Annotated in this window: 88 protein-coding genes and 5 pseudogenes (2 of these 93 cut by a window edge); 32 read left to right on the top strand and 61 right to left on the bottom strand. The window is 46.4% G+C overall.

What is annotated here, in order from left to right:
• The 3 genes in view from bsdD to KXZ66_RS02020 are tightly spaced (at most 16 nt apart) and all read right to left on the bottom strand, a layout consistent with a single transcriptional unit that may run on beyond the window.
• Positions 1-65, bottom strand: the start of a protein-coding gene (gene bsdD, locus KXZ66_RS02030; RefSeq protein WP_010886405.1) for a phenolic acid decarboxylase subunit BsdD. It extends 163 nt beyond the left edge of the window; only the first 65 of its 228 coding nucleotides appear in the window; the start codon lies at positions 63-65; its stop codon lies beyond the left edge, outside the window.
• 16 nt (positions 66-81) lie between these two features.
• A complete protein-coding gene (bsdC, locus tag KXZ66_RS02025) occupies positions 82-1,503 on the bottom strand; it encodes a phenolic acid decarboxylase BsdC (RefSeq protein WP_003240157.1) in 1,422 nt (473 codons plus the stop codon).
• A gap of 2 nt (positions 1,504-1,505) precedes the next feature.
• Positions 1,506-2,120 (bottom strand): non-oxidative hydroxyarylic acid decarboxylases subunit B, encoded by a 615-nt coding sequence (locus tag KXZ66_RS02020; protein ID WP_014478815.1) that lies wholly within the window; start codon positions 2,118-2,120, stop codon positions 1,506-1,508.
• An 89-nt stretch (positions 2,121-2,209) separates the two neighbouring features.
• Here KXZ66_RS02020 and bsdA point away from each other — a divergent pair, with 89 nt between their 5' ends.
• The 6 genes from bsdA to KXZ66_RS01990 all read left to right on the top strand — a co-directional run bounded on the left by bsdA (position 2,210) and on the right by KXZ66_RS01990 (position 7,198).
• Positions 2,210-3,082: a transcriptional regulator BsdA gene (gene bsdA / locus KXZ66_RS02015; RefSeq protein WP_003234533.1), complete on the top strand. Its 873-nt coding sequence runs from the start codon at positions 2,210-2,212 to the stop codon at positions 3,080-3,082.
• A 115-nt stretch (positions 3,083-3,197) separates the two neighbouring features.
• Positions 3,198-4,004 carry a cystine ABC transporter substrate-binding lipoprotein TcyA gene (tcyA, locus tag KXZ66_RS02010; protein ID WP_032726543.1) on the top strand — a complete coding sequence of 269 codons (807 nt, stop codon included), beginning with the start codon at positions 3,198-3,200 and terminating at the stop codon, positions 4,002-4,004.
• A complete protein-coding gene (gene tcyB, locus KXZ66_RS02005) occupies positions 3,991-4,695 on the top strand; it encodes a cystine ABC transporter permease TcyB (RefSeq protein WP_003234541.1) in 705 nt (234 codons plus the stop codon). Before tcyA ends, tcyB begins: the two co-directional genes overlap by 14 nt.
• A 13-nt stretch (positions 4,696-4,708) precedes the next feature.
• A complete protein-coding gene (tcyC, locus tag KXZ66_RS02000; RefSeq protein ID WP_003234543.1) occupies positions 4,709-5,452 on the top strand; it encodes a cystine ABC transporter ATP-binding protein TcyC in 744 nt (247 codons plus the stop codon).
• A 319-nt stretch (positions 5,453-5,771) separates the two neighbouring features.
• A complete protein-coding gene (locus KXZ66_RS01995; protein ID WP_014475783.1) occupies positions 5,772-6,419 on the top strand; it encodes a YczE/YyaS/YitT family protein in 648 nt (215 codons plus the stop codon).
• A 104-nt stretch (positions 6,420-6,523) separates the two neighbouring features.
• Positions 6,524-7,198: a 4'-phosphopantetheinyl transferase gene (locus KXZ66_RS01990; RefSeq protein WP_032726545.1), complete on the top strand. Its 675-nt coding sequence runs from the start codon at positions 6,524-6,526 to the stop codon at positions 7,196-7,198.
• On the opposite strand, the gene KXZ66_RS01985 is transcribed toward KXZ66_RS01990, so the two are convergent.
• Positions 7,193-8,527, bottom strand: a complete 1,335-nt coding sequence (locus KXZ66_RS01985; protein ID WP_125121459.1) for an aminotransferase-like domain-containing protein — start codon at positions 8,525-8,527, stop codon at positions 7,193-7,195. The two genes, KXZ66_RS01990 and KXZ66_RS01985, sit on opposite strands and share 6 nt — an antisense overlap.
• Positions 8,528-8,650: 123 nt before the next feature.
• On the opposite strand from KXZ66_RS01985, the gene KXZ66_RS01980 reads away from it, so the two are divergent.
• Together KXZ66_RS01980 and KXZ66_RS01975 are read left to right on the top strand one after the other, a co-directional pair.
• On the top strand, positions 8,651-9,589 hold the full coding sequence (locus KXZ66_RS01980; protein WP_041336873.1) for a DMT family transporter: 939 nt from the start codon (positions 8,651-8,653) through the stop codon (positions 9,587-9,589).
• 53 nt (positions 9,590-9,642) lie between these two features.
• Positions 9,643-10,200 carry a YcxB family protein gene (locus KXZ66_RS01975; RefSeq protein WP_165634613.1) on the top strand — a complete coding sequence of 186 codons (558 nt, stop codon included), beginning with the start codon at positions 9,643-9,645 and terminating at the stop codon, positions 10,198-10,200.
• A gap of 14 nt (positions 10,201-10,214) precedes the next feature.
• Here KXZ66_RS01975 and KXZ66_RS01970 read toward each other — a convergent pair.
• From KXZ66_RS01970 to hxlR, 8 genes and pseudogenes are all read right to left on the bottom strand, one after another.
• Positions 10,215-11,441, bottom strand: a pseudogene (locus KXZ66_RS01970) (MFS transporter).
• 100 nt (positions 11,442-11,541) lie between these two features.
• Entirely contained in the window at positions 11,542-12,270 is a 729-nt protein-coding gene (srfAD, locus tag KXZ66_RS01965; RefSeq protein ID WP_015252839.1) for a surfactin biosynthesis thioesterase SrfAD, read from the bottom strand.
• 28 nt (positions 12,271-12,298) lie between these two features.
• Positions 12,299-16,126 (bottom strand): surfactin non-ribosomal peptide synthetase SrfAC, encoded by a 3,828-nt coding sequence (gene srfAC, locus KXZ66_RS01960; protein ID WP_165634612.1) that lies wholly within the window; start codon positions 16,124-16,126, stop codon positions 12,299-12,301.
• A 36-nt stretch (positions 16,127-16,162) separates the two neighbouring features.
• Positions 16,163-23,692, bottom strand: a pseudogene (gene srfAB, locus KXZ66_RS22485) (surfactin non-ribosomal peptide synthetase SrfAB); the annotation flags it as partial.
• On the bottom strand, positions 23,638-23,778 hold the full coding sequence (gene comS / locus KXZ66_RS22480) for a competence protein ComS (protein WP_010886404.1): 141 nt from the start codon (positions 23,776-23,778) through the stop codon (positions 23,638-23,640). The gene comS and the pseudogene srfAB (KXZ66_RS22485), both read right to left, overlap by 55 nt.
• Positions 23,779-23,821: 43 nt before the next feature.
• Positions 23,822-26,914, bottom strand: a pseudogene (gene srfAB, locus KXZ66_RS22475) (surfactin non-ribosomal peptide synthetase SrfAB); the annotation flags it as partial.
• Between the two features lie 12 nt (positions 26,915-26,926).
• Positions 26,927-37,690 carry a surfactin non-ribosomal peptide synthetase SrfAA gene (srfAA, locus tag KXZ66_RS01950; RefSeq protein WP_154302942.1) on the bottom strand — a complete coding sequence of 3,588 codons (10,764 nt, stop codon included), beginning with the start codon at positions 37,688-37,690 and terminating at the stop codon, positions 26,927-26,929.
• Positions 37,691-38,265: 575 nt separating this feature from the next.
• On the bottom strand, positions 38,266-38,628 hold the full coding sequence (hxlR, locus tag KXZ66_RS01945) for a transcriptional activator HxlR (protein ID WP_003246265.1): 363 nt from the start codon (positions 38,626-38,628) through the stop codon (positions 38,266-38,268).
• Between the two features lie 231 nt (positions 38,629-38,859).
• Here hxlR and hxlA point away from each other — a divergent pair, with 231 nt between their 5' ends.
• From hxlA to nin, 5 genes are all read left to right on the top strand, one after another.
• Positions 38,860-39,492: a 3-hexulose-6-phosphate synthase gene (gene hxlA, locus KXZ66_RS01940; protein WP_041850680.1), complete on the top strand. Its 633-nt coding sequence runs from the start codon at positions 38,860-38,862 to the stop codon at positions 39,490-39,492.
• Positions 39,493-39,497: 5 nt separating this feature from the next.
• Positions 39,498-40,055: a 6-phospho-3-hexuloisomerase gene (gene hxlB, locus KXZ66_RS01935; RefSeq protein ID WP_041850679.1), complete on the top strand. Its 558-nt coding sequence runs from the start codon at positions 39,498-39,500 to the stop codon at positions 40,053-40,055.
• 109 nt (positions 40,056-40,164) lie between these two features.
• On the top strand, positions 40,165-41,886 hold the full coding sequence (gene tlpC / locus KXZ66_RS01930; protein WP_103803501.1) for a methyl-accepting chemotaxis protein TlpC: 1,722 nt from the start codon (positions 40,165-40,167) through the stop codon (positions 41,884-41,886).
• 167 nt (positions 41,887-42,053) lie between these two features.
• The gene (gene nucA / locus KXZ66_RS01925; protein ID WP_124073423.1) at positions 42,054-42,503 is read left to right on the top strand and encodes a DNA-entry nuclease; all 450 of its coding nucleotides are present in this window, start codon (positions 42,054-42,056) and stop codon (positions 42,501-42,503) included.
• A 26-nt stretch (positions 42,504-42,529) separates the two neighbouring features.
• Positions 42,530-42,928 (top strand): DNA-entry nuclease inhibitor, encoded by a 399-nt coding sequence (gene nin, locus KXZ66_RS01920; protein ID WP_015715226.1) that lies wholly within the window; start codon positions 42,530-42,532, stop codon positions 42,926-42,928.
• Between the two features lie 36 nt (positions 42,929-42,964).
• On the opposite strand, the gene bglC is transcribed toward nin, so the two are convergent.
• The 7 genes from bglC to KXZ66_RS01885 all read right to left on the bottom strand — a co-directional run bounded on the left by bglC (position 42,965) and on the right by KXZ66_RS01885 (position 47,182).
• Positions 42,965-44,398, bottom strand: coding sequence for a 6-phospho-beta-glucosidase (gene bglC / locus KXZ66_RS01915; protein ID WP_038828490.1), 1,434 nt, complete (start codon positions 44,396-44,398; stop codon positions 42,965-42,967).
• A gap of 72 nt (positions 44,399-44,470) precedes the next feature.
• Positions 44,471-45,199, bottom strand: coding sequence for an AAA family ATPase (locus tag KXZ66_RS01910; RefSeq protein ID WP_021481826.1), 729 nt, complete (start codon positions 45,197-45,199; stop codon positions 44,471-44,473).
• Positions 45,200-45,217: 18 nt separating this feature from the next.
• Positions 45,218-45,559: a DUF3147 family protein gene (locus KXZ66_RS01905; RefSeq protein ID WP_032724911.1), complete on the bottom strand. Its 342-nt coding sequence runs from the start codon at positions 45,557-45,559 to the stop codon at positions 45,218-45,220.
• Complete coding sequence (locus tag KXZ66_RS01900) at positions 45,547-45,969, bottom strand: MarR family winged helix-turn-helix transcriptional regulator (RefSeq protein WP_170939093.1); 423 nt, start codon at positions 45,967-45,969, stop codon at positions 45,547-45,549. The genes KXZ66_RS01905 and KXZ66_RS01900 overlap by 13 nt, the downstream gene beginning before the upstream one ends.
• A 127-nt stretch (positions 45,970-46,096) precedes the next feature.
• Positions 46,097-46,429: a YckD family protein gene (locus KXZ66_RS01895; protein WP_032724908.1), complete on the bottom strand. Its 333-nt coding sequence runs from the start codon at positions 46,427-46,429 to the stop codon at positions 46,097-46,099.
• A gap of 80 nt (positions 46,430-46,509) precedes the next feature.
• Entirely contained in the window at positions 46,510-46,965 is a 456-nt protein-coding gene (locus tag KXZ66_RS01890) for an RDD family protein (RefSeq protein WP_049140212.1), read from the bottom strand.
• Positions 46,966-46,984: 19 nt separating this feature from the next.
• On the bottom strand, positions 46,985-47,182 hold the full coding sequence (locus KXZ66_RS01885) for a hypothetical protein (RefSeq protein WP_122060560.1): 198 nt from the start codon (positions 47,180-47,182) through the stop codon (positions 46,985-46,987).
• A 161-nt stretch (positions 47,183-47,343) separates the two neighbouring features.
• Here KXZ66_RS01885 and KXZ66_RS01880 point away from each other — a divergent pair, with 161 nt between their 5' ends.
• Both KXZ66_RS01880 and KXZ66_RS01875 read left to right on the top strand, forming a co-directional pair.
• Positions 47,344-48,207, top strand: a complete 864-nt coding sequence (locus KXZ66_RS01880) for a transporter substrate-binding domain-containing protein (RefSeq protein WP_072173917.1) — start codon at positions 47,344-47,346, stop codon at positions 48,205-48,207.
• A 9-nt stretch (positions 48,208-48,216) separates the two neighbouring features.
• Positions 48,217-48,897, top strand: a complete 681-nt coding sequence (locus KXZ66_RS01875; protein WP_003234624.1) for an amino acid ABC transporter permease — start codon at positions 48,217-48,219, stop codon at positions 48,895-48,897.
• Between the two features lie 48 nt (positions 48,898-48,945).
• Here the strand turns inward: KXZ66_RS01875 and zinU are convergent, their stop codons facing one another.
• The 5 genes and pseudogenes from zinU to KXZ66_RS01850 form a co-directional block, all read right to left on the bottom strand.
• Positions 48,946-50,139, bottom strand: a complete 1,194-nt coding sequence (gene zinU, locus KXZ66_RS01870) for a zinc metallochaperone ZinU (protein ID WP_032724904.1) — start codon at positions 50,137-50,139, stop codon at positions 48,946-48,948.
• A 27-nt stretch (positions 50,140-50,166) separates the two neighbouring features.
• Complete coding sequence (locus tag KXZ66_RS01865; protein WP_250620097.1) at positions 50,167-50,382, bottom strand: hypothetical protein; 216 nt, start codon at positions 50,380-50,382, stop codon at positions 50,167-50,169.
• A 188-nt stretch (positions 50,383-50,570) separates the two neighbouring features.
• A pseudogene (locus KXZ66_RS01860) lies at positions 50,571-51,154 on the bottom strand (L,D-transpeptidase).
• Positions 51,151-52,065, bottom strand: a complete 915-nt coding sequence (gene folE2 / locus KXZ66_RS01855; protein WP_151870450.1) for a GTP cyclohydrolase FolE2 — start codon at positions 52,063-52,065, stop codon at positions 51,151-51,153. Before folE2 ends, KXZ66_RS01860 begins: the two are co-directional and overlap by 4 nt.
• A gap of 116 nt (positions 52,066-52,181) precedes the next feature.
• Positions 52,182-53,387, bottom strand: a complete 1,206-nt coding sequence (locus KXZ66_RS01850; RefSeq protein ID WP_151870451.1) for an MFS transporter — start codon at positions 53,385-53,387, stop codon at positions 52,182-52,184.
• Between the two features lie 179 nt (positions 53,388-53,566).
• Between KXZ66_RS01850 and nasB the strand changes: the two genes are divergently transcribed.
• The 5 genes from nasB to cobA all read left to right on the top strand — a co-directional run bounded on the left by nasB (position 53,567) and on the right by cobA (position 62,423).
• Entirely contained in the window at positions 53,567-55,882 is a 2,316-nt protein-coding gene (nasB, locus tag KXZ66_RS01845; RefSeq protein WP_151870452.1) for an assimilatory nitrate reductase electron transfer subunit NasB, read from the top strand.
• 6 nt (positions 55,883-55,888) lie between these two features.
• Complete coding sequence (gene nasC / locus KXZ66_RS01840) at positions 55,889-58,021, top strand: assimilatory nitrate reductase catalytic subunit NasC (protein ID WP_064672022.1); 2,133 nt, start codon at positions 55,889-55,891, stop codon at positions 58,019-58,021.
• A 120-nt stretch (positions 58,022-58,141) separates the two neighbouring features.
• Positions 58,142-60,559, top strand: a complete 2,418-nt coding sequence (gene nasD / locus KXZ66_RS01835; RefSeq protein WP_151870453.1) for an NADPH-nitrite reductase — start codon at positions 58,142-58,144, stop codon at positions 60,557-60,559.
• 31 nt (positions 60,560-60,590) lie between these two features.
• Complete coding sequence (nirD, locus tag KXZ66_RS01830) at positions 60,591-60,911, top strand: nitrite reductase small subunit NirD (protein WP_003246252.1); 321 nt, start codon at positions 60,591-60,593, stop codon at positions 60,909-60,911.
• A 60-nt stretch (positions 60,912-60,971) separates the two neighbouring features.
• On the top strand, positions 60,972-62,423 hold the full coding sequence (gene cobA / locus KXZ66_RS01825; RefSeq protein WP_151870454.1) for a uroporphyrinogen-III C-methyltransferase: 1,452 nt from the start codon (positions 60,972-60,974) through the stop codon (positions 62,421-62,423).
• A 31-nt stretch (positions 62,424-62,454) separates the two neighbouring features.
• Here the strand turns inward: cobA and ffoR are convergent, their stop codons facing one another.
• Complete coding sequence (gene ffoR, locus KXZ66_RS01820) at positions 62,455-63,465, bottom strand: ferredoxin--NADP(+) reductase (protein ID WP_049140231.1); 1,011 nt, start codon at positions 63,463-63,465, stop codon at positions 62,455-62,457.
• Positions 63,466-63,624: 159 nt separating this feature from the next.
• Between ffoR and KXZ66_RS01815 the strand changes: the two genes are divergently transcribed.
• From KXZ66_RS01815 to KXZ66_RS01805, 3 genes are all read left to right on the top strand, one after another.
• Positions 63,625-64,479, top strand: a complete 855-nt coding sequence (locus KXZ66_RS01815) for an alpha/beta fold hydrolase (RefSeq protein WP_049140233.1) — start codon at positions 63,625-63,627, stop codon at positions 64,477-64,479.
• Between the two features lie 99 nt (positions 64,480-64,578).
• A complete protein-coding gene (locus KXZ66_RS01810) occupies positions 64,579-65,463 on the top strand; it encodes a permease (RefSeq protein ID WP_010886400.1) in 885 nt (294 codons plus the stop codon).
• Positions 65,464-65,467: 4 nt separating this feature from the next.
• A complete protein-coding gene (locus KXZ66_RS01805) occupies positions 65,468-66,325 on the top strand; it encodes a TIGR03943 family putative permease subunit (RefSeq protein WP_163138452.1) in 858 nt (285 codons plus the stop codon).
• Positions 66,326-66,361: 36 nt separating this feature from the next.
• Here KXZ66_RS01805 and putR read toward each other — a convergent pair whose 3' ends face one another.
• From putR to KXZ66_RS01770, 7 genes are all read right to left on the bottom strand, one after another.
• Complete coding sequence (gene putR / locus KXZ66_RS01800) at positions 66,362-67,597, bottom strand: proline utilization transcriptional regulator PutR (RefSeq protein WP_003234651.1); 1,236 nt, start codon at positions 67,595-67,597, stop codon at positions 66,362-66,364.
• Positions 67,598-67,749: 152 nt separating this feature from the next.
• Positions 67,750-69,171 carry a sodium/proline symporter PutP gene (gene putP, locus KXZ66_RS01795; RefSeq protein WP_010886399.1) on the bottom strand — a complete coding sequence of 474 codons (1,422 nt, stop codon included), beginning with the start codon at positions 69,169-69,171 and terminating at the stop codon, positions 67,750-67,752.
• Between the two features lie 123 nt (positions 69,172-69,294).
• Positions 69,295-70,842 carry an L-glutamate gamma-semialdehyde dehydrogenase gene (pruA, locus tag KXZ66_RS01790; RefSeq protein ID WP_003234655.1) on the bottom strand — a complete coding sequence of 516 codons (1,548 nt, stop codon included), beginning with the start codon at positions 70,840-70,842 and terminating at the stop codon, positions 69,295-69,297.
• 16 nt (positions 70,843-70,858) lie between these two features.
• Positions 70,859-71,770 (bottom strand): proline dehydrogenase PutB, encoded by a 912-nt coding sequence (putB, locus tag KXZ66_RS01785; RefSeq protein WP_003246421.1) that lies wholly within the window; start codon positions 71,768-71,770, stop codon positions 70,859-70,861.
• A gap of 188 nt (positions 71,771-71,958) precedes the next feature.
• Complete coding sequence (locus KXZ66_RS01780; protein WP_003246492.1) at positions 71,959-72,741, bottom strand: nucleotidyltransferase domain-containing protein; 783 nt, start codon at positions 72,739-72,741, stop codon at positions 71,959-71,961.
• Between the two features lie 83 nt (positions 72,742-72,824).
• Positions 72,825-73,781, bottom strand: coding sequence for a cephalosporin C deacetylase (gene cah / locus KXZ66_RS01775; protein ID WP_015715213.1), 957 nt, complete (start codon positions 73,779-73,781; stop codon positions 72,825-72,827).
• A 71-nt stretch (positions 73,782-73,852) separates the two neighbouring features.
• Complete coding sequence (locus tag KXZ66_RS01770; RefSeq protein WP_163138468.1) at positions 73,853-74,827, bottom strand: LysR family transcriptional regulator; 975 nt, start codon at positions 74,825-74,827, stop codon at positions 73,853-73,855.
• Between the two features lie 117 nt (positions 74,828-74,944).
• On the opposite strand from KXZ66_RS01770, the gene KXZ66_RS01765 reads away from it, so the two are divergent.
• Complete coding sequence (locus tag KXZ66_RS01765) at positions 74,945-75,706, top strand: class I SAM-dependent methyltransferase (RefSeq protein WP_021481844.1); 762 nt, start codon at positions 74,945-74,947, stop codon at positions 75,704-75,706.
• Between the two features lie 27 nt (positions 75,707-75,733).
• On the opposite strand, the gene KXZ66_RS01760 is transcribed toward KXZ66_RS01765, so the two are convergent.
• Entirely contained in the window at positions 75,734-76,294 is a 561-nt protein-coding gene (locus KXZ66_RS01760; protein WP_003246473.1) for a shikimate kinase, read from the bottom strand.
• A gap of 277 nt (positions 76,295-76,571) precedes the next feature.
• Between KXZ66_RS01760 and tmrB the strand changes: the two genes are divergently transcribed.
• Positions 76,572-77,165 (top strand): tunicamycin resistance ATP-binding TmrB, encoded by a 594-nt coding sequence (tmrB, locus tag KXZ66_RS01755; RefSeq protein WP_041850762.1) that lies wholly within the window; start codon positions 76,572-76,574, stop codon positions 77,163-77,165.
• 49 nt (positions 77,166-77,214) lie between these two features.
• Here tmrB and nadE read toward each other — a convergent pair whose 3' ends face one another.
• Both nadE and KXZ66_RS01745 read right to left on the bottom strand, forming a co-directional pair.
• Entirely contained in the window at positions 77,215-78,033 is an 819-nt protein-coding gene (nadE, locus tag KXZ66_RS01750; RefSeq protein WP_003246440.1) for an NAD(+) synthase, read from the bottom strand.
• A 129-nt stretch (positions 78,034-78,162) separates the two neighbouring features.
• Positions 78,163-78,759: a DUF1989 domain-containing protein gene (locus tag KXZ66_RS01745; RefSeq protein ID WP_003246345.1), complete on the bottom strand. Its 597-nt coding sequence runs from the start codon at positions 78,757-78,759 to the stop codon at positions 78,163-78,165.
• Between the two features lie 129 nt (positions 78,760-78,888).
• Here KXZ66_RS01745 and KXZ66_RS01740 point away from each other — a divergent pair, with 129 nt between their 5' ends.
• A complete protein-coding gene (locus KXZ66_RS01740) occupies positions 78,889-80,229 on the top strand; it encodes an amino acid permease (protein ID WP_021481846.1) in 1,341 nt (446 codons plus the stop codon).
• Position 80,230: 1 nt separating this feature from the next.
• On the opposite strand, the gene KXZ66_RS01735 is transcribed toward KXZ66_RS01740, so the two are convergent.
• From KXZ66_RS01735 to KXZ66_RS01725, 3 genes are all read right to left on the bottom strand, one after another.
• Positions 80,231-80,992, bottom strand: coding sequence for a YqcI/YcgG family protein (locus tag KXZ66_RS01735; RefSeq protein WP_041850668.1), 762 nt, complete (start codon positions 80,990-80,992; stop codon positions 80,231-80,233).
• A 69-nt stretch (positions 80,993-81,061) separates the two neighbouring features.
• Positions 81,062-81,691, bottom strand: coding sequence for a LysE family translocator (locus KXZ66_RS01730; RefSeq protein ID WP_003246469.1), 630 nt, complete (start codon positions 81,689-81,691; stop codon positions 81,062-81,064).
• Between the two features lie 73 nt (positions 81,692-81,764).
• Positions 81,765-82,229 (bottom strand): MarR family transcriptional regulator, encoded by a 465-nt coding sequence (locus KXZ66_RS01725; protein WP_014475735.1) that lies wholly within the window; start codon positions 82,227-82,229, stop codon positions 81,765-81,767.
• 112 nt (positions 82,230-82,341) lie between these two features.
• Between KXZ66_RS01725 and bmr3 the strand changes: the two genes are divergently transcribed.
• The gene (gene bmr3 / locus KXZ66_RS01720) at positions 82,342-83,880 is read left to right on the top strand and encodes a multidrug efflux MFS transporter Bmr3 (protein WP_003234681.1); all 1,539 of its coding nucleotides are present in this window, start codon (positions 82,342-82,344) and stop codon (positions 83,878-83,880) included.
• Between the two features lie 43 nt (positions 83,881-83,923).
• On the opposite strand, the gene KXZ66_RS01715 is transcribed toward bmr3, so the two are convergent.
• The 5 genes and pseudogenes from KXZ66_RS01715 to KXZ66_RS01695 all read right to left on the bottom strand — a co-directional run bounded on the left by KXZ66_RS01715 (position 83,924) and on the right by KXZ66_RS01695 (position 91,001).
• Positions 83,924-85,549, bottom strand: coding sequence for an L-lactate permease (locus tag KXZ66_RS01715; RefSeq protein ID WP_041850667.1), 1,626 nt, complete (start codon positions 85,547-85,549; stop codon positions 83,924-83,926).
• A 31-nt stretch (positions 85,550-85,580) separates the two neighbouring features.
• Positions 85,581-86,546, bottom strand: coding sequence for an L-lactate dehydrogenase (locus KXZ66_RS01710; protein WP_219144768.1), 966 nt, complete (start codon positions 86,544-86,546; stop codon positions 85,581-85,583).
• Positions 86,547-86,722: 176 nt separating this feature from the next.
• The gene (gene amyE / locus KXZ66_RS01705; RefSeq protein ID WP_032730532.1) at positions 86,723-88,702 is read right to left on the bottom strand and encodes an alpha-amylase; all 1,980 of its coding nucleotides are present in this window, start codon (positions 88,700-88,702) and stop codon (positions 86,723-86,725) included.
• A 148-nt stretch (positions 88,703-88,850) separates the two neighbouring features.
• Positions 88,851-89,452 (bottom strand): annotated as a pseudogene (locus tag KXZ66_RS01700) (DUF6773 family protein).
• A gap of 115 nt (positions 89,453-89,567) precedes the next feature.
• A complete protein-coding gene (locus tag KXZ66_RS01695; protein ID WP_219144767.1) occupies positions 89,568-91,001 on the bottom strand; it encodes a YfcC family protein in 1,434 nt (477 codons plus the stop codon).
• 148 nt (positions 91,002-91,149) lie between these two features.
• Here KXZ66_RS01695 and KXZ66_RS01690 point away from each other — a divergent pair, with 148 nt between their 5' ends.
• Positions 91,150-92,301 carry a M20 peptidase aminoacylase family protein gene (locus KXZ66_RS01690; protein ID WP_219144766.1) on the top strand — a complete coding sequence of 384 codons (1,152 nt, stop codon included), beginning with the start codon at positions 91,150-91,152 and terminating at the stop codon, positions 92,299-92,301.
• Between the two features lie 37 nt (positions 92,302-92,338).
• Here the strand turns inward: KXZ66_RS01690 and opuAC are convergent, their stop codons facing one another.
• From opuAC to opuAA, 3 genes are read right to left on the bottom strand one after another with little or no spacing between them, the layout of a single operon-like run.
• A complete protein-coding gene (opuAC, locus tag KXZ66_RS01685) occupies positions 92,339-93,220 on the bottom strand; it encodes a glycine/proline betaine ABC transporter substrate-binding protein OpuAC (protein ID WP_003246462.1) in 882 nt (293 codons plus the stop codon).
• On the bottom strand, positions 93,220-94,068 hold the full coding sequence (gene opuAB / locus KXZ66_RS01680; protein WP_003234703.1) for a glycine/proline betaine ABC transporter permease subunit OpuAB: 849 nt from the start codon (positions 94,066-94,068) through the stop codon (positions 93,220-93,222). Before opuAB ends, opuAC begins: the two co-directional genes overlap by 1 nt.
• Position 94,069: 1 nt before the next feature.
• Positions 94,070-95,326, bottom strand: a complete 1,257-nt coding sequence (gene opuAA, locus KXZ66_RS01675; RefSeq protein ID WP_003246301.1) for a glycine/proline betaine ABC transporter ATP-binding protein OpuAA — start codon at positions 95,324-95,326, stop codon at positions 94,070-94,072.
• A gap of 289 nt (positions 95,327-95,615) precedes the next feature.
• Between opuAA and KXZ66_RS01670 the strand changes: the two genes are divergently transcribed.
• Positions 95,616-95,918 carry an ArsR/SmtB family transcription factor gene (locus KXZ66_RS01670; RefSeq protein WP_010886398.1) on the top strand — a complete coding sequence of 101 codons (303 nt, stop codon included), beginning with the start codon at positions 95,616-95,618 and terminating at the stop codon, positions 95,916-95,918.
• A gap of 68 nt (positions 95,919-95,986) precedes the next feature.
• A complete protein-coding gene (locus KXZ66_RS01665) occupies positions 95,987-97,159 on the top strand; it encodes an MFS transporter (RefSeq protein WP_141949523.1) in 1,173 nt (390 codons plus the stop codon).
• A 286-nt stretch (positions 97,160-97,445) separates the two neighbouring features.
• On the opposite strand, the gene niaP is transcribed toward KXZ66_RS01665, so the two are convergent.
• The 7 genes from niaP to KXZ66_RS01630 all read right to left on the bottom strand — a co-directional run bounded on the left by niaP (position 97,446) and on the right by KXZ66_RS01630 (position 104,213).
• Positions 97,446-98,648, bottom strand: coding sequence for a niacin permease NiaP (niaP, locus tag KXZ66_RS01660; RefSeq protein ID WP_219144765.1), 1,203 nt, complete (start codon positions 98,646-98,648; stop codon positions 97,446-97,448).
• 121 nt (positions 98,649-98,769) lie between these two features.
• Positions 98,770-99,861, bottom strand: coding sequence for a toxic anion resistance protein (locus KXZ66_RS01655; protein WP_003234715.1), 1,092 nt, complete (start codon positions 99,859-99,861; stop codon positions 98,770-98,772).
• 15 nt (positions 99,862-99,876) lie between these two features.
• Positions 99,877-101,490 carry a YceG family protein gene (locus KXZ66_RS01650; RefSeq protein WP_043858180.1) on the bottom strand — a complete coding sequence of 538 codons (1,614 nt, stop codon included), beginning with the start codon at positions 101,488-101,490 and terminating at the stop codon, positions 99,877-99,879.
• A gap of 83 nt (positions 101,491-101,573) precedes the next feature.
• Positions 101,574-102,347, bottom strand: coding sequence for a TerC family protein (locus KXZ66_RS01645; RefSeq protein ID WP_003246458.1), 774 nt, complete (start codon positions 102,345-102,347; stop codon positions 101,574-101,576).
• 50 nt (positions 102,348-102,397) lie between these two features.
• Entirely contained in the window at positions 102,398-102,976 is a 579-nt protein-coding gene (locus tag KXZ66_RS01640; protein ID WP_003241242.1) for a TerD family protein, read from the bottom strand.
• A gap of 34 nt (positions 102,977-103,010) precedes the next feature.
• The gene (locus KXZ66_RS01635) at positions 103,011-103,592 is read right to left on the bottom strand and encodes a TerD family protein (protein ID WP_003234723.1); all 582 of its coding nucleotides are present in this window, start codon (positions 103,590-103,592) and stop codon (positions 103,011-103,013) included.
• Positions 103,593-103,613: 21 nt separating this feature from the next.
• Positions 103,614-104,213, bottom strand: coding sequence for a TerD family protein (locus KXZ66_RS01630; RefSeq protein ID WP_042977278.1), 600 nt, complete (start codon positions 104,211-104,213; stop codon positions 103,614-103,616).
• A gap of 283 nt (positions 104,214-104,496) precedes the next feature.
• On the opposite strand from KXZ66_RS01630, the gene KXZ66_RS01625 reads away from it, so the two are divergent.
• On the top strand, positions 104,497-105,492 hold the full coding sequence (locus KXZ66_RS01625) for an LLM class flavin-dependent oxidoreductase (protein ID WP_151870464.1): 996 nt from the start codon (positions 104,497-104,499) through the stop codon (positions 105,490-105,492).
• A gap of 37 nt (positions 105,493-105,529) precedes the next feature.
• Here the strand turns inward: KXZ66_RS01625 and znuB are convergent, their stop codons facing one another.
• The 6 genes from znuB to rapJ form a co-directional block, all read right to left on the bottom strand.
• A complete protein-coding gene (znuB, locus tag KXZ66_RS01620; protein WP_003246340.1) occupies positions 105,530-106,372 on the bottom strand; it encodes a zinc ABC transporter permease ZnuB in 843 nt (280 codons plus the stop codon).
• Positions 106,330-107,025, bottom strand: coding sequence for a zinc ABC transporter ATP-binding protein ZnuC (gene znuC, locus KXZ66_RS01615; protein WP_014475714.1), 696 nt, complete (start codon positions 107,023-107,025; stop codon positions 106,330-106,332). The genes znuB and znuC overlap by 43 nt, the downstream gene beginning before the upstream one ends.
• Before the next feature lie 54 nt (positions 107,026-107,079).
• Positions 107,080-108,039: a metal ABC transporter substrate-binding protein gene (locus KXZ66_RS01610; protein WP_003234733.1), complete on the bottom strand. Its 960-nt coding sequence runs from the start codon at positions 108,037-108,039 to the stop codon at positions 107,080-107,082.
• A 186-nt stretch (positions 108,040-108,225) separates the two neighbouring features.
• Positions 108,226-109,911, bottom strand: coding sequence for a glycoside hydrolase family 13 protein (locus tag KXZ66_RS01605; RefSeq protein ID WP_151870465.1), 1,686 nt, complete (start codon positions 109,909-109,911; stop codon positions 108,226-108,228).
• A gap of 24 nt (positions 109,912-109,935) precedes the next feature.
• On the bottom strand, positions 109,936-110,712 hold the full coding sequence (locus KXZ66_RS01600; RefSeq protein ID WP_029726977.1) for an SDR family oxidoreductase: 777 nt from the start codon (positions 110,710-110,712) through the stop codon (positions 109,936-109,938).
• Positions 110,713-110,818: 106 nt separating this feature from the next.
• Entirely contained in the window at positions 110,819-111,940 is a 1,122-nt protein-coding gene (gene rapJ, locus KXZ66_RS01595; protein WP_015715201.1) for a response regulator aspartate phosphatase RapJ, read from the bottom strand.
• A gap of 122 nt (positions 111,941-112,062) precedes the next feature.
• Here rapJ and cwlK point away from each other — a divergent pair, with 122 nt between their 5' ends.
• Positions 112,063-112,566, top strand: a complete 504-nt coding sequence (cwlK, locus tag KXZ66_RS01590; RefSeq protein WP_116316151.1) for a peptidoglycan L-alanyl-D-glutamate endopeptidase CwlK — start codon at positions 112,063-112,065, stop codon at positions 112,564-112,566.
• A gap of 7 nt (positions 112,567-112,573) precedes the next feature.
• Here the strand turns inward: cwlK and KXZ66_RS01585 are convergent, their stop codons facing one another.
• Entirely contained in the window at positions 112,574-113,935 is a 1,362-nt protein-coding gene (locus tag KXZ66_RS01585; RefSeq protein ID WP_151870532.1) for a YcdB/YcdC domain-containing protein, read from the bottom strand.
• Positions 113,936-114,121: 186 nt separating this feature from the next.
• On the bottom strand, positions 114,122-115,343 hold the 3' portion of the coding sequence (locus KXZ66_RS01580) for a YcdB/YcdC domain-containing protein (protein WP_151870466.1). Its footprint extends 200 nt past the window's final position; the window shows 1,222 of its 1,422 coding nt (coding positions 201-1,422); the start codon falls outside the window, past its right edge; the stop codon is at positions 114,122-114,124.

Here is a 115,343-nt window from a genome sequence, read left to right as displayed (position 1 = left end):
CCTTCTACAGGCGATTTGCTCATGACTTCTCCCTTTTTTGAGTCGCATCGAGGACATGTATGCATTTCGAACATCCTTTCCTTATTTATTCATTAAGTCCATTAGTTTTTGTTCCCATTCTTTCGTTGTTAGCGGAGAATCAAGCGGCTGTGAATAATGGCCTCTTGTTTCCGGCGCAACCGGTGTAGTGGCGTCGAGAATCATTTTGTGAGTGATTCCTGATGGATTGGATCCCGGATCAAGCGGCAGGACAGATAAGTCCGGAATGATGACCGCATCGTGTTTCGGATGCATTTTGGTCGAAAGCGCCCACATGACCTGCGGAAGGTTGAATGGATCGACATCCTCATCAACGACAATGACCATTTTGCAGTAGCCGAGTCCGTGCGGCGTTGTGAGTGCGCGCATGCCGACCGCTTTCGCAAATCCGCCATAGCGGGTTTTTGTGGAAACAATCGCGATTAAACCGTGTGTGTACATGGCGTTCACTGCCACAATTTCGTTCGGATACGCTTCTTTTAACTGCTGATAAAGCGGCACGCATGTGTTAATGCCGATCATGTAATCGCATTCTGTCCAAGGCATGCCTAAGTATAAATGTTCAAAGATCGGATTGTTTCTGTGATAGACGCGTTTAATTTTGATAATCGGCATGCTGCGTCCGCCGGAATAATGGCCTGTGAATTCACCGAACGGCCCTTCATATTCGCGCTCTCCGGCAATAATCTCACCTTCAAGCACCACTTCAGCGCCCCACGGAACATCAAGATCAGACAGCTTTGATTTGACGATGCGATATGGTTCGCCTTGAATCGCACCTGCCATTTCGTATTCTGATTGATCATAGAGAAGCGGAGTCGATGCCGCCGTTGTAATGACCGGCTCACAGCCGAGCGCAATAGTGACCGGAAGATTGATGCCGCGTTCTTCAGCTTGGCGCAGATGGATTGCAATATCGTGCTGCGGGACAGGCTGAATGCCGAGGCGGTCTTTTCCTTTGACCTGCATTCTGTAAATGCCGACATTTTGTTTGCCGAAGTTGTCAGGGTCCTCAAGATCGCGGGAAATAACACACGCTTTGTCTAGATAGTAGCCTCCGTCTCCTTGGTTTATTCTAAAAAGAGGCAGTATATCGAACAAATTGATATCTTCTGTGATTTCATTTTCATGAAATGGCGCTGTTTCCTCACGTTTGACAGGCATCGGAAATTGGTCATAACGCTTTGCGAATTCAAAAAACTGTTCTTTTACCGGTGTGTCTTTCGGCATGCCCAGCATCATTGCATGGTTTGGCCAAGAGCCGATGACATTCATCGCAATTTGCGCGTTATGATAGCCGTAAATGTTGTTAAATAAGAGCGCGGGGCTTTTATCGCCAAGATTGCTGGCTGCCCGTGCGGCGGCCCCTAAATCCGGTTCCGGCTTTACCTCTTCGTTCACTGTAAGCAGCTGTCCTTCTTTTTCAAGGGCAGCGAGAAATTCTCTGAAATCTTGATAAGCCATGATCAAGCTCCTCCTTTTTGTTTTTCAATCCCATTCCAGCGCTTCGCTTCAGGAAGCCGAATGCCGAATTGGTCCAACGTTCTGAATACAATATGGTCAACCATTTCCTCTAAGCTGCTCGGCTGATTATAAAATGCCGGCATCGGAGGAAGAATGATGGTGCCCATTTTCGTAAGCGCTAGCATATTTTCGAGATGAATCTGGTTCAAAGGCGTCTCTCTCGTTAAGAGGACGAGTTTTTTTCTCTCCTTGAGCATGACATCCGCCGCACGTGTCAGGAGATTATCCGCCATGCCGGTGCGAATGCTTGCGAGAGATTTCATGCTGCACGGCGCAACAATCATTCCATCGGTATCAAACGACCCGCTTGAAATGGCTGCCGCCTGATCCTTATGTGAGTAAGTGTATGTGGCCAGTTGTTCTACTTCTTGTAAGGTATAGCCTGTTTCATGTTTGATCGTGACGTTTGCCCAAGGAGACACAACGAGATGGGTTTCCACTCCGGCGGCCTTCAGCCACTGCAGCAGCCTGACCCCGAAAATGGCCCCTGTTGCCCCTGTCATTCCGACAACGAGTTTCACTTTGCCCCCTCCTTTACGCTTGAATTCTGCTTTCATTTCAATCATACTCCTGATATATCCATATGAAAAATATCTATTAAATCTATATTTAATACCTAAAAGGTATGATAAGGAGGCGCTTTCTTTTGGACATTCGCCAGCTTCGATACTTCATTACCATTGCCCAAGAACAGAAAATCACGTCCGCAGCCAAAAAGCTTCACATGGCGCAGCCGCCTTTAAGCAGGCAGCTCAAACAGCTGGAGGACGAACTTGGTGTTGTTCTGTTTGACCGGAACAAGAAAAAACAAATGACTCTTACATATGAAGGAGCTGTTTTTCTAAAAAGAGCAAAAGAGATTCTGCATAGGTTTGAAGATGCAGTCATTGAGGTACAGGAGCTGAAGGAGGAAGTAGCCGGCACACTTGCCGTGGGATCAACGATTTATTGCGCGGCTTTGATGCTTGAAAAAGTAACACAGATCAAAGAGAGATACCCCCATCTCACCTTTAATATTTGGGAAAATGAACCCGCGACACTGTTGGAACTGCTGGAAAGCCGGCAAATCGATGCGGCGGTCACGACAACACTGATCAAAAGTGACACGGTACAATTCAAACAGCTTGATGACATTCCATGTGTGCTCGTGCTTTCAGATGAAGCCGGATATCCGTGCGGAGACACCATTAAGATGGAGGACATTCCTTCATTTCCGCTGATCCTGCTGCGGCCTGTCAACGGAAAAGGCGTCTATAATCAGGTCATGAATGAATTTCATCGTTTGAATCTGGAGCCGCGCATTGTTTGTGAATGCCACGACTCTGCAACTTTGCTCAGCCTCGTGTCATCCGGATTCGGTGCGTCTATTTTGCCCGTCACAATGATTCCCGTTCATATGAGAAATCACGTTCACACCGTCCATATCGAAAATAATCCCTTCATTATGACACCGGCTGTCATGTGGAGAACGGACAGTTATTTGCCTAAACCGGCACAGCAATTTTTGGATTTATTTTAAAAGAATTTGCCTTATGAAAACCAATTACTTGACTCATACTAAAAAAAAGTTATCCTTTAGATTTGTAAGCTATTTTTTTATTTCAATAAAATCAACCAGAAAAGTGGGGAATAAGATGAAAAAAGCATTATTGGCTTTATTCATGGTCGTAAGTATTGCAGCTCTTGCAGCTTGCGGAGCAGGAAATGACAATCAGTCAAAAGATAATGCCAAAGATGGTGATCTTTGGGCTTCAATTAAGAAAAAAGGTGTGCTCACAGTCGGAACGGAAGGAACATATGAGCCGTTCACTTACCACGACAAAGACACTGATAAACTGACTGGCTATGATGTCGAAGTTATCACAGAAGTCGCAAAACGCCTCGGGCTTAAAGTCGACTTTAAGGAAACACAGTGGGACAGTATGTTTGCCGGCCTGAATTCCAAACGGTTTGACGTTGTTGCCAACCAAGTCGGAAAAACAGATCGTGAAGACAAATATGATTTCTCAGATAAATACACAACATCAAGAGCTGTTGTCGTAACGAAAAAAGACAACAACGATATTAAGTCTGAAAAAGACGTAAAAGGAAAAACGTCAGCTCAATCACTGACAAGCAACTACAACAAATTAGCTACAAATGCCGGCGCTAAAGTAGAAGGCGTTGAAGGTATGGCGCAGGCCCTTCAAATGATCCAGCAAGGCCGCGTCGATATGACATACAACGATAAGCTTGCCGTATTGAACTACTTAAAAACATCTGGCAATAAAAACGTGAAAATCGCGTTTGAAACAGGTGATCCTCAGTCAACATATTTCACGTTCCGTAAAGGAAGCGGCGAGGTTGTTGATCAAGTCAACAAAGCATTAAAAGAAATGAAAGAGGACGGGACTCTTTCTAAAATTTCTAAAAAATGGTTCGGCGAAGATGTTTCTAAATAATCTGCCGGCATTGACGCTTGGCACGGCGATCCCGTGGGATCTGGTGCAGCAGTCATTCTGGCCGATACTTTCAGGGGGAATCTACTATACGATTCCCCTTACGATTCTTTCCTTTATATTCGGAATGATCCTGGCGCTGATTACGGCGCTTGCCAGAATGTCGAAAGTGAGACCTTTGAGATGGGTGTTCAGCGTATACGTATCCGCAATACGCGGCACTCCTCTTCTCGTTCAATTGTTCATCATTTTCTATCTGTTCCCGGCCTTTAACGTCACATTAGATCCATTTCCAAGCGCAGTTATCGCCTTTTCTTTAAACGTCGGCGCCTATGCATCTGAAATCATTCGGGCATCTATTTTATCCGTGCCGAAAGGGCAATGGGAAGCCGGCTACACAATTGGCATGACACATCAAAAAACGCTGTTCCGCGTCATTTTGCCGCAGGCGTTTCGTGTGTCGATCCCGCCATTATCCAATACCTTTATCAGCCTGATTAAAGATACATCCCTCGCCTCTCAAATTCTGGTCGCTGAGCTGTTCAGAAAAGCCCAGGAAATCGGCGCGCGGAATCTTGATCAAATTTTAGTGATCTATATTGAAGCAGCCTTTATTTATTGGATTATCTGCTTCCTGCTCTCACTCGTCCAGCATGTCATCGAACGGCGTCTTGACCGCTACGTGGCCAAATAAGGAGGTTCCGAGTATGCTTACCGTTAAAGGATTAAACAAATCATTCGGTGAAAATGAAATTTTAAAAAAGATAGATATGAAGATTGAAAAAGGAAAAGTCATCGCCATACTTGGGCCTTCAGGTTCAGGGAAAACGACGCTGCTCCGCTGCCTGAACGCTCTGGAGATCCCGAATCGCGGAGAGCTTGCATTTGATGATTTCTCCATCGATTTCTCTAAAAAGGTGAAACAGGCGGATATCCTAAAGCTTCGCCGAAAATCCGGAATGGTGTTTCAGGCGTATCACCTGTTCCCGCACCGCACAGCCCTCGAAAACGTGATGGAGGGCCCTATTCAGGTGCAAAAACGGAACAAAGAGGAAGTCAGAAAAGAAGCGATTCAGCTTCTTGATAAAGTCGGATTGAAGGACAAAATGGATTTATATCCGTTCCAGCTTTCCGGCGGCCAGCAGCAGCGCGTCGGCATCGCCCGCGCACTGGCGATTCAGCCTGAGCTCATGCTGTTTGACGAACCGACCTCAGCGCTTGATCCCGAGCTTGTCGGAGAGGTGCTGAAGGTTATCAAGGACTTGGCCAATGAAGGCTGGACCATGGTCGTCGTGACCCACGAAATCAAGTTCGCGCAGGAAGTTGCGGATGAAGTCATCTTCATCGACGGCGGCGTTATCGTGGAGCAAGGACCGCCGGAGCAAATTTTCTCTGCACCAAAAGAAGAACGGACACAGCGGTTCTTGAACCGGATTTTGAACCCGCTGTAATAAGAAAACAGGGCGCCAGCGCCCTGTTTCAGATTATTGACAAAATCCTAAAACGATTTTCGTTTTAGGATTTTGTGATTTTCAGCGTGATTGAAAACCTTTGAAGTCTAGGAAGGGCGAGCATTGGAGCACAGCGAATGTTAAATTCGTGAGCACCGAAGCACAGGCCTGACAACGAATGCAAGGGTTTGCCAACACGCTGAAACAGGGCGCCCGCGGCGGCCCTGTTTTTTTGTTGAGCCCCTTTCGCCTATTCCGCCCTTCTGTCAGATGTGCTACAATGACAATCGACTGATTTTTACGAAAGAAGGGACCTCACGTGAAGCAAGAACTTGTTCTGCGCTGGACATTTTATTTTGCCGGTTTGATCATTTTGGCTTTTGGTGTATCCCTGACGATAGAAGGAAAAGCACTCGGCATTAGTCCGTGGGATGCATTTCATTACAGCCTGTTTCAGCACTTCGGGCTTACCGTCGGCCAGTGGTCCATCATTATTGGAGCGCTCATCGTCGGATTCACGTCATTGTTTACGAGAGCTTGGCCGAAAATTGGTGCCCTCCTGAATATGGTGCTCATTGGTGTATTTATAGATTTTTTCAATTTCATTCTGCCTGCCCCCTCGACCTACACAGGCTCGATCATCGTCTTCTCTCTAGGCGTGGTGCTGATCGGTTACGGCGTCGGTGTTTATGTATCAGCAGGCCTTGGCGCGGGGCCGCGTGATTCACTGATGATGCTGATTACAGAAAAAACCGGCTGGAATGTGCAATGGGTGCGGAACGGCATGGAAATAACCATTTTGTTTGCGGCATGGGGCATGGGCGGGCCGATCGGTTTTGGCACCATTTTGACCGCCATCCTCACCGGACTTATTTTGCGCTTTTCATTGCCCCAGTCAATCCAGTTGCTGAATTATGCTGTGGCAAGGCGGACCGCCGCTGTGAAAGCATCTCCGCCTGTACACTAAAACAAAGCCGCCTTGGCTTTGTTTTTTTATTTTCTCCTCTATATGAGTCTTGTGGAAGTATGATAGGATGGTTTTGACAATCTTTTGCAGACGGAGGATCTAGAATGAAGATTTACGGAATTTATATGGACCGCCCGCTTTCACAGGAAGAAAATGAACGGTTCATGTCTTTCATATCACCTGAAAAACGGGAGAAATGCCGGAGATTTTATCATAAAGAAGATGCTCACCGCACCCTGCTGGGAGATGTGCTCGTTCGCTCAGTCATAAGCAGGCAGTATCAGTTGGACAAATCCGATATCCGCTTTAGCACACAGGAATACGGGAAGCCGTGCATCCCTGATCTTCCCGACGCTCATTTCAACATTTCTCACTCCGGCCGCTGGGTCATTGGTGCGTTTGATTCACAGCCGATCGGCATAGATATCGAAAAAACGAAACCGATCAGCCTTGAGATCGCCAAGCGCTTCTTTTCAAAAACAGAGTACAGCGACCTTTTAGCAAAAGACAAGGACGAGCAGACAGACTATTTTTATCATCTATGGTCAATGAAAGAAAGCTTTATCAAACAGGAAGGCAAAGGCTTATCGCTTCCGCTTGATTCCTTTTCAGTGCGCCTGCACCAGGACGGACAAGTATCCATTGAGCTTCCGGACAGCCATTCCCCATGCTATATCAAAACGTATGAGGTCGATCCCGGCTACAAAATGGCTGTATGCGCCGCACACCCTGATTTCCCTGAGGATATCACAATGGTCTCGTACGAAGAGCTTCTATAAATGGCTCATCAACAGCTTGACACCGCGCTCAATATCTTCCGTTTTCACATTGGAAATATTGATTTTTAATAGATTTTCTTTCGGATAATCTGATAAATAATGACGGTCTATCGCCTCAAGGAGAACCCCTTGTTTTTTCAGTCTATGAATCACTCTTGAGGCGGGCAGATCCTGAGGAAGCACCAGATGGGTGTGCATACAGGGTGCCTGCCCGCTGGAGAACGTAAAGCGTCCGCTTCCCAGCTGCCTGTGAGTTCGAATGGCTTGATGTAGCCTCAGCGACCGCTCTTTATAAGAATCTCTGATTTTCTCCTTATGCCTGCCATACATACCGCTTTTCAGGTAAATCTCCAATGCCGCTTGAGAAATCATCGAACAGTCGATGTCGTTCAGTTTTTTGTACGCATAGAACGTGTCAGTCAGCGCTTCGGGCAAAACAGCCGCCCCCACGCGGAGGCCGGGGAACATCATTTTCGAGAAGCTTTTCAAATAGATGACATGTGAGGACAGATCATATGCGTACAGCGGATCTGCCTTTTTATTTTCCTCCAGATCACCGAGGTAATCATCCTCAACGAGATAGACATCATACGCTTCTGCCAGTCTCACAAGCTCCTGTTTATCACGCTCTGACAATGAGCACCCAAGCGGGTTATGGAAGCGCGGCATCGTATAAAAAAATTTAATCGATTCTGTTTGAAATAACCGCTCAACCTTGGCTATATCAAGCCCTTCTTCTGTTCGTTTCACCCCGATGGCGGGAATCCCAAGTGTCTCAAGCTGTTCGACCATCAAATGGTAGCCCGGCTGTTCAATGGCGATCTTCTCTTTCCCATTTGGGAACGGCATGGCACAAAGCAAGGATAACGCCTGCTGGACACCTGATGTAATGAAAATATGCCGTTCATCCGCAAATACCTGTTGAGTGGCCAAGAGCTTTTGGAGTACGCGGATGAGTGATGGAAGCCCCTTTGGCGTCCCATAAATAAACAAATCGTTTTTGTATGTATCAATCGCTTTGTTGATGCAGTGCTGAAAATCAAGATACGGAAACACATCTGGGTCCGGCGCAGATGTGGCAAAGTCGATGGGGCCAGGCTGCCCGCTTCTTGATTTCCCTGTCTTTTTCACAATATAATAGCCGCTTTTCGGAACAGAATAGATAAGGTGGCGCTTTTCCAGCTCCTGCAGCGCGCGGATCACTGTGCTTTTGCTGACTTGGTAGCGGGCGGACAGCTGACGGATAGATGGAAGCCTGTCTCCTTCTTGATAGGCGGTGCTTTGCATCATCTCCTCTATCCTCGTTACTAGACTCATATATTTCTCCATGCCTTCTCCCCCTGTTTTGTACCGGTACAGTTCATTGTTTTTCTCATTGTACCGTTCTGACCGCGGCCATACAATAAAGGGAGCGACCGGCGCTGCAATTCAGGTAAAGGAGCCCTTCCCATTATGGTTAAACATCAGCAAGCCCCCGCTTATATAGCGGCTATTTTATATTCGTTCATTATCGGTTTATCCTTTCTATTCGTAAAAATCGCACTGCAAACAGCAGAGCCGTTTGATATTTTGGCGCATCGGTTCACCATTGCGTTTGCTGCGGCCACTGTACCGATCTTATTCGGCTGGGTAAAGCTATCAATCCGCGTAAAGGACGTCATTGCCATTTTGCCGCTCGCCCTGCTGTATCCCGCGTTATTTTTCAGCTTTCAGGCATTCGGCCTTGTGTACTCGTCCTCCTCTGAAGCGGGAATTATTCAAGCAGCCATTCCGATTTTCACGATGGTCTTTGCCGCTTATGTTTTAAAGGAACGCCCAACGTGGACGCAAAAGGGATTCACAGTTTTATCCGTTGCCGGCGTCATGTTTATTTTTGTGATGAAAGGCGTTGACGTGGAATCAGCCAGCTTAAAAGGGTCTTTGCTGATCCTTTTGTCCGCTTTGTCTTCAGCGATGTACAATACTGCTGCCAGAAAAATGACGCAGCGGTTCAAGCTGACCGAGCTCACCTACATCATGTCAGCCATCGGCTTTGTCGTCTTCAACGCCATCGCCCTTGTGCGTCACGGAGCGGCGGGAACAGTCGGCACTTATTTTCTGCCGTTCCGGGAGCCCGGCTTCGTTCTCGCCATTGTGTATTTGGGCGTGCTGTCTTCACTTGTCACTTCATTTCTGTCTAACTATACGCTGTCGCGAATTGAGGCGTTTAAAATGAGCGCTTTTAATCATGTATCTACCATTGTGACGATGATTGCAGGAGTTGTGATTCTCAACGAAAGCCTGGCCTGGTATCATCTTGCCGGGGCTGTTTGTATTATGATTGGCGTGGTGGGGAGCAATATCAATCTGGAGAAAAAAACAAAGCGCCCTGGTATGCCTGCGAAAAAATGAGAAATTATGCTAGACTGAAAGGAAAAACATGGTTAGAGGTGTAGGTTTACCGTATGATTCAATATGCTAGTGAAAGTATCAATCTTCCAGGAGAAATCGCTTTTAAGGATGTAAGAGAAATCTTTTTTTATCAAATCGCAAAAATATCATGCTTTTACTTTCTGTTGTTTTGCGCCATATTTGCTGCAGTTAACTTCATTAATGGATGGCCCCGTATCGTTTATGGCAGTGACGCGCTTAACTTGTTGATGAACAGTATGTTGATTATCGTGATGTCAGTTCTGTTTACACTGCTGCTCCTCCTTCTTCTATATGTGAAGTTTTCCAAAGCATACAAGAAGAACGAACGGATGAAATCTAAAAGAACATATACTCTGAACCAAGAAGGAATTCGTATATGTTCTAAAAAATATGACCTCATTTTCAATTGGGATGAAATCACAGCTGTTTTCGAATATAAAAATATCTTCAGGGTCAATACATCAAGTGGCCAATATATTGCGATCCCAAAACGTTTTTTTCATTCCAAAGAGGAAATGAACAGATTCAAGGAGATTATCCTTAAAAATACCGGAACAAAAAAACTCAAATTTAAAAAGGATCAGCATTGACAGTGCTGATCCTTTTATATTGAATGGTGAGTTTCTTTTGCCTTCTGTTTATCTAAAAACGGCACCAGCTCTATTACAGCCGATAAACCCACAAACACGATGCACACAGCGACAATCAGCAAATAATCATGAGTCATGTCAAAAAACAAACCGCCCGCATACACGCTGAGAGCTCCGGCAACCTGATGGATAAAGAAATTGATGCCTAACAGCGATCCGATCAATCCTGTTTGATAGCTTTCCGAAATTGACTCCGCGGTCAGCGGGATCACGCCTGTGTAACTGAGCCCGAATAACAGGATAAACCCGAAGTACCAAAGGTCGCTGTGATGAATTCCGAGAATGGGAATGAGCAGGCAAATCAGGCTGAGCAGCCGAATGAAAAATAAGATGGATAGCATGACGCTTCTGCTGCCGAGGAGATCTGACAGCCAGCCCGCCAATAATCCGCCAATGATGATAAATGCCCCGAACGCGGCCATCATTCCGTTGACATGAGAGACATGCGCATCCTTCAGTATCGGGACGAGGTGAGCATCAATAATTCCCATTGTAAATCCGCAAGTAAACACGCCGAAGTACAGGATATGAATGAGGCGGGATTGCTTCATCACGTTCCAAAACCCCCGCCAATCATAAGATTTTTTCACAGACTCCGCTTGCGCATGCGGCGGGTGCTTCATCCCAAAGACGAGGAGCGGCAGCAGAACAGCCGCCATGACGATTCCCAAAATCGTATAGGTGCTCTGCCAGCCGGCATGATACGGAGCCGCAGCCCAAATGGGCGAGAGAAGCAGCAGGCCCGCAGAGTTGGCATTGGTCAAAATAGCAAGCGCCAGTCCTTTATGTGTGTCAAACCAACGGCTGATGAAATACTGGGTCGTCACGCCGACCGCGCAGGAATAGCCGATTCCGCCAAGCACACCTTAAATGGCGGAAAACACATGAACATTCGGTGAATAAGGAAGCACCAAAAAGCTTGCGCTGATGCAGACAGCTCCAAGCGCCATAATTTTTCTGACACTGAAACGGTCAATAAAAAAACCGACAAAAAACTGGACGATGCCGGTTGTGATCATAAAAATGCTGACAGAAACCGAAATCAGCGACCTGTCGGCATGGAAGGCATCTGCCATTGGCAGCATAAAAAATTGAAAGGAATTTCTGAATGAGTTCATTCCGATGGCGAAAACAAACGTAAACAGCAATACAAACCATTTCATCCTGGGAGACGTGCGCATGTTTCGACCTGCCTTTATTTGAGTATTTCGACTATTGTACCATGCAAAAATTGGCATTCAACACAAAAAAAGCGGAACAGCCGAAGCTGTCCGCTTTTGATCACGGTTGAATGATCGGATGCTGATTCAAGATCGCAAAAATCCGTTCTGCGACTTCTTCCGTTTGTGACAGCAGGAACATGTGCCCGCCGTCAAATTGATGGAATGTGATGTCTTTTGCCCACTTCTTCCACCCTTCCGCATCTCGTATGCACTTTTTATCATCAAGCCCGTTAAAGACATGAACAGGCGACTGGATCTGGGCCAGATCGTAAAGCTCAAATTGTTCAAGAGCCCGGTAATCTGATCGGAAAGAAGGCAGGAAAAAGGACATGACCTCCTTATTTTCAACAAGCTCTGCGGGCATTCCGCCTAATTGGATAATATGATCGAGAAACTGATCATCAGGCAGTTGGGACACTTTCTTCCGCTGAATATGAGGCGGCTGGATTGCAGAAATGATAACCGCCTGCGGAAAGATGCCTTCACGCTCAAGCTTTTGCGCCAGCCTGAAGGTGATCATTCCGCCCATACTGTGTCCGAACAGCACAAACGGCCGATCAGGGCGAAGGTTCAGTTCTTGCTTGTACAAATCCGTCAGCTCTTCGAGATCCTCAATAGCTGACGTTTGATTCGTGCCGTGTCCCGGCGGCTCGGCAGCGAGCATCTCGCACTCCCCCTGCAAAAAAGCATGGAGAGGGCGAAACGACGCCGAGTAGCCGCCGGCAAACGGAAAACAGATGAGCTGCGTTTTTTCCGACGCATCAAATGATTTGAAGAGTTGGCTCATTGGCTGTCTCCTCCTTTCATCACTTCATTTATGAAACCGTTACGGTTTGTGTATTAAGAAATTCGAGCAAAATCCCGGCATTCCTATCTAGCGTTTCGCCCTGCAGCATTTCTGCGTGTGTTCCGAAGCCTCTTTTCACACGGTAAGCACCTGTTGTAGCTTCTTCCCATGATGCAAGCCATTCCGGCATGTCAAAATCAGCGCCGGAAGTCAACAGATCAATATCTGCTTTCACCTGGCCTGTGCTGATCAGGTTGACGTAGTATGAGTAAAAGGCATGTGTTTTTTGCTTGAGGCCTTGTTTGACGGCTTCGCTGTTGAGCGCTTCATTGTCCCGATTGACATTCATCAACGCTTCGACATCACTTTCAACCGTGCGTCCGTCCAGATCACTGACACCTTGTTTTTTATAGGAATCGACCATGATGATCCGCTGAACAATACGGCCTTGTTCCTCAAGCTTTTTCGCAGCTTCAAACGCCAGGCTGCATCCCGCTGAATATCCAAACAATGTTAAGGGCCCTTCCGGCTGCAGCTTCTGGATCAAATCCGCATAGCGGTCAAGCCGGTCTTCCTCCTCAATAAAATCAAAGGCGTACAGCTTGTATGACGGCAAGCGGCTGGACAGATTTTGGTACATAAGGCCATAGCCCAAGACCGGCGGGAATGCGAAAATGATCTGCTCCTGATCCTGATTCATTATCGTTACATCCTGCAAGCCATCAGGACCCCCGTTTTTCAAATACGCTGAAATGCCGGCGATCGTCGGCGCTTCAAACAAAAGCTTTACTGGAAGATCAATCCCGAGCTCTTTCTTGATGCGGGACGCGGCGGTCATGGCCTTCAAGGAATGCCCTCCGAGCGCAAAGAAATCGTCATGAATGCCAATTTGCTTTCTGCCGAGAACCTCAGACCATATTTGTGCGATTGTTTCTTCCATCTCGTTCCGCGGTCCAATCCATTCTTCCGCCAGCTGATCCTGATCAGGTTTTGGGAGCAGCCGTTTATTGACTTTCCCGTTCGTCGTTAAAGGAAGCTCATCCAAGAAGGTAAAGGTTTGCGGCACCATGTAAGCAGGAAGCTGTTTTTTCAGGTGCGCCTTCACGTCTTCAGCTGAAAGCTGCGTTCGGTTCACAAGGTAGGCATTGATTGATGCATCGCCAGACTCAGGGCGGTCCGCCACAACGACCGCATCTTTCACACCTGGGTATTCCTGCAGCTGCTTTTCGATTTCTTCAAGCTCAATCCGGTGTCCGCGTATTTTGACCTGGTCGTCAATACGGCCGGCGTATTCAATCGTTCCATCCGGCAGCCAGCGCGCTAAATCCCCTGTACGGTAAAGCGTTTCTCCCGGCTTGAACGGGTTCTCGATAAACTTTTCCTTCGTGAGGTCAGCACGATTTACATACCCTTTTGACACGCCCATTCCGCTGATGCACAGTTCACCGATCGCCCCGAATGGCTGGAGCTGGCTTTGCTCGTTCAGAATATAAACACTGGCATTGCTGATCGGCTTTCCAATCGGCAATGAGGAGATGGAATCCGGCAGATCATGCACGACGTGAGCTGTCGCAAACACTGTTCCCTCAGTCGGCCCGTAGCAGTTAATCAGCTTGCCCGGCCCCATGACCCGCAGCGCTTTTCTGACGTGAGGCACAGACGCGCGCTCTCCGCCGAATAACACGCAGCGAAGCCCCTTCATCCAATCCTCTCCCGCATCTGTGAGAAGATTAAATAGTGCGGTTGTCGCAAACATGACATTGACATTCTCTTGCAGGATCAGATCTGTGAGCCGTTCTGTATCAAGCAGCGTATGTTCATCTGCGATAATGAGCCGTGCCGCATTCAGCATAGAAGCATAGAAATCAAAAGTAAATGCGTCAAAGGCGTAATTCGAAACAGACAAGAATGTATCTTTCTCAGAGAATGCCATGTAGTCTACATGCTTGACCAATCCTTGAATATTGGCATGAGTGGTGATATTGCCCTTTGGCTTTCCGGTTGTGCCGGACGTGTACATGATATATGCCGGATCATTAGGATCAATCGCGGTTGCAGGATCGCTTGCCTGTTCTTCAAACCGTGTTTGATCATCAATGAAGAGCGTTGTGCCTGTATACGGCAGCTCAGCCGCTTGTTCTTTCATCTCCTGATGCGTCAGAAGACAGGCTGCCGCACTGTCAGCCAGCATATACGAGATTCGGTCCTCTGGCAGCTTCGGATCAACCGGCAGATAGGCTGCTCCCGCCTTTAATACACCGAGAATGCCGATCACCAGTTCAAGTGAGCGCTTCGTGTACAGCGCTACAACAGAGCCTTTGCCTGCACCGTGTTTTTGCAGCCGGCGTGCAAGGCGGTTCGCTTCCTCATCTAATTCGCGATAAGACAGGGTCTGGCCGAAATACGTAAGCGCCGGTGCATCCGGATTGACGTTCACTGCTTCCTTGAACCAATCCGTCAGAGGCTTTGTTTCATGAGCTTGAGCCGGCGGGTTTAAGCCGGTTAGCAAAAATTCTCTCTCCCTGTCGTCAACGATGTTGATCGTGCTGACAGGCTGATCCGGATTCTGGATGAGCTGCTGAATTGCTGTGAGAAGCTGAGATTTCAAGCGCAGGATAAACGCCTCATCAAACACATTCTCATTATAGGCAAGCTTAATCAGCATCTCATCTCCAGGGGAAGCCATCAGGTTGAGATCATAATTCGACTTCTCAAAAACATGAACATCCACCATATCAAAGCCGTTTTCACTGCTTTCTTCATTTTTCGCATCCTGAAGCGGATAGTTCTCAAAAACAATGATGTGGTCAATCAGTTTCGGCTGATCGGCCTGGCTTTGGATGTCATAAAGCGGCACATATTGGTGCGGCTCAGACTGCAGCGATTGCTCCTGCAGCTGCTTGAGCAAGTCGTTAAATGTGATACCCTCAGACAGCTTCACACGTCTCGGGACAACGTTGATAAACAGCCCGACCATATGTTCAACGCCTTTGATTTCCGCGGGACGCCCTGAAACAACTGTACCGAAGGCCAAATCGCCAGACTGCTGATAGCGGCTGATCAATACGCTCCAGACTGCCTGCAGCGCCGTACTTAAAGTGGTATGCTGCGATTTTGCAAGCTCGGTAAAGGCCTTTGTTTCCGCCTCCGGCAGTGAAAAGAGCAGCTCTTTCGGCTCATAGCCGTCCTTTTGTTTCTTTCTTTGCTCCGCAAACGTCGTTTGTCCTTCAAAGTCCTCCAAGTACTCGCGCCAGTAGCGGAGCGATGCTTGTTTATCCTGCTTTTCAAGCCACTTGATGTAGTCTTTATACGGTTTGACGGGCGGCAGGCTGTACGGCTTTTGTTCGCGCAGAGCATTGTATACCTTAAATAGATCCTGTACGACGATGCCGAAGCACCATCCGTCCAAAATAATGTGGTGGTAGCTCCACACCCATTCAAAGCTTTCTTCAGCTTTCTTGAAAATGGCTGCCCGCATCGGAATATCCCGCGTCAAATCAAAACCCCTGATCTTATCCTGTTCTTTGTACTCATTGATTTTGGCTGTTTGCTCGCTGCCCGTTAAGTGTGTCAGATCGATTTCTTCTATATGGAACTGCCGTTTTTTCAATACGACTTGGACAGGTCTTTTTACTTTTTCGTGAATGAACACGGTACGAAATACATCGTACCGGTCCATGATCACATTCATGCTTTCTTCAAGACATTTGATATTCAAGCTGCCTTTTACTTTCATCGTGATTTGTTCAAGGTAAAAGCTTTGGCCGGGATTCAGGATGGCATGAAAAAGCATCCCTTCCTGCATCGGCGATAGGTAATACATATCTTGAACCTGATCCTTGCTAAATTGACTCATATGTTTCGCTCCCGCCTTCTGTAATTCCCTTGCGTTTTATTTTAAATTCTCCTCAAGCATGTCAAAGATATCTCCCATCTCGTCCATTTCAAGGTCTTCAGCGCTAAAGTCGCTTGGTGTGAATTCCTTGTCTTCTTTTTCCGTGCAATGGCGGATTAACATCAGGAGGTTTTCTTTAAACCGTTCCATTCGCTCTTCAATCGTGGCTCTTTCAAACTCCTTTTCATTGTAGGAGCAGGAAAGCACAAACCGGCCATTTCTGATCATGCCGCTGAAGCTTAAAGCGTACAGCGCCTCTGATTCTCCGCTTACTTGGCGCCCCATATCGAAAGCGGACGGTTCAAAGAAATCGGTTTTGACTTCACTGTCGAATTGGCCCAAATAGTTGAAGCTGATCTCCGGTGTGAAGCCCTTTGTTTCCGCTGTTTCTGTGAAATAACGAAGAATGCCGTAGCCAACACCTTTGTCCGGAATGCGGCGCAGGTTTTCTTTGACTGTTTTGATCACAGCCGAGGCATCTGCGTCAGATATGTCGAGCACAACAGGGTATTGTGCCGTAAACCAGCCGACCGTTCTGGAGATATTCACATTCGGGATAATGTCCTCCCGGCCGTGTCCCTCAAGGTTAATGCCAATTTTGGCCCCCTTTGTCCATTCTTTCATTGTCAAACCGAGCGCGCTGAGAAGAATATCGTTGATTTCAGTTCCATATGGCTGATGAACATCTGTTAAAAGATGCTTCGTGTCTTCTTCCGTTAATTCACATAGGACGGATGATGTATCCTTGACGATCCGCTGCTCTGTTTTACAATCCTTCGGTAAAGGAGAAACCTGTTCAGCGGCAATTTGCGACCAGTATTCAGCCTGCTGTAAAAGATGCGCTGATTGGCTGAATGCCGCCAGTTCTTCCGCCCAGTCCTTGAAGGAGTTTGTTTTTTGCGGGAAGACAAGGCTCTCTTCATTCTCAGCCTGCATGTAGCCTGAAGCAAAATCTTCAAGCAAAATCCGCCATGACACACCGTCGACCACGAGATGGTGTACAGCAATGAGCAGGTGATCCCCAGCTTCTGTGCGATATTGCTCCGCCTTTAGAAGCGGCCCGTTTTGCAGATCGAGACTGCTCTGCAGCTTGTTCGCGAGAATTTTAATCTGGCTTCTCAGCATCTCTTCATCGGAGCCGTACAGATCCACGATTTCAAAGCTGACTTTGCTTTCGCTGATTGGTTTATATGCTTGCAGGATCTCTCCGTTCTCCTCACGGTAAACCATACGAAGCGCGTCATGATGCTCGATCAGCGCCTGCAATGTTTTCTCCACCCGTTCAGGATCAAAGCCCTTTTTGGCGTGAAGCATCACCGATTGGTTCCAGTGGTGCTTGTTCGTGAAGTTCTTTTCAAAGAACCAGCGCTGGATCGGCGTCAGGATGACTTCGCCCTCCACCGGGCCTTGGTCTGCCTGTTTGCCTTCGGCACGCTCTACGTACTGGGTGAGCTCTTCGATCGTCGGATGCTGGAAGAGATCTTTCATTTCCAGCTTCCAGCCGTGCTGATTCAAGCGGCTCGCCATTTGAATTCCTTTGATGGAATCTCCGCCAAGCGAGAAGAAATTGTCGGTGACACCGACTTCAGACATTCCAAGCACGTCCTGCCAGATGCCGGCAAGCAGCTCTTCCATGTCGGTCGTCGGCGCTTTGTATTCTCCGCTTCCCGCTTCGATGTCCGGCTCAGGCAAGGCTTTGCGGTCCACTTTGCCGTTTGCCGTAACCGGAAGCTCGTTCAGCGTCACCCAGAACGCCGGGATCATGTAATCCGGCAGGGTTTCCTTTAGTGCTGATTTCAGTGCTTCTATGTCAGCTGTTTCCGGTGTGACATACGCCGCGATCGCTGTGTTGCCGCCTTTATCTTTGACAGCCGTCACTGCCGCATCCTGCACCTCAGAAAGCTGGGCGAGCTGGACTTCAATTTCTGAGAGCTCGATCCGGTAGCCGCGAACCTTGACCTGCTGGTCGATCCGGCCGATGTATTCGATGCCGCCGCCCGTCCATTTCACCAAATCGCCGGTGCGGTACATGCGCTCACCCGGCACAAACGGATCAGCGACAAACCGCTTCGCGGTTTCGTCTTCTCGATTCAGATAGCCTCGTGCCAGTCCGCGCCCCGCCACGCAAAGCTCTCCGGCTACGCCTTCCGGCTGCACCTGATTGCCCTCGCCGAGGATGTATACTCTCGTATTGGCGATCGCCCGTCCGATGGAAAGCGAGCCTTCCTCCGGATGGATTTCTGCGCTTGTGGCAACGACCGTGTTTTCTGTCGGTCCGTAGTTGTTGACGAGTGTGTACGGCTTTTTCACTGCGCGCTTCAGCTTGTCTCCTCCGGTCAAGAGGACGCGAAGTGATGTGTTCTCAAGCTCCATGAACTGTTCCGCAAGCTGTGTCGGCAGGAACGTGATCGTTACGCCGTTCGTTTCGAAGTAATTGTTCAGGCGGACGATATCGAGGCGGATCGCTTCATCAATGACGTGAAGTTCAGCACCGATCGTCCAGGTCGGGAACATCTCCCAAATGGAAGCGTCGAACCCAAAGCCTGCGTACTTCGCACTGCGGTCCTCCGCTGTCATGCTGAACGCGTCGTGGTGCCAGAAGCACAGGTTCACAAGCGCATGGTGCTCGACCATGACACCCTTCGGCTGTCCGGTCGTTCCAGACGTGTAAATCATGTACGCCAAGTTCTCCGCAGTTACAGCCGTCTCTGGATTTCCCTCGTCGTTTTCATCAAGCGGCAGGCTTAGAATCGTGCGGCTTCCGTCGAGAAGAATGACATCTCCCGTAAAGCTGTCCGGCACTGAAATGCCTTCCTGTTTCAAGAGAAGCTTCGCGCCGCTGTCCTGTAAAATATACTCAATCCGCTGATCCGGGTAGTCAGGATCAATCGGCACAAACGCCGCTCCGGCTTTCAAGACGCCGAGCACCGCGGCGGACATTTCAAGCGACGGCTTCGTGAGAATGCCGACGCGGTCATCCGGGCTGATGCCGCAGTCCATCAGAATCCGCGCGAGACGGTTTGCCTTCGCATTCAGCTCGCCGTACGTCCAAGACTGGCCGTTGTATGTGACAGCCGGACAGTCTTTGTGGCACTGGACAGTCTCTTCGAATAGCTGATGAACCGTTTTGTCTGTCGGCACAGGCAGCGCTTTGCCCTTCCATGCCTCAAGAAGTGCTTGCTTTTCTGTCTCTGTGACAAGTGACAGGCTGGAAAGCGGCTGGTTCGGGTTATCCGCAACAGCCTTTAGTAGCCGCAGAACGTATTCGCTCCATTTTTCAACTGTTTCTTTCGCGAACAGATCTGTCGCATATTCGAGCTGCAAGCCAATGCCATTTTCATCAGTAAATCCGCCCAGTGTCAGATCAAACTTAGAAGTTCCCTGATGAGCCTCATAAGGTGAAATGCTCAGATTTTGCAATGTAAGCTGTTCTTTATCAGGGTTTTCTGTCGTCACCATCACATTAAACAATGGGTTTCGGCTCATATCCCGAGGGAGATCAAGCTGATTAACCAGATCTTCAAACGGATACTCCTGATGCTCAAGCGCTGACAGGTTCGTCTGCTTTGCTTGCTCCAAAAGCTCCGCAAATGTTTGCTGTTCTTTCGCTTCCATTCTCAGGGCAAGTGTATTGACGAACATTCCCGGCATGTCCTGAACATCAGCATTCGTCCGGCCGGCAGTAACGGAGCCGATGACGATATCCCGCTGTCCGGAAATTTTGCTTAAAAAGACGTGGAAAACAGCATGGAGCACCATGTGCAAGGTCGTTCCGGTTTCCGCAAGCAGTTTTTCTACCGCCTTTGCCGTCTCACTTCCCGTACGGAAACGGATCGTATCTCCTTTAAAGCTTTGCACAGGCGGACGGGCATAATCGAGCGGGAGATCAAGCTCTGGCAGCTCGCCAGAAAGAACCGACATCCAATACGCCTCATGCTCCTTCATCCGTTCTTTTTGCTCAGCTTCATTTTGCCAAACGGCGAAATCTTTATAATGAAGCGCCGGCTCCGGAAGCTGTTCTCCTTTGTAAAGCAGCGCCAATTCTTTTACAAAAATGCCTCTTGAGACGCCGTCTGCGATGATGTGATGCATATCTAAAAGCAGCAAATGTTTTTTCGCTTCTATTCGAAGCAAAGCTGCGCGAATGAGCGGTGCGTCGTTTAAGTCGAATGGCCGGATAAATTCCTTAATCTTTTGGTCCGCTTCGTCTTCTTTGGCTTCAAACACATGAAGATCAACCTCCGCCTTCTCAATGATGCGCTGAACAGGCTCACCATTGGCTTCCATAAATGACGTCCGCAATGATTCGTGACGATTCACAAGCTGATTGAGTGAGTCGCGCAGGCGCGAAATATCAAGCTCTCCTTCCATTAGAAGAACAGATGGCATGTTGTAGCTTATCGTCTGGCGGTCAAGCTGATTGAGCACGTACATCCGTTTCTGGGCGGATGACAATGGATACATAGCCTGCTTGTCAGCCGGTTTGAGGACTTGATGGCCGCCTGAAACGGCAGACGCCTCCATATAAGCCGCCAGCTGGCGAACAGTCGGCTGCTCGAACAGTGCTTTAAGCGGTACGCTTTTCTCCAATTCCGCCTGAATGTTGGCAATCAGCATCATCCCTTTTAATGAATGGCCGCCTAAATCGAAAAAATTGTCATCAATGCCGATGGCTTCTATGCCAAGTGTTTTCTGCCAAATGCGGCATAAACTTTCTTCAAGCGCTGTCTCCGGTGCGGCCAAGGCCTTGCCTCCGGATTGTGCCGCGTTAGGCTTCGGCAGAGCGTTTCTGTCGGTTTTTCCGTTTGCCGTCAGCGGAATCGCGTCAACCTGCACAAAGAAAGCAGGGATCATATGAGACGGCAGTGTTAGGGAAAGCTGGTACCGGAGCTCTGCTTTTTCAATATCTTGATCCGACGTATAATACGCGCAAAGCTCTTGAAGACCGCCCTCGGAAACCGCTAGTACAACCGCTTCTTGAATTCCGCTGAGGCTGAGCATGACCGTTTCAATTTCTTTCGGCTCAATGCGGTAGCCTCGGATTTTCACCTGATCATCAGCCCGGCCGATAAATGCAAGCGTACCGTCAGAAAGTCTTCGTACGACATCTCCGGTTTTGTACATGAGGCTTCCCGGCGAATATGGATTTTCTACAAATCTCTCGGCTGTCAGCTGAGGCCTGTTGAGATACCCTCTCGCAAGCCCCTGTCCCGTGATATAGAGCTGTCCGCTCGCTCCCGGCGGCACAAGCTTCAATGCTTCATTTAAGACAAGCGCGCCGGCATTCGCAATCGGGCGTCCGATTGTCGGGCGTTTCGCAAATGCATCCGGCTCAGACAGATCAACCCGCCCGGCAATGGCGCCGATCGTTGCTTCTGTCGGGCCGTAGTGATTGATAAATTCGGTATGTCCATACATCTTACGGAAGGCGAGAACATCAGTCGGGATGATTTTTTCTCCTCCCAAGACGATCAAGCGCAAGGATTCAAAGTTCGCATCTTTTGCAAAACTGGCGGTGTTCACTATTGTATGGAACAGAGACGGTGTCAGCTTGATATATGTGATCCCATGCTCCTTGATATAGTGCGCTATTTCATCCGGCGCCGTATAGGTTTCCTTCTGGACGATATGGAGCTCGCCCCCGCCCAGAAGTACAGGGAACATGCTCGTATAGCCAAGGTCAAATGCGTAAGATGAAAGCAATACAGTCTTATCATTTTCCGTCAGGCTCGCCTCTTCACTAAACCAAGAGACATAGTTTGTCAGATTACGATGCTCAATCTGCACGCCCTTTGGCTTTCCGGTCGTACCGGACGTATAAATGACGTATGCAAGATTGCGAGACCCGGAAATGGATGATGGGCGCTCCTTGCTTTCATTTCTCCATTTACCGTCATCAAGGCTGACGATTGTCCCTTCATATTGCCCAATAGCCGTCATGTTTCTTTCATTCACGACCGCAATTTTTGCTCCGCTGTCCTCTAATGAATAACGGATTCGTTCTTCAGGTGTATCAGGATCAATCGGAAGGAAAGCTGCCCCCGCCTTCATGACACCGAGAATCGATACCATGACTTCAGCTGACCGGTCCATAACAATCGCGACGATGTCTTCATTTCCGGCCCCTTGGGCACGAAGATGATGCGCCAGCTGGTTCGCCTGTTCATCAAGCTCGCGATAGGTCAGCAGATTTCCGCCAGCCTTCACCGCAGGATGGTCAGGTGTTTGCTGGGCCTGTTTTTCAAAAAGAGCGGCAAAGGTTGCTTCGGTAATTTGAGTCATATGTCTTTCTTCTAGCAAAGCAGCCGTTTCTGCAGATGAAAGCAGATCTACATCAGACAGCCGAACGTTCGGATTAGCCGCGGCCGTTTTGATGATATTGACAAAGTGGCGGCTCCAGCGGCGGATCGTCTCGTCCTTAAACAAGGCAGTCGCATAGTCAAAGCTTAGGCCGATATCCTCTTCACGCTCGACCGCCTCCAAGGAAAGATCAAATTTCGCAACATGATGAAGCATGGAATACGAGGAAATCTTCAAATCTCCTAATCTTAATGAAGGAATCTCCATATTCTGCATGTTGAACATCACGCTGAACAGCGGACTTCTGCTTGTATCCCTTGTAAGCGGAAGCTTTTCAATCAACTCCTCAAGCGGATAGCTCTGGTGCTCGAATGCTTGAAGGCTGGCTGTTTTGACCTCTTCAAGAAATTGCGCGAAGGTTTTATCTCCCGCTGGTGCCGTTCTGAGTGCCACCGTGTTGACAAACATACCCGGCACACCTTGCAGATCAGGATGTGTTCTGCCAGCTGTCGGCGAGCCAACAATGATATCATCCTGTGACGCGTACTTGGAAAGGAGTACATTGAACGCCGCCAGCAAAAACATGTACATTGTCGTATCTGTTTCTGCCATGAGCGATTTGATTTGAGCCGTGATTTGCTTATCAAGCCCAAACATCACGCGCTCTCCCGCAAAGCTCCGTTCAGCTGGCCGCTCGAAATCCGCGGGAAGATCCAGTATTGGCAGTTCGCCTTTAAAGACATCGAGCCAGTATTCCTCATCTTTTTGATAATTAGTTTGTTCTTTGTGCCAAACTGCGTAATCTTTATAGTGAATTTGTGGCAGTTCCAGATCTGCGCCTTGATATATTTTGGCAAGATCACCGATTAGAATGCCTGTTGAACTTCCGTCAGTAATAATATGATGCATATCAATGAGCAGCAGGTGGCGTTTTTCTTCCAGCTGGACAAGCTTCGAACGGACGAGCGGCGCGCGGTTTAATTCAAACGGCTGAACAAATGCTTTGATTATCTCTTCCGCGTCTTCTTCCCGTCCCTTGGCAGCCTCCAGCTGGAACGATATGTTTTTATGAACGGTTTGCACAACCTCTCCGTCGATCATGTCAAACGATGTACGGAGGATTTCGTGCCGGTTGATTAATTGCTGAATCGCGTTTTCAAGCCGGTCTTTATCTACTTCTCCCTCCAGCAGAAGTACAGCGGGGACGTTGTAGCTTGTGTTTGCTTGTCCAAGCTGATTGAGGATATACATTCTCCGCTGGGCCGGGGATACAGGATAATGCTGCTGATAAGATGCTTGCCTGATCGGTTCAAACGTCTGCTCCTCCTTGCTTTCGTTCTCTTCCAAATACAGTGCCAGTTCTTGAATAGTCGGCTTTTCAAAAAGCACTTTTATCGGAACTTCCTTATGAAAATGCTCTTGAATTTTCGCCGTCATCATCATCGCTTTCAAAGAATGGCCGCCGATCATAAAGAAGTTATCGGTAACGCCTGCTCTGACGCCGAGTATTCCTTCCCAGATCTCCGCTAATTTCTTTTCACTCTCTGTTTCTGGTGCTGCGTATTCCGGCTGCACGGCTTCTGATTGCGGTGCAGGCAGTTCTTTTTTGTTGATTTTCCCGTTTGGCGTGAGCGGCAGACTGTCCATTTGAATCAGGTGGGCAGGGACCATATAGTCAGGCAAAGACTGAGACAGTGTTTTTCTCAGCTCGCTCACAGCCACTTCACGGTCCGCCGTAAAGTACGCGCAAATTTCATTTTCATCCGCTTTGTTCTTGCGGATGATCACCGCAGCCTCTGTCACATGCTCAGCCATGTTCAGTTTTGTTTCAATTTCGCCAAGCTCAATTCGGAAGCCGCGCACCTTCACTTGATTGTCGATTCTTCCTAAAAATTCGATATTGCCGTCCGGCAGCCATCTTGCCAAGTCACCAGTGCGATAAATTCTCTCACCCGGTCTGAATGGATCTTCGAGAAATTGCTTCTCTGTCAGCTCAGGGAGATTGACATACCCACGCGCTACACCGATTCCGCCTACGCAAAGCTCACCAGGCGCGCCGATTGGCTGCAGGCATTGCTGCTCATCCAGGATGTAGGCAGTGGAATTACCGATCGGCTTCCCGATTGGGATAGAGCCGCCATACTCGCGGTCGATCAGAAAACTGGTTGAAAATGTCGTGTTTTCTGTCGGGCCGTATCCGTTCCACAATGAAAGCGACGGCGATGCCTGTTTTACTTTGCTGACAATATGCGGGACAAGGGCATCTCCGCCGATGATTAAATGGCGCAGTGTGCCGAACATACCCGCATCCTTTGCAGCAAGCTGGTTGAATAAAGGTGATGTCAGCCACATCGTCGAGATTCTTTGCTCACGCAGAAATGCAGCAAATTGTTTCGCATCAAGCAGCGTCTCTTTTTTGACCGGATAAAGCGCTGCGCCATTCAGCAGTGCGCCGAATACCTCAAACGTTCCGGCATCAAAGCTGACTGCCCCCGTTTGCGCCATGCGGTCCTCTTCAGTAACAGGAACGTACCCGGCATTTTTGACGAGGCGCAGAATGCTTTTATGTTCGATCATGACGCCTTTCGGTTTGCCCGTTGAACCGGATGTGTACATGATGTACGCCAAATCAGACGGGGCGGATGGCAGGTTGAGATTGTCAGCCGCTTCACGCTCTTCAAAACCTATGTCCAGTGTAAGAATCGGCACTTGCAGCTGATGCGCCTGCCCTGTATAAGAATTTCCGATCAAAACCATTCGAACGGAGCTGTCCTCTGCCATGAAACGAAGACGATCCCCAGGAAGCGCTGGATCAAGCGGCACATATACGGCACCTGCTTTTAAAACAGCCAGCATGCCGACAACGGTTTCTACTGAGCGGTCGTTCATAATCGCTGCTGTTTCCCCTTTTTGAAGCCCTTGTTCGACAAGCTTTCTCGCCAGACGGTTGGCCGCTGCATTCAGCTCGCGGTACGTCAGCTCGGTTCCTTCATATACGACGGCAGTGCTCGCCGGCGTCCGTTTTGCTTGCTCTTCAAACACCTGATGAATAGCCATTCCTTCAGGGAGTTCGGCTTTCGTGCTGTTAAACACCTCGACAATTTGCCGCTGCTCTTCGTCTCCAACAAGCCCGTACTTACGCACAAAAGCGGCCGGCTGGTCGACAGCTGCTTCCATCATGCGGGTAAGGTGCTCCGCTGTCCGTTCGATAAAAGCGGAATCAAAGGCGGCTCCGTTATATTTAATTTTGACGGTCCACGTTTTGCCCGGATACACAATCAGGTTGAAATCGAAGCTCGTTTGTTCAAATGCTCTTTTTACCTTAATCGAAAACCCGAGGCGGTCTTCCATGCTGCCGTTTTCAAGCTCTTGATCAAGCGGATAATTTTCAAACGCGACCAGATGGTTTAAGAGATTGCCATCAAGAGCTGAGCGTTTTTGAATCTCATAGAGCGGCACGTAATCGTAACGCTCTGCCTCTACTGCATGCTGCTGAACAGCTGTGAAAATATCAGCGAATGCAGCATCTCCTTCAACTTTCACCCGCACTGGAATGGTGTTGATAAACAGCCCCGCCATCGTTTCGATTCCGTTGATTTCAGACGGTCGTCCCGAGACGACCGTTCCGAAGACCACATCATCCGTAAAGTTGTATTTGCTGAGAACAATGCCCCAAACGGCCTGAAATAGGTTAGGCCCTGTCACTTGATGGAGATTTGCGGTTTGCTGAATACGGGCAACCAGTGTTTCGTCCCATGTAAATGAATATTCTTTATTGACGTATTCGTCTTTTTTCACAGGCAGGCGGCCCGGGAGCACGCTTGGCTGTTCAAAACCCGCCAAGCGCTCGCTCCAGTAGCTCTCCGCTTCTTCATTGTCCTGTTTTCCAAGCCACTTGATGTAATCGGAGTAAGGCTTGCCTTGACCGTTTGCAGGTGTCCTTCCTGCTCTGAGCGCTTCATAGTTTTGGAACAGGCTTTTCATGAGGACGCCCATGCTCCAGCCGTCCATCATAATATGATGATTGCTCCAGACAAGATACAGCTGATCTGCATCAAGGCGGAAAACCGCTACCTTGAACAATATGTCTTTTGCCAGGTTAAAGCCTTGGCGCTGAACGTCTTGTTTGTAACGCTCAATGTGCTCCTTCTGGCGGTTCTCGTCTGCATGACTGATATCCTCATAATGCACCTTTGTTTTGCGTTCCGCTAACACGACCTGACGCGGTTTTTGCAGCTGCTGATGCACAAATACCGTACGGAGAATATCGTATGACCGAATCAGTTCATTGACGCTTTTCTCAAAGATTTCAAGATCAAAAGCGCCGTGAATCCCAAGCTCTAATTGTGTGAAGTACGAGGAAGAATGCGGATCAAGCATCGCATGATACAGCATTCCCTCCTGCATTGGTGTCAGTGCGTACACCTTTTGAATCGATTTTTTGCTCATATGCCACCTCTATTAGAAAATTTCCATTAATTTATCCAGCTCATCCAGCGTCAAATCGTCGTCACCAAGATCACTCGGGGTCAGTTCCGTACCGTCTTGAGATAGGCAATGTTCAATGATTCTGAGAAGATGCGCTTTAAAGCTGTCACTGAATGTTTGTACTGTTTTTTCATGAAATTCAAGAGAATGATAGGCCAGTGACATCGTCAGTTTTCCGTTTTCGATATATCCGACAACATCCAGCGCATTCGGTTTTTCTGTTTCAGGGCTTAATGACTGTCCTGACGGCAGCTCTGATCTCGTAAACAAACCTGCATCCGACATTTCGTCAAACTGACCTAAATAGTTGAAGCTGACATCCGGCTGAATCGAGAACGCCACATCTTCTTTATGTTCGGGCGCTGTCAAATAGCGCAGAATGCCGTATCCGACTCCCTTATTCGGCACATGTCTGATATCTTCTTTCATTTGCTTCAGCTGGTAGCCCAGATCATCCGCATGCTTCATATCGAGCACCATTGGGTACATACTTGTAAACCAGCCGACTGTGCGGGAAATGGTCAGGTCTTCTATGATTTCTTCACGTCCATGCCCCTCTAAATGAACACTTACTCGATCTTGACCCGTCCACTCCTTCATTGCCAATCCGAATGCCGTCAGCAAAATATCATTCATTTCTGTGTGATATGCCTCATGCACCTTTGTGGTGAGCTGTTCTGTCTCTTCAGCAGTCAGCGAGAATTCAATTGTCTTTGTATGTTTCATTCGCTGATCACCAGATTCGCGGTCTTTCGGAAGCTTTGCCGCGACAGCTTGTTCTTCAAGCTGTCTCCAATACTCTTTTTCTTTCAAAAAGGCTTTGGAGTTCGCGAAGTCTTGCAATCTCTCTGCATACTCTGCAAATGAATGTGTTTTCTGCGGGAGAACCGGTTCATTGCCTTGCTCAAGCTGTGTATATACTGCGGCGAAATCCTCCAGTAAAATCCGCCACGACACGCCGTCAACCACTAAGTGGTGAATGGCAAGAAGCAAGTGGTCTCCGTCTTCCGCTTGGAACAAGCCTGCTTTTAACAAGCCGCCTTCCTGCAAGTCGATGCTGCTTTGCAAACGCTCCGCTTCTCTCTCTATACGGTCTTCGTAATCTGCAGCTTGGCCCTCAATCTGGATGACCTCCAATTGAGCGGAAGCAGCTTCAAGACCTCTGTTGTATTGAATGACGTCTTCCTGTCCCTCACGGTAGACCATACGGAGCGCGTCATGATGCTCGATCAGCGCCTGCAACGTTTTCTCCACCCGTTCAGGATCAAAGCCCTTCGCGGCGTAAAGCATCACCGATTGGTTCCAGTGGTGCTTGTTCGTGAAGTTCTTTTCAAAGAACCAGCGCTGGATCGGCGTCAGGATGACTTCGCCCTCCACCGGGCCTTGGTCTGCCTGTTTGCCTTCGGCACGCTCTACGTACTGGGTAAGCTCTTCGATCGTCGGGTGCTGGAAGAGATCTTTCATTTCCAGCTTCCAGCCGTGCTGGTTCAAGCGGCTCGCCATTTGAATTCCTTTGATGGAATCTCCGCCAAGCGAGAAGAAATTGTCGGTGACACCGACTTCAGACATTCCAAGCACGTCCTGCCAGATGCCGGCAAGCAGTTCTTCCATGTCGGTCGTCGGCGCTTTGTATTCTCCGCTTCCCGCTTCGATGTCCGGCTCAGGCAAGGCTTTGCGGTCCACTTTGCCGTTTGCCGTAACCGGAAGCTCGTCCAGCGTCACCCAGAACGCCGGGATCATGTAATCCGGCAGGGTTTCCTTCAGTGCTGATTTCAGTGCTTCTATGTCAGCTGATTCCGGGGTGACATACGCCGCGATCGCTGTGTTGCCGCCTTTATCTTTGACAGCTGTCACCGCCGCATCCTGCACCGCAGAAAGCTGGGCGAGCTGGACTTCAATTTCTGAAAGCTCGATCCGGTAGCCGCGGACCTTGACCTGCTGGTCGATCCGGCCGATGTATTCGATGCCGCCGCCCGTCCATTTCACCAAATCGCCGGTGCGGTACATGCGCGCACCCGGCACAAACGGATCAGCGACAAACCGCTTCGCGGTTTCGTCTTCCCGATTCAGATAGCCTCGCGCCAGTCCGCGCCCCGCCACGCAAAGCTCTCCGGCTACGCCTTCCGGCTGCACCTGATTGCCCTCGCCGAGAATGTATACTCTCGTATTGGCAATGGCCCGTCCGATGGAAAGCGAGCCTTCCTCCGGATGGATTTCTGCGCTTGTGGCAACGACCGTGTTTTCTGTCGGCCCGTAGTTGTTGACGAGTGTGTACGGCTTTTTCACTGCGCGCTTCAGCTTGTCTCCTCCGGTGAGCAATACGCGAAGTGATGTGTTCTCAAGCTCCATGAACTGTTCCGCAAGCTGTGTCGGCAGGAACGTGATCGTTACGCCGTTCGTTTCAAAATAATCGTTCAGGCGGACGATATCGAGGCGGATCGCTTCATCAATGACGTGAAGTTCGGCGCCGATCGTCCAGGTCGGGAACATCTCCCAAATGGAAGCGTCGAACCCGAAGCCCGCGTACTTCGCACTGCGGTCCTCCGCTGTCATGCTGAACGCGTCGTGGTGCCAGAAGCACAGGTTCACAAGCGCATGGTGCTCGACCATGACACCCTTCGGCTGTCCGGTCGTTCCAGACGTGTAAATCATGTACGCCAAGTTCTCCGCGGTTACAGCCGTCTCTGGATTTCCCTCGTCGTTTTCATCAAGCGGCAGGCTTAGAATCGTGCGGCTTCCGTCGAGAAGAATGACATCTCCCGTATAGCTGTCCGGCACTGAAATGCCTTCCTGTTTCAAGAGGAGCTTCGCGCCGCTGTCCTGTAAAATATACTCAATCCGCTGATCCGGGTAGTCAGGATCAATCGGCACAAACGCCGCTCCGGCTTTCAAGACGCCGAGCACCGCGGCGGACATTTCAAGCGACGGCTTCGTGAGAATGCCGACGCGGTCATCCGGGCTGATGCCGCAGTCCATCAGAATCCGCGCGAGACGGTTTGCCTTCGCATTCAGCTCGCCGTACGTCCAAGACTGGCCGTTGTATGTGACAGCCGGGCGGTCTTTGTGGCGCTGGACAGTCTCTTCGAATAGCTGATGAACTGTTTTGTCTGTCGGCACAGGCAGCGCCTTGCCCTTCCATGCCTCAAGAAGCGCTTGCTTTTCTGTCTCTGTGACCAGTGACAGGCTGGAAAGCGGCTGGTTCGGGTTATCAGTAACAGCATCTAAAAGCTCCATCCAATATTGCTTCCATCGTTCAATCGTTTCCTGCTTAAACAGAGCTGTATTGTATTCGAGTACGAATGTAAGCCCTCCGTCGGTTTCGTCAGCCGTCAGCGTGAGGTCAAACTTGGCTGTTTTCCGTTCAAACGGATGCGGCTCAAGCTGAATCCCTTTCATTGTTAAATCCTTTATATTCGCATTTTGCATTGAAAAAACTGCATCGAATAACGGATTTCTGCTTGTGTCACGCTGAACCTGAACATTTCCGATCAAGTCCTCAAGTGGGTAATCCTGCGCATCAAAAGCGCTGAGTGCCGTTTCTTTCACTTCGTTAAGATAGTTGGCAAACGTCTTTTCACCCTTCGGATACGTGCGCAACGCCAATGTATTGACGAACATTCCGATGACGCGGCTGACGTCCGCTTGAGATCGTCCGGCCACAGGTGAACCGACGATGATATCGTCTTGCCCGCTAAGTTTTGATAAAAATGCACTGTATGAAGCCAGAAGCACCATGTAAAGCGTGGAATCCGTTTCTTTTGCAAGCCTGCGCAGAGCATCAGCTTTGCCTGCTTCTAATGAAAATGCAATGCGGTCTCCCTCAAATGTTTGAACGGCAGGCCGACTGTAATCAGTCGGAAGCGTCAGCACCGGCAGCTCTCCGTCCAGCTCCTTCAGCCAATGCTCTTCTTGCTTCTTGTAAAGCTCAGACTGAATGAACTGCTGCTGCCACACGGCATAATCCTTATATTGAATACGGAGCGGCTCAAGGGTTTCTCCGTCGTACAGCTTTGAAAGCTCCTCAATCAGCACACCGACAGATGCACCATCAGAAATAATATGATGCATATCGAACAGCAGCACATGCTCAGTGTCTGAATGCTTGATAAGCCCTATTCTGAACAGTGGAAGTTGGTCGATTTTGAAAGGCTTAATAAACTCAGAAACGATCCGCTCTGTCTCTTCTTCCGGGGCTTCGAAATAGGCTATCTCGCACTCAGCCTCTTCCCAGATCCGCTGCACCGTTTCTCCATCTTTTATTTCAAACGTGGTTCTCAAGGCTTCATGACGCTGCATTAACTGCTGCATGACGCTGTTAAGCCTTTCAACATCAAGCTCACCTGTCAGGCGCAGAACCGCTGGCATGTTATAGCTCGTTTGCGCATCCTCAAGCTGCTGAAGCACGTACATCCGTTTTTGCGGTGAAGAAACAGGATACGTATCTTGTTTCTCTGCCGGGCTGATACTTGCGGCTGTCCCTTTTTCAGCAGAGGCAATCACCTGTGCCAAGCCCTCAACCGTCGGTGATTGGAAGAGATCCTTGAGTGACAGCTCAACGCCCAGTTCCTGATGAACCAAGGCAAGCATCTTCATGCCTGCTAATGAATGTCCGCCAATGTCAAAGAAGTGGTCATAAACGCCGACTTGTTCTGCCTGAAGTACCTGTGCCCAAATGTCTGCGACTTTTTGTTCCGTTCCATTGCGTGGCGCAACATATGAAACACCTCTTGAAACGTTGGCATCAGGAATCGGCAGCGCTCTCCGGTCAATTTTTCCGTTCCCTGTCAGCGGCAGCTCGTCCATTTGGATAAATACCGCAGGAACCATATATGCCGGCAAGTCCTTCGCAGCATGCTCTCTCATCTCTTGTGATGAGATGTCTCCCTCTCCGACATAGTAAGCACACAACAGTTTATCTCCCGCTCCTTGATCAACGGCAAGCACAACACTCTCCTGAACACGATCATGGGTTTGCAGCTGATGTTCGATTTCTCCAAGCTCGATGCGCTGTCCGCGAATCTTCACCTGATGGTCGATTCGCCCGATAAATTCGATGTCGCCATTCGGCAGCCATCTCGCAAGGTCTCCCGTTTTATACATGCGTTCGCCGGATGTAAACGGATGGGGAACAAATTTCTCCTCAGTCAGTTCTGGACGGTTGTAATAGCCTTTCACGAGTCCTTCGCCGCTGACGCAAAGCTCTCCGGCAATCCCGGCAGGCTGCACGTGTCCCGTACGGTCAAGAATGTATACTTCCGTATTGCTGACCGGTTTTCCAATCGGAACAGACAGCGTGTGCTCCTCCAATTCATCAACCGGATGATACGTCGCGAAAACCGTGCTTTCAGACGGTCCATACATGTGAAGGAGCTTGCCCTTTCCAACCGTTTGCAAAGCTTTTCTGACATGCTCAACCGAGGCCCGTTCCCCGCCAAACATAATCTTGCGAAGCGTTGACAAGCATGCCGGATTCAAGTCCACAAGCAAGTGGAACAAAGCGGTTGTAATCATGAGAATGCTGATGTTCTCCCGTTCAATGACGCGGGACAGGCGAGCCATGTCCAAAACGGTTTCCTTCGGTATCAGCACCAGCTTGGCTCCGTTTAACAAAGAGCCGAACATATCGAACATAAACGCGTCAAACACGTAATTGGAAAGACCGAGAATCGTATCCTGTTCTGTAATGCTGAGATAATTCGTTTCCTTCACCGTGCGGAGGATATTGGCATGTGTCACGATATTCCCCTTAGGTGTTCCAGTCGTTCCGGAAGTATACGTCAGGTTGGCCATTGCTGCAGAATCAAGAGGCAGTGCGAGATTTCGCGCATCGGCATGATAGCTTTCTTCCTCATCGGCTAGCACGATAACGCCCTTAAATTCCGCTTCTTCCGCCAAAGCCTTTAATTTCCTCTGAGTGAGAAGCACCTTTGCTCCGCTGTCACGGAAGAAATGCTGCATCCGCTGAATCGGATGTTCCGGATCGATCGGAACATAAGCCGAACCTGATTTTAATACTGCCAAGATCGACACAATCATATCCATTGACCGCTCGCATAAGACAGCCGCAGTTCTGCCTTCGCCAGCTCCAAGAGAAAGAATGCCGCGGGCTAAACGATTGGCCCGTTCATTCAGTTCACGATAAGTGAGTGATTCGCCTTCATATTGAAGCGCAGTGTGGTCTGGCGTATTCGCCGCTTGCTCCTCGAACAGCTGAACAATTGTTTTATCTTTAGGATAAGGTGTTCTGCCCGGGTTAAACTGCTGAATTTGCGAAGCGGCCTCCTCTTCAGAAAGAAGCTTATACTCAGAAATCGGCTTCTCTGGATCAGCCGCAGCATCTTCAAGCAAACGCGTAAAATGCGTAAGCAGCCTGTTTGCCGTGCTTTGTTTAAACAGCTTTGTGCTGTAATCCAAATCAAGCTCAATGCCTTCATCGATTTCTCTCGCCTGCACCGTCAAATCAAATTTGGCAATCTTGAAATTGGTCTCATGAACAGACAAGGACAGATCGCCGACAGCCGGAATGCCCTCTGTCGCGTTTTGAAGGCTGAACATCGTGTCAAACAGCGGATGCCTGCTAACATCACGCGGGATGTTCAAATCTTCAACAAGCCACTCAAACGGATAGTCCTGATGAGAAAAGGCATTCAGCACCCGTTTGCGGACACGCGAGATCAATTGGGTAAACGTCTCGTCCTGCTTCACCTCACTGCGAATCGCAAGCGTATTGACGAACATCCCGATAATGCCCTCTGTATCGGAGTGATTTCTGCCCGCTGACGGTGTCCCGACAATGATGTCATCCTGTCCCGTATACTTTGACAAAAGCGTATAGTAAGCGGACAGCATCACCATATATAAAGTGGCGCCGTTTTGTTCAGCCAAACGATTGAGGCGATCCTTTACCCCCGCATCCAGCTTGATTGACACCCGATCCCCTTCAAAGCTTTGAACAGGTGGTCTTGGGTAATCGGACAGAAGCTGAAGCACCGGGAGCTCGCCTGCAAAGACTTCCTTCCAATAAGCCTGGTCCTTCTTGTACCCTTCAGCAGCCTGTCTGCTTTGCCATACAGCGTAGTCCTTATACTGGAGACGAAGCTCAGGAAGCTGTTCGCCTTTATAAATGCGTGCTAACTCCTCCAGCATAATGCCAATCGATACACCGTCAGAAATCAAGTGGTGCATGTCAAACAGCAGCATATGACGGTTCTCTTCAAGCCCCAGCAAACCGATTCTGAACAGCGGAGCTTTCGCCAAATCAAATGTCCGAACGAATGAAGTCATAATTGCCTCATCTGAGCGGCCGCCTCTTTCAATCATTTCGATGTTGAAATCAACGCTATCGTGAATGTTCTGTCTCGGCGTGCTGTTTTCAAGAACAAATGACGTTCTCAAAGACTCGTGGCGTCGGATTAACCCCTGAAATGCGCGCTCCAGCTTTTGAATATCTAAAGGCCCTTCCAGAATTGCTGCCGCAGGCATGTTGTAGCCGACTCCTGCATCCTCGAATTGGCTGACGATATATGTTCGCTGCTGTGCCAATGAAAGCGGGTAATGCTCCTGTTTTTCAGCAGGTTCAATCACCGAAAATGCCCGGCTTTCTCTGTGATCAGCTTCCTCTGCAAGAGCCGCAATCGTCGGATGCTCAAACAAAAATTGAAGCGGAATCTCGATGCCTGTTTCCTTATGAATCTTTGTTAAAAGGGTCATGGCCTTCAATGAATGCCCGCCCGTTTCAAAGAAATTGTCAAAAATCCCCGCCTTCTCAACGTTCAGCACGTCCTGCCAAATGGCTGCGATTGCTTTTTCAGTCTCATTTCGCGGCGCTGTATAGGCAGTGCCGCTGACAGCCTTCACCTCTAGTGCAAACAGCTTGCGGCGGTCGACTTTGCCGCTTGGCGTAAGCGGAATTTCTGTCACTTCTGTAAAGTAAGCCGGCACCATATAGTCAGGAAGCTGTCTGGCCGCATGCTCCCTCAAACCGGCTGGCGCAAATTCGCTTCCAGGCTTCTGCACAACATATGCGCAAACCTCAAGATTTCCCTGTTCGTCAGGGCGTGCCAAAACAACGGCTTTTGCAACGTCTGGCGCCTGCTGAATCACGGCTTCAATTTCCCCAAGCTCAATCCGGTATCCGCGGACTTTGACCTGGTCGTCCTCTCTGCCTAAATATTCGATTGTTCCATCTGGAAGCCAGCGCACCACATCCCCGGTCCGGTACATGCGATCGCCCGGCACGAATGGATCTTGTAAAAACTTTTCTTCCGTTAATTCAGGCAAATGCAAATAGCCTCGGCCCACACCGTCTCCCGCGATATAAAGCTCGCCCGCCACGCCTTCAGGCTGCAGCCGGCCTTTTTGATCCAAAATATATAAGCGATTGTTCCCCAGCGCTTTCCCGATCGGCACATACGCTGATTGAACTGCACTCTCAGGGATAACCGGATGAACAGACGCGTCAACGCACGTTTCAGTCGGCCCGTACACATTGGTCAAACGCGGCGCTGTGCCGGCTTCTTTAAACAGCTTCAGCAGCTTGTCCGCAACAACAGATGACAGGCCTTCTCCTCCGATCAGCATGTGCTTCAGTTTTAGGCCTTCAAAATCGCCTGCTGCTGCCAGCATTTGCAAATGAGCAGGTGTTCCATCCGTCGCCTCAATGCTGTTTCTCCGATAATATGCAGCAAGGGCGGCCCCGTTCGTCACTGTTTTCTTCGGTACGATATAAAGGGTTTGTCCCAAAAGAAGCGACGCGAAGATCTGCTTCACTGACGCATCGAAGTGGAACGGCGCAAGCAATGCCATCCGCAGGGTTTGGCTGCCGCTTTGATAAATCGTCTGCTGCAGAGATTCAACCAAATGATGAACCTGGCGATGCTCGATCATAACGCCTTTCGGGCGTCCGGTTGTTCCCGATGTGTAAATAATGTAGGCAAGGTTCCGTGCGTTCACATCTGCATTCAGGCTTTCCTCTGCACCTTCCGCAATCGCCTGATCTAAGTCAACCAGCTCAGCATCGGCTTCAGGCGCCGCAACCTTCGATTCAGTCAGGATGAAGTCCGCCCCGCAGTCCTCCAAAATATATTGAATGCGCTCAGCAGGAAAACCCGGATCAATCGGCACATAGGCTCCGCCGGCTTTTAAAATCCCCATGATAGCTGTAATCATCCGTTCAGAACGTTCAATCAAAACCGCAACAGGACTGTCCGGGCCAACCCCTTTCTGTTTCAGCACATTGGCGATGTGTGCGGATTGTTCATGTAACATTCGATAGGACAATGTACGACCTTCAAATACAACCGCTGGATGATCTGAAAGCTGCTCAGCCTTTTCTTGGAACAGTTCCGGGATCGTCATGTCCTTACGGTAGCTCACAGATTCACCGCCGGCCCTCGCAAGCAGCTTCTCTTTCTCCGCATCAGAAATCATCGTTAATTCATCAATTGTATGTTCTGGATGCGTTAACGCGTTCTCCAGCATCGTAATCATGCGCTCACAAATCATGTTGATTTCTTCACGTGAAAATAAATCAGTGCGGTAATCAAAATCTATGGTGAGTTTCCCAGTATCCCATCGATCCTTCACATGGATCGAGACATCATTTAATCCGCTGCCGCTGAAAATCGGCTCAGTCAAAAAGGCAAGGTCCTCTTCTTTTTGCCACTGCATCACCTGATATTCAAGAGAAACAGTAAACAGCTTGGTCAGAGAGCTCTTTGTTTCACGCAAATCGTTGATCAGGAGATTATACGGGTACTTTTGGTGGCGGAGTGTCTTCATGAGATCCTTCATCCGGTCTTTTACAAATTCTGAAAACGCCTGCCCGCCGTCAATGTTTGTCCGAAGCGGAACCGTAGAAACAAACATGCCAAGCATCTGCTTCTCTTTCGCATTTGTCCGATTGCCCATAAAGGTTCCCGTCACAACATCATTCTGGCCGCTGACCCTGTACAAATAGGCGGCGAGCAGCGATTGAAATACCGAAAGAACACTGACTTTATTCGCCTCACAAAACGACAGAATCTGCTGATGAAGCGCTTCAGGCACATCTTTAGAGAACCTCTCAGCATCTAAACTTCCCCCTGCGGATGCATTCCGTTTCAGGGAAACAAGTTCAGGCACCGATTCAAATTGCTTGTTCCAAAACGCCTTGTCCTTTTCAAACCGCTTCGATTGAGCATAGTCCTGTTCAGATAAAACATGATCTATAAATGAATGCGAGATTCCTTCTTTTGTCTCTGAGCCGCTGGCTAATTCTAAATAAATGTGCATGATCGCATTCCCGAGAATATTCATGGAGATACCATCAGAAATCACGTGATGAACATTTGCGTAAAACCACACTTCATTTTCCTTTATGGTGAACAAGGAAAAACGGAACAAATCACAATCGTACAACGGCAACGGTTTCTTCGTTTCCTCCCGGCTCCATTGTGAAATAAACTCTATCGCATTCGGATCTTCAGTAGTGTCAGTATGTTTTATATCAACAGGCCGATACTCGCTAATATATTGAACAGGCTCCCCATTTTCATCTAGCCGCAACCGAAGGCGCATGGCGTCATTTCTGCGAATAAACTCTTGAATCGCCTGCTCAACAAGCACATAATCAATCGCATCAGCTGAAACCAGCTTACCAATCCCCGCAAGATTTGAAATGCTCGTGTGAGGATAAAATTTTTCTGTGTACCAAATTCGTTTTTGTGCATCCGTTAAAGGGTAAAAAGTTATTTCCATATTGTCATACCTCCCCTAATCTTTATAAGCAGTGAACATGTGCAACGCATTTTCTCTTTCTTATCCATATCAGCTTTTAATTCTTATGAACTAACAGCCGAAATAGCCCAAAGTACTACACTGAAAAAGCAGAGCTTCCAAACAAAAAAACAGATTGCCGCTATAAAAACGGGCAGCCGTCAGTCAGCATTACGGCGTTTAACATAAGCGGATAAAGACCGCAAGATCCCCTATCCTAATAGGAAACAATTTTGGCTATTTATTCATTGTTTTCAATATTTTTTATCTTACTACCGTTCACTTTAAATGAAAAAAATGTTTTTATCACCGAAAAATGGGTGAAAAGTTTCATGCGGTATGCCGAAAGATTCCAGTTTATTTACAGGGATATTTTTGCGGGATGCCGCAATCATTTCCACTAAACATTATTTACAGAAAAATAAAAATTTTTAAACCGAACTGCTGCGTTCAATCTTTTTTTATTGCTGACTGCAATTTACAATCTTTACATGACTATGTGTACCGCGCAAAAACCGAAAAAAAGGCAAAAAAAAGACACCCTTGCGAAGAGCGTCTTACAACGATTCTTTCATGACATTTTTGTCGATATCAATCAATTCCATATAGCCTTTCCCCCACTCATACATGGCTTCAAGAATAGGCATGAGGCTTTCTCCGTGCGGGGTCAGAGAATATTCAACCTTCGGCGGGACAACCGGATACACTTCCCTGTGAACAATCATATCCTGCTCAAGCTCTCTCAGCTGATTCACGAGGATCTTCTGCGTAATATCAGGAATCAATGTTTTTAATTCATTGAACCGTTTTGTGCCTTCTTTTCCTAAATGCCACAAAATGAGCATTTTCCATTTACCGCCAATCACTGCAAGCGTTAATTCCTTCTCACAATTAAACCTTTTGTCGTCCATCCGGCTCAATAGAATCCCCCCTTAGTAACCTTTTTGTATGTTTGATACGTATCATCACTTACTTACTTTTTTGCAGACTCTTTTTTCATTATACTCACTCATAAAATCAAGCGAAAGAAATCTGATTGCCTCTCCTCACAGTATCCTCCAAGTAACTTGTTGACTTCAAAGTGCCTACTTCTCAACAAAAGAGGGAACCTATAGAATGAACAATAATTCGAAAAAGGGAGTGGATCAACAATGGAATTACAGCTTGCATTAGACCTCGTCAACATTCCAGAAGCCATTGAGCTTGTCAAAGAGGTAGAACAATACATCGACGTAGTTGAAATCGGAACACCGGTCGTCATTAATGAAGGCCTAAGAGCCGTTAAAGAAATAAAAGAAGCATTTCCTCAATTGAAGGTTCTTGCAGACCTGAAAATCATGGATGCCGGAGGCTACGAAATTATGAAAGCGTCGGAAGCAGGCGCTGACATCATCACCGTTTTAGGGGCTACAGACGACGCAACGATTAAAGGCGCAGTAGAAGAAGCCAAAAAACAAAAGAAGAAAATCTTAGTGGACATGATTAACGTGAAAGATATCGAGACCCGTGCGCAAGAAATTGACGCACTCGGTGTTGACTACATCTGCGTCCACACTGGCTATGATCTTCAAGCAGAGGGCAAGAACTCTTTCGAAGAATTAACGACAATCAAAAACACCGTAAAAAACGCAAAAACCGCAATCGCGGGCGGCATCAAACTTGATACACTACCAGAAGTGATCCAGCAAAAGCCTGACCTTGTCATTGTCGGGGGCGGAATTACAAGCGCAGCTGATAAAGCGGAAACAGCTTCAAAAATGAAGCAGCTGATTGCCCAAGGATAACTCCGATGAAAACGACTGAATACGTAGCGGAAATTCTCAATGAGTTACACCGTTCAGCAGCTTATATTTCTAATGAAGAGGCTGACCAGCTTGCCGATCACATTCTTTCATCCCACCAAATTTTCACTGCGGGTGCGGGGCGGTCTGGCCTGATGGCAAAATCCTTCGCGATGAGATTGATGCACATGGGCTTCAACGCCCATATAGTAGGTGAGATTCTCACTCCGCCGCTCGCCGAAGGAGATCTAGTTATTATCGGCTCAGGATCAGGCGAGACAAAGAGCTTGATTCATACCGCAGCAAAAGCAAAAAGCTTACACGGAATTGTTGCCGCTTTAACCATCAATCCGGAATCAAGCATCGGAAAACAAGCGGACCTCATCATCAGAATGCCTGGTTCTCCTAAAGATCAGTCAAACGGAAGCTATAAAACCATTCAGCCAATGGGAACATTATTTGAACAAACTTTGCTGCTATTTTATGATGCAGTGATTTTAAAACTCATGGAGAAAAAAGCACTCGATTCTGAAACTATGTTCACTCACCACGCAAACCTTGAATAGCATCACACAACCGGCCTGAAAATCAGGCCGGTTTTATTTTTTAAAAATAAAACTTTAAACCCAAAAACCCGATAAGTAATATGACCTATAAATCATAAAAGGAGGAATTATGTTGATAAAACGATTTAAGATGAAGCTAGGAACTAAAATTCTTTGCCTCGTTTTCGTGGTGATTCTTTTGTTTTCGGCATCAGTTGGCACTGTGATGCTTAAAGAAATTACAGAAAGCATGAAACAAATGGCAACTGAAAAAGCGAAAGGTGATCTCGCTTTAAGCAGCACATATATTGATGATGTCATGTCAGGCGACTGGCAGGTGAAAAACAATAAGCTCTATAAAGGGCAAACACAAATCAATGGAAATGAAGATATTGTTGATCTGCTTGGTGAAAAAACAGGTGATACCATTACCATTTTCCAAGGCGATACTCGTGTTGCAACCAATGTCATGAAGAATGGCGAAAGAGCTGTCGGCACCCAGGCTTCTTCTGAAGTTATTGCCGCTGTTTTAAAGAAAGGAAAGCGTTTTTACGGACAAGCAGATGTAGCAGGTTCTTCTTATCAGACTGCATACATGCCGTTAAAAGATCAAAATGGGAACATCATCGGCATGCTGTATACCGGAGCTAATCAAAGTATTTTAGCATCACTTACACAATCACTTTTCACTCAATTCGCTATCGTTCTTGTTATCGTCATTATAGTATCAGTCATCCTTGTTTTGGTTTTCACCAGAAAAATCAACAAGCGGCTGAACGCTTTAAAAAGCGCCTTTGAAAGTGCCGGAAACGGAGATATGACAATAGAGGTGTCAGACAAAACCGGTGACGAGCTTTCAGAACTAAGCGTCTATTATAATAAGATGAGAATGAAGCTGAACGATACCATACAAACCGTACAACAATCAGCCCTTCAGCTTGCGTCAGCCTCTCAGCAGCTCTCAGCCGGAGCAGAGGAAACAAATCAAGCTTCAGAAAAAATCACAGAAGCTGTACAGCAGATTGCAAATGGAGCCCAAGATCAGATCACCCGAATTGAAAACAGTGAAAGCTCTTTAAAACAAGCTTCAGCAGACATCCGGGATATTTCTGCAAATACTGCCGCTATCGCTGACAAAGGGCAGCTCGCGCAATCAAAAGCAGACATTGGACAAAAGGAAATTGCAAATGTACAGGCGCAAATGGATGCGATTCACCAGTCAATTCAGAAAAGCGGAGAAATCATACACCAGTTAGACGGCCGCTCTAAACAAATTGAGCAAATTTTATCGGTCATCACCCAAATTGCCGATCAGACAAACCTGCTTGCGCTGAATGCAGCAATTGAAGCTGCCAGAGCCGGTGAACAAGGAAAAGGCTTTGCTGTTGTTGCTGATGAAGTACGTAAATTAGCGGAAGAGTCTCAACAGTCTGCGGGACAGATTTCAAAACTGATCATAGAAATACAAAAGGATATGAATCGGTCTGCAAGATCTGTTGAGCATGTGAAAACAGAAGCTGCAGAAGGAGTCACCATGATCCAGCGCACCAGAGATGCATTTAAGGAAATTGCAGCTGCAACAGGTGAAATCAGCGCCGAGATTAGTGATTTATCAGCATCTGTAACAAACATTTCAGCCAGTGCACATCATATAAATGATTCCTTTGCAGCCAATACGGCCGACATTAAAGAATCTACTAAAAATACCCGGCAAGCGGCTGCATTAACAGAGGAGCAATTTGCTGCAATGGAGGAGATTACCGCAGCTTCTGAAACACTTTCTCAATTAGCTGAGGAGCTTACCGGTATCATAAGCCAATTTAAAATGATTAATCAAGCCGAAAACGGCTGATGACTTACTATCATTATTGTAAATTGGCAATCGTATTTTGCTGAAAACAAATATTTCGATCTGCTAAAATTACGATTTCTGCAATAAACTGAGCGTAAAACATAAAATTTAAACCTTTACACCAAATGCTTTCTGGATTACTCTTGTGTCAGTTTTAAAAGCGGGAGGTGAACATCACGACGGACATCATAAAAACAATACTTCTCGTCATCGTCATCATAGCAGCTGCAGCTGTCGGCCTGATAAAAGGAGACTTTTTCTCAGCTGATCAAAAAACGTCTCAAACGAAAGAATATGATGAAACAATCGCCTTCCCTTCTGACCGTTATCCCGAAACGGCCAAGCATATTAAGGATGCGATAAATGAGGGGCACTCAGAGGTGTGCACTATCGACAGAGACGGAGCTGAGGAACGCCGCGAGCAATCATTAAAGGACGTACCTTCCAAAAAGGGGTATGACAGAGATGAATGGCCAATGGCCATGTGCAAAGAAGGCGGTGAGGGAGCTTCTGTAGAATACATTACTCCCGCTGACAACCGCGGAGCAGGCTCTTGGGTCGGGCATCAGCTTACCGATTACCCAGACGGCACAAAGGTTTTATTCACAATTCAGTAAACAGTACATAGAGGAGGAACAGCACATTGATCAAATCATGGAAGCCGCAAGAACTTTCGATTTCATATCATCAATTTACTGTATTTCAAAAGGATTCTACACCTCCTGTAATGGATTGGACTGACGAAGCGATTGAAAAAGGATATGCTGCGGCAGACGGAGCCATTTCCTTTGAGGCACAGCGAAATACAAAGGCCTTTATTCTTTTGCGCCTGAACAGTTCAGAAACAGTAAGCTCCTACGAAAAAAAAGTGACTGTTCCTTTTCATGTCACAGAAAACGGAATTCATATTGAAAGCATCATGTCTAAAAGACTGTCCTTTGATCTGCCTAAAGGAGACTATCAATTGACATGCTGGACTGTGCCGGCTGAAATGTCAGATTTGCACGCCGACACTTATATTATTGATGCTGTTTCTGTGTAATGAAAAACCCCTGAGAGAATAACTCTCAGGGACTCTTTATAAACTTTCTCCGTTTGTCTTGATGACATCTTGATACCAATAAAAGCTTTTTTTCTTCAAGCGTTTTAAATCGGATGTGCTTTCTTCATCACGATTGACATATACAAATCCGTATCTTTTTTGGTAGCCGTTCAGCCAGCTTAACAGATCAGTAAACGACCAGCTGCAATAGCCGATTAAATCGACACCGTCACTGATGGCTTGTCTGCATTGCTCAAGATGCGAACGCAAATAATCAATTCGATAATCATCCTGTACAGTGCCGTCCTCAACTTTATCAAATTCACCCAAACCGTTCTCTGTTATAAACACTGGAAGCTGATAGCGGCTTGTTATTCGGCGAAGACCGATACGCAGCCCAATTGGGTCAATTGTCCAATCCCAGTTGCTCGTTGTCAGATGCGGATTTTTTTTCGTTTTGAACACTCCGGGTATCCCCGTCTCTTGATTGGTTCCCTTTTGGCCTGTCGTATTCATTTTCCCTTCTGACACACCATCAAGCGGATTTCGTTCATAGGTGATCGTCTGATAATAATTGACACCTACAAAATCAGGCTTCCCTTTGGCGAGCAGGTCCATATCCTCTGCTTCAATTGTCGGCGCCCATCCCTGTTTTTCCAAGTAGCGGAATGGAATTTGCGGGTAGGTTCCCCAGCAATACATGTCAAGCCACCAATTGTTCGTAAATTCTTCGGCGTTTTCAAATGCCAGTATATCCTCTGGATGGCTTGATAAAGGGTAAGCCGGAGAATAAGCAAAGCTAGGACCTATTTTGCCTTCAGGCACATATTCTCTAAATGATTCGATGGCTTTTGCATTAGCCAGAAACGCAATATGGTTTGCTTCGTAAAATCGTTTTCTGTCTTTCACTCCAGGCGGATGCATGGCTGTAATAAATCCGTGATTAAAATTGTAGTTCTGTTCGTTTAACGTAACCCAATATTTCACCCTGTCTCCAAAACGTTTATAAAGAGTAATACAGTAGTGATTAAAATCCTCTATGATGTTTCTGGATTCAAACCCGCCGTATTCGTCCATAAGCGCTTGAGGCAAATCCCAGTGATATAAAGTCAGAACCGGCTCGATGTGATGAGAAAGCAATTCATCAATCAGTCTATCGTAAAACGCTAGACCTGCTTCATTGATCTCTCCTTTTCCTTTTGGAAAAACCCGTGGCCAGCTGACGGAAAATCGATATGCTTTTAACCCCATCTCAGCCATCAGAGCGACATCTTCTTTAAATCGGTGATAATGGTCAACCGCAATGTCGCCATTGGTTCCTTTAAACGTTTTGCCCGGTATTTTCGTAAACACATCCCAAACAGAAGGGCCTTTGCCATCTTCATTCCAAGCGCCTTCAATCTGGTACGCTGCAGAAGCAGAGCCCCACAAAAAATGTTTCGGAAAAGATTCTGGATGCCGGTGGATCATAGTGTTTATCACTCCTGAATTATTTGATAAACCTATCATAGGCTATGAAACGCGTTTCATATCAACTCGATGTTAGTCTCGGAACAGCTCAGCTAATATTTTTTCTCTTTGTCCAAGAAAATATCGTGTTAATTGAACATGCTCTGTATTCTCATATTCAATATGATGTATTCTTCCACCATCAAAGCTTAAAATATTAGCATTGGGATAGCCCAGTAGGATTGGGGAGTGAGTCGCAATGATCATCTGTACATTTCCGCCCTTCACCAAATCATGTATAACTCTCAAAAAAGCTAATTGTCTAGCTGGAGAAAGTGCTGCTTCTGGCTCATCTAAAAGGTAAATCGCTTTCTCTTTAAAACGATGACGGAATAGAGACATAAAGGACTCTCCATGTGATTGATTGTGTAGCGGCCTCCCTCCATAGGAACGGTATGGCTGAGGAGCATCTAGTTCCATCTCATCCAGATGAAGAGAAAGATGATAAAACGATTCAGCCCTTAAGAAGAAGCCATTTGTTACCTTTGGAAGCCAAGATAAACGTATATAATCTCCTAAATGGGAATCTGACTCCCGTAATTCATAGACATTATTTCGGCTTCCGCCCGCTGTATTGAATTCACACTTATCTGCTATCGCTTCAAGCAAAGTAGATTTTCCAGATCCATTTTCCCCCACAAAAAAAGTCACTTGGCTAGTAAATAAGATGTCATTTAATTGACTTATAGCCGGGATAGTAAAAGGAAATCTGTCAAAGTCCAAAATCTTATCTCGAAGAAGAGTAACCTTTTTTAAAAACATAGCATCTCCTTTCTATACTCAGTTAAATAATATATTGAGAAAGATCTTCTGCATCCATAAAAACATAGCCCATCCTAGTATTCCAACACATAATGCAAACCAAAACGGCACATGAATTTTCAGCAAAAAAGCCAAAATAGCTAGTAAACAAACTGTAGCTGGGATTCCTGTAAGCACACCAGATGCAAATTGACTTAATTGAGCTGTTTTTTCACCTTGTATTTGCATCCAAAAAAGGCTTAATAAACTGACCAAGGGCAAAGCAGCAATGATGCCGCCATAGGTCGGATGTCTTTTTGATATTTCAGTAACAAAACCGATAATCAACGCAGAGATGATTACTTTACTTAAAACTGCCATTGTTTAGCTTCCCTACTTAAAAGTTCAAATGCCTGTTCAAGTAATTTCTTTTCTGATGTGCTCATTCGTTCAATTATTTCTTTTAATTTCTCTTTATCTAGCTGTGTATGCTGTTCAAGAACAGATCTTCCTTCTTGTGTTAAGAAAACTAAAACTTTTCGTTCATCCTGTTGACTTCGCCGTTTAGCTATAAATCCCTTTTGAATCAAACGTTTAGTATGCTCTGACGCTGTATTGTGAGAGACAGACAAGTATTCAGCCAAAGCTCCTATTGTCGCCTCACCTTGCTTTTCAATATGCTGCATAATCCGTATTGCCTGGTGAGAAATATTATCTTTATGTTGATAATGTAATAAATAATAAATATCTGTCCACTGCTGATTAAGTTTAGAGATTAAATCCATTTCCATCATTATACACCCCATTTACATCTTATTATAAGATATAATCAACTAAAGCGATATATTTTTTTGGAAAATTCATTCAGTAACTTTTAACAATAAAAAAGCACCCAATTCCCATTGGATGCTTACCATTTTAATGTCTTTTTTCAAATTTATGCGGATGAGGATGGTGCTTTGGAACAAAGCCGTTTTGTTTCATCATTTCAAAGTGTTTGTCCAAGTGATTTTTGATGTGTTCTCCTCTTTCTTTAGGCAGGACACCATATTGTACATACTTTGAGATCACGTCTTTGCGCTTTTTAAGAATCTCTGCTTCCAGTTGTTCAATCTCTTTCTTTTGCTGATCTGTCAGTGTAACATTTGCGGGAGGCTGCTGCTGTTTTTCAACGGCCTCAGCTGTACCGGTCAGAGAAATGACAGCCGCTGCAATGAACATTGTGATGATGTTGATGGTTATTCGTTTCATCCAGTTTATTCCTCCAATCTATTTTTCATATGTTTTGCTGCCTTGTATTTTTTATGCATAAAACTAAAAAGAGCGAACCATTATTCGCTCTTTCTAATCTCTTCGTCAGCATTAAGTTCTTCTTCACCTGGCGTCGCATAAGTGACATACGTTCCCGCGATTAAATCATGCAGGGTCCGTTTGTCTTCTCGTACGGCAATCAGAATCAGGCTGGCGATCAAGCCGAGTCCGAAGGTTATAACGTAAACCAGGCCGGCTACCATAACCCGTAAAAACATTGTTAACAAGCTGACTTGTGATCCGTCTTTTTTTACGATTCTGATTCCGCAGATTCTTTTTCCGATAAGGTAGCCGCGCCAAAACACCGGCAGCAAAATAGAGTACAGCAGAACAACCAAACTGATGAACATGCTGTCATTCGGGTCTTTTCCTGTAATCAGCCAATAGATCAGCAAAAGAGGCACGGAGACTATAATGTAGTCTAACAATGCAGCTCCAAGTCTGATCCAAAATCCGGCTGGTTTGTAAATGTTCATTTGACTCCCCCATTATGGTTTAAATGTTTCCATTTTCTTTCTCATCGAATATATCATATGCCTTAGGGGCATCAGCAAGACTTAAATTTATTCTGAAGATCGATTTCATGCTTCTTGACCATTTCTTACGGTATTGGCATAGAGGAATAACTGATCTTCTGCATCCATCACGTCCACATGTGTTTCCTTGGTACGTCTGGCATTCATCCTTGGACAACTCCTTTTTTCATCACCTCTTCCCTTCATAGACGCTTTTAAACACCCACCTATGCTTTTTGTATACACAATTCGAACTTTTTGAAAACGTCATCAACATATTGCAACCCCTTATGTTCAATGCTATCTTTTTAGTTGATTAACAGATTGGGGGAACTATAGGTGAAATCATTCATGCATTCCAAAGCCGTTATATTCAGTTTCACAATGGCTTTCTTTCTTATATTGGCAGCCTGTTCCGGCAAAAATGAAGCCGATTCCAAGGATACAGGCTGGGAGCAAATCAAGGACAAAGGGAAAATCGTAGTCGCTACATCAGGTACGCTTTATCCCACTTCTTATCATGATACCGACTCTGGCTCCGATAAGCTGACGGGCTACGAGGTTGAAGTCGTTCGTGAAGCGGCAAAACGCCTGGGACTGAAGGTTGAGTTCAAGGAGATGGGCATTGACGGGATGCTGACAGCGGTGAACAGCGGACAGGTTGACGCAGCCGCGAATGACATCGATGTGACGAAGGACCGCGAGAAGAAGTTCGCATTTTCTACTCCATATAAATATTCATACGGTACGGCAATTGTCCGAAAAGACGATTTATCAGGGATTAAAACGCTTAAGGATTTAAAAGGGAAGAAAGCGGCTGGCGCGGCTACAACCGTCTACATGGAGGTCGCGAGAAAATACGGCGCCAAAGAAGTGATTTATGATAATGCGACGAATGAGCAATATTTAAAAGATGTTGCCAACGGACGCACTGACGTCATTTTAAACGACTATTACCTGCAGACACTTGCGCTCGCGGCATTCCCGGATCTCAACATTACAATTCATCCTGACATCAAGTACATGCCGAACAAACAGGCCCTTGTCATGAAAAAAAGCAATGCGGCACTTCAGAAAAAGATGAACGAAACATTGAAAGAGATGAGCAAGGATGGCTCTTTGACTAAACTGTCGAAACAATTCTTCAATAAAGCAGATGTATCAAAAAAAATTGATGCCGACGTTCAGGACGTTGATTTGTAATCGGACGCCATGATCAATAGCATTCAATGGGAATATATTTTCAACACGAAGCTGGCTATTGAATCGTTCCCTTATGTCATAAAAGGCATTGGGTATACACTGCTCATCTCTTTTGTAAGCATGTTTGCGGGAACTGTGATCGGCCTGTTCATATCACTCGCCAGAATGTCAAAGCTTGCTTTGTTAAGATGGCCGGCGAAGCTCTATATCTCATTTATGCGGGGCGTTCCGATTTTGGTGATTTTGTTTATCCTTTATTTCGGGTTTCCTTATATCGGCATTGAATTTTCCGCTGTCACGGCTGCTTTAATCGGCTTTAGCCTAAACAGCGCCGCCTACATTGCGGAAATTAACCGTTCAGCCATTTCATCCGTCGAAAAAGGACAGTGGGAAGCCGCATCCTCGCTGGGTCTTTCCTATTGGCAGACGATGAGAGGCATCATTTTGCCGCAATCGATACGTATTGCGCTGCCTCCGCTTGCCAATGTATTGCTCGACTTAATCAAGGCGTCCTCTCTCGCTGCGATGATTACAGTGCCGGAATTGCTCCAGCATGCGAAAATCATCGGGGGCAGAGAGTTTGATTATATGACCATGTATATTCTGACCGCTCTCATTTATTGGGCCATCTGCTCCATTGCCGCGGTCTTTCAGAATATCCTTGAGAAAAAATACGCTCATTATGTTTAAACAAACGTTTCATTAAAAAAAGCCGTTCCCCATGGGACGGCTTTTTTTCTATTGATTCAGCTTCCATTTAAACGGGTCCTCAAACAGCGACCAGTCGGAATCAAATTCATATTCAGTCAGCAGGCATTGATCAAGCTCTTTCGTAATCGCTTCTTCATCCAGGTCAGTTCCGATAAAAACTAGCTGCGTTAGGCGGTCACCGAACTCCGGGTCCCACTCCTCCAGGATTTCCGGCTCCTGCTGTTTGACTTGCTCCTGCTCAAGCTTCGGCAGCGCCGCCACCCAATAAGATACAGGCTCAATCGTAACCGACGGACCTGCTTGCGACATCAGCAAAGCAAGGTTGTTATGAGATGCGCACCAGACGATTCCTTTGGCACGTACCACGTTCTTTGGCATTTGATCCAACCAACGGTAAAATCGTGTAGAATGAAACGGCAAACGTCTCTTATATACAAATGAAGAGATACCGTATTCTTCTGTTTCCGGGGTGTGTTCCGCATGGCCTGCCGTCAGCTCTTGAATCCAGCCGGCCGATCCGCTCGCTTCCTCGAAGTTAAATAACCCTGTATGCAAAATCTCCTGCGGTTTTACATTTCCTTTGACGGAACGAATGAACCTGGCTCTTGGCTGCAGTTTACGAAGAACGTTTTCAAGCTGTTCGAGCTCTTGCTCGCTGACCAAATCACATTTATTTAAGATCAGTACATCGCAAAACTCAATTTGATCGATCAAGAGGTCGGCGATTTCTCTTCCATCCTCTTCCCCCAATGCTTCTTTGCGGTCCAGAAGGCTTTCACCTGACTGATAATCATGCCAAAAACGGTTGGCATCAACCACTGTCACCATCGTATCCAGCTGACAAAATTTTGTAAGATCGATTCCCATCTCTTCATCGATATAAGAGAAAGTCTGGGCCACCGGGATCGGTTCGCTGATTCCTGTTGATTCGATGACGATATAATCAAACCGTCCGTCTTTTGCCAGCTTCTCAACTTCAATTAATAAGTCTTCGCGAAGCGTGCAGCAAATGCAGCCGTTTGACATTTCCACAAGCTTTTCATCTGTTCTGGAAAGACCCCCTTCCTGCTTGACCAAGCCCGCGTCAATGTTCACCTCGCTCATATCGTTTACGATAACCGCTATTTTCAAGCCTTCGCGATTTTGCAGAATGCTGTTCAGCAATGTTGTTTTTCCCGCACCTAGATAACCGCTCAGTACGGTAACCGGAATTTTTTTCATAATAGTGCCTCCATTAAAATAGAATGATTACGATTTAAATTGAATACTTCGCCGTATGTACAATGGTGTAGAGCAGCTATTCGCGCTTATTTCTCGCTGCCGCCCGATTTCTAAATCAGTAAAGGCTCCAACCGCGTTTAATCCTTTTCCCCATCGCAAATCCTTGCCGACATTCGAAAAACCGCAGCTTGCATAAAGCAATTGCTCCACTTGCGTTGCTGAACCGATGGAAAGCGCAAACATCTCATCAGAAAGTAGCTTGGGTTTCGTTTCAAGTTTTCAAGAGACGCTTCATGGGGATCAATGACAGCAAGATCCTTAGCCTTTCCGCTTTTCACAGATACAGCCAATGATAAGCCATTTACCACAAAACGTAATTATTACGATTTAAATTGTATGGTCTTTTTTCCTTTTTGTCAACGGTTTTCAATTCAGCTGATCACCACTTTTGTATGTTCAGGGATATTTTCATATACCATTTCGCATCTGGAATGGTCAGCCTGATACATCCGTGAGATGCTTTCGTTCCTAGTTTTTCTGCTTCCGTTTTGATGACTTTTTGATCCTTAGTCATTGGCACACTATGAAATAAAAATTCACCGTGATTTTTCCATGATACCCAGTATTCTGCGCCTTCCTGGTATCCTTCGGAGAAAAACCATTCTCCCCGTTCAGGCTCTACATAAAAGGTGCCCTTTGGCGTAGCATCATCTTTTGTTTGATCAAGACCAGAAGAGATCATCATTGTATAGATGGTGTTGCTTCCTTCCTTGATGTAAGCCTTCTGCTCCTTCACATTCACATCAATCCAGACATGCTTCTGTTTAATATCCGGGTATTCTCCGCCCGAAGGCTTTGTCCAATCAATGCTTGTTTTTGCTGTTTTTCGAACGTCCGTTATGTTTTTGACCGTTTTCTTTGTATTGATACTTGCGTGTTCTTCTGCATGATCGGAGCAGGCTGACAGCAGGCTGGCCGGCACAAGAACTGCAATAATGAATAATGAGAGTTTCATATTTTATCCACTTCCTTCGAAAAACACAGCTTCGCATAGGCATCGTGGAGATGGATCGATTCTTCATTGCGGCATTTAATCTCAAAGGCCGACACCCATTCAAGCTCAAACAAATCAGCAGCAATCAGCCGGACGAGATCCTCAACAAATCTCGGGTTTTCATAGGCCGTTTCTGTCACGGCTTTTTCATCAGGCCGCTTCAATACCGGATGCAGTCTCGCAGAAGCATTTGATTCTGCGGCGTGAAGCAAATCAGCTTTAACATCACTTGGCAGCGATGCGGCCGGGTGAATATCCGCCCAAATGCTGACCGTTCCCCTCTGATTATGGGCACTGTATTCGCTGATTTCCTTGGAGCAAGGGCACAGAGTCGTTACTTTTGCTGAGATGCCGGCACGCTGTTTAAACGGCTGATCTTTGCGATAGGTGACAGACATGAATATATCAGCATGCATCAAACCCGCTTTCTCAAGCTTCGGGCTTTTCCGTTCGAAAAACCACGGAAACCTCACTTCAACTGAAGCAGAGGACTGGCCCATGTTTTCCGCAAGCTCTTTCGTAAATTGCTGAAGAGAGGAAAATGAGAGAATCCAGCCATTTTGATGATAGACTTGCAGCAGCTCTGTTAACCGGCTCATGTTAATCCCTTTCTGATTTCTCGGCAAATTACAAGTCATTGTAAAGTTCGCAGCCGTGGTTTGCTCGGCAGGCATCATGGCAGAAGTGATTGTGACTGGATGGGACACATTAGCGACACCTACATGCTGAATGTCAAAAAAATAATCCTTCCTGATATTTTGCAGGTCCTTCATTTTCTCTTTTTCCACTGGTTTCTCGCCTTTGATCGGACTGACCGATCCAAAGTATTGAAGACGCTCCGTTTTTTTCGGGAGCAGCGTATGTTGATTCATTCAGAAAACTCCTCTCACTAACAAATCGTAATAATTACTATTTATTTTGATCGGTTCACTGTTGAAAATCAAGAGAAAATAAAAAAGACACGCACAAACGCGTGTCCGTCAAAATCCTAAACATCCGCCGGGCTGCTTTCCGCGCTCCAGCTTTTCCGCCAGTAATAGCCTGCGGCAAGCACAAGTGCAAACGCCAGCAGCGCGATACAGGAAAACGTGATAAAACCGATAGCATATGTGCCTGTCATCTGTTTGAGAGATCCTAAGATGTTCGGCAGGAAAAACCCTCCGATTCCTCCGGCCGCACCGACGATTCCCGTCACCATGCCAATTTCTTTGCGAAAACGCTGCGGTACGAGCTGGAATACTGCGCCGTTTCCCATTCCGAGCCCCATCATTCCGACAAACAATAGAACAATAACCATTGAAAGAGATGGCAGGCTGCTGACTCCGGCCATACACAGTGACACGATGACAAACAATACAGAAAGAACTTTCGTGCCGCCGACACGATCCGAAATCAAGCCCCCGACAGGCCGGAAAAAGCTCCCCGCCGCCACACATAATGTAACGAAGTCGCCCGCATGAATTTTTGACAGCTGGTATTGATCAACAAAGAAAATAGATAAAAAGCTTGAGAGCCCGACAAATCCGCCAAATGTGACACTGTACAGCAGGCAGAAAAACCATGTTTCCTTTTGCCCGAACACATGCAGATAGCTTTTGAGCGGCTGCGGAGCCGGCTGTGCAGGAGAATCCTTTGCCATGGATACAAAAAGAATAAAGACGATCAATAATGGAATAAGCGCAATTCCCATGACAATGTGCCAGCCGAACTGCTCTGCCAGACGAGGGCCAAACAGGGTTGCAAACAACGTGCCGCTGTTCCCCGCTCCGGCAATCCCCATCGCAAGTCCCTGCAAATGAGGCGGATACCAGCGGCTGGCCATAGGCAGCGCTACAGCAAAGCTTGCCCCCGCCACGCCAAGCAGAATCCCGATGGCATACAGCTCAGTCAGGGAACGGCCGCCGAATGTCCCCCAAAGCAGCGGAATCATCGTCATCAGCATCCCGATCACTGCCGTTTTTTTCGGTCCGATTCTGTCCGTTAAAATACCAAGAATGATACGAAACACAGATCCAGATAAAATCGGCACAGCTACGACAAGCCCTTTCTCAAAAGGAGACAGGCCAAAATCCTGAGAAATATAAACACCCAGCGCCCCAAGCATAACCCATATCATAAAACTGACATCAAAGTATAAAAAGGAACAGAGCAAAGTGAGTGGATGACCGCTAGTTTTCAGTTCCGACAGCTTCATAAGATTCCCCTTTCTAGACCCTCATTATTTTACATTTTCTGAATCAAGGATATAGGACCATTATTTTCTGGAAAAGACATGTGTAAGTTTTTGTGACACGTTTAATGCGTTAACAATGCATTGTGACATAATTTTTAATAGGAGAAAACTTACGAGCTTCGCCAAAGGAGGTCTGATACATGAAGAAACAAAGATTAGTGTTAGCGGGAAACGGCATGGCCGGAATCCGCTGTATTGAAGAAGTATTAAAGCTGAATCGCCACATGTTTGAGATTGTCATTTTCGGAAGCGAGCCACATCCCAATTACAATCGCATTCTCTTATCCTCTGTATTGCAGGGTGAAGCGTCACTCGATGATATTACACTGAACAGCAAGGATTGGTACGACAAGCACGGGATCACGCTTTACACAGGCGAAACGGTTATTCAGATTGATACAGATCAGCAGCAGGTCATCACAGATCGGAAATGCACTCTGTCGTATGACAAATTAATAGTGGCAACAGGTTCCTCCCCTCATATTCTCCCTATCCCCGGGGCAGACAAAAAAGGTGTCTATGGATTTCGGACAATAGAAGACTGCCAAGCACTGATGAAGATGGCCCAGCACTTTCAAAAGGCTGCGGTAATCGGAGCCGGCTTATTAGGACTGGAAGCTGCAGTCGGTTTACAGCATCTCGGTATGAATGTCAGCGTCATTCACCACTCCGCCGGCATTATGCAAAAACAGCTCGATCAAACAGCGGCGCGGCTGCTGCAAACAGAGCTGGAACAAAAAGGCCTAACCTTTCTTTTGGAGAAAGACACCGTCTCCATTTCCGGCGCCACCAAGGCAGACCGAATCCATTTTAAAGATGGCTCTTCATTAAAAGCAGACTTGATTGTGATGGCGGCCGGCGTCAGACCGAATATTGAATTAGCTGTATCCGCTGGAATCAAAGTGAACCGCGGGATCATCGTGAATGACTTCATGCAGACAAGCGAACCGAATATCTACGCCGTTGGTGAATGCGCCGAACATAACGGGACGGTGTACGGATTGGTGGCACCGCTTTATGAGCAGGGAAAAGCTCTCGCCAGTCATATTTGCGGCGTTCCATGTGAGGAATATCAAGGCTCAGCACCATCTGCGGCTTTAAAAATAGCTGGAATCGATGTGTGGTCAGCAGGAAAGATCCAAGAGGATGAACGCACGACGAGCATCAAAATCTACGACGAACAAGCAGGCGTTTATAAAAAAGCGCTTTTTGTAGATGACAAACTGGCCGGTGTTATTTTATTCGGAGACACTCGTGACAAGCAGCGGCTTCTCGACAGCCTGCTTAAACAACGAGACATCTCCATTGTCAAAAAGCAGATCATCGAACCGGAGACAAGCGGCCCTTTATTAGAATCCATGCCTTCCAGTGAAACGATTTGCCAATGCAACACAGTGACGAAAGGCGCGATTGAAGACGCGGTGCACACGAATAGCTTAACAACTGTTGAGGAAGTCAAGCACTGCACCAAAGCCACTGGGTCCTGCGGAGGATGCAAACCGCTCGTTGAAGACCTTTTGAGATACATGACCAACAGCGAATATACGAAGCCCGCCGGCACACCTTCGTTTTGCAGCTGTACTGATTTTACAGAAGACGACATCATCGCTGAGCTTCAGCGCAGGCCATTCACTAATCCGGCAGAAGTGATGGACCAGCTTGACTGGAGAACAAAAAAAGGATGCAGTACTTGTGTTCCTGCGATTCAATACTATCTGGAAATGCTGTACCCCGGGTTTGTCCAGCCTGAGCCAGCCACTGAAGAGACATGCATCCTGATTCCGCAAATGTACGGCGGGCGGACAAACGCGGAGCAGCTAAGAACCATCGCCAACATCATTGAGGCATACAGCATTCCCGACGTATCCATCACTCACGGCCAAAGGCTGAAGCTTTCCGGGATCAAGCCTGCGGATCTCCCGAACATAAAAAAAGACCTGAAGATGCCCGTTTACACTAATGAACACCGACACGCGCTGCAAAGCATCAAAGCATGTACATGCGGGCAAAATCGATCAATTCAGCAGCTGGCAGCCCAAATCGAAAGACAACTTGAGATGCTTCCCTTACCCGCTCCCATTTCTATCAGCTTATCATGTGAAACAGACTGCACCGATGCCGCCCTGCAAGATGTCGGCGCAATTCGGACACAAGCTGGCTGGGACATTCACATCGGCGGCGTCCGGGGAACTCATGCCCGTTCAGGAGCTTTGTTTTGCGTGACTGAGAACGAAGACAGCACTGCCGGCATGATCAAAGGACTGATCCAGTATTATCGGGAAACGGCTCATTACTTAGAAGGTGTTCATCAGTGGATAGACCGTCTCGGGATCGTTCATATCAGAGAAGTGCTATTCGAAGAAGACCTAAGGGCCCAGCTGCTGGAAAGCCTCCAAACAGATCTGTCACTGATTCAAAACCCGACTGTAGAGACGGGTGCATATAAGAAAGGATGAGGCATTTTGACTGAACGACTGCTTAGATATTTCCGTGATAAACAGCAAGACGTCCAATCAGAAAAAACATATGACACTCAATGCCCGTTTTGCAGCATGCAGTGCAAAATGCAGCTCGTGGAACAAACCATCGTCACGCGCAAAAAGTACACTGCGATCGGGATTGATAATCCTACAACACAGGGTCGGCTATGCATGAAGGGCATGAACGCCCACCAGCATGCCCTGAACTCCTCCCGCATCACCCGGCCGCTGCTGAAGAAAAACGGCGAGTTTATGCCTGTTTCCTGGGAAGAAGCACTGAATTACATTAAAGACCAAGTGACAATGATCCAAGTAGAACACGGCCATGACGCTATGGCGGTATACGGAAGCGCCTCGATTACAAATGAAGAGGCGTATTTGTTAGGGAAATTCGCACGGGTGGGCTTACAGACAAAATACATCGACTACAACGGGAGGCTTTGTATGTCCGCCGCAGCAACCGCAGCCAACCAAACATTCGGCGCGGACAGAGGCTTAACGAATCCCTTATCAGACATTCCCCACACCCGTGTGATCATTCTGGCCGGCACCAATATCGCGGAGTGCCAGCCTACGATTATGCCATATTTTGAAAAAGCGAAAGAAAACGGAGCTTACATCATTGCCATTGATCCGCGTGAAACAGCGACAACAAAAATCGCCGATCTTCATTTGAAAATCAAACCCGGCACAGACGCCGCTCTTGCCAACGGTCTCGTCAAAATCATCATCGACGAACAGCTTATAAACGAGGATTTCATTCAATCACGAACAAATGGATTCGAAGAGCTGAAGCAGTATACTGACTCGTTGGACCTGAATGACATCGCCGAACAGACGAGTGTCCCCCTGGTGGATATAAGAAAAGCGGCTGTAAAGTTTGCCAAGGAAACGTCCGGCATGCTGTTTACAGCCCGCGGGATTGAACAGCAAACCGATGGAACAGCGGCTGTGAAAGGCTTCTTAAACATGGTGCTGATCACAGGAAAAATCGGCAAGCCTTACTCAGGTTACGGGGCGATCACCGGACAAGGCAACGGGCAAGGTGCAAGAGAGCATGGCCAAAAAGCCGATCAGCTTCCGGGCTATCGATCTATTGAAAACGAACAACACCGGGCACATGTTGCGAAAGTGTGGGGAATCCATCAGGATGATCTGCCGCGAAAAGGTGTCTCAGCCTATGAAATGATGGAAAAAATCAACGACGGCGACATCAAAGGATTGTTCCTCATGTGCTCCAATCCTGCTGTCTCCAGCCCAAATGCGAATCTCGTGAAAAAGGCTTTAAGGAAACTGACATTCTTTGTTGCAATCGATTTGTTTATTTCTGAGACTGCGAAATACGCAGATGTGATTTTACCTGCCTCCTCTTACTTAGAAGATGAAGGCACCATGACAAATGTAGAAGGACGCGTGACATTAAGAGAAGCAAGCCGGCCATGCCCCGGCGAAGCAAAGCATGATTGGCAGATCATTTGTGATCTCGCATCCGCTCTCGGCAAGGGCCGCTACTTTTCTTATACGTCAGCGGAGGATATTTTTAATGAATTGAGAGAAGCGAGCCGAGGCGGGATTGCCGATTATTCAGGCATCTCATACGGCAGGCTCAGACGTGAAGGCGGCATTCATTGGCCGTGTCCGGAATCTGATCATCCCGGAACTGGGCGCTTGTTTACAGAATCATTTGCTCATCCGGATCAAAAAGCGGCATTAAGTGTGATTCCAAACGAACCACCTGTTCCAAAAGAGAAGCCGACAGCCGATTATCCGCTTTATTTAACGACAGGCAGAGTCATGTCTCACTACTTAACAGGCGTCCAAACAAGAAAAAGCGCCGCCCTTGCCGCGAGACATTTTGAATCGTTTATGGAAATCCATCCGCAAACAGCAGCGACCTACAATATCGAGGACCGTGTACTGGTAAAAATAGAATCGCCGCGGGGAAGCATCACCGTCCGCAGCAAATTATCAGAACAAATCAGAAAAGATACTGTTTTTGTTCCCATCCATTGGGCAGACGCTCAAAATGTGAATGATTTAATCGGGGAAGCCTTAGATCCAGCCTGTAAAATGCCCGGTTTTAAGGTATGCGCCGTCCGAATCAGACCTATTTAAATTTTTCATAAAATTTTTAGAACTTTTCGTATATTTTGTTACATTTTATAACATGTATCTTAAATATTCCTTTTTGCTGTGCTACGCTGGAAAAAACATTGATAAGGAGCGGATCATCTGATGGGAAAAAAACAGCTAGTTCTTGTTGGTAATGGAATGGCCGGGGTAAGGGCCATTGAAGAGATACTGAGTGTTGCTAAAGACGAGTTTCAGATCACAATTTTCGGTGCCGAACCGCATCCCAATTACAACCGAATCCTTTTGTCAAAAGTGCTTCAAGGCGATACAGATATTAAAGATATTACGTTAAACGATTGGGACTGGTACGAAGAAAACAACATTCAATTGTATACAAATGAAACAGTCATCAAAGTGGACACGGAAAACAAAACAGTCATCACAGATGCAGACAGAATCCAGCCTTACGATGAATTGATCCTGGCGACAGGCTCGGTCCCTTTTATCCTTCCGATTCCGGGCGCAGACAAAAAAGGCGTCACAGCTTTCCGGGACATAAAAGATACAGACACAATGCTCGCCGCGTCAAAACAATATAAAAAAGCTGCCGTCATCGGCGGAGGACTTCTTGGTTTGGAAGCAGCTCGCGGACTGCTGAATCTTGGCATGGACGTGTCCGTCATCCACCTTGCCCCATTCCTGATGGAGCGCCAGCTTGATGCAACGGCAGGACGCCTGCTGCAAAACGAGTTAGAAAAACAAGGTATGACCTTTTTACTTGAAAAGCAAACAGAAGAAATTGTCGGTGATGACCGTGTCGAAGGCCTTCGCTTCAAAGATGGCACAAGCATTGAAGCTGATTTAGTCGTCATGGCTGTCGGCATCCGTCCGAATACAACACTCGGCGCCGAGAGCGGCATTCCGGTTAACCGCGGCATCATCGTCAACGATTATATGCAGACTGAAATCCCGCACATTTACGCGGTCGGCGAATGTGCCGAGCACCGAGGAATCGCCTACGGGCTTGTGGCACCGCTCTATGAACAGGCAAAAGTGCTGGCGAAGCATATTTGCGGCATCGAAACAAAACCGTATGAGGGCTCCGTTCTCTCCACACAGTTAAAGGTATCAGGCGTCGAGGTTTTCTCTGCCGGTGACTTTAACGAATCAGAAGAGAAAAAAGCGATTAAAGTCTTCGATGAGCAGGACGGCATCTATAAAAAAATCGTCCTGAGAGGCAATCAAATAGTCGGTGCTGTTTTATTCGGCGACAGCAGCGAAGGCAATCGCCTGTTTTCTATGATTCAAAAAGAAGCCGATATCTCTGAAACCTCTAAAATATCAATCTTACAGCCTCTCAGCCAAGAAGCAGGCACAAGCATAACTGCAGCGATGAGCGACGATGAAATCATCTGCGGCTGCAACGGCGTGTCAAAAGGTGCGATTATTCAAGCCATACAGGAAAAGGGCTGCTCGTCAACGGACGAAATCAAAGCATGCACTGGCGCATCCCGCTCATGCGGAGGCTGTAAGCCACTCGTAGAAGAAATCCTCCAGCATACGCTCGGATCAGACTTTGATGCGTCAGCGCAAAAAGAATCCATTTGCGGCTGCACCACATTGTCGAGAGATGAAGTCGTAGAAGAAATCAAAGCCAAAGGGCTGTCACATACAAGAGAAGTCATGAATGTGCTCGGCTGGAAAACGCCAGAAGGCTGTTCCAAATGCCGGCCCGCTCTGAACTACTACTTAGGCATGATCAATCCAACCAAATACGAGGATGACCGGACATCCCGCTTTGTTAATGAACGAATGCACGCCAATATTCAAAAAGACGGAACATACTCAGTCGTTCCTCGGATGTACGGCGGCGTGACCAACTCCACAGACTTGCGCAAGATCGCCGATGTCGTTGACAAATATGAGATCCCGCTCGTGAAAATGACAGGCGGCCAGCGAATTGATCTTATCGGCGTGAAAAAAGAAGACCTTCCGAAGGTATGGGAAGATCTTGATATGCCATCGGGCTACGCGTACGGAAAAACGCTCCGCACAGTGAAAACATGTGTAGGCGAGCAATTCTGCCGCTTCGGCACACAAGACTCCATGGCACTGGGCATTGCGCTTGAGAAAAAATTCGAAGGGCTGAACACGCCGCACAAAGTCAAAATGGCCGTGTCTGCATGCCCGCGAAACTGTGCGGAATCCGGCATTAAGGACCTTGGCGTAGTCGGCATCGACGGAGGCTGGGAGCTTTATGTCGGCGGAAACGGCGGAACCCATTTACGCGCCGGCGATTTGCTGATGAAGGTGAAAACAAATGAAGAAGTCTTAGAATACGCAAGCGCTTACCTGCAATATTACAGGGAAACCGCAAACTATCTGGAGCGTACGTCCGCATGGCTTGAGCGCGTCGGTTTATCCCATGTCCAATCCGTGTTAAACGATCCGGAAAAGCGGCAGGAGCTGAACGACCGAATGAATGAAACACTCTCTGTCCACAAGGATCCGTGGAAAGACTTTTTAGAGGATAAACAAACCTCGAAAGAATTATTTGAAAATGTCGTGACCACATCATAATGACAAAAACAATCATTGAGGAGGAATGGGCATGGTAAACAAAGACGTAACAAAAGTATGTATCGGAAAAATTGAAGAATTGCCTGAACAATTAGGCAAAACAGTGTATATTGAAGATAAGGAGCTCGCGGTTTTCAAGCTTTCAGACGGAAGCATCCGCGCCATCGAAAACCGCTGTCCGCATAAAGGCGGCGTCCTGGCAGAAGGCATCGTCAGCGGTCAATATGTTTTCTGCCCGATGCACGACTGGAAAATTTCCTTAGAAGACGGAATCGTCCAAGAACCTGACCACGGATGCGTCAAAACATATGAAACGCTGATCGAAGGAGAACATGTTTATCTCGTATATTGATCAAAAGACCGGATCACTTTTCTAGTGGTCCTTCATTTTTTACAGTGACGGAAGGATGACATGATCATGAAGAACGGAATCGTATATTTCGTGGGAGCCGGACCCGGCGACCCAGGCCTGCTCACCATCAAAGGAAAACAGGCGCTCGAGGAAGCAGATGTGATTTTATATGACCGGCTCGCCAACCCGAAGCTGCTCGAATTTGCATCACCGGACTGCCAGTTTATTTATTGCGGAAAACTGCCAAACCGCCATTTTATGAAACAAAAAGAAATTAACGCCCTGCTGGTTGAAAAAGCATTAAATGGGTTAACCGTCGTTCGCTTGAAGGGCGGAGATCCGAGCGTATTCGGCAGAGTCGGCGAGGAAGCAGATGCTCTTCATGAGCACGGCATTCGCTATGAAATGGTGCCGGGAATCACCTCTGGAATTGCAGCGCCGCTATATGCGGGCATCCCCGTCACGCATCGGGATTTCGCATCGTCTTTTGCCATGATTACAGCGCATGATAAATCATTAAAAGGCACGCCGAACCTTGACTGGGAAGGGCTTGCACGAAGCGTACAAACCCTTGTTTTTTACATGGGTGTCAAGAACTTGTCTTATATTTGCCAGCAGCTTATTTCATACGGGAAATCACCTTCTGTCCCTGTCATTGTCATCCAATGGGGAACGTGGGGCCGCCAGCGGAGTGTGAAAGGAACACTTGAGAACATTCAGCAAAAAGTGCAGGAACACCAGATTACAAACCCTGCGATTATCGTCATCGGAGACATCGTCAACTTTCAAACACACAGCTGGTTTGAAAGCAAACCGCTCATCGGACGGCATTTGATGGTTGTGACTCATGGCGAAGATGAAGACCCGCTTGCAGACAAGCTGCGCGATTCCGGCGCCGATCTCATCGAGTGGCCGAAATGGCGGACCGAAAACATGCCTGTCAATGAAGACATTCTTCGAAAAATTGGCACCTTTGAAGACGTTTTTTTCACATCGCGCCGGGCAGTTTGTGAATTTTTCAGAGCACTGGCTTCTCAGAAAATCGACATCCGCCAGCTGACAGCCAAACTGAGTGCAGCATCTGAGCAAGCAAAGACAGAGCTTGAGAAACGGGGCTTTCTTGTCACCGCCATTCAGCCTGATTCAGAGAAACGTCTTGTTGTCGGGAGCCGCCATGCAGTGGAAAACATGCAAAAGCATGAATCCTGTTCGTTTTATATCACTCATGAAAACGTCATAGATGACCGGTTCACCCACATGATTCAGCGTACCATCAGTGAATCCCCGCTGCACATGGTCATTTGCCCGAACAAGCTGTCCGTTCAGCAATTGATCAATGGTGGCGAACAAATTGGCATTTTGCCGGAACCGTCAGCAAGCCGGCCCCCTATCGTCTGTATAGGCGATGACTCAGCTGCCGAAGCTTATGGATTCACAGCTGTACAAGAACAGGATGAATTGCTAGCTTTCATTCAGAATCAACAGACGCAGAAAAAGCTCCTTCACAGCTGATGGCAAACAGCCCTTTCCCCCAAGGGCTGTTTTATTTATGTACCAATTTTTTATGATGGGTGGAATACATCGCCATATTCTCAGCCTTAGGATCCAAATAAGCCTTAGCGCTGTTAACTGCTGTCGGGCCTTCGGTAAAGCCGCCGGCAATTAATCTCAGCTTGCTTTCATAAAAAGCCGCGTCGCCCGCCACAAACACGCCCGGAAGATTCGTTCGCATATGTCTGTCAGCTTTCACCCTGCCTTCTTCAATCTCCAGCCCCCACTCCATCATCGGCCCGAGATCAATTTTGAACCCATGATTGATGATCAGCTCATCAATTTCTATGTCTTCCCTCTGGCTAGACTCAGTATGACAAACGGTCACGCTTTTGATGCGCTCTTCATCTCCGTTCAACTGCTCCAGCCGATAAGGAGTAAGCACCCGCACCGATGATTGCTTCATTTTCGTCACGCTGCTTTCCATTCCGCCGAATTCCTCGCGGCGATGAACGACAGTCACAGACGCCGCAATCGGTTCAAGTTCATTAGCCCAATCGACCGCAGTATCTCCGCCGCCTGATATCACCACGCGCTTATCTTTAAACGCATCGAGCTTCTCCACTCCGTAATGAAGATTTTTGCCCGCATATCGGGCCGCATCCTCGCTGTCAAACTCATTGACCTCAAGTGTACCCATGCCGCAAGCCAAAATCACAGTTCTTGTATAGTGCTTTTCGCCTTCAGAACCCATCAGAACAATGGTGCCGTCATCTAGGCGTTCAAACCCGGTCACACGCTGATTCAATACGATATCAGGATCAAACGTTGCCGCCTGCTCCTTCAGCTGCTCGATCAGCTGCTTTCCCGCAATCCCCGGTATGCCGCCGATATCGCGAATGATTTTCTCAGGAAAGAATAAAGACACCTTCCCTCCGAGCTTCGGCAAAAATTCGATTACCTTTGTTTTCAGCTCCCGCATCCCGCAGTAAAAAGCAGTAAACAGCCCAATCGGCCCCCCGCCTATAATCGTAACGTCATATACCTCTTGATTCTCAGCCATCCGTCCTGCCTCCCGTTCACATCTATATCAAAGTTTTAATTGAGAATGAATATCAATACAAAGTATATCATATTCAAGGGCCTTTGTTTATTCATTTCTTCTCCTTGTGGTCAATTGCTGAAAACTCTATAATAGGCAAAAACCAATTGGGTGAAACAGATGAAAAGACGAGTCGAAACGATCACCTTCGAAGGACATACACTAGAATATTCAGTGGCTGGAAAGGGTGCCCCCATCCTTATCATGCATGGCGGGCATTCAAATTGTTACGAGGAATTCGGATACACAGCGTTGATTGAGCAAGGGTATTCCATCATTACGCCTTCAAGGCCTGGCTATGGACGGACGTCAAAAGAAATTGGAAAAAGTCTTGCCAATGCCTGCCGTTTCTATGTGAAATTATTAGATCATTTACAAATCGAGAGTGTCCATGTGATCGCCATCTCAGCAGGAGGGCCGAGCGGCATATGCTTTGCCTCACATTATCCGGAAAGAGTAAATACATTGACCCTGCAATCCGCGGTCACCAAAGAGTGGCTCACCCCAAAAGACACTGAATATAAATTGGGGAGAATTCTCTTCCGCCCGCCGGTGGAAAAGTGGATATGGAAGCTGATTTCTTCCTTGAATAACGCTTTCCCGCGTTTGATGTTTCGAGCTATGAGCCCCAAATTCAGCACGCTTCCGTTTCAGCGAATCAAGTCCTTGATGAATGAAAAAGACATAGAAGCATTTCGGAAAATGAACAGCCGGCAGCGCTCGGGTGAAGGATTTCTGATTGACTTGTCACAAACCGCCGCTGTCTCTTTAAAAGACCTGCAAGCCATCATATGTCCCGTGCTGATTATGCAAAGTGTTTATGATGGATTGGTTGACTTGTCACATGCACATCATGCAAAAGAGCACATTCGTGGCGCTGTTCTCTGTTTGCTTCACTCATGGGGACACCTGATTTGGCTCGGAAAAGAAGCTGCAGAAACAGACAGTATCCTATTCGGCTTTTTGGAATCCTAACCAAAGTGAAACGATCCTTTCCCCTCCTCCGTCAAACAAGCAGTGCCTTTTTTTCTGGTATCATAAGAAAGGCAGCTTAACATGAGCGGAGGTTTTATTGTGACAGCACAATCATCTTTTCTTCAGCTGAATTCTATTTTTATCAGCATTTTAATAGAAGCCATTCCGTTTATTCTGATTGGCGTCATACTTTCCGGAATCATTCAAATGTTTGTTTCTGAAGAAATGATTGCAAGAATCATGCCGAAAAACCGTTTTCTCGCCGTTTTATTCGGTGCGCTGGCCGGCGTTTTATTTCCCGCCTGCGAATGCGGCATCATCCCGATTACGAGGCGGCTTCTGTTAAAGGGAGTTCCTCTGCATGCGGGCGTTGCTTTCATGCTGACCGCGCCTATCATTAATCCTATCGTTTTATTTTCTACTTATATTGCGTTCGGGAATAGATGGAGCGTGGTCTTTTACAGAGGCGGACTGGCTCTCGCCGTTTCGCTGATCATCGGGGTCATTTTATCCTATCAATTTAAGGATAACCAGCTTTTAAAGCCTGATGAACCCGGGCACCACCATCATCATCACGGCACCTTGCTCCAAAAACTGGGCGGGACCTTGCGGCATGCCATTGATGAATTTTTCTCCGTGGGGAAATATTTAATCATCGGCGCCTTTATCGCAGCCGCTATGCAGACGTATGTCAAAACATCCACTCTGCTTGCGATCGGGCAGAATGATGTATCCTCTTCCCTCGTGATGATGGGTCTGGCGTTTGTCCTGTCGCTTTGTTCAGAAGTTGATGCGTTCATCGCGTCTTCCTTCAGCAGCACATTTTCATTAGGATCGTTAATCGCCTTTCTCGTCTTTGGCGCAATGGTGGATATTAAGAATCTATTGATGATGCTTGCGGCCTTCAAAAAACGATTTGTTTTCCTGCTGATTACATACATTGTCGTGATTGTTTTAGCGGGATCACTACTGGTAAAGGGGTGATTGGATGTTTCGTCTATTGGTGCTGATGGGATTTACGTTTTTCTTTTATCATCTGCATGCCTCAGGAAATCTAACAAAATATATCAATATGAAATATGCCTATCTATCCTTTATTGCGATCTTCCTGCTGGCCATTTTGACAGCCGTTCAAGCGTACCTATTTATCAAGTCGCCTGAAAAAAGAAGGCATCATCATGATCATGATTGCGGGTGCGGCCATGATCACGAGCATGACCATGAACAAAACAAGCCATTTTACCAGCGTTATTTGATATATGTTGTTTTTCTTTTTCCTTTGGTGTCAGGCATCTTCTTCCCAATTGCAACGCTTGACTCATCCATAGTCAAAACAAAAGGGTTCTCGTTTAAGGCGATGGAGAGCGGAGATCACTACTCCCAAACACAGTATTTGCGGCCTGATGCCAGCCTTTATTACGCGCAAGACAGCTATGACAAACAAATGAAACAGCTGTTTAATAAGTATTCCAGCAAAAAAGAGATTTCTCTGACCGATGACGATTTCCTAAAAGGAATGGAAACCATCTATAACTATCCGGGTGAATTTCTCGGACGGACGATAGAATTCCATGGATTTGCTTACAAAGGAAACGCAATTAACAAAAATCAGTTGTTCGTATTAAGGTTTGGCATCATTCACTGTATCGCTGATTCCGGCGTGTACGGGATGCTTGTGGAATTTCCGAAGGACATGGACATTAAGGATGATGAATGGATTCACATTAAGGGCACTCTGGCCTCAGAGTATTACCAGCCATTCAAGTCAACTCTCCCTGTCGTCAAAGTAACTGACTGGAATACCATTAAAAAACCTGATGATCCGTATGTTTACAGAGGATTTTAAGTGAAGACGAAACCAGTACAAGTACTGGTTTCTTTTTTATTTCTTTTTCATCAGCATCAAATCGAGATAGAGCTGGCACCGCGTTCTGAAATCGCTTAAATCGATCGACGTCATCTCAGTAATCTGTTTGATGCGGTAATTCAATGTATTTTGGTGAATAAACAGCTGTTCTGCCGCTGGTTTTGTTTTGCAGTTGTTGAGGAGATAGATTTCCAAGGTTTTGAGCAGCTCAGTGCTGCTTTCTTCGTCTTTCGCTTTTAATAAAGCTAAATCTTTATTCTCGTATTCTAAAAATTCATTTTTCTGTTCGATGCTTTCTAAATAACGGTAAATGCCGAGTTTGGCATATTCATATGGAATGTTTTCCTGATTGCCGGTGATTTCTGCGGCTTTGATGACTTCAAGTGCTTCTGTGTAGCTCTTGCCAAGTTTTAATAGGTGATTATATTCGTTTCCGATACCGATATAAATAGGGGTAGGTATTTTTTGAAAGTGAAAATGTGTTAACAGCTTGTTAATAAATTCAGAAGCTGCTGAGGAGACGGAGCTTTTTTGGGAAAAACTCGCTACGACGATGACAATGTTTGATTCGATCGTTAAGACATGACTGACCTTATCCCGTAAATTCAGGTACGACCTGATATTTTCCTTTAAATCCTCAACCGCTTCCCCATCCCCATTTGCGGCGTGCAGGATCACAACTGAAAACATGGAAGGCAGCACGGTGTTGATCCTTTCAGCTTCTCGTCTGAGTTCCTTCTCAGAGGTAAATTGCTGATAGATCGCCCGTTTGATGAGATCCTCTGCTTTTTCTTCCTTTTCCTGTTTCAATTTATTCGTTTTATAAATGATTTTCCCGACATGGAAGGAGGTCTCGTACAAAAAGTCGAGCTCTTCATCCGTCAGATTTTGGTCCAGCTCCTGAATCCAGATGTAGCCCATGACTTCCCCTTTGTGCTTTGCACTCACGACCACCCTCTGGTTTAACCCAATGCTTTCAATTTTATTGACGCGAAAAGGCTCAGGCTCTGTTTTCAATTTTTCAATAATTCCGTCCTTCAGAAACCTCTCAAAAATCTGGACCGGACACTTTTTCGAAAAAATAGTCTGCTGGTTGGCAGAATCAAAATGGTTAATATAGTAAGAATTATAGGCTAACAAAAAGAAATCCGCGCTTTCCAGTATCACTGGCTTTTGCAGCTCATAGCTAATAAAATCAATCAGTTTATCAACATCTGAAAATGAAAAAACTCTCTCTAAAAGCTCTTCCATACCTTTTTCTCCTATACTTTTTTTACTTTAATCATATCCATACGGGGTCTTTTTGTATAGAAAAAAATACGTTTGTTTCCAAAAGAAAAAAATGGCCGCTTAAAAGGAAAAAAGAGGAAAAAGGGACAGCCCCTTCCTCCTCCTTTCGATCTTTATTGTGACATTGTATCTTGGTAGTCGTTGAACTGGTCTGTGACAGCTTGTGACGGAGCCTGCGTCAATATGCTGACAAAAAACACAGATAATAGACTCGCAGCAAAACCAGGTATCATTTCATACAGAAAGTCCGAAAGACCGGCATTCGCCCAAATGATTACAGTCGCTGCTCCCACAATCATGCCGGCGAGTGCCCCCCATTTGGTCATTCGTTTCCAAAACAGACTGAGCAGTACAACCGGCCCGAATGATGCACCGAAGCCCGCCCACGCGTAGCTGACCAATCCAAGGATAGTGTTATTTTTCTCCCAAGCCAGAACCAACGCGACAATTGAAACAGCCAGAACAGCCAGACGGCCTAAAAACACCAGCTCTTTATCTGAAGCTGAGCGTCTGAACATCGACTTATACAAATCTTCTACCAGAGAGCTTGATGTCACAAGCAGCTGAGAAGAAATGGTACTCATAATCGCAGCCAAAATCGCTGAAATCAGAAAACCCGTGATAATCGGATGAAACAAGATATTCCCTAATTGAATAAAAATCGTCTCTGGGTCCTTCAGTGTCATGCCGCGCTGATGGTAATAAGCGATTCCGCCCAAACCGGTCAGCACTGCGCCTACTGCAGACAAAATCATCCAGCCCATCCCGATTCTGCGCGCTCTTTTGATCTCTTTGACAGACGTGATCGCCATAAAACGCACAATAATATGCGGCTGGCCAAAGTATCCCAGCCCCCAGGCAAACAAAGAAATAATGCCAAGGACGCTCGTTCCTTTGAAAATATTAAACATATCAGGATCTACAGAGCGGATTTCAGCAACTGTATCACCTGCTCCTCCCGTGTGGAAAAACGTAACGATCGGCACAAGAATGAGTGCGGCAAACATAATGATCCCCTGAACAAAATCTGTCCAGCTGACTGCCAAAAAGCCGCCAAACAGGGTATATGCCACAACAACACCCGTCACAATCCACAGGCCGGTGTGATAATCCATCCCCAAGATGCTGTTGAATAAGACGCCGCCGGACACCATTCCGGACGATACATAAAACGTGAAAAAGACTAAAATGACAATTCCTGAAAACAGTCTGAGAAGCTTTGTTTGATCTCCGAAGCGATTTTCCAGGAATCCGGGAATTGTAATGGAATTCCCCGCTTTTTCAGTATAGGTTCTCAGCCGCGGTGCGACGTAAAGCCAGTTCGCCCACGCTCCAAGGCAAAGTCCGATGACGATCCAAGCGCCGCTCAGACCAGTAGAAAACATGGCGCCCGGAAGCCCCATTAGCAGCCAGCCGCTCATATCGGCAGCGCCGGCACTGAGAGCAGTTACTGCCGGACCCAAAGAGCGTCCTCCCAGCATGTAATCCGTCAGATTCGACGTACGCTTGTAAGCAAAGTAGCCGATTAGCAACATTCCCGCCATATAAATACAAATCGAAATAATCAGCTGTGTGTTTTCTATGGCACTTCCTCCTCTTTTTTATAGTATATGGATGAAATGGACACCCCCGCAGGGAGGATGCCCATTTAGTCCCGCTTAGAACATTTCACTGATTGTTTTTGCTTGCATATGCAGAGCCAAGTAATCCGGCCCGCCTGCTTTTGAATCCGTTCCCGACATTTTGAAGCCGCCAAACGGATGGTAGCCGACGATAGCACCTGTACAGTTGCGGTTGAAGTATAGGTTTCCGACATGGAATTCCTGTTTCGCACGCTCGATGTGCTTGCGGTTGTTTGTGATAACCGCGCCTGTCAAACCATATTCAGTATTGTTTGCCACTTCTAAAGCTTCATCAAAGTCTGACACTTTACAAAATGCAACGACAGGTCCGAAAATTTCTTCCTGCATGAGTCTTGCTTTCGGATCAAGGTCAGCGAAGATCGTCGGTTTGATGAAGTATCCTTTCGAATCATCACCAGTACCGCCGCTTACTAAACGCCCTTCCTGTTTTCCGATCTCAATATAGCTCATAATTTTATCATAAGAACCTTGGTCAATGACAGGTCCCATATAAACATCTGCACTGTCAGGTTTAGCTGTTACTTTTGATTCCGTAATTTCAATGACACGCTCTAATACTTGATCATACACTTTTTCATGAACTACTGCACGTGAACCTGCAGAGCATTTTTGTCCCGCAAAGCCGAATGCTGAAGTAAAGATCGATTGAGCCGCTAATTCAATGTCCGCATCCTCATCGACAACAACCGTATCTTTACCGCCCATTTCAGCGATGACACGCTTTAAGTGCTGCTGGCCTGGCTGAACCTTCGCCGCGCGTTCGAAAATTCTCGTACCAACTTCTCTTGATCCCGTAAATGTGATAAGGCTTGTTTTCGGATGGTCAACAAGATAGTCGCCTACTTCCGCTCCGCTTCCCGGAACAAAGTTGACTACGCCTTTTGGCAATCCGGACTCTTCAAGCACCTCAACAAATTTTGCTGCAATAACAGGTGTAGCACTCGCAGGTTTCAGAACCACTGTGTTTCCAGTAACGATCGGCGCCACTGTTGTGCCTGCCATGATCGCAAACAAGAAGTTCCAAGGCGGGATAACGACTGTCACTCCAGTCGGCGTGTATACATATTGGTTTTTCTCGCCTTCACGGCTGTTGACCGGTTTGCCTTTTGCCAGTTCGATCATTTGGCGTGCATAATACTCCATGAAGTCAATCGCTTCAGCCGTATCGGCATCCGCCTCGTTCCAAGGCTTTCCTGCTTCTTTCACAAGCAAAGCTGAGAATTCATGTTTTCTTCTGCGGACTTTGGCAGCAGCGCGGAACAGGACAGCCGCTCTCTCTTCAGGAGACGTGTATCTCCACTCTTCAAATGCTTTTGCAGCCGCTTGAATCGCTTGCTCAGCGTGCTCTTGAGAAGCTTTTGACACTCGGCCGACGACTTCTTCTTTATCAGCCGGGTTGATTGAAACAATTTTCGCTTCTGTTTCCACTCTCTCGCCGTTAATGACAAGCGGATAGTCTTTTCCTAAATATTCGCTTACTGTCGCAAGCGCTTTTTTAAACGCTTCCACGTTGTTTTGATCTTGGAAATTTGTGAATGGCTCGTGTTTGTAAGGTGTTGTCATGATAATCTCTCCTTTTTTACTTCTTTGTCATTCCTTTGAAAGCAAATGCAATGTTTGACGGACGTTCTGCAAGGCGTCTCATAAAGTAGCCGTACCAATCCTCGCCGTATGGCAGGTAGACTCTCATGTTATAACCTTCTTTTACGAGGCTGAGCTGGGTTTGCGACCGCATGCCGTACAGCATCTGAAATTCAAACTTGTCATTGGCAATGCCATGTTCCTTGGCAAGCTGCTTTGTAAAGTCGATCATTTTGTCGTCATGTGTGGCAATCGCTGTATAGTGACCGTTTAAGAGCTGCTTTCGGATGATTTTTTTGTAATTTTCATCGACATCGCTTTTCTCCGGGAAAGCTACTTTTTCTGATTCTTTATAAGCTCCTTTTACAAGGCGAAGGAACGGGTTTAAAGAATCCAAATCGTCAATGTCTTTTTCCGTTCGGTACAGATAGGCTTGCAGCACTGTGCTCACATGCTCGTATTTCTTTCTGAAATCTTTGAAAATATCAAGCGTTTTCTGGCATCTGACTTCGTCCTCCATGTCAATGGTGACCATGATTTTATGTTTCTCGGCCGTCTGAAGGATTTTTGTCATATTTTCATACACCAAATCCATATCTATATCCAAACCTAAAGACGTCATTTTTAAAGAAACGTGTGAGTTCAGCTCCTGATCCGCGATGGTCGCAATGGTTTGAATGCACTCTTCCGTACGCTCCCGTGCGACCTCGGCGCTGTTCACAAACTCGCCTAAATGATCGACAGTAACTGACAGGCCTTGGCTGTTAAGCTGTCGAATGGTCGGGATTGAACTGTTAAAGTCATTCCCGCCGATAATTTTACCCGCTGCTACCCGGCTTCCCCAGTTCCTCGCCATTTTATTGAGAAAGCCGCTTTTGGATAAAAATAAGAAAAAATCTCTTGTGATCACTTCCAACCTCAACACCCCGCAATCTAAGAAGTATTTGTATGAGTTTATTGTAAATGGACAAAACCGACGTTCACAATATTCTCAAAATACAAAGATTCTGATTATTTTTGTGGGTTTGCCACAATCAGATAGTTAGAAAGTCGGGGGGGATTCTGTCGAATAAAGGAGAAAAGGAAGCGACAAAAACATCAGCTTCCTCCATCCTTCCACACTTCTTCAACCGTATTCAAAAGCAAACGGTTCAATTCAGATGTCATATCTTTTTTCTCTGCCTTCAGTTCTTTTGCCGCTTCCATGATTCTTTCGATTTCCGTTTCAATGAATTGGTGAATAACATCGATTCTTGCTTCGAGGTCAAGCTCTTCCCCTCTTCTTTTCCGTTCAAGCAAGGTTTCCATTTCAGCCTTCAGCTCGGGTTCAGCAACAAGTTCATTCATCAAAACAGTAAAGTCCATTGGCGGTATAGTTCCGTGCTTTTCAATCCATTGGCAGGCCAAAATAGGCCGAAGAACGTAGAAGTACTTTTTAATTTTGACCTCTTGTCCTTGTAGATAATCCTTGACGTTCCTTCTCGCCATATTGATATAGTGATACACGCTTGCTTCAGGCTTAAATGCCTCCGTCCGCAGTTTTCTTAACTGCTCTGCGGTCGTAAATGCTTCATAATACACAATGTCTGAGGACAGCCATTCGAGGAGCGGAGGGTTTGACTTTTTGAAAAGCCGAAGCGTTTTTCTCAGCTCCCAGCCGCTGATATCCAGCAAATCGTGAATCGGTTCCTCAATGACATCACGCTCCTGCTCAATTGAAAAATACCACTCCTTTTTCGGCACATAAATAAAGCGGACGTCGTAATCACTATCCTGCGACGGAAATCCCCATGCGCGGCTTCCTGACTCGACGGCATACACGATTTTGACTCCATATGACTGCTCGATCCGTTTTAATTCATCAATGATTCTTTGTTTCATATCTATTCGTCTCCAGTCTGTTCTCATTCTGGCAGTTTGCAGAAAAAAACCGCCTGATGATATGCGGCGGCTTTTCACATTTATCAGCCTTTAAGATGCTGCTTAAAAAAAGCAAGTTTTTCCGTTTGAAAAGCAGGGATATACTCATGTCCGAAGTAGCGGTACACCTTCAGCTCTTTCTCTGTTTCCAAATGATTGTAGGCGGCAAACACGGTGGACGGCGGCGTGACCTTGTCAATCAGGCCGATTGACATCAGGACAGGCACCTTCACTCGGTCAGCGAGATTCATAATATCGAAATATGAAAGTGTCTTCATCGCCTGCACTTCTGTTTCCGGGCTGCCATTTCTTCTGAAGAAGGAATTGATTTCAAGGTACGGCTGTTCAAGCGCCACATCAATGGCCCGTTCGAAGTTGCTTAAATAAGGATAATCGGCAACCGCGGCTTTTGGAATGTCTGACAGCGCTGCTGCGGCAATGGTTAAACCTCCGCCTTGGCTTCCTCCTGTCACACCGATCCTTGTTTCGTCAACCTCGTCGAAGCTGCTGATGACCTCAAGCGCGCGGACGGCGTCCAAATAAACACCGCGGTAATAGTATGTATCTTTATCAAGAATTCCTTTCGTCATCCAGCCCAAAGCGTGACCGTGCGGTGAAATACTCGTATCCTCGCTGCTCTGCTGGCCGCGGACAAGCATGCCGAATGCGGCGTAGCCATGGAGTGCCCAGTTTACCATTTCATGAATCTCACCATCATAGCTTGCATTGTAGCCATGATATTTCACGATCGCCGGATGCGGGCCTTCCTTGTCAGGCACCGCGTACCATCCGGTAATGCGGGCGTTTCCGAAGCTTTTATATGTGAGACGGTACACTTTTACTCCGTCAGCAGGATAGTCAACCGGCTGTAAATCAGGTTCTGCTTGGACTTTTGCAAGTTCCTCCAAAGACAATTTCCAAAACTCAGAAAAATCTTTCGGTGCTGTTTTTTCAGGCTTATATGTTTGCAATTGGTCGAGCGGCAGATCGAATAGTTGCATTTCCGATTATTCCCCTTTGTTTTATAAGATATAGTTTGTATTCCTATACTACCACGTTTCGGCTTTGTTTTCTAAATATTTTCATCATTGTTTCCCAGACAGCCTTCATCAAACGTTTGTTTAAGACTTTCCCGGCTTAGTTCCATAAAGGCCCGGGCGGTCAGACTGACATAGCGGTTCTTTAAAAAGACGAAGACGAGGGTTCGTGATGGCGCGGATTGAATCGATAAATAGATCACACCCGGATCTTTATCCCTTCTGACCATATTCGGCGCCATTGTCACACCTAATCCGTTAGCCACAAGAGATTGGGCGGTTTCAATATGGCTTGTCTTAAAGGCGGCATTCGGCTTAAAGCCGCTTTCCGCACAGAGATCGAGAACTGTCCTGCGAAAGCCGAAGCCTTCTTTTAACAGAATAAATGGCACGTTCCTTACCATGTCAAGCGGCACACACGGCTGGCGTCCCTCCTTACCTTCCAGCGCTTTCTCAATCAGCGCGACCATTTCCGGCGGCATCCACCTTTGTTTTTCCTTCGGTACTGCGAGAACAATCGGTTCCGTGAGCAAGGGTGTAATGGAGAGCCGTTCATCCTCGATCGGCAAGGATAAAACAGAAAGGTCAACTTCTCCCTTTGCCGTCATCTCCTCTAATGAAACCGGATCTTTTTCAACAAGCTGAACCTCCACATGAGGATAGCGCGCCAAAAACTGCTTCAGCAGCGGAGGAAAGAGATATCTCCCTGTTACAGCAGGAATCCCGATGGATAATTTATGACCGATTCCCTGTGATCGCTCCTGCATTTCCCGAAGCAAATCATCTCTGGAACGAATGATGTCCTCGGCTTTTTCAATGAAACGCCTGCCGTGGGGTGTCAGTGTAACAGAGCCATGAGATCTGTGAAAAAGGGTAAGCCCCAGCTCAGCCTCAAGCTTTTTGATTTGCTGGCTGAGAGACGGCTGTGCGATATGAAGATGTTCCGCCGCCTTTGTAAAGCTTTGGCGCCGGGCAATTTCCGCTGCATATTCCATCACTTTAATATCCATTTCAGCCTCCATAGGTTGAACCTATCGTTTTCATCATTTTTATATCTTGGACGAATCATAACAGAAATTGCTAACATAATCCATATCATCATTTACGAAAAGAAGGAGCTGGTTCAAATGACAAATGAAACACCGTTTTCTAAAAACGCCGAGATGTATCGGGATGAAAAGGTATTTGCCGAGGGGGAAGATTTGGGGTTGATGATCAAAACAGCGGAATGCCGGGCAGAGCATCGGGTGCTGGATATCGGAGCGGGCGCCGGCCATACGGCCCTGGCATTTTCTCCTTATGTACAGGAGTGCATCGGTGTTGATGCGACGAAAGAGATGGTTGAGGTTGCGTCCTCCTTCGCGCAAGAAAAAGGAGCTGAAAACGTACGCTTTCAGCAAGGAACGGCAGAGTCACTCCCCTTCCCCGACGATTCATTTGACATCATCACCTGCCGATACGCAGCCCACCATTTTTCAGATGTCCGCAAAGCTGTCAGAGAGGTTGCACGCGTACTAAAACAGGACGGACGTTTTCTCTTAGTTGATCATTACGCGCCTGAAGATCCCGTTCTTGATGAGTTTGTCAATCATTTGAACCGGCTTCGAGACCCTTCCCATGTTCGTGAAAGCTCATTATCAGAATGGCAGGCGATGTTCAGCGCCAATCAACTGGCCTATCAAGACATCCAAAAGTGGAATTTGCCGATTCAATACGATAGCTGGATCAAACGAGGCGGAACCCCCGCTGACCGAGAAAAACAAATCATTACCCACTTGAATCACGCATCAGACGAAGCACGCGACACGTTCTGTATTACATTGAACCAAAACGGACAGCCCATCTCCTTTTGTTTAAAAGCGATTTTGATACAAGGGATAAAACGATAAAAAAAGCCGTGCGCTGCGCACGGCTTTTTACATCGGCTGATAAAGATCCCAGCCAATTTTTAATGTCTCAACAATGTAATCGGCAACCTCTTCCGGGGAAAGGTTGTCTGTTGCCACTTTTGAATTGTGCTTGTCATAAATGACTTTTCTTTCGTTAAACAGCTGTTCCATTTCATCCATTGAACGGTTATGCAGTACAGGGCGGCTTTCGATCAATAAATCCGCGCGCTGCTTCCAGTTCTCCCATGACAGGTCCAGATGAAGCACGAGACAGTTTTCCAGACAGCAATTCCTGATTTCTTCTTGTTTAAAAGATCCCCCGCCCAGAGATACGATTTTGAATCGTTTATGATGGCAGATGTCTAAAATATATTCCTTCTCCGTTTTCCGGAAAAAGTCTTCTCCCTTTTTCTCAAATATCTCAGGAATTGACATATTGAAATCCTTTTCGATCTGCTGGTCAATATCAATAAAATCTCTATATAATTTTTTAGCGACCAATTGGCCGATTGTTGTTTTTCCTACACCCATGAATCCGATCAGGACGATATTTCTTTCTCTTACTGGGATGGCTCGTTTAGCGTTCATCTTCGGCGAAATCCTCCTAAGGAATGAAATTTTATATTCATTATATGCTTATTTAGCGAATATTTATATAGATACCGGCTTTACCGGTCAAGTTTAAAGTGCGCTTTGTTGTTTAGCCATTTTTGCCTGAATGACATTCATTGTACAACATTTCTGCAGGTATTTTAATACTTCGACGCAAAAAAGCGTTAAAACCTTCCGCCTTTATTGTTTTTCCAGCTGACTCTTCGATGGAAGGGTCTTTTTCTGTATGATGAATAGGAAGGGAGAAATGGTGATGATCATTTGGATAAACGGGGCATTCGGTTCCGGAAAAACACAAACAGCCTTCGAACTGCACAGAAGGCTGAACCCATCTTACGTGTATGATCCCGAGAAAATGGGTTTTGCGCTGCGCTCCATGGTGCCGCAGGAGATCGCAAAGGACGATTTTCAAAGCTATCCTTTATGGCGGGCGTTCAATTACAGTTTGCTAGCTTCTCTGACAGATACATACCGCGGCATCATTATTGTGCCTATGACGATTGTACATCCTGAATACTTCAATGAGATCATCGGCAGGCTCAGACATGAAGGAAGGATCGTTCACCACTTTACATTAATGGCTTCAAAGGAAACCTTGTTAAAAAGGCTGCGCACCAGAGCAGAAGGAAAAAACTCATGGGCCGCCAAACAAATTGACCGCTGCGTTGAAGGTTTATCATCACCCATTTTTGAGGACCACATTCAAACAGACAACCTGTCGATTCAGGATGTGGCAGAGAACATTGCCGCGAGAGCCGAACTCCCATTAGATCCTGATACGAGAGGCAGCCTCCGAAGGTTCACCGACAGATTAATGGTAAAGCTGAATCATATCCGCATCAAATAAAGCTCCTGTACACGACAAAAGCCCGCTCCGAGAGCGGGCTTTCTTCAACTTATTTCCACCAGTCATCAAACATAGACGCCGGAACCTGGCGTTTATGTTCAGTCATGCTGTAGCGTTTTTCCAGCGCTTCTGATACTTTCGCTGATACTTCTTTTCCTTCGAGATAATCGTCAATCTCGTCGTAGGAAATGCCAAGCTCTGTTTCATCCGACTGCTGCGGTTTTTCGTCGAGCAGATCGGCAGTCGGTTCTTTTAAGTATAAGCGTTCCGGTGCACCCAGCTCTTTCAGCAGGGTTCTTCCCTGGCGCTTCGTCAAGCCTGTCAGCGGCAGGAGGTCTGCTCCGCCGTCACCGTACTTCGTAAAGAAACCAGTCACTGCTTCAGCAGCATGGTCTGTTCCTAACACAAGAAGGCCTTCCTGGCCGCCGATCGCGTATTGCGCGATCATTCTTGTTCTTGCTTTTACGTTTCCTTTATTAAAGTCCGTCAGCTGATCGCCTGTTTCCTGCTGATACTGATCAGAAAAAGCGCTGACTGTTGATTTAATATCAAACTTCCATGATTTATCCGGCTTAATAAACTTCAAAGCAAGCTGGGCATCGTCTTCATCCTGCTGTGTGCCATGCGGAAGACGGACAGCGATAAATTGAGCGTCTCCGCCCTCCTCGCGAATGCTCTCCACCGCAAGCTGAGCGAGTCTTCCCGCAAGTGTTGAATCCTGGCCGCCGCTGATTCCCAATACAAAGCCTTTAGCACCGGTTTTCTTTACATATTGTTTTAAAAAATTGACTCGGTCCTCAATTTCTTGCTTTGGATCAATTGAGGGCTTCACATGTAACTCACGCATAATCTTTTCCTGCATGCTCATCCCAATCATTCCTCCTGTACATTTTCCCTTGTTACTGATCATTTCCCCAAATCAATGAAAATGAATCATGACTGTTATGTATCCCTATTAAATATAGCACAGGTCTTCATTCACAGTGAACAAGAGAGATCAGCTGACTTCAACCCGTATGGATGTCACACTGTCGCCATTGCATTTCCCTTTTTCAATCGGGCAGGAAGAAAACGCGACAATTAAATCCATCTCCGCCCTGAGCCTTACATAATCTCCGGCATTCGAAAGCGGCGTTTCCACAGACAGATTCCCTTTCTCATCAAGGACAGTATTCATAAAAATCGCAAATGGGTAATGCATGTGAGGCTTCGGTACGCCAAACTGCTCAAGCGCACGGTTCATATTGTCATAGCACGTATCCTGGAACTCATCCTTTTGCTTCCCATATAAGAGCCTGTTCATATCAGGACGGCAGGCGGGCAGCAGCAGATCATGCTTGCCGACCGTATCTTCAATCAGGGTTAACATCGGCTTATACAGGTTGGAGTAGAGATGGTCGTTGACCTTCACATGAATGGAGTGATTGGCGTCTATCGTCGCTCCCTGATCAAGGTGTTCATAAAAATCCTTGGCATGGTATGCGACAAAATCAGCCACCTGCTGCCCTTCTACATCAACCACCTTTAAAATCTGCCCCTTTTTCAGCTTCAGCCCAAGCCCTTTTTTCGGCTCCACAATATATTGCTGTGTCATTGGTTTGCTCCTTTTTTCATTAGTATGAGCGTCCGCTTCCTTCTCCATGTAAAAAGAGGCAAAAATCCGATGTATATAAGCTTCGGACAGATCACAATCTAACCTTAGATAAAAGGGGTTGAATAAATAATGAGCCAAACAAAAAAAGACCAGCCAAAAGGGAATCTGGCTTGGTGGCAGCTGTCACTGATCGGAGTCGGCTGCACGATTGGAACAGGCTTCTTTCTCGGTTCCAGCATCGCAATTGTAAAAAGCGGTTTTTCCGTTCTCCTTTCATTTCTGATCGCAGGGATCGGTACGTATTTTGTCTTTGAACAGCTCGCCAAGCTGTCGGCGAAGCAGCCGGAAAAAGGTTCGTTTTGTGCGTATGCCCGAAAAGCATTCGGCAAATGGGCAGGCTTCAGCAACGGCTGGGTGTACTGGTCATCAGAAATGCTGATTACCGGAAGCCAGCTGACAGCCATTTCGCTCTTTACGAAGCATTGGTTTCCTCAAGTGCCGCTATGGGTGTTTGCCTCAATCTACGCAGTACTGGGGCTCCTTATTATTTTCACCGGCCTGTCCGTCTTTGAAAAAACAGAAAACGTGCTGGCAGTCATTAAAACAGCTGCTATTTTTATGTTTATTGTCATTGCCATCCTGGCTTTATGCGGTATCCTGTCCGGCGGAAATCATGGCATACATGTTCCAAATAAGACGAGTGAGTTTTTCCCATACGGCGCCATGGGGCTGTGGACAGGTTTAATCTACGCGTTTTACGCTTTTGGCGGAATTGAGGTCATGGGGCTGATGGCGGTTCACTTAAAAAAACCTGAGGAAGCGTCAAAATCAGGGAAACTGATGCTGGCGACGCTGGCGATTATTTATATCATTTCAATCGGGCTTGCTCTGCTTTTGGTTCCGTTACACGCGTTTACTGAACAGGACAGTCCGTTCATTACGTCATTAAAAGGATATAACCTTGAGATCATCCTTGATATATTTAACGGGATTTTCATCATCGCAGGGTTCTCGACCCTTGTCGCTTCGCTATTTGCGGTTACGACATTGCTTTGTACAATGGCTGATGACGGCGACGCGCCGAAATGCTTTACTCTAAAGGAAGGCAAAAAAATATGCTGGCCGGCACTTGGGCTGACGTTTGCGGGGCTTGTCCTCTCCATTATTCTGTCGTTAGTGCTGCCTAAAAACATTTATGAGCATATGACAACAGCTGCGGGGCTTATGCTTTTATACACTTGGCTGTTTATCCTGTTCTCCAGCAAAAAGCTGACTGATCCCGAGGGCATGGGAAAAACGCAAATTTATTTAGCGATGGTTCTGATTGCTGCAGCTGTGTCCGGTACATTGTTTGAAAAATCAAGCCGGCCCGGTTTTTTCGTCAGCATAGGTTTTCTCGTGATTATCGCCATCGTTACCATGATCTATCAAAAAAAGCAGGGTCATAAAGATCGCCCTGCCAGTCCTTGATTTATTTCATTTTGTTGAACATGTTCTTTAAATAAGAAAACGGGCACTTCGATACCTGTTTTTCGTCATCACGGAGGAAATACTGCTTCCATTCACGATTATCCTTTCCTCCATACCAGCCTAATTGCGGGTGAATCGGAGCCTGATCATAGGCCTCTAAACGAGATCGGATCAGCCTGCTCATGTTACGGCCAAATGCAGTAGATCCATTTAGGTCATCAAACACCCACCTTGGCTGAAACGTGATCATAAAAAAAGGAAAGCTCCGGCTTCTTCTTGCCTCGTGCCCCGGTGTAGCGCACAGAATGAAATACGGCTCGCCGTCAAAACAAAACTCCCATTTATAATGCTCAGGATTGGCCGGAATATCTTCCGGCCATTCTTTTTCGTCTTGATGACTCAGTCTATTTAAAAAGCGCCAAAACAGCTCTTCATACGCTTCAATCGAATAATGCTCCGCCAAATCTTCCGGTGTATCAAACAACACAACGAGGGATGCGTATTTTCCCGTGTCCCGCGATATCTTGCCGTACTCCGCAAGCAACGGAGCCAGTTCCTCCGCTGTGCGGTTTTCCCGCGGATCTCCGGCAAAAGCAATCCGAAGCTGATCAGTCAGAAACGCCTGGCGTCCGGGAATGCATGGAAACGTATCCGCATCGTCCGCCAGAGTTTCTGCCAGCAGTTCAAAAGCGATTCTTTGCCATTCAGGAAGCTCTTCCTGAATACGTTCCAGAAAACTTTTGGTGTAAATCCCATTCACCATTGATCCACCTCCAGTATCATCTGGATACTATATTAAAACTGGAAGCGGCAGGTGACTGTCCTTCATGAATCAGCCCAATAACTGTTTGATGCCCTGATAACCAAAGTAAAAGCCAAACACAAGGAGGGATACACCGGCGATTCCGGTCAATCCTCTCAATAGCTTTTCATGAAGCAGGTTTCTGAACGTACTGGCTGTGATAGCCATGCAGAAATCCCAGATTAAAATGCCGATCATGATGCCGGAGCTATAGATTAGAAGCTGATTCATATTGTAGGCCTCTGCTGTTTTCGCAAGAATGCTTCCGTAAATTCCAAGCCAAAAAAGGATGCTCAATGGGTTTGACAATGAAATGAGAAAACCCGATGCGAATGTTTTCCTGTATGACGGTTTCCCCCGCGAGCTTCGCACATCCATCGGTTCTCTGACGTTTTTCAGCGTTTCAATTCCGGTATAGGTCAGGACAAAAAAGCCGAACAGCCACAAAAACGTTTTTACAAATGGAGCGGTCAAGAACTGTGACAGCCCGAAATAGATAAAAAGCATGTACAGCCCATCCGCTGTCATGGCGCCTAAACCGAAAATCCATGCATGCCAAAAACCGTTTTTAATTCCTTTGTCTATTTGCGCCGCATTCACTGGCCCCACAGGCGCAGACAAGGACAGTCCCAGCACAATATAGCTCAAAAAAATGTTCACCGGCCCGTACTCCCTTCTCTTATGTAACTTGTACAATTTATTCGGGAACGGGCCAAGCTATGCACAAATTCACTTACTGTTTCAGACGTTCAAGCTCTTCCTCCATAATATCGGCGGCTTTGCCTACAAAACTAAAAATGAGTTCCAGCTCCTCTTCCGTATATTCGCGGCACAACTCCATCGTCGACTCAGACAAAGGACGGAACAAATCCTTTATATGTTTTTTCGAAGCAGTCAAAGGGACGATTACGACTCTCCTGCGATCGTTCGGGTCCTTTTCACGAGCCACATACCCCGCTTTTTCCAGCCGGTCAACAAGCGCCGTGACGGAACCCGTGCTGAGGCCGGTTTTTTTTCCCAGCTCTCCGGCCGTCATCGGCCCTGCTTCATTTAAAATGTCAGCTGATTTCAAATCGGTAGGAAACAGACCGAGAGCTTGAGCGGCTGCCTGATGGAACAGAACCGTTCTTGTGCCCAGTTTTCGAAAAAGCTGAACAGCAGTCTTTTCCAACTCACTTCTGGAATTTCTTGTTGACAACTGACAGTCCTCCCTATAAAATCGAGTTTATCTTGATAATCGAGATATTCAACGATCAAACTATTATCATGATATCAGAACTTACATAGAAAAGTAAGAGGAGGTAGAACAAATGGACACAACAACAGCAAAACAGGCTTCCACCAAATTTGTGGTCCTCGGTCTCCTGCTGGGCATCTTGATGTCTGCAATGGACAATACGATTGTTGCCACCGCGATGGGCAATATCGTAGCCGATCTTGGAAGCTTCGATAAATTTGCCTGGGTGACGGCATCCTATATGGTGGCGGTTATGGCTGGCATGCCGATTTACGGCAAGCTTTCCGATATGTACGGCCGAAAACGTTTTTTCCTGTTTGGACTTATTTTTTTCTTAATCGGTTCGGCTTTATGCGGGATTGCCCAGACGATGAATCAGCTGATCATCTTCCGGGCCATTCAAGGGATCGGAGGCGGCGCGCTCCTGCCGATTGCCTTTACCATTATCTTTGATTTGTTTCCGCCGGAAAAACGCGGAAAAATGTCCGGCATGTTCGGTGCTGTATTTGGATTATCAAGCGTTCTTGGTCCGCTCTTAGGCGCGATCATTACAGATTCGATCAGCTGGCACTGGGTGTTTTACATCAATGTGCCGATCGGCGCATTGTCATTGTTTTTCATTATTCGCTACTACAAAGAATCTCTGGAGCACAGAAAGCAGAAAATAGACTGGGGCGGCGCGATTACCTTAGTCGTATCCATTGTATGCCTGATGTTCGCCCTTGAGCTTGGCGGCAAAACATACGATTGGAATTCCATTCAGATCATCGGGCTGTTTATTGTATTCGCCGTTTTCTTCATTGCCTTTTTTATTGTGGAGAGAAAAGCAGAAGAGCCGATTATTTCTTTCTGGATGTTTAAGAACCGCTTGTTTGCCACAGCACAGATTCTCGCTTTCCTGTATGGCGGAACATTTATTATTTTAGCGGTATTTATTCCGATTTTCGTTCAGGCGGTCTACGGCAGCTCGGCGACAAGCGCGGGCTTCATTCTGACGCCGATGATGATTGGATCAGTCATCGGAAGCATGATCGGCGGAATCTTCCAAACGAAGGCAAGCTTCCGCAATTTGATGCTGATATCTGTTATAGCTTTCTTTATCGGTATGCTGCTTCTTTCCAATATGACGCCTGACACAGCACGGGTATGGCTGACAGTCTTTATGATGATTTCAGGCTTTGGTGTAGGCTTTAACTTCTCCCTGCTGCCGGCGGCATCGATGAATGATCTTGAACCTCGCTTTCGGGGAACGGCAAACTCTACAAATTCATTTTTGCGATCATTTGGCATGACCTTAGGCGTCACCATTTTCGGAACGGTGCAAACAAACGTATTCACGAACAAGCTGAGTGACGCCTTCAGCGGTATGAAAGGCTCAGCGGGATCAGGTGCTGCGCAAAATATTGGCGACCCGCAGGAGATATTCCAAGCGGGAACACGTTCCCAGATTCCTGATGCGATCCTGAATCGCATTATTGACGCGATGTCATCAAGTATTACGTATGTCTTTTTGCTCGCTTTGATTCCAATTGTCCTCGCGGCGGTTACCATTTTATTTATGGGGAAAGCCAGAGTGAAAACAACAGCCGAAATGACAAAGAAAGCAAATTAACATAAAAAAGCAGTACATGCTGGGCATGTACTGCTTTTTTCTATTACACTCCAAATCTTGCAAGAATAAACGTCCATATACAAATGATCAATAACAGAATCAGGCTGTACGCCACTGTCCTTTTAAACAGTTTAGATTCCTTGCCTGTTTGGCCTACCGCTGCGGCAGCGATGGCGATAGATTGAGGAGAAACAAGTTTCGCCATGACACCGCCCGCCGTATTTGCGGCTAACAGCAAGTCTGAACCCGCACCGATTTGCGCTCCGGTGACAACCTGCAAATGGCCGAACAAAGCATTATTGCTGACAACAGAACCGGTGATGAACACGCCAATCCAGCCAAGAACAGGACTGACAAACGGGAACAGGTCTCCTGTTTTCGCCAATGCTAACCCAATTGAAGAGCTGAGCCCTGCGAAGTTGGCCAGATTGGCAAACCCCATCACGAAGCAGATCGTCATAATCGGCACCCACAGCTCTTTTCCTGTCTCCTTCAGGGAAGCAAAGGCATCCCGGGAGGAGAACTTTTTGCTGAACAGCCCTGTCACGATGACCGCCGCTAAAATCGCTGTACCAGTCGCTGACAGCAGATCAACTTTAAAGACTGCATCTAACGGCATGGCAGATGGCGCAATCGGCGGCATTTTCATAATTTGCTGATGCAGAAAAGGCATTTTGAACAGGAGCGTTGATTGATATAACAGCCCGCCTTCTTGGAAAAGCGCTTTGAAGGCTGGAAGGCTCCAGATGGTGATCGCCGCAGTTAAAATGTAGAAAGGAGACCACGCTTTCGCAATGTCAGCGGCACGGTATGCCTTTTTCTCACCAGCATCGCCGGCCCCTTCCTCGCGGTAAATCTCTTTCGGCTGCCATTTGCGGAGGAAGAGGGCAAGCCCGCCCATGCTGAATAAGGCCGCCAAAATGTTTGCTAATTCCGGCCCGAGCACCGCCATTGTCAGTGTCTGAACCGCTGTATACCCACCGCTCACAACCAGAAGAGCGGGCCATGTCTGTTTGATTCCTTTCATTCGGTCTAATAAGAATACAAGCAGGAATGGTATTAAAAATGAGATCATCGGCAGTGTCCACATTAATGTCCGTGACAGCTCAAGAGCAGACAAATCACCAATCTGCGCCCCTGTGATGACAGGAATCCCAATCGCCCCAAAGGCTCCGGAGGCGGCGTTTGCAATCAAGCAGAGCGCCGCCGCTTTCAACGGTTTAAAACCAAGTTCGACGAGCAGCGCCGCACTAATCGCAATCGGAACACCAAAACCAGCCGCGCCTTCTAAAAACGCATTAAAACAAAAACCAATTAATAATAGCTGTAATCGTTGGTCAGGCGAAATGCCGGCAATGCTGGACCGAATAATGGTAAATTTCCCGGTTTTCACTGCGATTTTATACAGCCACACCGCCATCAGGACGATGTAGCCAATAGGCCACAGCCCGCTCCCGATTCCTAACAAAACAGAAGAAATCGCTTTTTCAACCGGCATATGAAATGCCCAAACGGAGACGAAGAAACTGACGGCTAGGGTAAGAAATGCCGCAAGAATGCCTTTCATTTTCAAAACAGTTAAAGCCAAAAGAAAAAAGAGAATCGGAGTGAGCGCCACAAGTGCGCTCACATACTCGTTTCCAAACGGATCATACAACTGCTCCCACATTGACAATCAGCCCTTTACTCTAAAGTTGCGGTTAGTTGACTTTTTGTTCTGCAAAATGAGGTTTTAAAATGTTTTTAAGGACGCCGGCGCTGTGAAGGAACTGTTCTTTTTCTTTCTCATTTAAGTTCAGCTCAGTGATACCTGCGATCCCTCCGCGGTTCACGACAGCCGGCACACCGATGTACACGTCATCTGCACCGTATTGCCCGTCCAAATATGTGCTGACAGTTAATATGCTGTTTTCATTATGAAGAATGGCTTTTGTAATGCGAGCAAGACTCATCGCAACCCCATAATAAGTCGCGCCTTTTTTCTCAATGATATGGTAAGCTGCGTTTTTCACATCATCTTCAATTTGGTCCAGCTCCTCTTGTTTGTACGCATCGTTTTTCTCAACGAGTTCACTGACCGGCACACCGCCGACATTCGCGTGGCTCCAAACAGGAAGCTCTGTGTCGCCGTGCTCTCCGATAATATGCGCGTGCACGTTTTGAGGCGCTGCGCCAAAGTATTCGCTCAGCATGAAACGGAATCTCGCAGAATCTAGTGTTGTGCCGCTTCCGATCACCCGCTCTTTTGGCAGGCCGCTGAATTTCCATGTTGCGTAAGTCAGGATATCAACCGGATTTGTCGCGATTAAGAAAATGCCGTCAAATCCGCTCGCCATGACTTCACTAACGATGCCTTTGAAAATCTTCAAGTTCTTTTCTACTAATTCAAGGCGTGTCTCACCAGGCTTTTGGTTTGCTCCGGCGCAAATGCAGACAATATCAGCATCCTTGCAGTCTTCATATGTTCCGTAAGATGTTTTGACCGGTTGTGGCGCAAACGCCTTTCCGTGGTTTAAATCCATCACATCGCCCATTGCTTTTTCTTTATTTACATCAATGACCACAAGCTCATCTGTGATCCCTTGGTTAATTAACGCAAATGCATAACTGCTTCCAACAAAACCCGCTCCGATTAAAGCTACTTTATTTACATGTTTGTTCATCATTAATCATCCTTCCAGGGTATGTTTCTCTTTGATGTCTTTTTGTTTGTGAAGTATTTCACATTTATATTGTGCAACACTTCACAAACTTTTGCAAGAGAAAAGTTTTGTCTGATTTATGAACAAAAAAGAAACCATCATTGATGGTTTCTTTCGGTAAGTCCCGTCTAGCCTTGCCCTCAATGGGGAAGAGAACCGCTTAAGCCCGAGTCATTATATAAACCATTTAGCACGTAATCAAAGCCAGGCTGATTCTGACCGGGCACTTGGGCGCTGCCATTATTAAAAATCACTTTTGCGTTGGTTGTATCCGTGTCCGCAGGCAGCGTCAGCGTGTAAATTCCGTCTGCATTTTTAGTCATTGGTTTTCCAGGCCAAGATCCGGTCAATTCAATTACTCGGCTCCCATCATGTTTATAGATATAAGCATTTACCTGGCTCCAATGATTCGGATTTTGATAGCCGATGGTTTTGGCCGACGCTGGATCTCTTTTAACAAAACTGTATTTCTCGGTCCTCGTTACACCATCACTGTTCGTTCCTTTTAACATGATGGTGTATGTTTTGCCAAATGGATCTCCTTTTCCGATTGTGAATTGATCTCCATCCTTAAACGCCGTCTCTGGTCCATTATTGATTTGATAAACGGCTTTTGTTGTATTCGCATCTGCACGCAAGGTAATCGTCAGTTGATCATTGAAAGAATGTGTTACACCTGTTTTGTAATTCTCAAGGAAAACATGAGGCGCTTTTGCAATATCATCAGGATAAAGCACAGCTACAGACCTGGCATTGATCGTGCCTGTCAGTTTACCATCGTTCACTTGAAATGAACCCGCTCCAGCTTTATTGTCATACCTGCCATCAGGCAATTTTGTTGCCGTATTGATAGAGACAGAGGATGAACCTGCATTTGCCAGCACAACGCCATGTGAGCCGCGCTGATTCATAAATATCTGGTTGTTTCCATTCGGGTTCGAGAGTTCCTCAGGCTGTCCAGCCATCACATTGTGAAATCTATTGACCGCAGTGATAGCCTGATCTTCAAATAAAGCACTCCCGCGATCGCCTATTTGGCTTTTCCCCGGGAACCTCACACCATTTCCGCCTCCCTCAGGTCTGGAAAAGAAAAGAGGCGTACTGCCTGAACGAGAAGCTATCACCGCCCAGCCTAAACGGATATCATCATCGCTCATCCATGTCGACTCTTCATCATCATTGGCATACGTATCATGCGACTCTACCCATGTCACTAGCTTGTCCGCAGACACATCAGATGCATAGTGGGAGATATTCGACACGCCCAGATTACGATTCTTTAAAGCGGACCTTATGGAATGCCCATAGTTAGACGCTGTCACATCCATATAATTCGCATATGCAGCATCTCTGGAGGCACTATCCTGCAGGATTTCTCCGTATTGGAACTCTGCAGATGTATTTGTGATATTCGGCCAAAATTGACTGCCATAACTGCCATCATCTGGAAGCTCTATATGTTTGGCGGCATCAAATCGAAAACCGTCTGCCCCGTCATTCAATGCCCTTTCTAAGAACCGTTTCAGATAGGACTGTACTTGTGTATTTTGTGTATTCCAGTCATACAGCCCGAGCAATGAATTCTGCGTGACATCCCATCGATCCGACCAGTTTTTAATTTGTGTGTTTCCATGTGTCCAGTTTGGAATACTCTTAACCTCATTGGAAATCGCGGCATAATCACTGGTGGTATGATTGATGACCGCGTCAACAATGACCTTTATGCCATATTCTTCAGCGGCTGCACACATTTCTTTAAATTCTTGTTCAGTACCTAAGTAACGGTTGCCAATTTGATACGATGTCGGCTGATACAGCCAGTACCAGTTCGACATGCTTTTATCTCCTTGATTCCCTTCCTTTACTTGGTTAATCGGAGATGTCTGAATGGCTGTATATCCTGCATCATGAATATCCTTCATATTGTGTTTTAACGTATTGAACGACCAATTCCATGCATGAAGAATGGTTCCGCTTTTGATCGACGGTGCTGTAAGCTCATTCGATTTGTTCGCCGTTTCAGCACTCGCAGCCGCCGGTCCTGCCAGAACCAAATGAAACAGCAATAAAAATCCAGCGAATAACGGCAGTAAAGAGGTTTTGAATCGTTTTGCAAACATTCTTGACACTCCTTATTTGATTTTTTGAAGACTTACTTCGGAGTCAAAAATCCCTCTTACTTCATTCTTCCGCTTCCTCCTTTCAAACTGATGTGAAGACTGGATAATTTTGTTAACGCTTACATTTTAAATTATCACAATCACTCTATCAAAACAACTTGGCAGAGTGAATACAAATCAATGTTCCTATAAAAAAAGCTGCCCGAAACTGTGAACGCTTCCCTCGCTTTCCAAACAAAAAAAGAAACCATCTATTTTTCAAGATGATTTCTTTTTTACTTCTTCTTTTACAGCTCTTCTGTAAGCCAGCTTCACAATCACATACCGAAGCAGAAACAGAACGCCGCCGCAGACGATAAAAAGAAGAATCATTTTCAGCCAAGCGAAGAATGTATGGGGAATCCCCCTGTCGTACATCGTAAGCACCACTACCGCAAAGGCGACCGCAATTGATTCTATTCGCTGCTGCTTCACCCGTTTTTGCAGTTCTTCTTTGGTGTCTATTCTCGGCATGAGCATTCCGGATGCCGCAGCCCTGATGCAGTAATATAAGATAATGATGAACAAAAACACAAGGCTTGCAGCCCATTCTTTAAACGGAAATTCAAACATAATGCCGCGGATGATCACATCAAGCAGCGCAAATGCTCCCGCTATCATCCCAATCTCCGACCAGATTTTTTGTTCTTTTTCTTTTACTCTCTTATTTTTCCCATTCACGCCTGAAAGTCTATTACGCAGATTATTCATGACCTTCCTCCCGCACTTTTACGAATGGCTTATGGCTTACATGTTACAATAACAGCCTGCGCTTCTGCAATGAATAACTCAAAAGCCCGCCGTACAAGCCGGCGGGCAGCAATCGTTAAAACGGCCCCCAATTGATCATGACGCCGATCACGATAAAGACAAGCCCGATCAAGAACCAAATCAGAGCAAGCGGCACCATAAACCGCAGCCACTTGACATACGGAATACCGCTGGCGGCAAGCACCGCCATGAGAACGCCGGATGTCGGGTTCACACAGTTGACGACCCCTTCTCCAAGCATAACTGCCTCAACCGCAACCTGTCTCGTGATTCCCATCAAATCTGCGAGCGGCGCCAGGATTGGAATAAATACAACGGCTTCGCCAGAACCTGAAGAGATGAGAAAATGAAGCAGCGCACTGGCGATATACATGCCGATTGCCCCGGCAATCGGGCTGAATCCGTCCAAAAGTGAAGCCAAAGCATTGACGACAGTATCGAGAAGCTTTCCATTTTCAAGGATAACGGAAATGCTTCGTGCCATCCCGACAATCAGCGCCCCGTATACAAGACTTTGGCAGCCCGTAATGAAGGTTTTGGCAATATCGTTCGCCGCAAGTCCGCCTATTAAACCGGCAAGGACAGAAATAAAAATAAATGTCGCAGCCATTTGGGAATCTGACCAGCCAAGCTTCAAAGCGCCGTATAAAAATCCGACAAGTGAGAGTCCCGCCACAGCCAAAATCAGCTTATGGCGAACGGTAAACGGCACTGACTGATCTTCTTCTTTACCGGCTTCGCCCATTTCTGCCGCAGGGAACCAATCTGTTCCTAACACACTGGCATCTTTTGATTTTTTTAATTTTCTCGTATACAAATAGATATAAATAATAGAAGACAGCAAAAAGCATATGTATATCACAACTCGCAGGCCGATTCCAGAAAAAAGAGGGAGCTCCGCGATTGATTGTGATAAACCGAGCGGTGACGGTGATAATATGGTGGAGTTAAATCCAGCGTAGCAGCCGATGTAAATAACAGCGGCTCCCGCGACTGCGTCCCATTTTAAGGATCGTGCCACAATGAGGCCGATGGGGATAAAACCGATAACTGAATTCACGACAATCCCGGTTGTTCCGAGAATGGAGAACAATGCGCCGACAATACAAATAAATAATAATTGCTTTGTGCGGAATTTGCTGATGACATTGTAAATCAGGCCATTGATGGCACCGGTTTTTTCTAGAATAGCAATGGTGCCGCCTGTGAATAAAATCAGAAAGATGATGGGTGCTGATCCAATCATTCCATCCTGTAGAGAAGTAAAAAAGCTGATCAAGCTGACCGGAGACTGTTCAATTGAATGATAGCTTCCTGGAACAGCGGTCGTGACATCCCCCTTTGTCACGCGGTCAAATTCACCTGCCGGCACAATATATGAAGCGATTGCGCAAATGAAAGCAATCATAAATAAGAGGACATAGGCGTCAGGCATTTTAAATGTCGTTCGTTTTTTCTTAGGCTGTGTTTCGGCTGCTGGCATACTCATGTTCGATCCATCCCCTCTGTTTGAATATATTCATTATTCTGAAAAGTAGCAATATGTGCTATATTATATACAGCCTATCTTCCTGTTTCAATATAAATAAAGTAAAGAAGGTAAAAATTCATTCTGATAGAAGGAGGTATTTCTAACCATGCAAAAGCTTTCAGAAGACATGAAACAAACCATTATGGACATCTTCGAGCATCTGCACGCGAACCCTGAAGTCAGCTGGAAGGAATATGAGACAACTTCATTTTTGAAACAAAAGCTTGAGGATTTAGGGTGCCGGACGCGCACGTTTTCAGACTGCACCGGGGTTGTCGGTGAAATCGGCTCAGGCTCACCTGTTGTAGCGGTACGCGCTGATATTGACGCGCTGTGGCAGGAGGTTAACGGCACATTTCGCGCCAACCATTCCTGCGGACACGATTCACATATGACAATGGCATTGGGCACGTTAATGCTGCTCAAAAAACAACCTGAGCTTCCGAAGGGCACAATCCGTTTTATCTTTCAGCCGGCAGAAGAAAAAGGCGGCGGCGCCTTGAAAATGATAGAAGAAGGCGTGCTTGATGATATCGACTATTTGTATGGCGTTCACGTCCGTCCGATTCAGGAAACACAGAACGGCCGCTGCGCTCCGTCTATTCTGCACGGATCAAGCCAGCACATTGAGGGAACGATCATCGGGGAAGAGGCTCATGGCGCCCGTCCGCACCTCGGGAAAAACAGCATTGAAATTGCGGCATTTCTTGTACATAAGCTCGGACTCATTCATATTGACCCGCAAATCCCGCATACCGTCAAAATGACAAAACTTCAAGCCGGCGGTGAAAGCTCTAACATCATTCCAGGAAAAGCATCGTTCAGCCTTGATTTGCGCGCACAGACCAATGAAGCCATGGAGGCGTTAATCGCCGAAACAGAAAGAGCCTGTGAAGCGGCCGCCGCCGCATTCAGCGCCAAAATCGAGCTGCAAAAAGAACACAGCCTTCCTGCGGCAACACAAAACAAAGAAGCTGAAGCGATCATGGCAGAAGCCATTACAGATATCATCGGGGCTGAGCGGCTTGATGACCCGCTTGTCACCACCGGCGGAGAGGATTTCCATTTTTACGCCGTGAAGGTGCCGAATCTGAAAACAACGATGCTCGGACTAGGCTGCGGGCTCCAGCCGGGGCTCCATCATCCAAACATGACCTTTGACAGAAATGCGATGTTCAACGGCATTCACATTTTAGCGAATGCCGTATTAAAAACTTTTCAAAAGGCTGATTCACCCGCTGCCGCTTACGTAAAATAACGCAAAAAAAGCAGCCTGACACAGGCTGCTTTTTTGATTACTTCTTCAAATCTTCAATTGAGTTGACATTTTTCATATATTGAGGAACAACAAGCCCCATCTTCACACCAGTCATACTGGTGCCAATATCATCATATTTGCCTTTATATTTAGCGGCGTATGCTTTATGGGTATTCGGCAGCCATGCGGAAAGGGATGCATCCGCACTTCCCGTCGCAATTGCAGTCCACATCGGCCCAGCCTCTACCTGAGTAAGTGTTACCTCATAGCCCAAGTCTTCTAAGACTTTGCCTATGACGTTTGTACTTGCAATCTCACTGTCCCACGCCACATAGGCGAGGTTGATTTTGTCTCCCTTCACCTTTTGAACGCCTTTTGTCCATTCGGCAATCTGATCCTTGTGTTTATTGACGTACTCAGCAGCAACTTTGGCAGGTTTCTCGCCTTCTTCCACCTTGATCATGATTTCGCCCATTTCGTCCTGCGTCCATTTAAACTGGCTCAGAAGCTTTGCGGCATTCGGCTGCTCTTTGCTGAAGCCTTTGCGTGTGATCGTATGGATTTCCTCTGCGCTGCCATAAGATTGTTTCGGATCATCGAGATATTTCAGCTTATATCTGGAGAACATCCAGTGCGGTGTCCATCCTGTAATGATAATCGGTTTCTTACGGTCGTATGACTTTTTAAGCGTAGCGGTCATCGCAGCACTTGACGCTGAAATCAATGTCCAGTCATTCAGGTCATAATCCTTCATCGCTTTGTCAGTCAGGGACATAATCCCTGAACCGGGGTCAATCCCGATGATGGTCTTATTCACTTGTTCTGCTGCGGATGCATTTTCATCGTTTTCTGAACCGCAAGCCGCAAGTGAGAGCGCCAGCATGGCGGAAACGCCGATGCCGATGATTTTTTTAAGCATCAGGCATTCCCCCTGCTTTTCTTCTTCACTTTAATATTTTGAGTAATACGGTCCAGGGTAATGGCAACGATAACGATGGCGATACCGGCCTCTACTCCGACCCCGGTTTTCAGCTGTGTAACGGCACTGTATACTTCAGAACCAAGTCCCGGTGCACCGACCATTGCGGCGATAACAACCATTGATAACGCAAGCATGATGCTCTGGTTAATTCCGGCCAAAATCGTTTTTGTCGCAAGCGGAAGCTGAACTTTAAACAAACGCTGAGCTGTTGTAGAACCGAATGCCTCAGTCGCTTCAATCAAATCCGCCGGCACTTGTTTAATACCGAGAACAGTCATGCGGATTGTCGGCGGCATCGCGAAGATAACAGATGCAACAACACCCGGCACAACACCGATGTTAAAGAAGAAAATCGCCGGCAATAGATATACGAAAGCAGGCATTGTCTGCATTAAATCAAGAATTGGCGTTACAATACGGCGAACCGTTTCTTTCTGAGACGCCCAAATTCCGATCGGAACCCCGACCACAATCGAAATAATCACAGATGTCAACACAAGCGCCAATGTTTGCAGCATTGGGTCCCAATATCCTAAATAATCGATCAGGAGGAATCCAATCAACGTAAATAACGCAATTCCCCTTGTACTGATCCACCACGCAAGTGCGGCGAAAATAATCGTTAACAAAATAGATGGAATAAATCCAAGACCGGTGACAATTCCATTTACAAAAGCGGCCAATCCGTTAGCGATTCCGTCGAAGAATCCGCCAAACGTCATCGTAATCCAGTCAACAAAACGGTCAATAATATCTGCTAAAGGTATTCTAGGCAGTCTATCCATCTTATTTCACCTCCTGTGCAGAAGGATCTTGTGTTTGTTCGTTAGTGCCTTCAGCATTGATATACTCGTTATTGCCGGCAAGTGCGCCAATCAGCGCGCCTCTTACGACAATTCCTTTCATTCTTTGCTTCTCATCCACAACCGCAATTGGAATATTCGCATCGGACACAACGTCAAAAATCTCAGTCAGATACGTATTCTCTGGTACAGTCGTAAATTCTGTATTCAAGATGTCTTGAAGTGACAAATCAGACTCAGCCGCTTTTTTCGCATCAGACGCATAGATAACACCTAATAATTTCTTTTGTTTATCCACTGCATAAATTGAAGAAATTCCAAGGTTTTTCATCAGTGTCAATGCTACGCGAGGCCCTTTATCAATCCGCACTGTTTCAGCGCGTTTCATAATGTGGCCTGCTGTGAGGACTTTAGACAAATCAACATCTTCGACGAATTTCTCAACATATTCGTTAGATGGATTCATCAGGATTTCTTCAGGCGTGCCGATTTGAACGATGTTGCCGTCCTTCATTAGGACAATTCTGTCGCCGATCCGCAACGCTTCGTCCAAGTCATGCGTAATAAAGATAATTGTTTTTCCGACATTATCGTGAAGATCAAGAAGCTCATCCTGCATATCTTTACGAATCAGTGGATCGAGCGCACTGAACGCTTCGTCCATCAGAAGGATGTCCGGATCATTTGTCAACGCGCGGGCAAGGCCGACACGCTGCTGCATCCCGCCGGAAAGCTGGTCTGGATATTGGTGTTCAAATCCTTCCAGTCCAACGAGCTTAAGAGACTCAAGCGCTTTTTGCTGCCGCTCTTGTTTGTCTACACCTTGAAGTTCCAGTCCGTATTCTGTGTTTTCAAGTATTGTTCTGTGCGGGAACAGAGCGAACTTTTGGAAGACCATGCTGATTTTCTTCCGGCGGACTTCCCGGAGCTGGTCTTTAGACATATTTGTTATCATGTCACCATCAATGTAAATATTTCCGGCAGTCGGTTCAATAAGCCGGTTTAACATCCGTACTAAAGTTGATTTACCGCTCCCTGATAGACCCATGATGACAAATATCTCACCATCATATACTTCAAAATCTGCCTGATTAACACCAACGGTTGATCCGGTTGCTTTCAGGATCTCTTTTTTTGTCTTTCCGTTGGCAAGCATTTGAACTGCCTTCTTTGTTTGTTTCCCAAAAATCTTAGAGACTTTCTCGACTTTTATCTTAATTGGTTTCTCATCTACACTCATATTTTCCCTCCATATTAAGCAATCTTTATTACCGTAACATTTATGTAACTTCCCACACAAACAGCATATTCTCTTTTATTCTGTACCATTTCTTTATAAACATCCATGTGACCACATGATCTTATTTATGCTTCTAAATGCTCTGTAATCCTCCTATATGATTGTATTTTACGGGTGATTTTTCTCCTATCTTTATTTGAAAACGCTTTTATTGGAATTGAATTCCTCCTTCCTCTTATGACTTCCTGCTCCTTTACTGGAAAAATAAGTTGCTTTTCCAACACCCATTATGTATTATAGTTTCATGACTATGAAACAATCAGATGATCAAATCAGAGCGCAAATTTTTAAAGCACTGTCTGATGAATCAAGGCTTGCCATTATTCGTACGCTTTATGTCAGCGGAAAAGAACTCAGCTGCGGTGAAGTAGGTGAAAAGTGCAATATTGTCAAAACCACGGCATCTTATCATTTTAAAACGCTGCGTGAAGCGGGATTGACGGCAACCCGGAAAGATTCGCGGACAAAATACGTCAGTCTGCGTGAAGACACATTTCAAACTTACCTGCCTGGCTTTTTGGAAACCCTCTAACAAAGGGTTTTCTCTATACATATCTGTTTCATAGTTTCAAAGTTATAAAACAATAGGAGTGATAAAATTTGAATCGCATTTGGCTTTTCTTCAGTGTCATGTTTGTCATTGGCACGGATACCTTTTTGCTTTCGCCGCTTCTCCCCCTTTTACAGAATCAGTTTCATGTCTCTACTGATTTGTCAGGCTGGATGGTCAGCGCTTATGCACTCGGTTATGCGCTCTTCGCTTTCATTGCAGGCCCAATCTCAGACCGGCTGAACAGGAAAACAGTCATGCTGTGGGGACTTGCAGGCTTTATCCTATCCACGTTTTTATGCGGCATCGCTCCCTCTTTTGCCGCCATGTGCCTGTTCCGTTTTGCCGCAGGCGTTAGCGCTGCGTTTGTGACGCCTCAAATTTGGGCATCCATCCCAGTCATTGTCCGGCCTTCTCAGATCATAAAAGGCATGGGGATTGCGACAGCAGGTTTGGCCGCTTCACAAATGCTCGGACTTCCTATTGGAGGGTTTCTCGCTTCCTTTACATGGCATACGCCATTTTTCGTTTTGTCAGCGTGCTCGCTTATTCTACTATTGATCCTGGCGGTTGTCATGCCTGATATCCGGCCTTCTGAACCATTGGCGTGCCCATCAATTGTCAACCCCTATCGGGAGCTTTTTTCATTGCCGAAAACATCGGTTATTCTGCTTGCCTATTTTCTGTTTCAAACCGGAAACTTCGCATCGTTCAGCTTTCTGGGTACTTGGCTTTCCGCGGATTATCATTTAACCGTGTCACAAATTGGCGCAGCTATGCTTGTACTCGGACTGGGAAATATGCTCGGGAGCCTTATCGGCAGCCGGGTTTCAGAAAAGCTGGGCATGTTTAAAACACTGATCAGCGGGATGCTGCTAATGGGCGCTCTCTATTTCGCTCTTCCGTTCTTTCCAAACTTGTTTTTAGTAGAAGCCAGCTTTTTTCTCACGTTTTTTACAGCTGGCATCATCTTTCCGTTAATGATGGGTGTCTTTCAATCCATTGCACCAAATGCGCGAGGCACCATCGCTTCCCTTTCCAATGCCGCTATGTATGCCGGAACCACTGTCGGTACAAGTATTGCAGGTTTTTTATATCAAAGCACACAGCATTTCGGAGCTGTCACAGGATTTACTGCCATTTTGTTCATACTTTCTATGACGCTCTACCAGAAAATCAGTAAAACCGGGAAACGCCAATCCGCAGCCCGGGCGCAATTGTAAAAAAAGCACCTCATTCAAGAGGTGCCTCAGATTGTTGACAAAATCCTAAAATGGTTTTCATTTTAGGATTTTGTCATCTTTTCAGCGTGATTGAAAACCCTTGAAGTCTAGGAAGGACGAGCATAGGAGCGGACATTCACAGGATGTGATGACGACGGCGTTTAGGCAGGACGCCTGAGAATTTAGCCGTTGATCCACTTCGCATTGAGCACCGAAGCGCAGTCCTGACAACGAATGCGAGGGTTTGTCGACACGCTGAAAGCACCTCTTAAAAGAGGTGCTTTTCCTATTCTAGCTCAGTTTGTTTCGTTTCTTTCCCCATAATCAAAATACAAGCAACCGCGAGTAAGATTGCAATGCAAAAGATTGAAAAGATGACCGAAAACGAAATATGACGGGCTGCGAGCGTTCCGACGAGCAAAGGCCCGAAGATGCCGCCGATTCTTCCAAACGCTGCTGTCGTTCCTGAACCTGTTGCTCGAATCGCAGTCGGGTATTGCTCCGGGGTATAAGCATACAACACGCCCCATGCACCGAGATTGAAAAACGATAACAGCATTCCAGCCGTAAGCAGAAGACTTAAGGAATCCGCCGTTCCGAAGAAATAGGCGCTTCCTGCTGTGCCAATCAAGTAAACGACGAGTATCCACTTCCGGCCCGCTTTTTCAATCAGCCATGCGGCAGAGAAATAGCCAGGTAGCTGAGCAAGCGTCATCAGCAGGACATATTCAAAGCTTTGAATCATGCTGAAGCCTTTCAGCAGCATGACACTCGGGAGCCATAGGAACATGCCGTAATAAGAAAACACCACACAGAACCAAACGATCGACAGCATCACCGTCGGCCGTATATACTGTCTTGCCCAGACGCTTTTTACATTCTCCCACACCGACCTCTTTTTGGCAGAAAGCGATTCATATTTCGGCGAATCAGGCAGACTCGTCCGCAGGTACAGCGCATAAAAAGCAGTCAGCGCAGTTAACAGAAGGGCAGCCTGCCAGCCGAAGCTTGGTATCACAAAGTAAGAAATCAAGGCCGCTCCGAGCCAGCCAACGGCCCAAAAGCTTTCCAAAAGCACAATCACTCTGCCCCGCTTTTCAGGCACAACCGCTTCCGAAACGAGTGTTGAAGCGACTGGAAGCTCGCCGCCAAGTCCCATACCAATCACGAAACGAAGGATTAGAAATGCCGATAAGCTCGTCACCAAAGCGGAAATGCCGCTTCCGATGGAAAAGCATAAAAGGGTGATGATGAACACTTTTTTGCGGCCGATTCGATCAGCAAGCAAACCAAACAAAAACGCACCCGCAGCCATGCCGATGGAATTGACGCTTCCGATCCATTTCATTTCTTCGGGCGACAGATTCCACTCTACATGGAGCGCGGCGATAATAAACGATAATATTCCGACATCCATTGCATCAAACAGCCACCCCAAACCGGCGACGCCCAGCAGTTTACGCTGGGATATAGGCTGTTGTTTTCCCATTGCCAACACCTCTGATATGCAAAATGATTACCGTTTAAGTTTACACCTGTCTTTACACATTGTCATTAACTAAATGATGTAATTGAAAAACCCCGCTTATGTTCCACAAGCGGGGTTTTTATTATTGCTGCAATGCTGCTTTTTTAATATTATCCTGAAGCTGTGCAATTCGTCTCGCGCCGTCTTCGCGGAGGCGTTTGTTTTCTTCCTCGATTTGTTTTGTTTCCTGCATGCCGCTGACAATCGTGTTCCAAGACGATTCGATCGTTTCAATATCTATGCTCGGTCTGCCGGCCATTCTGGCAATTTCAACACTTTGGCTTGAGATGTTTTCAGCATTTCGTTTCAGCATCTCGTTTGTCCGGCGGTCAAGCTCGCTCATGGAATCAGCCACAAGCTTTTGCCGCTTTACCGTAACAGCCTGAATAATGCCGTTTTTGAAAATCGGAATGGTAATGATAAACGCGGAGTTGATTTTCCCGATCAGCTTTGCATTTCCTCGCTGCAGGAGACGGATTTGAGGTGCGGTTTGAAGCGCCACCATCCGTGCCATGTCCAGATCATACACCCGTTCCTCAAGCGCCTGAATGCCGTTGCGCAACGTATCGAGCTGCATTTGCGCCAGCTGGTTCCCGCTTGCCGCTTTTTCCTCATATGAAGGAAGGATCGACTGCATCTCTTCCAGTTTCATCTGCCCGGCAACGACATATTTTTCAAGCTCCATATAGTATTTGATATTGTTTTCATACATTTCATCGAGCGTGTAGTTCGTCTTCGTCATCTCATCTTTGTATTTTGAAATCTCAACGTGGATTTTTTCAATCTCTCCGCCAAGCGTCTGATACTTTTTAAAGATTTTTTCAATCATGCTGCCGCCGCGTTTGAAAATTTTCGCCATTAATCCCTTTGGCTCATCAAAATCATTTTTGTCGAAGCGGTCCATGATTTTCCCAAGCTGAGTCAGCATTGTGCCGGAGTCTGTCACGCTTGTTGTTTTCATCATCCCCAAGATGCGGTCAGAGAACTTGGATATTTCAACGGCCGGCTCCTTGCCGTACTCAAGCAGCTCCATTTGGTTTTTGACGTCAATTTGTTGAGCAAGCCGCTTCACTTCTGGTTCCTGACGGAGCTGAAGACGGATATCGTCAGCTTTTTGCTGGGAAATCTCTTCATTTTTATCGAGAACAAGCGGATTTTGATTTTCTGTTGTCATGCTTTTCTTCTCTCCTTATTTTTGGGTAATGGTTCTGAAGAGCCTTTTCACAAGCGAAGGCTCTTTGTAGTCCTGCTGAAACACCATGTCATCCAGCCAGTGGATATCATACTGGTCCTCTTCAATAAACTGCTCAATATCCTGGTGTCCGGGCGGATTATAAATGATGATATCGATTCCGATTTCATTCAGGAACAGCAGGGCAGCAGCATCCGAACGCGTGAGTCCGCCGCTCATTTCCGTATGATATAAAACGAGTTTCGGAACGGTTTGCGCATAGTCGAACATTTGAATCAATTTCAGCAGATTAGCAGGCAGGTTTGTTGTTTGTTTAAACAAATAGATTTGAACATCCTTGACTTGTTCCTGATGCAAAGCTTTAAGCCGCGGGTGCCTGCACATTCTCGAAATCGTTTTGGCAATGGCAGTCTGAACGCCCGCCGGCAGCTGTTTGTACTGCCACACATTGCTTGCCATCAGCTTGTCCGGATCAATGTTCCCTTCTTGATCAAGTGCGTGGCTGTAGTGAAATTGATAGTTCGACTTTATTTCTTCTGTAAATGGAAAGCTTCTGACCATTTCGGTTTCCTGATAATCCGCTAGAGTATGAAGCCTGTTCCAATATTCCTTATTGTCTTTCGACACGCCCATAATTTTGGCGAATACATTCGGAATCTCAATGGAATGTTTATCAGCTTTGAAATTCGGCCGAATAAAGGCGCGTTCTTTCGTGATTAAAAACAATTCATCATAGGTCGTTTTCAGCGTAACGGACACCGGTGTGTGATCTCTGAACTGCCACGGCTTATACAGCATGGATTCCTCGTGATTCAGCACATGTTCAATTTCCTTTGTTGAGCGGTAAGCCACTGTTGATTTCCGGTCTGGTTTTTCTTTCGGAAACGGCTGAAGCTCCGAAACATCCGGGAGCTTTTCCGTAAAACTGAGCTCCTGCTTCGGGTCGACAAGCGCCAGCTGATCGATTCCCGCCGGATGGAACAGCAGTACATCACAGCCGACCAGCATCAGATAATATAAGAAATAGAGCTGGCTTTTCGTCGCATCTCCATACCAAACAATCTTCGGCATCTCCCGCTCTATATCGGTTTTTTCCAGCCAAGGATTCAGATGGTTTAAGGAAAACTTCGAGACATCAAGCAGCACTCTGCGAAAATCAGGATGATTCAGCCCCTTTTCATGACTGTCCGCAAAGGTATGTAAAAGCGTCATCAGCGCTTTTCTTAAATGGCGGTGCATCAGGGGATTTGAGTGCTTCGCAATCAGCTTTTCCCCGTCCAGAAAGGCAACAAAGCGGCTGACTGACAGCCCTTTTTCTTTCTGATTGATGGAATGAATATGCTGAAGCTTTTGAAATGTTTCCGGTTCGATTGTTTTATCGAGCGTTTCACTCAAAATCGTTATGCGGTCGTTTACAGACAGCTCATATAGCTCGTTATAGTAGTCTGTCTCATCAATAGGCGTGCCCAATATCTGACCGGCAAGACGAGAAAAAGAAAGGCCTTGTGCAGTTTCATAGTGATCCCGCTCCGGCAATGGCTGAAACAGCAGGCTTTTCCAATCGCCATCAGCCGGAAGTGCTTTATGAATGGTTAGTTCTTCTTGTCTCATCATATCCTCCTTTCCGGTTTGTCATTGAACGATATTTCGGTAACAAAAAAGGAAGGACATTGAACCTCCCTCCTTGTTTTGTTTTATTCTTCTTTTGAAGCGGCTGTTTGTTCGCGCACCTGCTTTTGTTTATTGATGTAGTGAATGATCAATGTTACCGCAAATGCAGCGATAATGATAATGAAGAATACAGAGTGCGGCATTTCGTAATGGAAAGCGCTCCCCGCCATTTTCAGCGCGATAATGCCGATTAACACGAATGCTGTGTTTTCCAGCTCAGGAATTTTATCAATCAGCACAAGGAACACTTTTGCCACTGTACGCATCATTAAAATACCAAGCATACCGCCGATCAGAAGCACCCATACTTTTTCAGATACTGCAAACGCGGCTAGGATGCTGTCCACAGAGAAGGCAAGATCCATTAATTCTACTGAAATGACAGTCGCCCAGAAGATCCCGAACGTGCGGACCATCCAAGAGTTTTTCTTCATGCCGTCCGCTTCCTCTTCTTTTTCGCCTATCCAGAAGTGCTTAATGACGAGCCAAGCCAGGTAAAGCGCGCCAAGCACCTTGATCCACCAGAATTTAATGAGAAGCATACCGAGCCCGATGAAAATAAACCTGAAAATATAAGCTCCAAACAAACCATACGTTAACGCTTTTTTCCGCTGTTTTTCCGGCAGGTGTTTAACCATGACCGCAAGAACAAGCGCGTTATCGGCCGATAAAAGGCCTTCCAGAACAACAAGGGAACCGATCAAACCCCAGGAAACAGGATCAGTCAGAACTTCCCCCCACATTTTCCAATCGAAAAATGAAGCATACGTAGACAAAATATGATGTAAAAAGTCCAAGTTTTTTCCTCCTATAATTTGAAACGGTGACTTCTCTATTTGTCACTCGCTTACACTTGCAAACCGTAATTCCGGCACAATGCAGCCAGCCCGCCGGAAAATCCGCTGCCGATCGCATTGAATTTCCACTCGCCGCCGTGTCTGTAAAGCTCACAAACGACAACAGCTGTTTCAATGGAGAAGTCTTCTCCCAAATCGAAGCGAAGAAGCTCATTCTGCGTTTCTTCATCCACAACGCGGACAAATGCATTGGAAACTTGTCCAAAGTTTTGGCTGCGTGCTTCAGCGTCGTGAATGGTCACTGTGATGCCGATTTTCTCAATGTGAGCAGGGATTTTTGAGAAATCAACGATAATCTGCTCATCATCTCCGTCGCCCTCACCCGTGCGGTTGTCACCCGTATGGATGACACCGCCGCTCGGATGTTCAAGGTTATTATAGAAGACGAAATCGAGATCATTTACGCAGTTATCATGCGCATCAACTAAAAAGGCCGAAGCATCCAGGTCAAAATCGTGTCCGCCGGAATACTTGTTTGTATCCCAGCCTAAGCCGATCACCGCTTTTGTCAGTCCCGGATTTGTTTTCGTTAAATCAATGCGCTGTCCTTTTGATAATTGAATGGCCATACTGCCTCTCTCCTTTCTGCTCTTCGTATTTGTCTTAACCGACTTGCAAACCGTAGTCTGTTGCAATGCGGGCAAGGCCGCCTTGGTAGCCTGAGCCGATTGCTGAGAATTTCCACTCGCCGTTATGTCTGTAAAGCTCCCCTGCAATGATTGCCGTTTCAATAGAGAAATCTTCTGCAAGATCGTAACGGATGAGCTCTTCATTTGTTTCTTCATTTACGATGCGGACAAACGCGTTTGATACTTGTCCAAAGTTTTGGCTGCGCGCTTCTGCATCGTGAATGGTAATAACAAATGAGATTTTATCAATGTTTGCCGGTACAGCGCTGAGATTTACTTTTACATTCTCATCGTCGCCTTCGCCAGCACCAGTCAGGTTGTCGCCTGAATGAACGACTGAACCATTGCCGCCTTCAAGCTGGTTGTAGAAAATAAAGTCGTTTGGTGACGCGCATTTGCCTGCGGCGTCTAACAGAAACACACTTGAGTCAAGATCAAAGTCGTGCCCGCCGTCATACTTGTTCGTATCCCAGCCTAAACCGACAACAACCTTTGAAAGACCCGGATTTGTTTTTGTTAAATCTACTTTTTGTCCTTTTGCCAATGAAATTGTCATGTTTCATCCACTCCTTTTCTTTTATACGTATCTGCTGATAATATCTTCTAATCTCGTATCGTTTGTGCCTTCACCGATCGCCGCAAACTTCCACTCACTGCCGCTGCGGTAGATTTCTGCTGTAATCAGGCTTGTTCTGCCGGCGTAATTGTCTCTCAAATTGTACTTGAGCATTTCCTCGTGATTAGATTGATCAACTACGCGGATAAACGCATTTTGAATCATGCCGAAATCTTGTTTTCTTCTGACACAATCGTAAATGTTTACTACAAATACAAGCTTATCAATGTTTGCAGGCACTTTATCTAAATCTATCATAATTTGCTCGTCATCGCCCGCACCGTCACCCGTCAGGTTGTCGCCTGTATGCTGTACACCACCGCACCGGCTTTTCAGGTTGCCGAAATAAATCAGGTTTTTCTTATCGGTGAATTTTCCGTTTTCCAGCATCAGCACTGAAGCGTCACAGTCGATATTCGGACCGCCTCCGCCAAGCAGTTTGCTGAAGAATCCTCCGCCTGAGGACACTGGGTCCCAGCCGAGACCGACCATCAATTTTGACAGACCGGCTTTTCCTTTTGTTAAATCAATTCGTTGACCTTTTTCTAAAGAAATTGCCACACGATTCACTCCTACTCATCGAAATGTGAAGATAGTCACATTTATTTTTACGCTCACAAGGAAAATAAGCCGTAAATTACTAATATATACGTTTGTTATTATATCAAAGTTTCGTAAAAGTTAAGAATAATTGACGAAAAACCTCGAAAAAAAACTTCCATATTTGATATATGATTTGCAAATGCTATAAAGTGCGCTTCTTAAACAAACCATTTGACGCGGGCAAGTCATTTTGCCTATTCTTGTGTCACCATCTAAAAACAGACAGAAAGGAAGCGGCCTTTTGATTCATTTAAGCATACTTGATCAGGCACCTGTTTCTAAAGGAGAGAGCCCTGTGACAACTCTTCAGCATTCGGTTGAGCTTGCTCGATTTAGCGAAGAGTGGGGCTATAAGCGTTATTGGTTTGCCGAGCATCACAGCACGAAAGGACTGGCAAGCACAGCGCCTGAAATCATGATCGCCCGCATCGCAGCACAGACAAACACCATTCGTGTCGGATCAGGCGGCGTGCTTCTGCCCCAATACAGCCCATTTAAAGTGGCTGAAACCTTTCGCCAGCTTGAGGCCCTGTATCCAAACCGGATTGACCTCGGCGTCGGCCGTTCACCCGGCGGCACGACAAAAACCAGGCTTGCATTAACGGACGGGGTGAAAAAAAGCTTAACCGAATTTAACAGACAGCTGCAGGATGTCTCTTATTTTCTAACAGATTCCCTTCCTCCCGACCATCCGTATGCCGGAATCAAAGCGGCGCCCCTTATTGACACGGCACCCGAGCTATGGGTGCTCGGTCTTGGTGAAAACAGCGCAAGACGCGCGGCGCACCAGGGGATTGGATATGTATTTGGGCATTTCATTAATCCCGAGCGAGGAGAAAATGCATTCCGCATCTACCGGGAAAGCTTTCGGCCCTCAGCCCATTTTTCGAATCCATCCGCACTGTTTACGATTTTTGTCATTTGCGCAAAAACAGATGAAGAGGCAGAAGAACTCGCATTAAGCCAGGATTTGTGGCTTCTTCGCGTCGGAAAAGGCTTGGACAGCCGCGTGCCAAGCATCGGGGAAGCGAAAGCCCATCTCTACACAGCGTCCGATAAAAAACTCATAGAAGAAAACAGAAAGCGGATGGTGATCGGTTCTCCAAGCACTGTCAAACAACAGCTGTTAGACCTCACAGGCCGCTATGAAACAAATGAAATCATGATTCTGTGCAATGTGTTTGATTTTGAGGCGAAAAAAGAATCTTATGAGCGCCTTGCCGGATTGTTTCTATAAAAAAAGCAGTTTTCCCTAGGGAAAACTGCTTTTCATGTTATCGGCTTCTTTTTTTGCGCTGAGCTTCTTTTTTGATAAACGTCCAAACTCCCTGAACTGCAAATCCGATTAATAGCAAAACGATCAATAGCAGGGTAATAGACGGACCTGGCGGCGTCCCGAGCTGATAGGATGATGTCAGTCCCGTAAATACGCTGAATAATGAAATGAGTATGGCTGTAATGAAAACCATGTTAAAGCCTTTTGCAATTCTGATGGCGAATGCTGCCGGCAATACGAGCAGGGCCGATACAAGAAGAACCCCGATGATCGGAATAATGACTGAAATCGCAAGGCCTGTGACAATACTGAATGACAACGAGAGAACGTTTGTATTGATTCCCGATGTTTTGGCTGTTGCTTCATCAAACGTCAGCAGGTAGAGCGGCCTTCTCAGTACGATAAAATAAAGCAGGATCAGCAGTGTGATAATACTGATAATATAGACCTGCTGCTGGTTTACTGTCACAAGCGATCCAAATAGGTATTGATCGATGCTCATATTGGCTGTGCCTTTGGAAAGGCTGATTAAAAACATCGCGAAGGACAAACCAGCTGCCATTAAGATGGCAATGGACACTTCTGAATAAGTCCGATACGCCCGCCGCATGTATTCAATTCCGATCGCGCCGATGGTCACGACGACTATGCTTGCTGCGGTTATATTGGTGCTGAGAAAAAAGCCGATGGCAACACCTGACAATGAGATATGTGAAAGTGTGTCAGCCATTAAGGCCTGTCTTCTGAGAACGAGATACACTCCTAGTATCGGAGCCATGACGGCGATCATGCCGCCTGCTAGAAAAGCTCGTCGCATGAATTCCAAGTCAAACATTTCCATCCGCCTTTTTCTCCTCTCTCTAATCGAATCACTTTATCTAAAAATTGCTGTACTTCGTTTTGTTCGTGAGTAACCATCACAACTGTGCGGTTGTGATTTTTCACAAGGTGATGCATAAATTCGTAAAATCCTTTTCTGCTGTCGTAATCAACAGCTGTCGTCGGTTCGTCCAGCATCAGCAGATCCGGGTTGCTGGCGAGCATTCTGGCGATACAGATTTTCTGTTTCTGTCCGCCTGATAAATCACCGATTTTACGATGGCGGAGCTCCCACATTTCCACCATTTTCAGTGCTTTTTCTACTTCAAGATGATCTTCTTCATTTAAACGTTTAAACCATTTCCCTTTTGTATAGCGGCCTGACTGAACAAGCTCCAGCACCGTGCTCGGAAAGCCGGCATTAAATGAAGAAATTTGCTGCGGGACGTACCCTATGGTCAGGCGTTTCCCTTCTGTATTCCTTTTACTGATCGTCACTGTGCCTTCCCACGGTTTCAGCATGCCGAGCATTACCTTTATGAGCGTCGATTTAGAGGCGCCGTTTGGTCCAGTGATGCCGACGAACTCACCGCTTTCAATATCAAGTGATACTTTATCTAAAACAGGCGTATGGGAATAGCCGAAAACGATATCTTTCAATGAGACGAGATTCATGTTAATCTTCCTTTCTCACAAAGAAATAGTGTGCACCCTCCGGCGCACACTATCTTATGATTTAACCAATAGTGAATCTTTCAGGGCATCGAGGTTTTGTTTCATAATGTCGATATACCCTAAACCTTTATCCTGTTCTTCTTTGCTCAAGCCTTCCAGTGTATTCAGCACTTCTGTCTTCGCGCCGATTTCACTGGCGAGCGTATCTGCGACCTTTGAGGATGCAATTTCTTCAAAGTAAATGACTTTTACATTATGTTCTTTGGCATATGTTTTCAGCTTTGCCAAGCTGGCTGCACTCGGTTCTTGGTCAGGTGACAGCCCTGCAATCGGAACCTGCTTCAAGCCGTATTCTTTTGCCAGATAGCCAAAAGCTGTATGCTGCGTGATAAATTCTTTTTTCTCCGCTTTTTTTGCGGTTGTACGATATAGTTTATCAAGATCCTGCAGTTTTGCAATATATTCTTTACTATTTTTCTCATAGTATTCTTTGTTATCCGGGTCCTGCTTCACGATTTGCGCCGTAATATTTTTAACTTCCTTCTGTGCCAGAACAGGGCTGAGCCATACGTGAGGATCCATTGCATGACTGTGCTCATGCTCCCCATGATCATGCTCTTCGTGTTCTTCTTCAGAGCCTTCCATTAAATCAATACCTTTGCTTGCATTAACGAAAACGGCATGGCCTTGGCCCATGCTTTTTTCAGCTGACGGAACCCATGTCTCCATGTATTCACTATTATAAACGAACAAATCAGCATCCTGAATGTTAGCAATGTCTTTCGGCGTCGGTTCCCAATCATGCGGTTCAACGGAAGATGGGATTAACAGATCCACATCGCCTTTGTCTTTTACAATTTGTTTTGTGAATTCATACATCGGATAGAACGTTGTGACAACGTGCAGTTTATCACCCTTTGAATCCGCCGACCCTTTTGTTGATGAGTTGCCGCATGCTGCAACCAATAAAAAGCACGCTGCAATCACAAACAAACCGCTCCATTTTTTAAACATATCGTATATCCCCTCTTTTTCAGTAACTTTAAATCAAAATGATAACGATTTTGTAATCCTATATCATAATAAACCGAAGTCATTACGTTTTGCAAGAATAAATTTCATTTTCATTTATTCTTCCCGCCTGCAGAGCGAATATATGTACTAAAAAACCCGGCTAAAAATGCCGGGCTACTTCAATCATTAGTTTGTTTTGTCCAGAAGATAGACCCTGCTCTCATAAGGCCGGAACACCATTTCGTCATCAAGATCATCGTTGTTATAATTGCTGAGAAGCAGTGAGGCCTGAGCTTTGCCGCAGTTCTTAGGCCACTGAAAAACAGCCTGCTCTTTTGAAAAATTATTGACCGACAAAAGCTGTTGTTTACTGTTTTCTCTCATGTATACAAACAACTGCGGATCGTCCGGAAGCAAAAGATCAAAGCTCCCTTTCATGAGGTCAGCATACTGCTTTCTCAGGCTGATCAGCTTTTTGTAATAGATTAAGACAGAATCAGGATCTCCCTGCGCTTCCTCCACATTGATTGCGGTGAAGTTTGGGTTGACCTTCAGCCAAGGCGTGCCGTCAGTAAACCCGGCATTTTTGCCGCTGTTCCACTGCATCGGGGTCCGGGCGTGATCCCGGCTTTTGGCTAAGATCGATCTCATCACATCATTTGGATCATAGCCTTTTTCAAACACCCGTTTATGATACATATTGATCGTTTGGATATCTTTGTAGTCTTCAATCCGGGTGAACGGCGCGTTTGTCATCCCGATTTCTTCTCCCTGATAAATATACGGCGTGCCCTTCATAAAATAAAGTACGGTTGCCAGCATTTTCGCTGATGCTTTGCGGTATTCCCCATCGTCTCCGAATCTGGACACAATCCGGGGCTGGTCGTGGTTGCACCAAAACAATGTATTCCAGCCTTGATGTTCAAGCTTCTTTTGCCATTTTGTCAAAACCGATTTTAAATCAGAAAGCTCAAGGGGCTTCAAATCCCAATGTTCTTTTCCGGGCTGCTGATCAAGCTCCATATGCTGAAAGTGAAAAATCATATTCAGCTCATGCTTATCTGTTCCCGTATATTTCAGGCCTTCTTCCGGTGTGACACTGCCGACCTCTCCGACAGACATGACATCATATTGGGAAAACACTTCATCTGTCATTTCTTTTAAATAGTCATGGATTTGTTCGCCATTTGGCTGAAAGGGCTTCGGCTCTGCCTGCTGATTGATATAGTCCTCATACGAAGGAAGATATTCTTTCTTAGAAATGAGATGGAGCTGATCAATTCGCAAACCGTCGACCCCTTTATCGAGCCAAAATTTCATCATGTCATACACCGCCTGGCGAACTTCGGGATTTTCCCAGTTTAAATCAGCTTGTTTGACGGCATTCATATGGAGATAGTATTCTCCGGTGTGCTCTTCGTATTGCCAGACCGGGCATCCATAGTTTGAGAGCCAGTCCGTCGGCGGGCCGTTCTTTGTGCCGGGACGCCAATAATAATAGCTGCGGTATTTGCTGTTTTTGTCCAGCTCCGCTTCTTTAAACCACGGATGCTCGACCGAGGTGTGATTTAACACAAAGTCCATCACCAGCTTTAATCCCCGCTGATGCACCTGGTCCAGCAGCTCGTGAAAATCGTCCATTGTTCCGTAAGAATCCATAATCGCCTTATGGTTTGTCACATCATAGCCGTAATCAACATTCGGAGAAGGATAGATCGGGCAAATCCAAATCACATCTGCCCCGAGCTCCTTTATGTAGTCAAGACGGGAAATAATCCCCCGCAAATCCCCAATTCCGTCTCCATTGCTGTCCTGAAAGCTTCTCGGGTAAATTTGGTACACCACTGCATCCTTCCACCAGTCCGTTTTCATCCCGCAATCCCCCTGTTTTGTCTTCTATTCAAGCTGAGATGGATAAAGTGTCATTCCGCCGTCGACGAAAAGTGTTGCGCCGGTCACATAGCTTGCTTCCTCAGATACGAGCCAAGCTGCTGCTGCCGCCACTTCTTCAGGCTTTCCGAAGGCTTTCATCGGGATTTTTTTCAATTGTTTTTGCCTGCTCTCTTCCTTTTTCGTATCAACATTTGATTCTGTGGCAATGGTGCCGGGCGCTATCGCATTGACGCGGATTCCCTTATCCGCATAATTGAGCGCCAGCGTTTCCGTCATCATCTTGATGCCGCCTTTGGATGTGGAATACTGAACGTTTACAGGGCGCGGAATCTGCTGGTGAACACTTGAGATATTCAGCACATTGCCCTTAATATTGTTTTTCATCATGTGGTTAAGTGCTGCTTTCGCTCCCAGAAAGGTTCCGGTAACATTGACATCAATCACTCTCTGCCAATCTTCAAGACTCATCTCATGCGGCATCGCCTCAACGCCGTTAAAACCAGAGTTGTTTACCATCACATCGAGCGTGCCGAAATGCTCTAAAGCTGTGTCCAAGAGCGCCTGAATCCCCTCTTCTTTTGACACGTCCGCCTCAACTGCGACGGCTTTCCCTCCGTTCTGTTTAATGATTTCCAGGGTTTCATCGGCTCCAGACGGGTCGCTGTGGTAGTTTACAACAACATTCATTCTCTCCTGTCCGAACCGTTCCGCAATGGCTTTCCCGATTCCTTTTGAAGACCCTGTCACAATCGCTGTTTTTCCGGTTAAATCTTTGTACATACTTGATATCCTCCTCTGTTTCTCACTATGCAGTGGAAAATACCCTGTTTTTCCGAGTTGAAAACAGCACAAAAAAAGCAGAGAACCTGTAGTTCTCTGCCATTTCCTATTGAAAACGCTGCTCAGCAAGCTTCTTTTTAATATTCATCAGCCTGCGGTAAAAGAAAGCGGCGGACTCGTAATGTTCCAGTTGATTGAAACGTTCCGCTGTATCATGCAGCAGATCTTCGGCGTCGGCAAGAAGCTGCCTGGATTCCAGCAGGTCAAAGCATTCTGTAAGCACGTTCAGGTCGCCGCTTCCAAGATACAGCTCATGAATGAGGCGGAATTTCGTCAAGTACATGTCATCCTCCCATTCAGCCGCGCTCTTTATCCCGCGGTCATACGCCTCTACTGCCTTGTCGTATTTTCCCTCTTTACAGTAGATATGGGTCAGTGAAAATACAGCTTGAACAGCTTGCTGAAAGTTGTGCTCCTCAAAAATGGCGGCGGCTGTTTTGAAATAGCCCTCCGCTTCTTTGTAATCACCCAGACTGTACTTACAGTGTCCGACATTATAATAGGCAGCGGCGATCATGTATGCTTCTTCAAGCTGTCTGGCATGATCTAAAGCGCTACACAAGTGGGTCAGTGCTTTTTCATGATGATACACATCAGTCAAATTTCCGGCGATGATAAATTCACACTGAACCCGGCGGCGACCGTACAGTTCATATTTCGTATAGATATCAAGCGCCTGGCTCGCATAATTCATGGAAAAATACGTTTGTTTGATGTGATAATACACTTCTGCGACTTTAAAAAGAAACTCAGCTTTTTCGATCTCATCCTCGACATACTCGAGCTTCTCCTCGGCATGTTTATAATGGTCGATCGCTAATATGAAATTTTTCTGCTTGAATTCGTACATTCCTCTGAAATAATAAAAGTAGTATTCCAATAAGCCCGTGAGTTTTTGCTGATTGCTTTCAATTTCGTTCAGCATATCAGAGAACGGAGGCTTGGTGTCGCTGTCTTTCACCGGCATCAGCTTATCAAGCATGATTCGATGCCGGAATTCCATCAAAGAAAAATATAAAAGCAAGTCCTGGTTCTCTTCCATATCTTCTAAATCGTATTCAATCTCCTGCTTTAACGCTTCTGCTTGATCTGCTTCAAATGCGCGAATGAGCTTGTACCATTCATTCAGCTTTACTGCTACTTCTTCTGATGGAATCTTTGCTCTCATCGGTCTGCCTCCTTCCTCCTGCTACTATTTATGTTATATTTTATCATAGCTGTTCGCTTTTAGAGAGAGTCAATCACTTAAAAGCGTTAACATTCAGCACATCTTGAGAAAGTGAGACCGATATGAAGTTACCCGCAAAAACACTTGTTATTTTATGTATTCTATTTCTTCTAGATCTTTGTTTTAGTTATATTCGGCATGAATGGCATTCTCAAAACGCCTTGCAGGACATGCCTGTCCCCTCGGATCTTCATCCGATTGTGAAGCAGAATGCCGATGCACTCAAAGCCGCTGCAGCGAATAAGGGCATTGACGTCGTCATTACTGAAGGATTCAGGTCCTTTAAGGAACAAGATGAATTATATAAACAGGGACGTACAAAAAAAGGGAATATTGTCACCTATGCAAGAGGAGGGGAATCGTATCATAACTATGGTTTAGCGATTGATTTCGCCCTTCAAAAAAAAGATGGCAGCATCATATGGGATATGGAATATGACGGCAATCAAAACGGAAAATCAGATTGGCTGGAGGTTGTCGAGATCGCTAAGACACTCGGTTTCGAATGGGGCGGGGATTGGAAACGATTCAAGGACTACCCCCACTTGGAGATGATTCCTAACTAGACACCCCTCACAGCCTTTTCTTTTTCCTTATGTGCGCATCAATATAGGAAGGGTAAACCGGCTTATAGACAAGTTTGCAGTGCTGGTCACTGCCTGCTGTAAAATCAGGCTGCCATTCCAGTTTCACATCAAAAGCGGCTAAAAATGCTTCTTTCGCTTCTTCAGCGGAAACATCCGGCCTGTGATTTATCGCTTCCAATTGTTCAGGTTCAATATCAGGCGCCATAAAAGCGTCAATCAACCCAGTTTCCGGATTGACAATGATGCGGGCAGCGCCGAACCGCAGCGGCACTCCTTTATACCAGACAGAAAAATGGTTGCGGACTCTCCCTCTTTCATCAATTCGGACGGGATTCACCCTGAAAAACTCAGCCGCTCTCGGATAGAGGGCATACAAAAATTGAAGCGCTATCTCTTGGCATTCTTCCGTGGAGCATTGGAGGTTGTTCCGCCAGTCCATAAAAGAAAGCGCTGCTTTTAATTTTCCGGTTCTTTTATCCGTCTTCATTTTGATTGTGTTTTTATTTCTCGTTTCAAAATAGCTTCCTATGCTTAAATCCTTACGCTCCGGCGCAGCGCCCCTGCGCCACGTGCTTCCAATTTGTTCTCCAAAGTCTCTTTCACTGACTTTCTGCATATCAGAGGTAAAACCCAGCAAGGCAAATATATCAACTTCTTCCTTGTTCTGAAGCGGCGGCAGTGGCGCCGTGTTTTCTATTCTTTCATCTGCGATATGCTGGTCGGGCACAATTTCGTCTACATCTGCGGGATAGCTGTATCCCGGTAGAATCGGTTCATATACAAGCCTTGGTTCCTGTTCGCCATCAATGACATCGTACATCAGCTCAAAAGACATTGTGTTTAAGTAATGGGATACAACCTTCTCTTTTGCTACAAATTCCGTCGGAACTTCGGCTTTATACCCTTCCCCGTAATATAGAAAGTGGACAATCTGACCGCTTCGTGTCATATCAATTAAAAAACCTGAATTGGGAATCGGAAGCCCCAGCTCCATTTTGGTATAGACAAACCGGATGTGCTGCCCCCGTTCTTCCTTGCCTTGAAAATGAAAATTCATAAATGTGCCGGGATGATTGGCAGCGGCAAACTGAAGAGCCGTCAGCTTCAGCTCGGCATCTGGAAGTTGTTTGTCTGTCTCGGAGCGGACAGTTGTTGAAAAGGTGAGCAAAGCGCCGTCATTTCTAAGTTCAACTGTAATGTGCTTTTCCGGATCTTTAGGGTCCTTCCAGATAAAATATGCCTGCCCGTTCTTCTTTTGCTTTTGGTCGTAATCTTCTATCTCAAGCTCATAATGTGTCGGTACATTTCCGATCTCCTGCGCCTTCTTTTTCAGCTGTTTATTAACCAATGAAGTCATCCCTTTCAAAGAGTCTACGACAAAGAGAATCCTGTTTATTATATAAAAAGACCTTTCTTCTTTTAAAGTGAAGAAAGGTCCTTTTCTATTATTGTCATTGTTTTTCGAGATTCTTTCTGTTACTTTCATCACGTACTCTCTTCTATACCTGAGGCAATTGCGTGACTTTTGGCTGTTTTACCATGAGCTGAAGACAGGCTCTCCTGTATGTGCATCGATAAAACGCGGATACACCGGCTTATAGACGAGCCGGTAGCTGTGTTCTTCATCATCTCCGTACTCTCTTTCCCAGCCAAGCTCAACTTTAAAATGCTGCCAAAAGATAGCCTTGGCTTGTTCAACTGAAATGGCCGGCACAGGATCAATGGTTGCCAGCTCATTTGGGTCAATATCTGGTCCCATATAAACGGTGATATACCCTGTCTGGCGGCTGACACAAATTTTGATCTGCCCAAATCGGATCGGAACTCCGTGACAATGCGCTTCAAATGTAAAAACAGCGACTGCGTTTTCTTCTTCATCCTTTTCATCGTATCTGATCCTAAAATATTGATCGGCATTCGGAAATAAAGCAAACAGAAAGCGAAGCGCGATTTTTTCGCACTCTGCCTCAGTTACTGTCAGCGGCCCTTTTTCCTCCATAAATGACATGACGCCTTCGAGTTTTCCGGTTTCTTTGTGATAGATGGTTTTCAGCACTTGATGAGTCCGTCCCTTAAACCAGCTGTCCATGCTTTTATCCGCCGGCTGATACACAGGGTCATCCGGATTCCGCCAAACGATTCCGATTCTCCCATCTCCCAAATCCGCTTCCCGCTCTTTGACAAACCCATTTTCAATACCAATCATGCTGTCAGGATCGGCCTTTTCGCGGATGCCCTCGAATAAAGGGAGAGGAAAGCTCTCAGGCTCCCTGTAATTATCGTCATCATCAACTCCTCCTTGTTCTTCTTGAACCAAATCCGCAGGTACGGTAATGGCCCTACATTCAGGCTCATACACCAAATGCGGCTGATCATCTCCGTTTTTGTAAACAGAACGATGGAGAACCTCAAACAAAAGGTCGAACTCCACGTCCTTCTTGATAAAGGCAAATGCCTCTTCAACATCCGCGACCCTCTTTGGCTTGATGATGCTGCCCGCTTCGCCGTAATAGCGGAAGTAAACGATCTCACCTGATAAGGAAACATCAGCCATAAATCCGCTCATGGGGAGAGGAAGCCCAGCCTCCATTTGAACATATGAAAATCTCACTTTATCGCCGTATGCACGGTCATTTTCTTCACGAACAAAGGCAGAGAGTGCCCCCGGATGATGAGTCTCGACAAATTGGCGTATGATATCCTCTAGTTTCTCCTCAGACAGCCTTTCTCCGCTTTCAGGCTCAATATCACGGGAA

The organism is Bacillus sp. LJBS17, assembly GCF_019334685.1.
GTDB lineage: Bacteria > Bacillota > Bacilli > Bacillales > Bacillaceae > Bacillus > Bacillus subtilis.
This window is presented reverse-complemented; position numbering and strand designations above follow the sequence as displayed.

What these genes read in the sequence shown, in the direction of transcription:
- bsdC (WP_003240157.1), bottom strand. Translation starts at nt 1,503, where the DNA reads ATGGCTTATCAAGATTTCAGAGAATTTCTCGCTGCCCTTGAAAAAGAA.
- KXZ66_RS02020 (WP_014478815.1), bottom strand. Translation starts at nt 2,120, where the DNA reads ATGAAAGCAGAATTCAAGCGTAAAGGAGGGGGCAAAGTGAAACTCGTT.
- tcyA (WP_032726543.1), top strand. Translation starts at nt 3,198, where the DNA reads ATGAAAAAAGCATTATTGGCTTTATTCATGGTCGTAAGTATTGCAGCT.
- tcyB (WP_003234541.1), top strand. Translation starts at nt 3,991, where the DNA reads ATGTTTCTAAATAATCTGCCGGCATTGACGCTTGGCACGGCGATCCCG.
- tcyC (WP_003234543.1), top strand. Translation starts at nt 4,709, where the DNA reads ATGCTTACCGTTAAAGGATTAAACAAATCATTCGGTGAAAATGAAATT.
- KXZ66_RS01990 (WP_032726545.1), top strand. Translation starts at nt 6,524, where the DNA reads ATGAAGATTTACGGAATTTATATGGACCGCCCGCTTTCACAGGAAGAA.
- KXZ66_RS01985 (WP_125121459.1), bottom strand. Translation starts at nt 8,527, where the DNA reads ATGGAGAAATATATGAGTCTAGTAACGAGGATAGAGGAGATGATGCAA.
- KXZ66_RS01980 (WP_041336873.1), top strand. Translation starts at nt 8,651, where the DNA reads ATGGTTAAACATCAGCAAGCCCCCGCTTATATAGCGGCTATTTTATAT.
- KXZ66_RS01975 (WP_165634613.1), top strand. Translation starts at nt 9,643, where the DNA reads ATGATTCAATATGCTAGTGAAAGTATCAATCTTCCAGGAGAAATCGCT.
- srfAD (WP_015252839.1), bottom strand. Translation starts at nt 12,270, where the DNA reads ATGAGCCAACTCTTCAAATCATTTGATGCGTCGGAAAAAACGCAGCTC.
- srfAC (WP_165634612.1), bottom strand. Translation starts at nt 16,126, where the DNA reads ATGAGTCAATTTAGCAAGGATCAGGTTCAAGATATGTATTACCTATCG.
- srfAA (WP_154302942.1), bottom strand. Translation starts at nt 37,690, where the DNA reads ATGGAAATAACTTTTTACCCTTTAACGGATGCACAAAAACGAATTTGG.
- hxlA (WP_041850680.1), top strand. Translation starts at nt 38,860, where the DNA reads ATGGAATTACAGCTTGCATTAGACCTCGTCAACATTCCAGAAGCCATT.
- hxlB (WP_041850679.1), top strand. Translation starts at nt 39,498, where the DNA reads ATGAAAACGACTGAATACGTAGCGGAAATTCTCAATGAGTTACACCGT.
- tlpC (WP_103803501.1), top strand. Translation starts at nt 40,165, where the DNA reads ATGTTGATAAAACGATTTAAGATGAAGCTAGGAACTAAAATTCTTTGC.
- bglC (WP_038828490.1), bottom strand. Translation starts at nt 44,398, where the DNA reads ATGATCCACCGGCATCCAGAATCTTTTCCGAAACATTTTTTGTGGGGC.
- KXZ66_RS01910 (WP_021481826.1), bottom strand. Translation starts at nt 45,199, where the DNA reads ATGTTTTTAAAAAAGGTTACTCTTCTTCGAGATAAGATTTTGGACTTT.
- KXZ66_RS01905 (WP_032724911.1), bottom strand. Translation starts at nt 45,559, where the DNA reads ATGGCAGTTTTAAGTAAAGTAATCATCTCTGCGTTGATTATCGGTTTT.
- KXZ66_RS01900 (WP_170939093.1), bottom strand. Translation starts at nt 45,969, where the DNA reads ATGGAAATGGATTTAATCTCTAAACTTAATCAGCAGTGGACAGATATT.
- KXZ66_RS01895 (WP_032724908.1), bottom strand. Translation starts at nt 46,429, where the DNA reads ATGAAACGAATAACCATCAACATCATCACAATGTTCATTGCAGCGGCT.
- KXZ66_RS01890 (WP_049140212.1), bottom strand. Translation starts at nt 46,965, where the DNA reads ATGAACATTTACAAACCAGCCGGATTTTGGATCAGACTTGGAGCTGCA.
- KXZ66_RS01875 (WP_003234624.1), top strand. Translation starts at nt 48,217, where the DNA reads ATGATCAATAGCATTCAATGGGAATATATTTTCAACACGAAGCTGGCT.
- zinU (WP_032724904.1), bottom strand. Translation starts at nt 50,139, where the DNA reads ATGAAAAAAATTCCGGTTACCGTACTGAGCGGTTATCTAGGTGCGGGA.
- KXZ66_RS01865 (WP_250620097.1), bottom strand. Translation starts at nt 50,382, where the DNA reads ATGTTTGCGCTTTCCATCGGTTCAGCAACGCAAGTGGAGCAATTGCTT.
- folE2 (WP_151870450.1), bottom strand. Translation starts at nt 52,065, where the DNA reads ATGAATCAACATACGCTGCTCCCGAAAAAAACGGAGCGTCTTCAATAC.
- KXZ66_RS01850 (WP_151870451.1), bottom strand. Translation starts at nt 53,387, where the DNA reads ATGAAGCTGTCGGAACTGAAAACTAGCGGTCATCCACTCACTTTGCTC.
- nasB (WP_151870452.1), top strand. Translation starts at nt 53,567, where the DNA reads ATGAAGAAACAAAGATTAGTGTTAGCGGGAAACGGCATGGCCGGAATC.
- nasD (WP_151870453.1), top strand. Translation starts at nt 58,142, where the DNA reads ATGGGAAAAAAACAGCTAGTTCTTGTTGGTAATGGAATGGCCGGGGTA.
- nirD (WP_003246252.1), top strand. Translation starts at nt 60,591, where the DNA reads ATGGTAAACAAAGACGTAACAAAAGTATGTATCGGAAAAATTGAAGAA.
- cobA (WP_151870454.1), top strand. Translation starts at nt 60,972, where the DNA reads ATGATCATGAAGAACGGAATCGTATATTTCGTGGGAGCCGGACCCGGC.
- ffoR (WP_049140231.1), bottom strand. Translation starts at nt 63,465, where the DNA reads ATGGCTGAGAATCAAGAGGTATATGACGTTACGATTATAGGCGGGGGG.
- KXZ66_RS01815 (WP_049140233.1), top strand. Translation starts at nt 63,625, where the DNA reads ATGAAAAGACGAGTCGAAACGATCACCTTCGAAGGACATACACTAGAA.
- KXZ66_RS01805 (WP_163138452.1), top strand. Translation starts at nt 65,468, where the DNA reads ATGTTTCGTCTATTGGTGCTGATGGGATTTACGTTTTTCTTTTATCAT.
- putR (WP_003234651.1), bottom strand. Translation starts at nt 67,597, where the DNA reads ATGGAAGAGCTTTTAGAGAGAGTTTTTTCATTTTCAGATGTTGATAAA.
- putP (WP_010886399.1), bottom strand. Translation starts at nt 69,171, where the DNA reads ATGTTGCTAATCGGCTACTTTGCTTACAAGCGTACGTCGAATCTGACG.
- pruA (WP_003234655.1), bottom strand. Translation starts at nt 70,842, where the DNA reads ATGACAACACCTTACAAACACGAGCCATTCACAAATTTCCAAGATCAA.
- KXZ66_RS01780 (WP_003246492.1), bottom strand. Translation starts at nt 72,741, where the DNA reads ATGAAACAAAGAATCATTGATGAATTAAAACGGATCGAGCAGTCATAT.
- cah (WP_015715213.1), bottom strand. Translation starts at nt 73,781, where the DNA reads ATGCAACTATTCGATCTGCCGCTCGACCAATTGCAAACATATAAGCCT.
- KXZ66_RS01770 (WP_163138468.1), bottom strand. Translation starts at nt 74,827, where the DNA reads ATGGATATTAAAGTGATGGAATATGCAGCGGAAATTGCCCGGCGCCAA.
- KXZ66_RS01765 (WP_021481844.1), top strand. Translation starts at nt 74,945, where the DNA reads ATGACAAATGAAACACCGTTTTCTAAAAACGCCGAGATGTATCGGGAT.
- KXZ66_RS01760 (WP_003246473.1), bottom strand. Translation starts at nt 76,294, where the DNA reads ATGAACGCTAAACGAGCCATCCCAGTAAGAGAAAGAAATATCGTCCTG.
- tmrB (WP_041850762.1), top strand. Translation starts at nt 76,572, where the DNA reads ATGATCATTTGGATAAACGGGGCATTCGGTTCCGGAAAAACACAAACA.
- nadE (WP_003246440.1), bottom strand. Translation starts at nt 78,033, where the DNA reads ATGAGCATGCAGGAAAAGATTATGCGTGAGTTACATGTGAAGCCCTCA.
- KXZ66_RS01745 (WP_003246345.1), bottom strand. Translation starts at nt 78,759, where the DNA reads ATGACACAGCAATATATTGTGGAGCCGAAAAAAGGGCTTGGGCTGAAG.
- KXZ66_RS01740 (WP_021481846.1), top strand. Translation starts at nt 78,889, where the DNA reads ATGAGCCAAACAAAAAAAGACCAGCCAAAAGGGAATCTGGCTTGGTGG.
- KXZ66_RS01735 (WP_041850668.1), bottom strand. Translation starts at nt 80,992, where the DNA reads ATGGTGAATGGGATTTACACCAAAAGTTTTCTGGAACGTATTCAGGAA.
- bmr3 (WP_003234681.1), top strand. Translation starts at nt 82,342, where the DNA reads ATGGACACAACAACAGCAAAACAGGCTTCCACCAAATTTGTGGTCCTC.
- KXZ66_RS01715 (WP_041850667.1), bottom strand. Translation starts at nt 85,549, where the DNA reads ATGTGGGAGCAGTTGTATGATCCGTTTGGAAACGAGTATGTGAGCGCA.
- KXZ66_RS01710 (WP_219144768.1), bottom strand. Translation starts at nt 86,546, where the DNA reads ATGATGAACAAACATGTAAATAAAGTAGCTTTAATCGGAGCGGGTTTT.
- amyE (WP_032730532.1), bottom strand. Translation starts at nt 88,702, where the DNA reads ATGTTTGCAAAACGATTCAAAACCTCTTTACTGCCGTTATTCGCTGGA.
- KXZ66_RS01695 (WP_219144767.1), bottom strand. Translation starts at nt 91,001, where the DNA reads ATGAGTATGCCAGCAGCCGAAACACAGCCTAAGAAAAAACGAACGACA.
- KXZ66_RS01690 (WP_219144766.1), top strand. Translation starts at nt 91,150, where the DNA reads ATGCAAAAGCTTTCAGAAGACATGAAACAAACCATTATGGACATCTTC.
- opuAC (WP_003246462.1), bottom strand. Translation starts at nt 93,220, where the DNA reads ATGCTTAAAAAAATCATCGGCATCGGCGTTTCCGCCATGCTGGCGCTC.
- opuAB (WP_003234703.1), bottom strand. Translation starts at nt 94,068, where the DNA reads ATGGATAGACTGCCTAGAATACCTTTAGCAGATATTATTGACCGTTTT.
- opuAA (WP_003246301.1), bottom strand. Translation starts at nt 95,326, where the DNA reads ATGAGTGTAGATGAGAAACCAATTAAGATAAAAGTCGAGAAAGTCTCT.
- KXZ66_RS01670 (WP_010886398.1), top strand. Translation starts at nt 95,616, where the DNA reads ATGTATTATAGTTTCATGACTATGAAACAATCAGATGATCAAATCAGA.
- niaP (WP_219144765.1), bottom strand. Translation starts at nt 98,648, where the DNA reads ATGGGAAAACAACAGCCTATATCCCAGCGTAAACTGCTGGGCGTCGCC.
- KXZ66_RS01655 (WP_003234715.1), bottom strand. Translation starts at nt 99,861, where the DNA reads ATGACAACAGAAAATCAAAATCCGCTTGTTCTCGATAAAAATGAAGAG.
- KXZ66_RS01650 (WP_043858180.1), bottom strand. Translation starts at nt 101,490, where the DNA reads ATGAGACAAGAAGAACTAACCATTCATAAAGCACTTCCGGCTGATGGC.
- KXZ66_RS01640 (WP_003241242.1), bottom strand. Translation starts at nt 102,976, where the DNA reads ATGGCCATTCAATTATCAAAAGGACAGCGCATTGATTTAACGAAAACA.
- KXZ66_RS01635 (WP_003234723.1), bottom strand. Translation starts at nt 103,592, where the DNA reads ATGACAATTTCATTGGCAAAAGGACAAAAAGTAGATTTAACAAAAACA.
- znuB (WP_003246340.1), bottom strand. Translation starts at nt 106,372, where the DNA reads ATGGAAATGTTTGACTTGGAATTCATGCGACGAGCTTTTCTAGCAGGC.
- znuC (WP_014475714.1), bottom strand. Translation starts at nt 107,025, where the DNA reads ATGAATCTCGTCTCATTGAAAGATATCGTTTTCGGCTATTCCCATACG.
- KXZ66_RS01610 (WP_003234733.1), bottom strand. Translation starts at nt 108,039, where the DNA reads ATGTTTAAAAAATGGAGCGGTTTGTTTGTGATTGCAGCGTGCTTTTTA.
- KXZ66_RS01605 (WP_151870465.1), bottom strand. Translation starts at nt 109,911, where the DNA reads ATGAAAACGGACTGGTGGAAGGATGCAGTGGTGTACCAAATTTACCCG.
- KXZ66_RS01600 (WP_029726977.1), bottom strand. Translation starts at nt 110,712, where the DNA reads ATGTACAAAGATTTAACCGGAAAAACAGCGATTGTGACAGGGTCTTCA.
- rapJ (WP_015715201.1), bottom strand. Translation starts at nt 111,940, where the DNA reads ATGAGAGCAAAGATTCCATCAGAAGAAGTAGCAGTAAAGCTGAATGAA.
- cwlK (WP_116316151.1), top strand. Translation starts at nt 112,063, where the DNA reads ATGAAGTTACCCGCAAAAACACTTGTTATTTTATGTATTCTATTTCTT.